This is a genomic window from Paenibacillus sp. WLX2291 (assembly GCF_046603665.1).
Classification (GTDB): domain Bacteria; phylum Bacillota; class Bacilli; order Paenibacillales; family Paenibacillaceae; genus Saccharibacillus.
In genome coordinates, this window is record NZ_CP176755.1 from 5,286,542 (window position 1) to 5,401,884 (window position 115,343).

Below are 115,343 nucleotides of genomic sequence, written 5' to 3' on the forward strand. Positions count from 1 at the left end.
CCGCCATCTTTTGGATGATCTCATCCGGTGCCAGCACATAGCCTACGCGTAGCCCAGCGGACAGCACTTTAGAAAAGGAACCAACATAAATGACCAGTTGCTCAGTATCGATTGCTTTTAGCGTTGGTACATCGTCGCCATGAAAACGCAATTCGCCATATGGATTATCTTCCAGAATGACGACATTATATTGTTTTGCCAGCGCATAGATTGCCTTGCGCTTCTCGGCGGATGTAGTGATGCCGGTCGGATTTTGGAAGCTTGGGATCAGGTAGATCAGCTTCACGTTGTGCTCGGTTTGCAGTGCGTGCTCCAGTTGCTCCAGATGAATGCCATCCTGCTCCATCGGTACGCCTGCGAGACGTACACCAGCAGTGCGGAATGTATTGAGCGAGCCGATAAAGCTTGGGCTTTCGCAGATGATCGTATCGCCTTCATTACAAAAGACTTTACATGCTAGCTCGATCCCCTGCTGTGCCCCGGATACGACCATCAGGCTGTTGCCCGTCGTATCAATACCGAAGCGCTGCTGCAAATGCTCCAGCAAATGCTCGCGCAGTGGGTCATAACCCTCGGTGACACCATATTGCAGAGCAGCGACCGGATGGTCTGCGAGAATCTGTGTCGTAAATGTACGAATCGCTTCCAGCGGGAACGTCTCGGACGCGGGATTGCCCGCGGCAAACGGAATCACCGACTGCCCCGAACTGGATTTTAAAATTTCGCGAATAATAGACGGCTTCATCGCCGTCATCCGTTCAGCAAATGAATAGTTCATACTTGGCTTCTCTCCTTGGCAAATAAAATCAAGATGGAGCCAGTGCACCCTGCACAATAAATTGCATACTGGAATGCTGGCTCATAGTTTGTTCTAGCTTATCGTATATTAGGCAAATGAGGAAATACCCTGATACATATTTGTGTATAAAAATAACCCTCCGCATCGATTTTGGTAGCATCGGCGGAGAGTTTGGCGTAATTTGGCATAATTTACATTTTATCATACGGTGTATGTTATCGCAGATTAGTTTGACGATACTTCTATTTGTTCATGGTTGTAGACAGCAACCTGATTTTTCCCGGCACGCTTGGCATTGTACAGCGCATGGTCGCTCAGCTCGTACAATGTATTCAGCTGCATATTGCGCTGCGCCGATACACTGACCACACCAAGGCTGATCGTATACGGTACAGGCAGCACATCTGAGTTGCCTTCGGCTACCGCGATACGCAATTGCTCGGCAATACTGCCTGCTTGCTGCTCATTCGTATCCGGCAGTAAAATCGCAAATTCATCGCCGCCATATCGCCCAAAAATATAACGTTCCCCGGTCAATTCCAGCAGTCGTTCGTTCAACCGATCCGCCATGTCCCGTAACACCCGGTCACCGGTAAAATGACCGTATGTATCGTTGATAATTTTGTACGAATCAATATCGAATAAGACGAACGATACCTGCCCCTGACGTGCCGCTACTCGGTGAATGAGATTACGACTCTCCACCATAAATGTACGTCGATTGAATACTCCGGTCATTTCGTCATAGCTGGCGATACGCAGCAGCTCTGCATCCGCCTGTTCCTTGGACAATAACACATAGCCTGTATTCCCAAGAATCATGATGAGATACAAGGCGATAAAGGAAAAGCTTTGATACATGCCTGCCGTAAACAGACCGACCTGACTGCCCAGCTCCAGCGCCGAAGCCGCGCGAAACAGTAAACTGAGCGATACGATGCCATACAGGATACCCATCAACCGTCGTAGCGTGGATGCTGTGCGATCGGTCGTCATATGGTAGACAGGATAGACGAGGAACAACGCGGTAGCAATCGACGCGTATACAATCCGCATGCCTTCGGTTACGTCAAAAGTGTAAATCGTGACAAATCCAGCAATACAGAGCAGCGTACCGATCATGTACAGCCTTTTGATCCGATGGGAAAATACCTTTTGCAGAATTAGCAGTGCACTCGTTTCCAGACCTGCCCCGATAAACAATAGCGTATTCGCCAGTACAATCGAGAATACCTCCGGGATCAAACCGCGAAAAACGAGCATAGCCCAAGCAAGTGCCTGAATCAGCTTTGCCATAAAAAATGCGTTAGCTGACCGATCCGGAGCGTTCTGCCTACGATACGCGCTTATCAAAATGACTGTGAAAATATGACCAAACACCAGCGATATGAAGATCGTCTTCATGTCCAGGTTAAAACTCATGCATTCTCTCCCAACCGCGTATCTCGCGCGGCAATCCGTACTTGTCAGCCTTAGTGGATGACTGTGGACTCAGTATATCACCTTTGGCAGTGGGAAAGCGTATCATTTATGTCAATCAACCACAAAAATTGTAGCGATTAGATTCGTGCATATTCACGGCTCTGGAATTGGGCAAGAGCGCTATATTGCTGCTCCAGACTGCGGAAGATGGATACATAGATCGGTAGCAATTGATGGTACACATGCGTATGCTCCGGCTTCGGTGCATGCGCGTGAGTGGAACCGATCATCTCATTAACGATATCCAGTGATGGAATGCGTCCCGTACCGTACAATCCCAGCACAACTGCTCCGAGACAGGAGCTTTCAATACTTTCTGGTACGACCACATCCTGATCGAAAATATCCGCCATCATCTGCCGCCAGAGCGGAGAGCGAGCGAACCCGCCAGTCGCATGAATCTTCGCCGGGTGACCGATCTGCTCCTTCATCGCCAGCATGACTGTATACAGGTTAAAAATAACGCCTTCCAGCACTGAACGGATCATATGCTCCTTACGATGCTTCATCGTTAGCCCAATAAACGAACCTCGTGCATCTGGATTCCATAACGGGGCACGCTCACCAGTCAGATACGGGTGAAATAACAGCCCTTCACTGCCTGCTGGCACCTGCTCGGCAATCCGGGTTAATACATCGTATGAATCGATCCCAAGCCGCTTGGCTGTCTCCACTTCGGACGCGGCAAATTCGTCGCGCACCCAGCGGAATAACATACCGCCGTTATTAACCGGACCGCCGATTACCCATTTATCCTCGGTAAGTGCGTAACAGAAGATGCGTCCTTTCTGATCGGTGAGCGGCTTATCCACTACCGTACGAATCGCGCCACTTGTACCGATCGTAACCGCGACTACGCCGGGATCGATGGCGCCTACGCCCAGATTGGACAATACTCCATCACTTGCCCCGACGATAAACGGTGTTGATACTGACAGATTCATCGCTGATGCAGCTTCGGCATGTAATCCCTCTACGCTGTGGGTCGTCGGAACGAGCGTCGATAGTCGTTCTGGCGTCACACCTGCCAACTCCAACGCTTCACGATCCCAATCCAGCTGCTGCAAATGAAGCAGCCCGGTACACGAAGCGATCGAATGGTCGATCACATAGGTACCAAACAGACGGAAAAATACATATTCTTTGATCGAAATAAATTTATGCGCTGCATTGAAAATATCCTGCTGTTCTTCGCGCATCCACATCAACTTGGACAGCGGCGACATCGGGTGAATAGGCGTGCCCGTGCGTAAGTAGATCTCATGTCCGTTATGCTCTTCTTTTAATCGACGTGCGTAATCAGCGCTGCGGTTATCCGCCCAAGTGATACAGTTCGTCAGGGGCGTGCCTTGCTCATCTACTGCAATCAGACTGTGCATCGCTGAGCTGAATGAAACGAACAGAATCTGCTCCGCCGAGGTACCGCTCTGTGTCATCACGCTCGCAATCGTATCCATCACCGCACGCAATATCTGATCTGGGTCCTGCTCTGCTGTCGATGGAGTTGGCGTATGCAGCGGATAGCCAATATTCGCCGATGTGATCACTGTTCCATTTTCCTCAAACAATACTGACTTCGTACTCGTTGTACCGATATCAACACCAATCATGCGCATACCGGACGGTTGTTGAGTTGTTTTATAGTTCTCTATTGTTTGCATGATGATCAGTCTCCTTCTCTCTACTCCTGAATATCTGTCTCTATATTGGATGATTAGCTTCACAGACATATATCTTGGTGCTTACACTCGTCTGTGTCTGTGTCTGTGTCTGTGTCTGTGTCTGTGTCTGTGTCTGTGTCTGTGTCTGTGTCTGTGTCTGTGTCTGTGTCTGTGTCTGTGTCTGTGTCTGTGTCTGTGTCTGTGTCTGTGTCTGTGTCTGTGTCTGTGTCTGTGTCTGTGTCTGTGTCTGTGTCTGTGTCTGTGTCTAAGCCGACTGTATACTATCGCAACCCTTATACCACATAAAATAAAACAGAACGGGGTGATGTATCCCCCGCCCTGCTATACTCATCTACGTCAGCCGATTCCTATTGGATATTACAGCGACGCCCATCCAGCTACATGTCGACTTCTTTTATGATTACTGTGTTTAATATGCATTCGTGTTATACAAATACACTCAAAACCATAATAAACGCCAGTCCGACTACCGATAGGATCGTCTCCATCACCGTCCACGACTTCAGCGTCTGTCCAACGGTCATGCCGAAGAACTCCTTGATCATCCAGAAGCCTGCATCGTTAACGTGCGACAGAATCAGCGAGCCTGCACCGGTTGCCAGTACGACCAGCTCTACATTGACCCCGGTGCTAACCGCCAGAACAGGTGCGACAATACCAGCCGCCGTAGTCATCGCTACCGTTGCCGAACCGGTTGCTACGCGGATGAGCGCTGCTACGAGCCAGGCGAACAGAATCACGTTGATGTTGCTATGACTGGCAATGTCAGCAATCGCTTTGCCTACACCGCTATCAATCAATACTTGCTTGAATGCACCGCCACCACCGATGATCAGAATGATACCGGCAGTAGGCGCCAGACACTCGCTGGTAAATTTGGAGATGTCGTCTTTGCTAAATCCACGGGCAAAGCCGAGTGAGAAGAAGGCGAATACCGCCGAGATGAGCAGTGCAATAATCTCATGACCGACAAATTCGGCAAAATGCGTAAATCCGTTCACACCTTCTGGATCGACAATGCTGGCGATGGAACCCATCAGCATCAGAATAACGGGCAGCAAAATCGTAAACAGTGTGATACCGAATCCCGGCAGCTTGCGATCACCTTTGGATGCAAATTGCTCTGCCAAATCCTTCGGTGGCTGAACTTCAATGCGACTACCGATAAATTTACCGAAAATGGGACCCGCAATGATCGCTGTCGGCAAACCGACGATCAAGGAGTACAGAATGGTGCGTCCCAGATCAGCATTGTACGCGCCAATGGCGATCATCGGTGCCGGATGTGGCGGTACCAAACCGTGTACGGTCGACAGACCTGCCAGAATCGGAATCCCGATTTTCAGCAAAGATAGCCCTGTTTTACGTGCGACCAAGAACACAATCGGAATCAACAGAATCAAACCGACTTCAAAAAAGACCGGAATCCCGACGATAAAGCCAACCAGCATCATCGCCCAGTGGACGCGCTTCTCGCCAAAGCGGTCAATCAGCGTAGTGGCGATGCGTTCGGCACCACCGGATTCTGCCATCATTTTACCGAGCATCGTACCAAGACCGATAACGATCGCAATCGTGCCGAGCGTTCCGCCCAGACCGCCGGTGACAGATTTGATCAGATCCTGCGGGTCCATGCCTGCCAGCAGACCGAGCATTAATGCGGCGATCATCAGAGTGACAAACGGATTCCATTTGAATTTGGCAATCAAGACGATCAGGAAGACGATCGCAATCAATGTCCATACGAGCAATGTTGCATTGTGACTGAGTCCGAATAATTGATCCAAGGGAATAGCCTCCTTATGAAAAATCAAAATGAAAATTTTCAAAGTCTGTTTTTGAAAAATTGAAATATTTTCCGCAAATAAATAGAGCGCTTACAATATATACTGTGATCAACATCCTACCGCATATGATTGCGCGGACGAAGATGTATACTTGTCGACAACTAACAACAAACCGCATCCTACTCCGTATCTACAACCGGCGAACCGCTTCAGAAATGTCGTTCTGTCGGTACCGCCGGCTGTGATCTCTGCGCCGTTACGATTTGCACTCGTCCGGCACAATCCCAACATCTACAGATGGCTGTTTTCATTGGTAAACGGACAGAGCTGCTACGGCAAGGTGCGGGTCAGGGTACGCGCCGAATCGGCAAAATAGTCGTTAACCGCACGCCGGATCACTTCAGGATCGCGTGAACGCAGTCCACCCAGAATTTTGTAATGCTTGTCGGCGACCCAGTTCATCCGCTCTTCGCCAGTCTGAAAGCCCTTCTCGGTCGTGATCAGAATGACGGTCATCACAATCTGGCGAATACTGTTCCAGAGATGAATCATGCGTTTGTGCTGAGCGTGCATCACGATCGCTTCGTGAAACATAAAGTCCTGATATGCAAAATCGACATAATCACCATGCTTGACCGCCAGCTTCATCTTGTCGATGGTGCGATCCAGCTGGGTGATCAAGACATCGTGATCGCCTTCCGCCAGCCGCTGCTGGGCAAAGCTCTCGATCAGATACCGTACATCGTACAGCTCTTTGACATCCTCCAGATTGAGTCCGAGTACGACCGCACCCATACGTTCCAATCGGATTAAGCCTTCGTTGGACAGTGCTTTGAGCGCATCGCGTACCGGGGAACGGCTGCTGCCAAAATCAGCGGCAATCCTATTCTCCGAAATGATCTCTCCCGGTTGGATCTGTTCATTTATAATTTGCAGCCGAAGCTCACAGGCAATCACTTCCCCGCGGGAAGCCCCCTGTAACCAGGCAGTTGGATATTGCATCGTCAACGTCCCTTCCTTGTGCATCATCGTCGGTGAACAGGCATAAGCGTAACAAACAAGCAGCATCTGGCTATGACTAGCTGATCCTTATTGTTTGTCTACTACTTGCGGCTATGAGCCGCAACCCGTCATGTATTACGATTTTAGCACAAACCGGCGAACCGGATATAACGTTTTCGACGATCGACATCACTGGATACTATGTATCGCCCTCCTTACGAAGCGGACTGTAAAAGATATGTGCGTGATTCATCTCAACCTGTACACAGGCAATATAATAACGAATGAAATATGATGTTATTGTGTACTTGTATACAACTTCAAAACTTTGGTTTTTATCTTACTACTCTGATTCGCTGATGTAAAGTTTTTATTGTAAGCGTTTTATAAAATGATGCAAAATACCCTGTTCCGCGTACAGATTCCAATGCAGAATTTATACTGAGCAGAACAGGGTCTTGTTGATCACTAATCTTCGTTATTCATACAATCAGTACTATGCTTACTCCGATTCACCATTCAGATAGTGAAAGAATGGTTGATCCACCCAGAAATCATAACCGGAGATGTCCGCGTCTGGTGCCAACTTGCGGAAGCCATCACGGATATTAGATGCCTGATCTTTGAGCGAGAACGATTGAGCGTAATAATGACCGAGTGTAATTTTCGTATTGGAGATGACCGGATAACCAGACAGCTCCGTTGGCGAATAATACAGCGGTTGCCACCAAGAGCTGTAGATCAGCGGTGTCGTTGTATTGCTATTTTTCTTCGCATAGGTGGAAATAATGGTGTTAAAACGCTCTTTGTCTGCGGTAGTATTAAATTCAAACTGGATATCGTATTCTTTGGCATAAGCGATATAATTGCCATTGTCGATCTGGGTTACTTTGTAATCTGGCGTTTCTTTGGGAGTTCCCCATTCCTTGAGATAAATGAACGCCGATGTCTTCGGCTGGAACTGCACATCCGCATCGATATGCTCACTGCGCAGCAATCCGATCAGCTGTACCGCATGCTTGATATCGTCATGCCCATACGTGAGTGTCAGATTATCGATAAAGTTGGAATCAAACCGGCTATCCTTCAGGTTGTACCCTGTCACCAGATTGTTGCGCAGCGCCTGATCAACGATACTTCTCAGCTCTGGCGCCTCAATCAGGTCAGCGGTACGATAAGCGGAATACAGCTTCTCATAAATATCACTGTCACTGGAACGACCAATTTCGTTTTTGTATTTGCCGAGGCTGGTCAGCGTCTTGCCAAGCAGGATGTTCGCAGTATCGCGGTCAATGGTTCCGCCTTTGCGCAGAGCAGGATAGAGACTTTCTGACACGAGTCCGGTGTCAATTGCCGCTGCTAATTCCTGCGCCGCCTGTCCTTGTAAAGTGCTATCCGTGATACCAGCTTTGGTCAAGGCGGCTTTGATTTTGGTTTGTGGATATGTATACGCTAGTTCCTTGAAGCCCGCAGCTTTGACGGCGATGAATACAGCTGCATACGTGCTCAGCGCCTGATTGGCATGCACCTCGGTGCTCGACAGAATGCCATCATTGTACAGACTGACTGCGGCGGCATACGCGTCGTCACCCGGCTTCAGATCGGTGAACGATGGTGTATCGGCATATGTGGATGAGGTAACAGTCGATGGGACGATTTGCGAGATCGCTTGCAGGAAGTCGCCTCGTTTCACTTGTTGCGGAAGCTGGACATTATATTTTGCCTGTAAAAATTGAGCATACTCTGCTGCCGTCTCAGTATAGACCGAAGTTGAGGTAGAGATTGCGGGTGCAGCTGGTGTCTGAACAGCAGCAGGATGGGCTACTGGTACAGTCGGTGTCTTGACCGCTGCGGGTGCTTTGACAGCTGTTGGTGTCGCGGCAGGAGCAGCATATGCCGGCAGTCCGACTGCTCCCAGTGCAGTAGGTGCAGCAAGCAGAGCTGCGAGTGTGAAACGGGTCATCTTTTTCAAATGAATGCCTCCTTGAAATATGGAAATCATAAACAAAAAAACAGATTCTCCCAATTCATACCATTCCGATGTGAATTAAATGATTGGAATGAATTTAGCACGGATAAACGATACCTGTCAACGAAAAAATAAGCCAGCCGAATCATCGGCTGACTTAGAAAAGGCAGTACTTCCCACTACCGCTCATCTTATACACCTGCCATAGTCAATCTCATACTTATCGTTGCGATAGAAGATGCAAAATGGTGCTGTTCCACCTCACCTCGCAGCATCCATCATCGCTGTTATTACACTACATAACTACGATGCCCGGCACGGTAAATATAAATACGTGTACGATGAATATCCCGGCACGTAATCATATGCTCTGGCTCCCAGCCCGGTAAGGCAAAATAGACGCTGATCACATACGTATCCTGTCGGCACTGCTCTCGCCACAGAGTACTCAGCCGCTTCATCGCACCCGGAAACAGATAACAGACGATCAGATCGGTATCGCGATAATCATACTGATACAGATCGCCACGAATAAGCGCAATCCGACTGCGCCGCAGCCACGCCAGCCCCCGAGATACCAGATATGGCACTGGCGAATTCTCAATCCCGATCACATGTAGTGCTGGAACATGGCGTTTCAAATGGATTGCCAGCGTTCCCCAGCCTGAACCGGCTTCCACTAGCTTGAGCGGATGGGACGATGCCAAATTGGCTTCGGTATCGACAGTAGAGGCTATGGTTGCTTCATGTCCAGTTGAGCAGTAAGCAGGTTCTGTTTTTCCATTTTGATTTGAATTTTGATTTGAGTTTGTATGTGAATATCGATTTGCATTTCCATTAGCAATCACAGATCTACCGTTCACAATCTCTACTGCATTTTTCTTAAACTGTCGTTCTCGCTGAACGATGTCAATACGCTGAATCGCTTCTCGTACCTCGCGCTCCACTTCGCTAAGTAACAGCGGCGATGCTGGTAATGGTGAAATGCCGTTGCGCCAGCTAACATACACAATTGAGCCAACTGACAGCAGTGCGAGAATCAATCCAATAACCGATAGTAGCGTACTCCACCATTCCATACATAATCCTCCCGGCAGCGATGAATAGTGCTCTTATTGTTTGATGTGTAGATGTACAGATCCGTTCTTGTTCAGCAGGAAAATTATAACATATATTTCCATACATATTCATCCACCCATATCAAAAAGCCCGCTTCCCATAATCGGAAAGCGGACGTTTGTAACAAGTAGTAGATGGAGAATGCTAAACGATATCCTATACTGAAGCAACCAGTCCGTGATACCGTGCCAGAGCGATCAGCCTTTGACCGATCCGCCCAGCAAACCGCGTACAAAGTACTTTTGCAGAGCGAAGAATACAGCCAGTGGTGTCAGCATAGATACGAATGCCGCCGCCGTAAGCAGCTGCCAGTCGTTACCGCGCGAGCCTACCAGATTGGCAATACTCATCGACAATACCTGTACTTCCGGCTGAGAGCCGAGGAAAATGAGTGAAACGAGATAATCGTTCCATACCCACAAGAATTGGAAGATTGAGATCGACGCCAGTGCGGGTACAGACAATGGCAAAATGAGCTTGGAGAAAATCGTAAAGTTGGTCGCCCCGTCCATAAACGCGGATTCAAACAAATCCTTCGGCAATTGGCTGATCGAATTGTACATAAAGTACGTGATCAGCGGCAGTCCAAATGCCGTATGCGCCATCCATATCCCAAAGTACGTTCCGTTCAAACCAAGTGTCGTATAATCGCGCAAAATCGGAATGAGCGCCACCTGTAAAGGTACAACCAGCAACGCGATAATGACTACGAAGAAAATTTTGCGTCCTCGGAATTTCAGCCAAGCGAATGCATAGGCGGCAAATGATGCAATGAAGATCGGAATGACCGTGGACGGAATAACGACGGCAATCGTGTTCCAGAAGGAACGTCCCATACCGCTTCCTTGCTCCGTTTTGATCGTTCCGTCTGGCTGAGTGATTTTGTACTGTTTACCGCCCAGCACGGTTTCATAGTTTTGCAGGGTAAAGTTGGTCGAAGCGCCCCATTTCTTTTCCTGCACGTCGAGTGTACGAGCGCGGCGATTTTCCCAGATTAGACGCTGGTCGCCCACTTCTACACCAGCTTTGAGTTGATCGTCGCTAAACGTCTGACCGTTCACTGTAATCGGCTTGCGCAGATCGGTATCGCGGTCAAGCTTGAGCTGACTGACTGTATCCCATTGACGATGTGGGAATACAGTCCACCAACCCGTTTGCAAAATATCAGCAGCCGGACGAACGGAGGAAATGAGCAGACCGAGTGTCGGGATAAACCAGACGATACAGATAATGCCCAGCACCAGATTGACAACCCAGTTTCCTTTGCGTTTGGGAGCTTTGACAGATTTACGCATTACAGGGTTCCTCCCTTCTGGAGCTGACGCACATTCAGAATAATGACCGGAATAACCGCGATCAACAGCACGATGGCAAGTGTCGAGCCATAACCTGCATTTTGATACATAAATAGCTGACGATAGAACTCGGTCGCTACGACCTCAGTTCCGTACTGTCCACCAGTCATAATCATAACGACATCGAAGATTTTCAGCGTGAACACGATAATCGTTGTCGTTACGGCAAGTACAGTGCCAGAGATAACGGGCAGCATGATTTTGAAGAAAATACGTACTTCGCCTGCGCCGTCCATCCGCGCCGCTTCTAGCATATCCTCTGGAATCCCTTTGATCGATGCTGAGAAAATAACCATCGCAAACCCGGTCTGCATCCAGACGAGAATGACGATGAGGAACAAGTTATTCCACGGCTGCACCATACTGAGCCAGCCCTGCGGCTGAAAGCCCATATTGACGATGATCGCATTCAGCAAACCGATCTGGTCGGCACCCGGTTGGTAGTAATAGATGAATTTCCAGATAACCCCAGCAGCGACAAAGGAGATCGCCATCGGCATAAATACAATCGCTTTTGCCAGACGCTCAAAGCTGCTGCGATCCGCCAGAACGGCGATCAACAATCCGAGAATGACGCAAGCAAGTGTACCGAATGCTACCCACATCAAGTTGTTACGTAATGCCGTGAGCAATAATCGGTCGGTAAATACAGCAACAAAGTTGGCAAACCCGACAAACTGCGTCGAATCGGCATTGAAAAAGCTCAGATACAGCGTGCGCAGCGTCGGCAGGAATAGTAGCCAACCTAGCAACAGCACGGCTGGTCCGACAAATACGTACGGAATGATACGGTCTTTCCATTTATCTGGATATTGCTCCACTACCCAGTTCAGGGAGTAGTAAATGGAATAGATCCCGAATACGCCCCACAATACAGCAAGAAACGCATTCACGATCGGCGGCAAATCCGAGCTGCGGAAAAACAGGAAGATCAACGTATGCAGCCCCAGATTCAGTAACGGAACAAGGATGGATAGCAGAATCAGCTTCGGTGTAAACCGTTGATTGCTACGCACATCCATTTGTTTGCCTACGTCCATTGGCTTTCCCCCTTCAACATTGTGCAAACCGATACAGCTTCTGTTCTCCAATGAAAGCCAAACGGACCGCAATCAGGCCCGGTCCGTTTTGGCGGTTGGTCTCAGTTGGTTGTGTAACTCAGTACACGAAACGACTTACTTTTTCCAGCCAGCTTGGATCTCTTGCATTGCTTGATCCAGATCGGCGGTACCGCTCACGTAGTCGGTCATTCCTTTCCAGAATGTACCTGCACCAACGGCGCTAGGCATCAGGTCGGAACCGTCAAAGCGGATTGTTTTGGCATTCTGTACAAACTCGGACATACGACGTTCTTGGTCATTCGCAAACCAATCATCCGGTGTACCGTTCATCGGAGGTGTGACGCCGCCGGATTTGGTCCAGCTTTGCAGAGATTCAGCTGTTGTGAAGAATTCCATAACAGCACGCACTTCCGGACGATCATTGAACATCGCGTAGATATCGCCAGAGATCATAGCAGGTGTACCGTATTGCTCATCAATGGATGGGAACGGGAACCAGTCGTAATCTTCCGGTTTTACGCCTTCAGGAATAAAGGAAGTGATAAAACCAGCTTGACGATGCAGCCATGCTTTCGGTGGATCTGTGAACAGTGGAGCAATCGCGTCACCGAAGTTGGTAGTGGCGATGGAGCTGCGACCACCGTATACATAGTCTTTGTTAAACCAGATTTGGGACATTTTTTCGACTGCATTTTTTACGATTGGATCCGTGAATGGCAGTTCGCCTTTGACCCATTTATCATAGTTTTCCGGTGTAGTAGTACGCAGCATAATGTCCTCTACCCAGTCAGTAGCAGGCCAGCCGGTTGCCGCGCCGCTCTCGATACCGATACTCCAAGCAGGATCGCCGTCAGCAGCGATTTGCTCGGTCAGCTTCATCATTTCGTCCCATGTTTTTGGAACGGTGTAGCCAGCATCTTCAAATGCTTTTTTGTTGTACCAAACCAAGCTTTTCACGCTGCTGCGTGCCCAGACGCCAGCAGTGATATCTTTGCTGTCCGGCCCTGGCATTTGTCCCATATCCAGCCAGCTTTGTTGGTATTGTTTTTTCATGTAGTCTGCATCGATAAAGGAAGATACGTCAACCACTTTGCCTGCTTTCGCAAAGTTTTCCAGCAGACCCGGTTGCGGGAAGTCCGCGATATCCGGTGCGTTGCCTCCGTTTACACGTACATTGATCGTTGCTTCAAATTCTTTGGAGCCTTCGTATGCGATATCGATGCCGGTTGCATCTTCAAATGCCTTGATGCTGGCATTGAACTTCTGCTCATCCGCATCGACGAATGGACCGTACATCGTTACTTTTTTACCTTTGTATTCTCCGTTAAGCGCTTTCTCCAGATCGGAGCCAGCAGGTACTTGCGCCGTTGTGATCAATTTGCTTCCGTCGGTTGTGGTGGCGGTCTCAGCTGTCCCCCCGCTGCCAGTCTGCGAACTGCCAGTTGTACTTGTGCTGCTTCCTCCGGAACAGGCACTCAAAACGACGGAGAACATCAACACCAGCATTAAACCTAAAGAACCATTTCTTTTCAGTTTGCCCTGTTTCATGGACTCAACCCTCTCTTTTGATATACAAACCCTCTTTTTCATGTCACTACCGTTGAAGCTGCTTCACGCTTTAAATAGATAAATTTTACTTTTAATCCATTTTCTAATAATCATCAGCAAAAGTAAATAAGAATTTGATAACGCTTGCAAACTTTTATCAAATTCTTGCGGTATTGCGGATTTACTGAAGTTACCCCTTGAATTAGAAATTTAATTATCTATTTGTAAGCGGTTACAGTTGTGTGCAAGAACATTCTATGATATTGCCAGACGATAAGCAATCCCTTTTTCATAAAAGAAAAAAATATTTTTTGTCCTTATCTTTCATTCATATTTTTGTTTATTATAAATACATTTCGCGATGTTATCAGAAGCTCTATACAAGCATGATAGATGTGGATCAATAAGGGTAAAAAAGCCTTGTAAAAGTGCCTTGTTGCAGGGATGTATAACGTTTGTAAAATGCGTGGTCTTTTGTGCTCTATAGCGTATTTTTAGAGGAAATGCTACCCCTCAAAAGCAGAGTGGAACTGGTTCCATTCGGAATGCCAATGATTGTGCAATCGTGCGCACAGATTCGGTAACTGGACTCTACTTTGCCATATTGATTTGATTAGCATTCAAGTAGATATACGCAATTACGCTTTTTGAAATCTGTTGATTTTTGTCTTTGATTAGATGGATAGAATGATAGGTTTTGTAAAAATGATGACATATGCATATTATATACTTACCTTATTTTCCATATTAAGGAGTCAAAATCAAATCTTCTTGCATAGTAAATTATTGCTAAGTACCTATATCTTCTATAACTATAGGATTGCTATATTAGGATGTGAAGTACATAATTGCCAATTAAAAGGAGGAACATGATGAAAAAGTTTATTTCGGCAGGTATGGCAACGGTGCTGTTGCTGCCACTGACTACCACGACTGTAAAGGCACAAAACACCGTTATAGCAGATCTATCCCCACCTACAACGTTTACTGTGAAACCATCTGTCCAAAGTGATGTATATGCAACTTCAGCAATTCAACAAGATACGGTGTATACTTCTGTTTATCAAGCAGTATATTCTCCTGATCAGTTAAACATTACTACACCTTATGGAATTGCCTATCATAATAAAGAGCTTTATATTGCAAAAAGTAGAGAGGGACTTGCTAAAGCTTCACTAGTTACAGGAAAAGTCATTACTATTTTTAATGATAGTCGAATCGATTTTCAGACTGTTGCTATCGATTCACAGGGGAATCTCTACTATACCGTTAGACGCGATGGTCAAGATTTAGATATTTACATAAAAAAAATCAGTTATAAAGCATTGCAAAACTTACCCCTCACCTCTGAACAGTTAGCAGCCGAAAGTACAGTCTATGCTCGTTATACTGCCTCCACTACATCAGAGCAACCTCAAATTACAAGTATGGTATTTGACTCTCGGAATCGATTGTATATTTCATTAAACAGTTCAAGTCTTATAGATGGAACCGGAGTAATGAGATGGGATAATGAAACTCGTACGTTCAACTCTGTTATTACCAATCAATCTTCGGGTATTTCAGGCATTGGCATAGATGCTAGTGACAATCTCTATTTTAAACCTGTCCCTTTCCATAATGATAAACGATTCCCATCTAATGGTATTAATCGGATTCCTGCTAGCGCACTACAAACGATTCCCGTATCCAACAATATGATTGAATCCTATCATTATGAAACTTCACTCGCTCCAGCGCAGTCATTGCCTGGCATCATATTTTTACCAGATGGAACCTCATATGCATCGGATCGCTATCAAATAAAACGAATCTTCCCAAATGGACTTCCTATCATTACATTAAATGGTGAAGCAAATGTTACGGTACGTTACGGTGAAACCTATGAAGATGCAGGCGCATTTGTAGAAGACGAAAAATATACTGGATTAAATATAAGTACTACTTATACGTTAAACGGAACAACTGTGGATCATATCGATTTAAAAAAGGCAGGTACTTATACTGTTCATTATAATGCAGTTAACCCTGACAAACTCGCTGCAAAAGAAGTAATCCGCACCGTAATAATTAAAGCTCGTCCTGCTAGCTTGAACGAACTCGAGTTCAGTAACCCGGTTAGCATGGATTATGCGAATGGAACTGTATACGTCGCGAATCCAGCAACATCTACTAGCACAGAAGGTGGTATATATAAAGTATCCATTGCAGACTATAAGCCAGTCCTTGTAGCTACCTTACCTAAGGTTCAAGCTGTAGCTATGAATCAAACAGGGGATTTGTATTTTTCTCTTACTGATCAGCCTAATAGCTTTTACAAATTGGAAGCTACTTATTTGCAAACTGATACACCGCTCACACAAGCCGAAGTTATGACAACGGCAAAACAGATTACTCCATTTTCTTCAGAGCAGCTATCAGGAGGCACATTGTCAGTAAAAGGTCTGGACTTTGATGCTGCTGGGAGATTATATATTGCCACCGGTCAAGGCAATATATCCTTTTGGCCACATGCTGTGATTTTCCGTTCAACGGATAACAGCTTGCAGAATTTCCTACCTTTCTTGGAAGGTGATTCTCAGCTTAAGCATGAGATGGTTGGCATTCAGGATATCGAAATTAGTCCTGGTGGTAATCTGTATGCTCAATTTCAGGGGAGTGGATTTGGTGGTACCTTTAAGCTACCAAGTACTGTACTCGTAGAAGTTCAGCCCACAATCACTGAACAACAATTTCAATATGTAGAGTCCCGTTCTTCTAACAACACAGGCATTGTTTTCCTTGCTGATGGTCAAGGCTTTGTCAGTAATCTGGATTATCCGCAGGCAGTAATAGGCAAAATGTTTGTTAGCGACCCTGCCCCTGCTGCTCCACCAGTAGTAGATGCTTATCGCTTGGAAAACTTGAATATTCCAACTCCGAATGGAATGGCCTATTTCAAAGAGTCCGCATATATTGCACAACAGAACAATGGCATATCCAAAGTTGATCTGAATACCCGTACGGTAACACAGCTTGTTTATGGCTCGACTAAATTCCCTATACGTGCAATAGCTATCGATTCCAAAGGTGCTTTGTATTATCCAGTTATTAACGCTAAAAATCCGGAATATACGTATATCAAAAAAGTAGATGCCACCGTTCTCAAACAGTCTATAACTGCTGAACAGCTAGTTGCCAAAAGCATCAATTATGCTTACTTGCCCGTTAAGGGAATCAGTGGTCTTGCGATGGACGCCAGCAATCGTTTGTACGTCTCCATTGATAACCAGAAACTGGACGGCTATGGACTAATGAGATGGAATACAACATCCAAACTATTGGAACCGGTTATTGAAGAAACGGAAGGCATCAATGGTATCGGTTTTGATACATCAGGTAATCTATATTTCAAAGCAAATCTCTGGAGTGAATATTATGATTTTGCTATAGGTACAAACAAAATTCCAGCAGCAGCTTTAAAAGGGAAGTTTCCAATTTCTAGTGATAAGATACAACCATACAAAAGTGATCAACTGTTGCAAAAAGACACGCTGGGCTTGTTATTTTTGCCAGACGGTAAATCATATCACAGCAATGGCAGCAGTCTAAAACGTATTTTCCCGGATTCAAGACCTATCATTAAATTGAATGGACATACACAGGTTACTACTTATGTTGGCGATACTTATCCAGATCCAGGTGTATTTATCGAAGATGAGAAAGATATCGATCTTCATGCTACAGTTACTTATTCGTTTGAAGGAAAAAGTGTATCGCAATTGGATACAAATAAAACGGGCATATATACTATCCATTACAATGTAGTCAATGCCGCCGGCATTCCCGCTATTGAGAAAACGCGCCAACTAACGATACAATTGGCTCCCCCTCAACTTACGGATTGGTATATGATTGGGATTCAGGCTATGGATGCAAATAAAGAAAATCTATATATAACCAGTACACCGCTAACTAATGATCCCAATTATGGATTGTATCAAATCTCACTGAAAGATAACCAAAAAACCAAACTTGCAGCTACCAATGATGTAACTGCGCTTGCTGTACAAGCAAATGGCGATTTATTCTTTACGCGCTCAGGCATGAGCAATATGATTTTCAAAGTCGATGCCAAATATCTTCAATCTGGAAAAACACTGACAGCGAGTGAACTCATGCAAAGCAGCAGGACGTATATGCCGTTTGTTTCGCAATCCTCTGATCTAGCTTCCGGTTCTATAACTGGTATGGCCTTTGATCCACAGGGAAGATTATATGTTTCGCATCGCTCCAAAAATAATGATCAGTCTATTTATAAAGTATTTCGTCTGAGTGGAGTCAATCTCGACAAATTAACACTGATTACAGCAACGACAAAAGAATCGATTTATGATCTTGCTTTTAACCCAGCAGGTGATCTGTATATGAATACGATCTCTACTAAACCGATTACTTACAAAATCAATGCTCAACAATTGAAATCATTACCTGTGCAAACACCATCATTCTCTACTTTGCCAAATCATGCTGGAGATTTTGGGATTGTCATTTTATCAGATGGTCAAGGTTATGTGAGTGATCTTATCGATTTTTATATGAATAAGCAGACCATTTGGAAACTAAAAGAAAATTGATATTAGGTTTGCATTAAAAAATATCCTGCATATTAAATTACGGTACAGATACGATTTTTAATATTATATTATTTTATAAAACCTGATTAGTCCTCGATAGCGTATATCAAAGGCTGATCAGGTTTTTTCTATGTAACATCACTTGTATATGATGTTTAACTCTCTTATGTCCCACACAAACGTTTCAACCCACATCCACATTGGCTAATATGTAACTGTTGCCTTATCAACAACAATCAAGGCATATATATCATCCTATACACATAGCAATCAACATTTCGCATGTATACCATTGATCATATTATCCCGACCTTTTCACTTGGTAAATAATTCTGCTACAATGGGAAGCACACTACGTACAAGGAGATGAATGAATATGTCGAACAAAACACGTCTAGGTAAAAGCGATCTGTGGGTGAATCCAATCGGGCTGGGAGCCAATGCAGTTGGCGGGCATAACCTGTATCCGAATCTGGATGAGGAAGCTGGTAAGGAAGTGGTACGCACGGCGGTTGCCAACGGGCTGAACTTTATCGATACTGCATTCATCTATGGCCCGAAACGTTCCGAGGAGCTAATCGGCGAAGTACTCAAAGAAATCGGCAAGCGCGATGAACTGGTCATCGCTACCAAAGGTGCACACAAATTCAATGAACAAGGCGATGTGAGCATCGACAATTCGCCAGCCTTTCTGCGTGACAGCGTGGAGAGCAGCCTGAAGCGTCTGCAAACTGACTATATCGATCTGTTCTACATCCACTTCCCGGATGAGTCCACACCGAAGGATGAAGCCGTAGGCGAGCTGAAAAAGCTCAAAGACGAAGGCAAAATCCGTGCCATCGGCGTATCCAACTTTTCGATCGATCAGTTGAAGGAAGCGAACAAAGACGGTCATGTCGATGTGCTGCAATCCCATTACAATCTGTTCAAACGCGATGCCGAGCAGGATCTACTGCCATATACCGCAGAGCAGAATATCAGCTTTATCCCATACTTCCCACTAGCATCTGGTCTGCTGGCTGGTAAATATAATAGCGAGACGCGCTTCAACGATCTGCGTGCACAAGACCCATTGTTCGCAGGCGAAGCGTTCCAGCACAATCTGGAAAAAGTCGAGAAACTGCGTCCAATCGCCCGTGCCAAAGGCGTAGAGATCGCGCATATCGTGCTCGCATGGTATCTGACTCGCGACTCCATCGACGCGATCATCCCGGGTGCTAAACGCTCCGATCAGGTGCTGGATAATCTGAAAACACTGGATGTGCAGCTAACTCCACAAGAGATTGAACAGATCAACCATATTTTCGTCTAATGTAATTACCCCTCAGTAGAATATACAAGACCACAGCTCTCCTTTACCGGAATACGCTGTGGTCTTTGTTTGCTATATTCACTTCATCGTATACATCATACATCCGCTACATTCTGTTGTAACAGCATTCGTTGCTTCAATCGTTCAAGACTTGCAAGCAGCACAATCCTTTTACGCTGGATAGCCTCCGCCCGGTGGCGGCCATGCTCCCAGCAATCTGCGGATGATCACAATCTCGCCAAGGTGATACGTATTGTGGGATGCGATATTGCGCAGGAATCCGGCAACCGTCTCTGTTGGGATATGAGTGAGCGGTGTCGCCAGCTCCAACGTCTGCGCCAACTCACAGGCACTATCGATGCCCTGCAAGAAATCGTCCAACACTTGCTGCCACGATGTCTCATCGGCGGCACGACTTTCCTGTGGCCAGCTCTCCGCTGGAATCGGCGGACGCTGCGGCTGTTCACCACGGACATGAGCGAGCATGAAATCCTGCCAGTACGTCATATGGCTGATCAGCTGATGGATCGTGTACGGCAAGCCGTCTACACGCTGCCCGGACAGCTCCAGATCAATATCGGATAATGCTTTGGCAATCGGCAAATGCCCTCTTTCCCCGATCAGAGATTGAACCAATGCTCTGGCAAAAGCTTGTTCTGCGGTTTGACTCATCTTCGTTCCCCCTCCGTTTCTAGCTAAATGTATATCATTCGGCAGCAAATTTCAACGCGAGCGGATGGAAGCACAAGTGAACAACACACTTTAATGAATACGCATGCTCTCATTCGTCGCTTCCAACCTCATTTGCACCATTCATGAATAGATACACATAACAAAAAGCCCCTCTGGTTTCCAGTGTTGATCTCATTGTGCCATGAGGTCTTTGTTCACTGTCTACCTTGAGGGGATGATACCAGGTGCTGCCTACTTCATCTGCATCACCAGTGATGCTCTATTACGCACATTTTGTTGCCGCCAGTAAGATCGCCAATCATTCAGACGATCAGGCATTGTTAAAGCGATATGCCAGCAATTGATCCTGCTCTGGGGTTTCCAGCGGTTCCTCGTCATATTTATAATTTGTATAATCAGCCAGCAAATGACGCCAGAAACGACGGGTGTGCATATTGCGCCCGGTCGCATTCGTATGCAGCGCCCAGCTACCTTTGAATTGTTCAAATATATGCGTTGCTGCCTGCTGTGCCAGCCCTTTACCACGGAACGAACGCATTAGGAAAAACTCATGCAGAAAATACTGCGCCTGCTCCCCATGCGGAATGTACGGTGGTGTAGAGACGAGCGCAAAGCCTGCCGGAATACCATCCACGCGCAACAGAAACGGGAACAAAATACCGGGATGTTGCCACCAGATTTTGAACACATCACTTTGCTGTGCCAGCGTTGCGCAGCGATCATCTTCCTCAAATACACCGTACCGGTTCGGTGTACGATCCCAGATTTCCGACATGTCATACAGGTAAAAGGGATACATATTGCAAATAATATGCTTGTCCGCCGCAGGGCAAAGCTCGATCTCCAGCTTATGTTCCGCGACCGGTTTAAGTTCCGGATTACTATTCATACCAACCTCCTGCTGTTCGGGCATTGCCGCCGCTCGGCGACGTTGCCCTTCATTTTACAGCTCATTCCTACTTCTTCAGTACACCGGCTGCATGACGCAGCGCTGCCATTGCCTGTTTGACAAAGGCGCGATTTTCCGGTTCCCATTCATTCGGATCGTCCATAAACGAATCCTCGATAAAATCCTCCAGCCCGCTGGCGATCTTCTTGCGTTCTGCCGGGCTAACATTTCCTTTGCCGCGCAATGTTTGCACCGCTGTGCGCATGTGACGGCACGATTGCTGCACAAAAGCATAATCGTCTTTGTCCCATGCTTTCGGGTTATCCATATCGTAAAAGGCAATCCATTTCTCAATCTGGGTTGCCGCCTGTTTGTCGTCCAATTGAGGCATGATCCATTCTCCATTTCGCGGCAGCATCCTGCTGCCCATCATCTTAATCTGGCGCAATCATCATTTCGTATTCTTGTGCACCGCGCAAGCATGCTTATATTATTGCCTACCCAACACAGCAAACTACCGAAATATGCACATTCGCCAACCTTTATTGTATCCTCTTTGCCCGATGACGTATAGTATGCGCGAATATCGGATTCAGGAAGTAACCCGCTGCGTTGCGGAATCCGGCACATCTCCCAGCTCATGCAGACGATCGGAGTTGTACACATGTACACCCCGCTGCTCCATGCACGCCATCCGGTATAGCGCTCTCGCTACCTTTTCGGCAGGAATTGCTTTGTACTTGGCTAACGCCCCGCCCATAAGCGGCGATAGCACTTTGGCGAGAACGGCACCGATGCGCTCGCCAGTGCGTAATTCTTGTCGTTCCCCGAGCAATAGTGAGGGACGCGCTGCGGAGAAGGACGGATAATCCAGCCCAACCAGCTTGTGCTCCAACTCGCCTTTGATACGGTTATAAAATATCTTGGATGTGCGATCTGCTCCCATCGCGCTCACTAGCAACAGCTGGGTTGCGCCTTGCCGCTTCGCCAGTTCTGCTACGCGCAGCGGATACGTCACATCGATCCGGTACATATTGTCCTGTGTACCGGCTTGTTTGATCGTAGTACCTAGACAACAGTACACATCATCGGCAACAAGGTCGTCCAGATGGTCTTCTAGCCGCTCGTAATCTACGAGGATCTGGGTAATGCGGGGCGTGTTGTCCCATTCCGGCACACGTTTGCGCACCAGAACGACGATTTGCCGATATTCCGGCGCGTCCAGCAGTATAGAAGTTAGCGCGCTGCCTACCAATCCGGTTGCTCCGGCAATGAGTGCTACTTTGTCCGTCATACGATCATCTCCAAACTTCATAAGTGTAAGTATGTACCGTCTGCTACCGATAAGAACGGCATGCAGCGGCATGATGGTGGATTCTTTATCATTATACCCGCTTCTAGTGGAGATGAGCCTGTGCGCCCTGTCACAACAAAAAGGCGACACTGCCGCCATTCGTATGGACAATATGATCCGCGCCCAGACCTTTGTAAATCATGCGTGAATTGCTGCTTTCAGTAATGACATAGATCGGATCGCTCGTCCATGAACGGCACATCTGGATATAACGGCAGCACAGGGGCAAGCTCCGTTCAAACAGATATACTTTACCGACCGTCATCTGCGGTAGACACCACTCATCCTGACGCTGAGTATCCAGCAGCAGCACATGATGGATGCCCATCCGTTCCATTTTGACTTTCTCACTATAGCTGTTCACGATCGCGGCAAAATCAATACCTTTTACTTTGAGCAGCTGCATAAACTGCTCTCCTGCCCGCGTCGCCGGAGATACCAGCACGTAGGGCCTTGGTAACTCCGATTCCTGCTCCAACTCCATCTCTTTTCTCCTCCAATGTGTGAAGGCAAACAAAAAAGAAGCGCACAAGAGGTACCCTCGCCGCTTCTCAAGCATTCCGAACAGCACACACCTGTGTCCTACCGGATGTCATGATCATTGTCGCCTCTCTTAATTCAGCTTACGAGGTTAGCTGACGGATTCGGGAGTAAGAGTCTCCCTACGGATTCGATGCTGTTGTACATAACAGGCATCTTTGTTCCGATTCACCCCTGAAAAGCACCTATGGCACTTTTCGCTGGTTCCCCCGCTCTCCGCACGAATCTACCCAGATGGCAGTACAACGTACAGACATTCAGCTGGTAACAGCATACGAATATCATCGTATGCCGAAATTTATGAACTTGAGACGAATCATACTCCCGTCCACGTTCAAAGTAAAGGCAGACGGAATGCGGTTTTGTGCCAATTTGATGGTTCAGGCAAATGATGCAATGACTTTTCTCTCGTATTCGCCTGCTTACGCCATATTATTTCATTTTCCTGCAATTTTGTGAAAAGAACAGAAAAACGGAGCATTATGATGATGTGGCTATGAATCGCTAAGATGAATCCGATTACATGAGCATCTTCCATCCCAAATCGGCAAGGATCACAGTTGGATTTCATTTACGCTATCACGGAAATGCCCTATGATGGCTCACAACGAAACCTTACATTACAAGGAGTGTATGTAAAAATGATCATGACTGCTGTTCCGCTAGTTGAAGATCTCGTCCGTTCCCATTGTTCTGTTGTTGATACTGCGCGTATTCGGCATATGGAGCTGTTTGTGTATGACCATCAACGGCTAGCATTGCCGGATCATTGCGAATTTCTACATTGCGGATTGCTGCGTGTCTGCGGAAATGGTGTAGCAGGCTGGGCGGAATTTGAATTTTCCGACGGTACGACCCATCTTGATCTGGTGAAATGGGCATCTGTCTTCACACGCTTAAAAGGACAGACGAGCTTGCAGGCGATACAGTATATTCAGCAGCATGAGTCGCAATGGGGCTTCACCCGTACGCATCTGGCAGGCGAAGCGCTGGTGGACTGGCATAAAAGTCTGCTTGGTGCTGCAAATGCTGAAAAGAGTAGCTTGGATGCGGGTAGCGTAACGTCTTCTTTACCAGTGGAACGAAATTTTTTGAATCATTATTGCAGCGCATATTATTCTTTTTAGTCTGTGGTGGTTAAGTGTCTGTATAGGCGTGAACAAACGGCTTGTTAGCCGCTTTGGGTCACAGTGGTTCGATATATGACAATTGATACTTATATAAAGGGGCGTTACAGGTCATGCACGAAGAAAAGATCATGGTCGGTGTACATTACAATCTGAATGGTGAACGGCTGATCCGGCGCGGTATCCGGCTTGCCCAGCTGCTTCAGGCACCACTGATCGTACTGAGTATACTGGATGAACCCGTGAGCGAATTGGATATGGACGACCAGAATTATTACAACAGCTGGAAAAAGTTGACCGAAGAAGCCGGGGGCAACTTTATGGTCGTTCAGCGCGAAGGACGCGATCTCTCAGAAGCGATTGCGACGGCAGCACACCGCAGTCAGGTCACCCAGCTCATTATCGGGCAATCGGTTCGTTCCTTCTGGGAAGAAATGACCGGGAGTTCGCTAATTAACGATCTGCTGGAGCAGCTGGGGGCAATCGATCTACATATCGTTGCGGTACAGCGAATGAAAGCCAATCTGGAAGAGACACACGAGGATGGAGTCGAGGTGGACGTGATTCATACGCCGAAAGGCTACCAGATTCGCTACGAAACCGATAAGCCGATTGTGGCGGAAGGTGTCTTTTTCAAAAAGATGCATACGGATTTTGAAAATGGATTATTAAAGCTGCATATTGATGGGGAGTATCAGTATTTGAAGGTATCGAAAGGGACGCTAGTGGATGCCGAACCACTAGAGCGAATGTTGGATATGCAGGATTAAGATGTCTTCTTCTGAGTACTTGAGTATGGATATTGAATATCAAATGATTCCAAGAAACAGCCGGGTGAGATTCGCATCTGTATCTCCGGCTGTTTCTTGGATTGCCCTTTCCATGCAAAAAGCGTATGATGTAACGTGCTGACTGACATCATATGGTAGCTTTTACGCGTTTGCGGATGGAAAGGAAGGGAAGCACGTTGAACACATTAACACCAATGAAACGGGTGGCGCTGATTGCGTCGCTAGTCTTTTTATGGGGGATTTCTTGGTCGATTTATAAAGTAGCGCTTGCTTATACACCGCCGGTGCTGTTTGCCGGGCTTCGTACGCTGATCGGCGGATTGCTGCTGATCATCATTATGTTGCCACGCAGACGGCTGATCCGCTGGAAGCAAAACTGGCGTGCTTATGCCATTTCGGGCTTGTTAAATGTGGCGTTATTTTATGGATTACAAACGGTGGGACTGATGTATCTGCCATCCGGGTTGTTCTCGGTGCTTGTCTATTTACAGCCCGTACTCGTCGGATTATTTGCTTGGATGTGGCTCGGTGAATCCATGTCATGGCGCAAAGTCATTGGCTTGCTGCTAGGTTTCGCCGGGGTGATCTCGGTGAGTGCAGGCGGATTCTCGGGTCATGTCGCTGTCGTTGGCGTTGTGCTAGCTCTTGTCACAGCATTAAGCTGGGCGCTAGGTACTGTATTTATCAAAAAAGCCAATCAGACAACCGATGCACTTTGGATGGTCGCCTTCCAATGTACATTAGGTGGTGCGCTACTAACTGCTGCTGGTTCTGTTACAGAAAACTGGTCGGATATTACGTGGAATACACCGTATTGGTTCGGGCTGATCTTTGGTATTATTTTCGGGATTGCGCTGTCGTGGATGATCTACTTCACACTGGTTGGTGCAGGCGATGCGAGCAAAGTTGCTTCGTACACCTTCCTTGTGCCGCTGTTGTCGGTATTCATTGGTACACTGTTATTGCACGAGCCATTCACTTGGTTCCTGCTGCTCGGTCTGGTGCTGATCGGGGTGAGCATTTATCTGGTTAACCGCAAGCCGCGTCGTACATCCGTGCTGGCAGGCGTTGATAGGTAAGGATCGGGATGGATGTTCATACAATGATGGTTAGCGCTGCAAGGTATGGTGAATACGATGTACTCAATACGATGTACTCAATACAATGTGCCAAATACGATAGGCGCTACACGGTTGCACACAAACAGCTTATTCGTCTAATGATGAATAAGCTGTTTTTTGTATTTTCAGTTGAGTATGTCAAATGCGTGATCCTTTGTATTGTCTTCCGCGTACGATGTTGTTTTCTGTTTTCTTGTATTACTGCTGCTTTTGATCGTTTTTTCTCTTTCTTCTATATAAAAGAATTTACCAAACACGTCACATATCATGCGTCGATTCTATAGATATTATCCTATGAAAAACTTCCAATTCCAAAATGATGACCTTACTATCGAATCTCAAATCACTTCGTACCGATCCGGCTGTGAAGCGCCGCTAGTTAATCCCGGTACATAGCCTTCCTCCAGCACCGTAATGACTGCAAGTTCACATCCATGCCAGAGTAGAAAACTAGCACCCGGTTCTAGCAAGGCAAATGCAGCCTGTTGCAGCAAGCGCATCTCTCCATACGTATTCCACGACTGCTCCACTATTCCGGTTATACGCAGCTGAATATCCCACGCATGCAGCTGCTCGTCCTCGTCCCTACGCTCTATCGATTCGGCTGCAATCTGAACGCGGTCGGTCACCATCTCGCCTTCTACTGCATAAAACCATTGCCTGTGCGGCAATTGCGCAGGGTCAATATTCCATTCGATCCATACTGGAATAGGGTTCATTGTAATCTCCTCCTTGATCTAGTAAGACTTTGTACAGATTGGTGTAGATTCGTATAGTTGGATATAGATAAGACGATATGGCGATCCATTTATAACGGACGATCCAAACGTAGCTGTTGAATCGCACGATGCGTTTCCCAATTGTATTCCTGCCAACTGGCATGACGAGTTACTACATATTCGTTATCCGTATGCAGTCTCTTCCGCAGCTCCGGCAATTGATGTTCATAGCTAAAGCGCAACAGCATCGGAATTGCCCCCGGTGATAGTGTCAGCAGATAGTCCTGATCCAGCTCCCCTGTCTGCTCATACCGCTGTATATTACGTTCAGCAATGATGCGATCCATGCCGATGTAATTGACCAGCACATAGGAGATCAGACCGAATACGATGTAGCAGTGAATAAGCGGCAAGCGCGACATATAGATACGCAGCCCTGCCAATACGAGCAATACACCTAGAAACAGCATGAACGCATGTACCAGAAAACGAATAACCGTATATCCATATGCCTGCTCATACATCAGCAATCGCATAAACGCTGAACACAACATGACTGCCGAGCAAACAACCAGAATGAGCAGCAGAAATTGATTCAGCCTGTGTAAGCCCACTCCTGCTTTGACGCTGCCATATAATGCCGACAATAAAATCACAAAGTTCAATCCCGTCACCAGCACCAGCTCGCCAAAGCCACTACGTGCATATTCCGCATACGTACTTCCATCTGGCAAATACCCCTGTCCAGCACCAAACAGATAGGAAAACTGCAAACTCACGAATAGCAGATACACCAGATTGATCACCACAAGCACTGTTGCCAGCATAATCGGATCCAGTCGCGGCATAACCAAAGGCGGATAGGCAGCATTCGGCTGGTCTATGTGCCAGTCATGAGCTGGTGACGCAGACGGAATTGTAGCGCCTGCTGCTGAATCGGAAGCTGGCTGATCTGCAACTAGCGAGCTGCTCAGCGATTGACGACGATACGGCTGAATAAATCCCCATACGTAAGCGAACAGGATAAAGCCCATCATCACGATCCATACCAAACGCAAAGTTCCTTCGGTAAACGAAAGACGTGGCAACCAATCCGGCACATGAATCAGCATCTGTTGAAACATACCATCCGCTGAAGACAGCAGCCCGATAATAATAATTAACAGCGGCAGGGCACACAGCAATCCAAGCAGAATTTTACCTGCTATCCGCTTATGCTGTTGCTGCATCCGCCCTGCCGCTTTCCGGTATAACATACGTAGCGGTGTCGGCAAATGAGCTGGCAATTGCAGCAGCACATGCTCCAGTGCCGCATAGACAATGTACATCCGCGCCCAATTGGGACGACGGTAACTGAGCATATACGCCATATGCAGGCTAATCAGCCCCGGTACAACTAGCATATTCAGCACATAAAAAAATCCATTGGCAAACCATCCATACGTTAACGACAGCAGGATAATCACCGTAGTGAACAACCGGCTAAACCACGAACCTCGCCGCAAGCAATCGCCAGCATAGATGTACATATACAAGTAAAATAAAATCACAAACATCGGGTACGATATGCCATACGTATGATCGTAAAACAAATACTGATGAATCGCCGCCAGCGCAAACGCCGTACCTAGTACAATGCCCGCCCGCTGTGGCGTCACGATCAGCTTTTCATACATCGGTAGGACCCCCCTCTGAAGAACGCATTCAGTCGTTCTGGAATCCGGCAATATCATAGATGGCTGCATGACAGACGTGCAAGTGACCATCGTGCCGGTACAAGTTACATTGTAGATGTTAAAATAAGAAAATAAATAGAAGAAACCCAATCGTAAATTTCGTATTTTATATCATATTGCGGCTCGTAGACTTTGTATAAGTAGTTATGTGGGAATATAGTAGTTGCCTCGGAAAGGAGTGATACAGATGAAGCTGCATCGGCAGTTTTTGCTGCTGCATTCGCGGTATGGAGAGCAGCAGATCAATCAGGTGACGCTGGATGAAGTGGCGGATGTGCTAGATTGTACGCATCGCAATGCGCTGAATATTATCGGGCGGATGCGGCAGCAAGGATGGATAGACTGGCAATCGCAACGTGGACGCGGAAAGCGTTCGCTACTGACATTTGCCGTACCACCAGAACAGATTGCATTGGAGTCGATGATGCACACGATCCGGCGCGGCGATATTCGTACGAGTATTGAGCAGATTCGCCAGCAAGCGCGGTCGCCAGAGCTGGATGGGCAATTGCAGGAATGGCTACTATCGTACTTCGGTGCGCATTCGGAGATGCAGCAGGATCGACAGATTGACCGACTGCGTCTGCCGATTCGTCAGCAGATTCATACGGTCGATCCACTGTATATGAATTTGCTAGCAGAATCATTTGTATGCAGTCATATTTTTGATGGATTGGTGCGTAAGGACAGTAGCACTGGCGTTATCGTGCCGCATCTGGCTCATGCGTGGGAAGTGGATGAATTGCGGACAGGTTGGACGTTTTATCTGCGTAAGGATGTGCTGTTTCATCATGGGCAGACGCTGACGGCGGATGACGTAGTGTATACATTTCAGCGGCTGATGAACAGCGCGCAGCCTTCGCTGTATCGGTTTATTTTCCGGCAATTGGAACGTGTGCAGGCGCTGCATGATGCTGCTGTACATATTCAGCTGCGCCAGCCGAATGAGTTATTTTTACCGTTTCTGTGTACTAGTCGGGCAGGGATCGTACCGCAAGGATTGAATCGGCGACCGGAAATGGAGTTCGGGCTGCGTCCGAGTGGAACGGGACCTTTTCGGCTGGTGGAGCGTGAGGATAATGTGGTGATGCTGGAAGCGTTCAAGCCTTATTTTCAAGGTAGACCGCATCTGGATCGGGTAGAGATTGTCCATATTCCGTGGCGGACGCGGCGATTGGAGGACGATGCTGATGGAGTGGGTGATCCTGTATCGCCATTTCAGGTGATTCCGAATCCGGCTGCTGCCTCTCATCCTGATACATGGAGCCAGCTCCCTTCGCCGGTATCTGTACGCAAGTTCGTGACATTCAATACGGAAAAGGATGGGCCGCTGCAACAGCCGGATGTACGACGGCATATTTGTGAGTGCTTGCAGTCTTTTGCGGAGGACGATGTGGCAGACTATCATATAGTTACAGTGGATAGTAGGACAGTACCAGCACATGCTGAAGCTGCTTCCTGCTTACGCATCCTGACGATTCCGCAGTATCGGCGTGATGCGAATCGCATTGCCGATCGACTTCGCCTCGCGGGATATGATTGCGATGTACGCTCGGTGCCAGTGGAACATTTCAAAGGGGATGTGCGGCTGGAATCCGATCTGATTCTGTTCTCGCTCATTCGCGATCAGGATGAGCAGCTGCGATTGTACGATCTGTACCAGACGTTGTCTGGTCATGTGGAGCGCCATACACAGATCGATATTGAGCATCGCTTGCAGGATATCCAGCGGCAACCCGATCCGCAGCGACGAACAGAGCTGTTTGCACATATTCAGCAGCGCTTGGTTAGCGGGTATCAGCTGCATGTATTGTACGAAAAGCCAGTGCAAACCGCTTATCTACCTACGGTGCGCGGCATTACATTTAACAGTCAGGGCTGGGTTGATTTGCGCCATATCTGGTTTCCACCGCAGCTATAGCCTGCACATGATTATTAGCTCCTATGAGATACATGTATGCATATGGATACAATGCGATGCAAAAAGGAGAACTCCCTATTGCGGAGTTCTCCTTTTGATGTGGATGATATTAGCTACTATGAATGTCAGCTATCGCGTTACTTGCGTTCTGGCAATGTAATTTCGTCTACATAATTGGTTGCCATCATACGTGCTACCTGTTCCGGATCATCGGACTGACCGAGTACCCACATCATCTTGGTGGTGAGCGCTTCGGTTGTCATATCGTAGCAAGGAATGACGCCTTTTTCCAATGCGCGCTGACCGACTTCATAGATAGTCAGATCGCCGCCTTCGTACAAACACTGTGTGGTGACGACGATGCTAACCCCTTTTTGTACCAATTCTTCAATCTTGTCGATCAGATTGATCTCTTTGAAAGGCACACCGCCCATACCGAAGCCTTCGACGATCATACCGCGATATCCCAGCTGATGCACCGCATCAAAAATATCAGGGCGCATCCCCGGAATCAGCTTGATCAGAAATACATCTGGTGAATAATGATCATTGTACTCATGTACCGGCGCATGAGACGCCTCAGGAATGTCATTGTATTGGATATGATCATCTTCCAAGTATCCAATATACGGGTGGTTGATGCTCTCGAACGCATCATAGCTTTTCGTTTTGACTTTGGAAGCACGGGCGCCGTTAATAATTTTGCCATTAAACACGACGAATACGCCAGTCAATTCGCTGGATGCTGTACGGAACGCATCCTTAATATTTTTACGGGAATCGCTGTATTCTGCTAATACCGACACCTGCGAACCGGTAATTACGACCGGCTTGTCCAGCTTGCCCAGCATAAAGCTCAGTGCGGATGCCGTATACGCCATCGTATCGGTTCCGTGCGCAATCACAATGCCGTCATACGCTGGTAGCTGCTCATGCACGGTGCGGGCAATGGTGACCCACTCTTCCGGCTGAATATTGGTGCTATCGACACTCATCAGATTCATCGCTGCAATATGACAGATATCCTTCAATTCCGGTACAGCCGCCACTACATTTTCCGCGGATTGGGTTGGCGTCAAACCATGACCTTCCGCCGATGAAGAAATCGTACCGCCTGTATTGATAAACAAAATATTTTTCATTGCCCGCTTCCCTCCGTATCGTATACCTGACAAGAACTAAATTTAACACTTTTACGTGGTGGTGTAAATTGATATATGTCAATTGATATACGAAAACTTCGGTAGAAGATGGGAACTATCTTTTCTACATAATATCCGAATGCTGCAACTGCAAATATTCATCCAAACGGCGCTTCTGGTGCAGGTGGTGACGGTAATGCATCTCCGCCAGCATAAACCATTCCGCAGCCGTAAGATCGCCAAGCCGCGGATGTTTTGCCGTGTAATGCGAAGGGATATGCTCCACCTGCGCCGCCAACGATTGTACCTGACTGCGTACCTGCTACGCTACAAACTGGTGTACAATAGTTAAGCCCCTGTACGATATACAGGGGCTTTTCACTATAATGATACACGGCGCGACAATCATGCCTCAGAGCAGAAGCAGAATTACCGCGTACCTGTAGAAGTCTCTACTCCAGAACCAGCATTTACACCCAAACCGACTACTGGCTTCTCTTCCGGTTGTTCTTCTTCCACCGTCCGTTGATCCGACAACAGCAGATTCAATACTACCGCTGCAATCGAGCCAGTGACGATCCCATTTTGCAGCAATGGTTGCAGGAAGCTTGGCATTTGACCGAAAATAGCTGGCAATACTGCCGAACCAACACCGATCGCAAGGCTGCACGCTACGATCATCAGATTGCGATCATTGCGCAGATTCACTTCTGCCAGAATCGACATCCCGGATGCTGCGACCGAACCGAACATCACGACCATTGCTCCGCCCAGTACCGCGCTTGGAATGACTGTGGTCAGCGCCGCCAGCTTCGGCAGCAGTCCGAGGACGACCATAATACCTCCCGCTGCGAAGATCACGTTACGCGTTTTGACTTTGGTTAATGAGATCAGACCGACATTTTGCGAGAATGCTGTATAAGGAAACGCATTGAAAATACCACCCAGCATAATCGCCAGACCTTCCGAGCGCAGACCGTTCACGATACGGCGCTGCTCTACCTTTTGCTCGGTTGCTTTGCCGACAGCGATATACACGCCTGTCGATTCCACCATGCTCACGATGTTGACGATGATCATCGTCGCAATCGCTATCCAGCTAAACTGCGGGGTGCCAAAATAAAACGGCTGTGCTACACGCAACCACGATGCTTCACCTACAGAAGCAAAGCTGACCATACCCATCGCAGAAGCCAACAACGTACCCGCTACCAGACCAACCAGTACCGAGATTGAACGTAGAAATCCAGTAGCAAACCGGTTGACCAGCAAAATCACGACCAATGTTACGAGCGCCAGCAGCAGATTGTGCAATGCGCCAAAGTCAGCGCTGCCCTGTCCACCAGCTACATTGTTCATCGCTACCGGAATCAATGACAGACCGATGATCGTTACGACGGAGCCTGTTACGATTTTTGGGAAAAAGCGCAGCAGCTTACCATACAATGGCGCAGCGAGCACGACGAATATCCCGGAAATAATAATCGCTCCATAGGCGGTCGGCAGATTACTCGTCGACGCAATCGCAATGATCGGACCGACCGCTGTAAAGGTACAACCGAGTACAACCGGCAAGCCGCTACCAAAATAACGAGTGCTGAGTACCTGCAACAATGTTGCCAGACCGCATGTGAACATGTCTGCCGCGATCAGATACGCCAGCTGCTCCGGCGTCAGATGTAGCGCATTCCCGATAATTAGCGGCACGGCAATCGCTCCGGCATACATCGCCATCACATGCTGCAATCCTAGCGACAAAACTTTACCCCTATTCATTCTGTTTTCCATAGAACTGGACCCCTTTTTCGTAAACTTAAAATATGGTACTTCGGTTGTTTCGTTCGGCTACGCTGTGTAAGTATGACTATCGTAGCTTCAAAATTACATGATGTAATTCATTTTGCGATCAATTTCATATGAAGCATGATTTTTATGTCTATTTTTGTGCATTGAAATATTATTGTGTTAATAAATATGACATATATAGAACGAAATATTCTCTTTTTCATATTGGTAAACGAATAATTACATCGCCGATCCATATTCGTAACGTGAGAATCGATATTTATAATTCCCGCACAAACGAAACGATCCAGCACGAATCCTTCTTAGCAGTAGCGAGATTCGTTGCTATGCCTTCAACGTTGCCGGAAGAAGCGGCTGTTCCTCGATAAACTCCACATGTCCCGGTGACATTGCCGAGATGCGTGCCAGCGATTGTACCGGAATTTGCCGCTCTTCCAGCAATCCGCGCCCTTCCTGAAACGTCTTCTCGATCACACAGCCTACACCGACCAGATGCGCACCCGCCTGCTGGACAATATCTGCTAATCCAACCAGCGCTGCACCGGTTGCTAGAAAATCATCTACGATCAACACTCGCTCGCCGGGCTGCAAGTAATCCTGCACAATGCTCACCTGATACGTCTCACCACGCGTAAACGAATGAACAGATGCCGCATAGACACGGTCGCCTTGAGTAATTGCCTTTTTCTTCTTGGCATAAACGAATGGCACCTTCAGCGCAATGCCCGTTGCCATCGCGAACTGAATACCGCTCGCTTCGATTGTTAGCACTTTGGTAATCTGCTCGTGTGCGAACAATCTGGCAAACTCCTGCCCGATGTCCAGCGCCAGCTGCGTGTCCACCTGATGATTCAAAAACGAGTCTACTTTGAGCACACGGTCGGACAGGATATTGCCCTCTGCCTGTATGCGCTGTTCTAATACTTTCATATTCTATCTCTCCTCCGATTGGTATACGGGGAAGACCTGTCGTTTCCAAGTGAAAAATGCCGTAAAAAACAAAAAAGACAGGTCACCTGAGTGTACTCAAGTGAAGCCTGTCTGTAGGATTGTTCCAATACAGAATGCCACCGATGGCATTCCCAACTGCTGCCGTACGCAAATACAACGGCAGCAGTTAGCACGTTCTTCACTCATAGTCGGACAATTGCAGTGGTCGTCCGGTAGAAACTCCTGGGCCTTATTCCCAATATTATATGAGTGTCACGACAGCATAATGCCGGATAGATTGTCCGGTAGCAGCATATCGCTTTTATGAAATTATATATGTATACTACACGCATTCATGTTAGCTTTCAAGGATAATTTTCATATTTTCATGGATGGGAATGAATGGTTTGTGATTGGCATTGTACATACGCAATTAAGATATTTTTTTGAGTTTTAGCGTTTCACTTTGGATGGAAGTTGTGTATACTACATATATAAAGAAAGCCTGTAGTGCGTCAACACTACAGGCTGGATCATAAGATCGGCGGAATGACGCAGCGATCGCTAAGAAAGATTAATTCCCTTGGACCGCCGGAGGTCTCCTAACCTTCATCCCGGCGGTCTTTGTCGTCTGTTGTTCGTTTCCAGATCTCATACAGCTTGTTAGCTCCTACGATCAAGCCAACCAATTTAGCCAGAGTATCCAGAATCTTTAACAACAGCTCCATCAATGACATGGCGTCACCCCCTTTCGGGTTGCGATGCCATGTTCATTCCGCCGGTTCTTATTTCTCCGTGGTTGATTATATCACAAAATTACGTTTATACGTTATATCATATTTATGATTTTACGATATTGAGTAATTCTTCGTACGTGTGTACCACTTCATATTTCAATTTTTCTGTACTAATCTTCTCGAAATGCTTACGAGCGCAAGCGATTTTAGCATTTTCCACACCGCGTAATTCCATCGAGTTCATCGTTCCCTTGGTTTCAGCGATAAAATAAATATGCTTTACGGTGCCTTCCTTAAATACAATCGCCCAGTCTGGGTTATACTGCCCTAACGGTGTAGGAATGTAGAACCCTTTAGGTAATTTAGCAAAAACCTGAACTTCATGACTAACATCCAGCTCTTTTGCAAATCTTCGTTCAACTATTGAATCTGTAATGACATAATCGTAAATATGCTTATTGGCTGGTATCGCATTCTCGCCCAGTTGTCCATTCAACGTATTCATCGTAAAGATTTCGGACTCAAATCGCTCATTTAGTACATCGTAAGTCACAGATTCTATAATACGAGCTGCTTTTTTATCATTGATCAAACGAGCTACTCGAATGATAAACTCTTCTGGATTCTTATCAAACAGCTCGAATTGATCGAGTCTAATTCGAGTGAGAATAGAGACAATCGTTTTGCGCGTTAAATGAGTTTGATCCATCAACTTACCGATGAGATCGTATTTTACGCGATGTTCGACCTTACTTTGTACCTGTTCAGATGTTCTTTCTTGAATAGTAAAAGCTGCATTCATCTGTAATTGTTGTGTAGATTCTATTCGATTCATAACTGCTTTTGTCGTACTATAACGCAATTCTGGTACGTACAATTCCTGATCAATGGCATGAATACACTGACGTATTAATTCGTCTGAATCAAACCGCACAGTATATATCGTTTTACGATTGATACGATTCCAAAATTCTCTAAATTCTTTTCGATTAAAATTATCATTTACATGCACATGAGGAATGTTTACGTTCCGTCCATTTGACGCCATGTTTTCCTGCCCCACTGTGTAGATCATTTGTAAGAGATCTTGCATTTCAGAGACATGATTTTGCAGTTCATCCGGTAATACTAGCTGTTGTTGTTCAGCAGCCAATTGGTATCGCTCAGTCAGCCGATACTCACGATCAATATATTGATTATTGATCAAGCTATAAATTAGCGCACTTACAATCACTTCATCCAGCACCAACGATGTACCCTCAGAGTTTTTCAATATTTTATTCAGGAAAAATTCTCGATCTGCTTTTTGCGGACGATGAATCAGTTCGTCTGCAATTTCCCGTTGCAGCTGCTGGGCAAATTGCTCATATGATTCACTGGCAATGACAGTCAACATATTGATTCGATGCACATCGATATTCGGTATACCGGAATCCATACGTTCTCCGTTTTGATTGACACAGAGTCGCAATCCCCGACCTACTTCTTGCCTTTTTTTAATCGTGGAGTCACTATGTTTAAGTGTACAGATTTGAAATACGTTTGGATTGTCCCAGCCTTCTTTCAATGCAGAATGCGAGAAAATAAATCGTGTTTTCTCAGAGAAACTGAGTAGCTTCTCTTTCTCTTTCATAATTAAGTCGTAAGCTTCCAAATCATCCGAATCCGCGCTTTTATTCGACGATTTTGAATCAATGAGACGTTTGCTTTTTCGATCAATCGAAAAGTATCCAGTATGAGTTTGTGATGCAGAAATCCCACTCAGGTAACGAAGATACTCTTCATCGCCAACCAAAGTAGTCTGCTCATGAAGTAACTGCATATATTCTTCTTCAAATATTTGAGCATAGATTCCATTTTGCTCATGATTATGTTGATCATACTGACGATAACGCGCAACTTCATCAATGAAGAATAAAGACAGGACTTTAATCCCCATATAATAAAGCAATCGCTCTTTTTCAAAATGAGATCGGATCGTTTCGCGAATTTGAATCCGGCGAAACTGTAGCTCGTTTATATCGCCACGAACTTCTCCCGCTTGTAGACTTTTGCCATTGATAAAATGGATCGTATTGTGCTGACCATTAATATCCGATACAACATATCCCTTATACTGCTCCAGCTCTCCAGAGAGGTGGTACAGATTATCATTTGTATGAATATTTCTTGTTTTACGTACGATTCCAGATTTAGTTAATACCTCATACTCCAATCGAGCAATGGGAGACTTGTCTGTACTAACGTCTATGCCTTCCAAATAAACATAACTATCCATCCCGCCAGTGTTATGTACCGAAATGCCTTTAACTTGTATTTTTTTGACAAGCTTCATGTTGTACGCGTCCAATGCATCTAGGCGGTATACTTTGTTGTAATCTTCGAGATGTGTCGCAGAATAGCGGAGAGTAAATAATGCATTGAATTGCTGAATCCCCTCGCGAGTCGCTTTTCCCGTTTTGCCTTCCACACTTTGAGGTTCATCAATGATTAGAATAGGATTGGTTTCGGCAATAATATCGATTGGTCTGCGTGTATGGAAATCATCCAACTCCATATAGATTCGGCGCGCATCCTTACCTCTGGCTGCAAAAGCCTGAGAGTTAATAATCATAATATTTAATCCAGCATCACTGGCAAACTGATCGATATGATGAAGTTGCTTGGAATTATAAACGAAATATCTCGCTTTCATCCCATATTCGGACATAAAATGTTGTTCAGTGATTTGCAACGTTTTTAATACACCTTCACGGATTGCAATGGAAGGAACTACTACAATAAACTTACTCCATCCATATGTGCGGTACAATTCGAACATTGTACGAATATACGTATAGGTTTTGCCTGTGCCTGTTTCCATTTCGACTGTCAAATTGTAGTTGCCTGCCAGTTGATTAGACAACTGTAACTTATTATTACGCTGAACATCTTGAATATTGTCCAACACTTCCATTTCCGGTAAAAGAATCGGACTATTCTGAAATCCTTTCGACATTTCCATCAATGCAATCGATGAATTTGCTGCTGCATACTCTAACTGTCGCTTCCCTTGATTCATACGAAACCAAGATGAATGATTGGGCTGTCCTTTAAAACAATCAACTACTGATTGTACCGCCTTCCATTGAAAAGACTGGTGTTTGAATTGAATATTCATTCGATCATCCTCCTAAAGTACCCTTACATCCGTATTCGGAGAAAGCAACTTGAAGAGTTCGTGCACATTGATTCGTGCCGAATCATCTTGAAAACTATGATCACGAAAAACGGCATATTCCGGTTTCATCGCTGCCATTTGTTTCATAATGGACTCGGAAATATTCTCTTCAAAACAAGCAGTTAGTTTATGATTGTCGACGTCATAAATGATGCATTCATCGATATGTTTGCTGCTCATAGGCAGAGATAATTCCAGCCCTAATTCCAGCATCACTTGAATGAGCAAATCCTCTGCACTACGGTCTTCTTTGATATTGGATTGAAGATCTAACAGATCCAGTTGACCAAGTTTGTCTGGAGTATAATAGATATCTTTCATATTGGAAGAAGCTACTTTATACACACGGAAACCGTAGTCGATATCGGCATTTGTGTCTTGTTTGATTTTGTTGGCTGCTCGACGGATACGTTCTTTTCCTATTTCCGTCAAACAATGTTTCTTATCAATTCCATTTAAAAACTCAATTGCATTGCTTATAGTTTCTTTATTCTTTGAGTCTGATAAAGCATAACTTTTATCTAAGTCTTCCTGTAACTGAACCATGATGTATTTTCTATTTATGTTATCCTCAGAATTTAATTTTAGTACTGCATGAGCAGTTGTAGCAGTCCCAGAGAAAAAATCCAAGACTATATCTTGATTCTCCACATTGGCTATCTGAAGCAAGCCTCTTATTAATTCAATCGGTTTAGGGTTACTAAAAATATTTTTCGAACCCATCAGCCTATATAATTCTTCATTTGCTCCTTGATTATGTCCAAACTCTTCATGCGACCACCAATTTGTTGCACATTGCCCTTCTTCTTCTCTTTCAAACAGAAAATATTTCTTACGCGGTTTACCTTCTCCATTTTTCGGAAAATATATTCTATTATCTTCTAATAATTTTTTGAAGTTATTTTCATCTCCCATCCATTCACCGTAAATTTTTTTTCCGATGGGCGAAGTTATACTGTATTTACTACCATTTTGCCCAGAAGCTACTGCCCAAGGTTTTGAAGCCCATTCTCCTCTAGAATCATTGTCAGGATTAGAAAATTCTCCTGTAAGATCCACTTTTCCTACACCGCTTCTTTTTAGAGCCTCTCGATCCTTAGAATATACGATTAAGTGTTCAGCAACTAACCCAATCATTTTATTACGATCATTGGGCTGATTGTGTCTACGTCTCCAGTGAATATGGCCTTCAAAATTTTGCTCGTTAAATATCTCATCACATATTTTTTTTATGTTATGAATTTCATTATCGTCAACACTTATTCCAATAACACCATCATCTCTCATTAAATTTTTAGCCACTTTAACTCTTGAATACATCATAGATAACCAATCGCTATGAAATCTGCCATTCTTTTCTGTATTTTTAAAAAGAAATTCCCCTTGTTCATTTACCTGACCAGAATTACTTAAATAATCATGAAGAGGTTCTTTATAATCATCTTTATAAATAAAGTTTTGTCCCGTATTATAAGGCGGATCAATATAAATACATTTCACCTTATTAAGATAAGATTCCTGAAGTAACTTCATTACATCTAAATTGTCGCCCTCAATATATAAATTCTGTGTATTTTCCCAATCTACACTATCTTCCTTTACCGGACGAAGTGTTTTATCAATTGGCGAGTTGGCATTTAAAATCGCTTCTTTCTTGCCGGGCCATGTTAGTTGATAACGTTCTTTATCGCCTTCCACTATAACTTCAGACAATTCCTGTTTTAACAATTCAAAATCAATTGCCTGCTTCAATTCTCCTTGTTCATCATGAGTTTCTGTCAAAACATTCGGAAACAACTCTCCGATTTTGGCAATATTTTGATCTGTTATGTATGGAGAACTCATTCGCATCTTTTTCATGTTTATCCCTCTTATTAGTGTACTTTCCTTAATTTTCACTATTAAGGCAGAACCATGAAATCGTACTGCTTGTAAACTTATTCCAAAAAATCCTTATTTGTGAGTATGTATATTTATTAACTATTTGTATAACCTCAAATTGAGGTGAAATTATGTCTGATTTACAAAGATTAATTGGAGAACAATTGAAATTAATTCGTAAGATGAAAAGTCTGACTCAAGAACAAGTTGCTGAAAAAACAGGTAAGGAAGGAATGAATAAGTCTAGAATCTCCGATATCGAGCGTGGTCGCATTAATATTTCTATGCGTACACTGGAAATGTTGATGAATGCACTGGATATTGCTCCAACGGAACTGTTTGATTTAAAACATTTAAGCAGAGCAGACGATATTCAGGAAAAGCACATGATTATCGATATTCATCGTTATGCTTTAATGGATCGGGAACTGGATGAAGTGAAACATGTTGTGGATTCTACAAAGAATCTGTTCAACATTATTGATTCACGTTCTGCCAAAAAATAATAACCCTATAGATTGTAATGATTCATTCAAGCATTTTGCACATTACATAGATGAAGCTCAACTTGATGATATCGGGAATATATTGGTTTTATTTTAAAAGAGATATATTCATGCTCTATCAAAACTTATATGTATCAATACAAAACGCCCGTCTGCATTTTTTTGCAGATGGGCGTTTTGATTTATTCATATCATGTTGTTGATCTACAATTCCTGATATAAGTGCGAAGTATCATTCCACAGCATGCCGTGAACGCAGCTTGATGCCAGTCACCAACCCAACCCCGAGCAGGATGATGAACAAACCGAGCAGCATGCCTAGCGACAACGGCTCGTCCAGAAACATCCAGCCCCAGACGATGCCGAATACGGGCACCAGAAAGGTCACGCTGACTGTTTTGACCGCGCCTACATTGATGATCAGGCGGAAGTAGAGCAGATAGCCAAGCGAGGTGGATAACAGTGCCAACGCCAGCACCGACCAGATTACCGATACCGATGGCAATTGGGAAGGCAGGAAAAACAATGCTACTGGCAACAGTAACAAGCCCGCCGCCAACTGTTGTCCAATTGCCAGATTGAGCGGCTGTTCTCCTTGAAAAGCGCGTGCCGAATATATGCCGCCAATTCCGTAAAAGACCGCCGCTCCCAGCGACATCACTACCGCCCAAATCGTACCTGTGCTGCCAGCATGTGCATTCCAGCTAACCAGTACAATTACGCCTGTCACACCGAGCAGCAATCCAGTGATTTTCCTTCCAGTCAGCGGTTCCTTGATCCATACATATGCGATGATCGCAGTGAATAGGGGTGTCATCGAATTCAAAATCGCTGCCAGCGATGCATTCATACTCAATTCTGCACCAGCAATCAGGCAAAAGGGAATCGCGGCATTGCAGACGCCGAGGATGAGATACTGCTTCCATTTATGTAACAATTGCGGTCGTTTACGTAACAACAGCGAGTACAGCAGCAATGCTAGTCCAGCGATCAACACACGCAGGTCGATGAGTACGAGGGGACCGAGCACGGGCACGGCAACGCGCATGAACAAGAACGATGCGCCCCACAGCGCGGCTAATAGTACGAGCATCAGGGTATCTTTTGCTTTCATAGTTGTCGCTCCTTATCCATAAATGCTAATATGTATCGTCTTGTTCCATTATATCGTGTGTACCAAAGGAGTGTCGCCGAAAATCAGGCACTGCATAACAAGCAGGCACTATATACACTAAATGAGATCAATACAAAGACAGCGAAGCGCACGGCTCCAAGCCGCATCCACTTCACTGTCAGGATGTAGAAATTATTCATCTGTTCTGTGTTTTGATCATTTTTGCAGTTAAAAACGTTCATTTCAAGCTATGTTGCCACACAATCTGCACGTATTGTGCTCATCTGTTCTGTGTAAGCGTATGATATGCAGGTGAGTATTTCGTTTAACGATCTAATCTGGCGAATCCTCACTGCCATCTATTTTATCCTACTTCTATTACACATGATTTTTAATAATAAGCATATTGATCTCTATATCACTACACACAGGATACAATTCCCCGAATCTCCTCCAACGAATCTATTCCTTGTTTCTGTAGCCATTGTTCTAGCCCTTGTACCAATACTTCACCCGCCCGCAAATGCGTAAAGTTATGTGTGCCAATCTGCACCGCCTGTGCACCTGCCATAATAAATTCAATGATATCCTCTACCGATGTAATCCCGCCCATGCCGATCACTGGAATATGTACTGCCTGTGCCACCTGATGCACCATACGCAGCGCAATCGGCTTAATAGCTGGACCGGATAGCCCTGCATACAGATTGTCAAAGGCACTGCGGCGGCGATGAATATCGATCTTCATCGCGGAAATGGTATTGATCAGCGATACAGCATCCGCACCCTCCTGCTCACACATCTGCGCCATACGCACGATATCCTGTGCATTCGGAGACAGCTTGACCATGAGCGGCAAATGGGTAACGTCCCGCACTGCACGCACAATGGGACGTGCCATCTCCGTATCGACGCCGAACTGCATACCGCCCTCTTTGACATTGGGACAGGAAATATTCAGCTCGATCATCTCTACGCTACGTTTGCCTGTCAGGGTACGCCCCTTGCTATCTTCGCTAATTAGTCTTGCGCCCTCCACATATTCTTCGCAGTTTGCGCCGCCCAGATTGGCGATCACGCAAGGTCCGAGCGCTGCCATCTGTTCCAATTCATGATGCAAAAAATGGGATATGCCCGGATTTTCCAAGCCTACACTGTTCAGCATACCAGCAGCGGTCTCCTGCAATCGACAACCGCTGTTGCCTGATCGCGGATGCAGCGTCAACCCTTTCCCGGCAATGCCGCCAAGCACACTGACATCGTACAGCCGCGCATATTCTTGACCAAAGCCAAATGTACCGGATGCCATGATGACCGGATTGTTGAGCAATACCGATCCTATTTTACAATGAAGCAAGCTCATGCCATAGCACCTCCTCTACCGGGAAAACTGGTCCTTCCTGGCAAGCACGACGATTGCCAGCCATAGTACGAACCGTGCAGCCGAGACAGGCGCCGATGCCACAAGCCATCCGCTTTTCGATAGAGATATACAATTGCTGGTCGGTACACATATCTGCCAGTGCCTTCAGCATGCCGACCGGTCCGCATGCCATGATGGTATCGTAGCGATCCGGCTGAATCTGCTCCAATATGCTGCGCGCCGTATAACTCAGCACCTGTACTTGCTGCGCAGTTGCCGCCGCTTGACAATAATAGTCCACGGCAAAGGGCTCGCCAGTATACCCAAGAAACACATCTGCATCTCGATAGTTCCGTAATACCGGCAGCAATGGTGCGACGCCCATGCCGCCTCCAACAAGTGCGATCCGTCCGGGCTGTTCCAATGATGGAAATCCATTACCAAACGGACCTTCTAATAATACTCGCTGTCCTGCATCCAGCTCCGCCAATAACGCTGTCCCTCGTCCATGCACCCGATACAAAAAAATAATCTCCCGTTCATTCCGATCATGAATGCTAATCGGTCGCGACAATAACGGATAACGATCTCCCCGGTAGCCGTCGTCACAACGCAGCATGTAGAATTGCCCCATCTGTCCGGCATACGTTCCAGCAACAGTCATACGATATATGTCATGACTTAGTCGTTCATTGCTCACAATTTGTCCCATATTCATCCGCCCCCTTTGACCGCCATCTATCATAACAGCCAAGGTGCATCGAGGTTGTAATTCTTCTCACAACAGAAGCGGAAAATGCAATAAGATTCACTATTTTTCTAACAAGTATGCCGTTGTCTAGCTTCACTTGCTTGTTATATGTGTACCGAATTACCGAACCAACCAATGTACAAAGGCGGGCATAACGACATACATACCCAGTACTCCAAGTGCGATCAGCAGCATGATCGTCAAATGAATCCGGCGATGCATAACGAGCACAGCGATATATTCGCGAATAAACGCACCCGGCAAATAATACGGAGCCGTATGCGTACCAATTCCATCGCCATTGATTCCTGCTACACGCGCATAGATACCGGCACGGAATACGTGAAAATTATTAGTCACAAACACGCAGCTATACGAGCGACCTTGCATGATTTCTTCGATCAGCATGCGCGAATAGCGCATATTTTGCAACGTATTCGTGGAGCGATCTTCGACAATAATATGGTTGTCAGGAATGTCGTATTCTAGCAAATACAGCCGCATCGCTGCCGCTTCAGATATCAGTTCGTCCGCTCCCTGTCCGCCAGATACGACAATCATCGGTGCTTTGCCCAATTGTTGCTGCTGACGATACAGCTCAATACCGCCATCGAGTCGGCTGGCAAGCAAAGGCGGCACTCGATCTTTGATCAGCCCGCTACCAAGCACGATCACATAATCGGTCAGATAGCCCGGACGGTGAATATTGTACAGCAGCGATGATACGAGATAGCAGATAACTAGAAAGCCAAAATAAATCATATACAGCTCCAACATCACGACCGGCAATTGCAACCAGCGTACTGGCGGTACGATCAATGTGAGAACTGGCACGACAATAATCCCGATTCCAACTACCGCTGGCAGCAGATTACGCAGCTTCCAGCCTTCTTTGCCCAGCAAAATCCGCCCGTTGTATACTAGTCCGACAGCAACGCCAAGGAGCAGCAATGGTGACATGAGCAGCACGATCAGCAATAGAAAGATACTGGCATATTGCCAGAATCCTTGCAGATTGCTGACGAGGTATAATGCTATACCAAACAGCAATGCTAGCAGCCCGCTCGTCAGATACACCCCATTTTGCAGGCGTCTGCGGTCTACTGCATAGCTGATGCCGAATAGCACCAACAGGATGACAGCCAATCCCAGTATATACATTTCCGTTTCTCCCCTATCCCGTATAATCCACCATGATCTCTGTATTGTATCTATGCGGCATCATTGCCGGTGCCGGTTGTTACGTGTCTCTCTTATTAAAATGTTCTGCTTTTATACTACCACGTCTATCGCACATATAACCTTACAACAATGTAAGCCACACGTAAGCCAAATCGATCCCGTCTAATCTGCGTTCACGATATGATGAACTCATCTCAAAAACGCGAAAGGATGTGGATGAAATTGAAAAAATGGATCCTTGCATTATCGTTAGTTGCTGTAGCAGGTGTCGCTGCTTTGAGCGTTGGAATGTATCACCTGTTGTCGGATCAAGATCGTGCCAAATTGAACCCGTTTGTAAAGGAACAATATTCGTATGTGAAGATAGATAATTCCGCCGTACCCGCCAATACCAAGGACGACGATATGGTCGAATACACATTACCCGCATGGAGCGAAAACGGAACCGTACAGAACACCACATTTAACGGAATGAAGAAATTGCGTGAAGGCGCCTATATCCAGCTGATAGCCAAAGGCGGCTACATTAACTCCTACAAGGAAGTCACCGCTGACCAGCTACCTGAAACGATACGCTCCCATTTCACCGAAGATTCTGGCAAAGGTACAGCTACAAGTACGAGCAATGATACCAACGCTGCTACTCAACAATAGAATGTCAGGTTACACTTGTGTGGCTTATTCATTGCATGTTATCCCATCTGGAGCTGACTCCGGGTGGGTTTTCTGTGTAATAATAACTGGGATGGTACTAGAAGTATACTGGTACGTGATTGCGTTTCGCTTGCCAATGGAGTAGACCTTTATTTCTAATGAGTTACCCTTTATTTCTAAATCGATACTATCCAACAGGAGACGAGAACTATGCAGAAAATCATGATCGTAGAGGATGACCGCAAAATCGCTGGTCTGCTGCAAACTCATATAGAACGTTATGGCTTCGAGGTGATTGTGACGGAGCAGTTTGACCGTGTACTGGAGCAATTTCAACAGATCAAGCCGGATCTGGTTCTGCTGGATGTGAATCTGCCGAGCTATGACGGGTATTACTGGTGCCGTCAGATTCGCAGCCACTCCATCTGCCCGGTGCTGTTCATCTCGGCACGCGCCGGGGAAATGGATCAGATTATGGCACTGGAAAATGGTGCGGACGACTATATTACCAAGCCGTTCGATTACGGCATTGTGATGGCGAAGATTCGTAGTCAGCTACGCCGCGCCTATGGTGAGTACGCTACCCGTCAAGAAGAACGACTTGTACAAAAGCTCGGCTTGACGCTGTATCCCGAACGACTGGAATTAATATATGCTGACCACACTGTTCCGCTGACCAAAAAAGAAGCAGATATTATCGAGAGTCTACTAGAGCGTTATCCACGTGTTGCCAGTCGGGAGGCACTACTGGAAAAGCTATGGGATGACCAGAACTTTGTCGACGAGAATACGCTCAACGTCAACATCACTCGGGTACGCAAAAAATTGCAGGAGCTGGGGCTAGAGCAAGCGGTGGAAACGGTACGCGGAATCGGCTACCGATTGCAGATGGATCATAAACGTGAAACGGGGCGTGACCCGGTATGAGGCTATTTTTCCGCGAACATCGGTTACTGCTGCTCATGCAGGGTGTGGTGCTGTTTGGCGCGTTAGGCATTTACTGGCTGGATGGGTATCACCATGTACTGCCAGCGCTATATTCAGTCTTTCTCGGGCTGTTTCTGACGGCATTGTATTTGGCATACCAGTATGTCAGTCGGCGGCAATATTATCGTGTACTCAGTCAGCCGTTATCTTCACCAGAGGATATATTGCAGCGTACCGACCAGACTCCGATTGGCGAAGCACTGCAAACGCTGCTGCGGCATCAGTATCGATATTATCATGAGCAGCTAGACAGCAATCGGCGTGAGCAGCAGGAGCATCTGACTTTTATGGATCAGTGGGTACATCAGATGAAGACACCGCTGGCAGTAATTGAATTAACGGTACAGCAGGTGGACGAACCGGAGTTTGCCAGCATTCGCGAGGAATTGGAGCAGATGCGTGCCAACCTGAATATGGTGCTGTATATGGCGCGGCTGCGTAATTTTCAGCAGGATTTTCATATCAAAACGCTATCGCTATCCCGCCTTATTAGCGAAGTGGTACATGATCACAAGCGCTCCTTTATCCGTAACGGGGTATATCCAGAGGTGAAGGAACCAGACGGCGAGCTGGTTGTGGAATCGGATGAGAAATGGCTCTTTTTCATGCTATCGCAGATTGTGCTGAATGCGGTCAAATATTCATCCGGTAGCGGGCAAAAGGTACATATCACTTCCTTCGTCCGTGCCGGGCATGCCGTCGTACAGATTCGCGATCATGGCGTCGGCATTCCGTTGGCAGATCGAACGCGGGTATTTGATGCTTTTTTCACCGGAGAAAATGGACGGCATTTCCGTGAATCGACCGGAATGGGGCTGTATTTGACACAGGAAGCAGCGAAGCGGCTAGATCATCAGCTAGAGCTGGAATCGACACCGGGGGAAGGCACTACGTTGCGTATCGTCTTCCCTTCGTATCAACGGCGTGCAGCTACGAATCTGCAAGAGCCAGACAACCTTACAACAGTGTAAGGTACATGAAAGGCAATTCGATAGTTGTCTGGCTCCCCTCTCTCCTATACTGAGATTATAACGTTCCACGCATTCGGAACACGTACATTAAGGGAGGATTCACTTATGCTGCAAGTAAACCGGGTCAGTAAAGTATATGAAGGCAAAGTGTCATACAAAGCACTCACCGATATTCAATTTACGATTCAAGATGGTGAGTTCGTCGGGATTATGGGACCATCCGGCAGTGGCAAAACGACACTGCTCAATATGATCGCTACGATTGATCAGCCGACAACTGGCGATATTCTAATCGGCGGACGCAATATTAATAACATGCGCAAAAATGAACTGGCGCAATTTCGCCGCCGTGAGCTAGGATTCGTCTTTCAGGACTTTAACCTACTGCACACGTTGACCGTGGAGGAGAATATCGTGCTACCACTCACATTGGACGGACGTCCAGTGCGCGAAATGAAGGAAAAAGCAGCTGTGATTGCCGAGCGACTGGGCATCAGCGGCATCATGAACAAACGTACCTTCGAAATCTCTGGCGGTCAGGCGCAGCGGACAGCGATTGCTCGCTCTATGATTCATGCACCGCAATTACTGCTGGCAGATGAGCCGACTGGTAATCTCGACTCCAAAGCGGCGCGTGATGTGATGGAGATGCTAGAGCAGATCAACCGCGAAGAGCAGAAAACGATGATGCTGGTTACGCATGACGCGGTAGCTGCCAGTTATTGCAGTCGGGTGATCTTCATCCGTGACGGTCATCTGTACAGCGAGATTCATCGCGGCGACAATCGGCAGGCATTTTTCCAGAAAATCATTGATACACTGTCGTTGTTAGGGGGGCATTCCAGTGACATTTCGTCAATTCGCGTGTAATAACGTCCTTCGTAACAAACGTCTGTATGCTGCCTATTTTCTGAGCAGCATGTTCACGGTGATGATCTTCTTCACATTTGCCATTTTCGCCTACCATCCGGCGATGAGCGGCAGCGATGTGAATCAAAATGCACAAGCGGCATTATCGACGTCCAAATGGCTAATCTACGCCTTCTCGTTCTTTTTCGTACTGTATTCGATGGGCTCCTTCCTGAAGACACGCAAGCGAGAATTCGGTCTGCTCATGTTGCAGGGCATGTCGCCCGGTCAACTGCGCCGCATGGTGTTCATGGAAAATATGCTGATCGGCTTCGGCGCTACGATTGGCGGAATTGCACTTGGTCTTATATTTGCCAAAGCGATTCTGCTAATCGGGGAAAATGTGTTAGTACTGAGCCAAAAGCTTAGCTTCTACGTGCCGATGCAAGCGATTGGACTGACAGTGTTGTCCTTCATGCTACTATTCATGCTCATCTCGCTATTTATCTCGACGGTGCTGCGTAGCGGTACGCTCATCCAGCTCATTCGTAGCAATCATGCAGGCAAAAGCGAACCACGCGCATCGATGGTGCTGTCGCTGCTGGTCATTATTTTGCTCGCCATCGGCTACGGTCTGGCGCTCGTCATTAAGGATACGATGGTCATCCAACTGTTACTGCCCATCATCGTCATGGTCAGCATCGCTACGTATCTGCTATTTACACAGCTCAGCGTCTATATCATTCGCGCAATGAAGCAGCGGAAACATCTATTCTGGCGCAAAACGAATATGCTGCTGTTCTCCGATCTGTCGTATCGAATGAAGGACAATGCACGTACGTTCTTCCTTGTCGCTATGGTATCGACCGTGGCGTTCTGTGCCATTGGCACGTTGTATGGACTACAATCCGTATTTGATAAAAGAATTATGTACACGAATGACTACGATATTACGTATTACGCCCCCACAGAAGATCAACAAAGCACTAGCCGTGCGCAAATGATCTCACAGCAATTACAAGCGAACGGTATTACTGCTAAAGCATTAGACGCTACGCTGAACCGATACGCATTCACAGACGGACACGGCAATGTGACCGTACTGGGCGTCAATGAATTCAACCGCTTGTTGCAAACGCTTGGACAGGAACCGATTCAAGTCACTGGCAATGACGCCGCCCTGATCACTTCAGACGCTGAAAATGCAAAGACTATCGAACTGAGCAACCGCGTATTGGAAACGAATAGCGGCATCGCTGTCCAGAGTACACGCCCCATCGTCTCGCAAGTTGTACCCGGAACGACTGTAGCACTGGTCATTCCAGACAAGCTGTATGCGCAGATAGGCAAGCCGCAATCTAGTGAACATGTATATGTATGGCAAACGGATGCCAGTAAAGATCAGCTGCTACAAGCAGCCAAATCGATCATGACCCTGATCCCGCAATCAGATGCGGATACTTACGTAAATATCCCTACCGTTACGCTGTATCAACTGCAAAGCCTGTACGGTATCGCGCTGTTTATCGGTTTATTTATCGGGATTGTGTTCTTCGTATCGGCGGGCAGCTTTCTGTATTTCCGGTTGTACAGCGATCTGGATGAAGACAAAGAGAAATTCCGCGCCATCGCCAAGCTTGGTCTGACCGACCGCGAGTTGAATAGGGTGTTAACGCGTCAGATTGTACTGTTGTTCTTCGCTCCCATCGTCGTTGCCATTGTTCATGGTGCGGTGGCGCTGACTACATTGTCGCATATTTTACAACGATCACTTGTACAGGAATCAGCGATGGTACTCGGTATATTTTTCCTGATTCAGCTGATGTACTTCTTCATCGTACGCTTCTTCTATATTAAGCAGATACGTTCGGCACTGCGTTAAATTACTGTATGTTCCAGAATATACGGCTTGTACCAATAAGCTGAAATTATAACGGTTGTCGCCGATCGCTATGTCATGATTACGATGAATGGAACTGTATATGCAAAGCAAAAAGCCTTCTCCTGTCATGTAGCGGAGAAGGCTTTTTGCAATGAATACAATGCACTACTACATTACGTAGCAATGACGTTATGATGTGGACGCAGCAGCATCTGCTTCATTATCAGTATTGCCTGCTGCTCCGCTATCTCGGAATTTCACATGAATCTGTACAATTTCCGAGCGAGTTCCGGTACGGATCGGTGTGCCCCAGAAGCCGAAGCCGGATGATACGATGGAGTGCAACTGTCCCTTTTGCAGATGACCCCAATCATTCTCAAAAATACGATTTGTGATCAATGAGAACGGCGCCATCTGTCCACGATGTGTGTGCCCGGATACAACCAGATCGGTGCCCAGCTTCTGCTCGGCATCCAGCTCATACGGCTGGTGATCCAGCTCATACGGCTGGTGATCCAGCACGATCACCGGATGTGTATGATCGACTTCATCCAGTAGCTTGCCGAGTTCTGTACGCGGACGGTCGCTATAATCGCGGCGACCAACGAGAGTGATTCCATTGTCCAGCACGACCGATTCGTCGTACAGCACATGCAGATTACTTTTGTTCAATACATCGACCAGATCCACGCCTTGTTCAAAACGGTCATGATTGCCAAGCGAAGAATATACGGGTGCTTGGAAGCCTTTTAAAATCTCTGGAATATCCGTCTTACTGTAATACAGCAAATTGTCGTCGATAATGTCACCGGGCAGCAAAATGAGATCGGGATTCAGCGCATTCACCCGTTCCACCAGTCTCCTCGCGTGACTTTCATTGGACAATGCCCCAAAGTGCATATCGGATGCCATCACAATATTCATCTCGGACGGACCGTTTACAGGCTTATCAATCGTGATGGAATAATTCCGTACAACTGGACTATACGCATTGTACATGCCGATGCTGAGTGTGATCACGAAGCCTGCCAGCGATACCCAGCCCGCCCATACGACCATTGTCGACATCGACCATGGGGTCAATCGCAGCACCAACAGGATCAGATTCAGAATCGGCAACCATAAGATGGAGAAATACAATATCGCGATCCAAACTGCACCAATCCATTTAAATGCAACGATCTCCCGTTGCCAGAAGCCGAGAAACATCGAATACGCCAAAATAACGAGTACAATGACCCAGATATAACGCGGCAGCATATGCTGTGGAAATAGCGTCGCCAACCATACCCAGCCATTCCACCCGATGTATAGCAAAATCAGATGATATACAACAAGAATAACAATTCCCATCCACAAAATCGGTATCCCCTATCCGAGCGTTTCATTGAATGCTATCGTATCAAGAGTCTTTTTAGATTTGGAAGCATTGACGGCTCATACAGATAGTATATAACGTTGGCAGGCAATGTACAAAACGTAACGGGGATCAAGAAAGTAAGCGGGTAACGGCTGAATAGGCGGATGATGGTTGTAGGTGGTGTCAGTGGATCGGATAAACGTCTCTCTAATAACACTTTTATAAGTTATATTTGTATATATAAGTGTACAGATGTGCAGTTATATGTACTTATGTAGTGAAAATATATTCTTAAAAACGTGTTTTATCTCTTTTATTATCGACTTATATACGATAAAATACACGTAAATACATATCAATCATCTCACTAGACATCTACTCATTTGATCCCAACCGGAGGCGTACTTATGAACGAACTACTTGATCCTAAAAACGATTTTCTTTTCAAACGTATCTTTGGCAGTGAAGAAAATAAAGATGTGCTACTGGCATTTTTGAACCGCACCTTTGATCATGCTGGAAAACCGCCACTACGAGAAATTATTTTGCTCAACTCGTATACGGACAAAGATTCGCCGCTCGACAAGCAGTCTATTTTTGATATTCATGCTCGTACGGATGATGGGCAGTTAATCAACATCGAGATGCAGCTATTTAACAACTACGATATGGAGAAGCGCACGCTTTATTATTGGAGCAAGCTATATTCCAGTCAGCTGTTTGAAGGTAATGCGTACAAACAATTACGCAAATGTGTTACCATCAATGTACTAGACTATGCATTTTTGCCAAGTGAGCAATATCATAATGTGTTTCGATTGAGTGAGGATACAAGCGGGATCCATTTGACCGACGATATGGAGCTTCATTTTCTGGAGTTACCTAAGCTAGACAGCAGTACCTTGTCTGCGCAAGATGGCGGATTGATCAACTGGTTGCTTTTTCTGAAATATACGGATTCCGTAAACTGGGAGGAATTAGCGATGAATGAGCCACAATTGAAAAAAGCGATGAATACGTTAGAATTTCTAAGTCAGGATGAACAGGCACGCATGGAATATGAATCCCGTCAAAAAGCATTGCGAGACGAGATTTCTCGGCAGGAATATGCACGGGATCGTGGACTGGAAGAGGGACGTCAGGAAGGAATTCGACAGGGAATCGAACAAGCAAAGCTAGAATCGGCTCACAAAATGCTGAAAATGGGGCTGGAAATCGCGATGATTGCTGAAGCCACTGGATTGTCTCAGCAGCAGATTGAAGCTTTGCGTGCTGTAGAGGAATAATTGGCTTTCAACTGCCCGTCTGTTATCTCTCCAGCGTATCCTAAATAATAAAGGACGACTCTATCATTAGAGTCGTCCTTTTGCTTGTGCAAAGTATCTGGTCTGTTAGATAGCGAGTCTTCATTCTGAGTCATTCCCCAAAACGCTAAACCGATATCGTATAACAGCAAGTAGCATTAACCGCCGACTTTGATCTCCAGCAGCTCGTAATGGAATGTACCCATCGGCGCTTCAAATGTAATCTTGTCGCCTGCCTGATGTCCCATCAGTGCTTTACCGAGTGGACTTTCGTAGGACAATTTGTTGTTGGACAGATCGGCTTCCGCCGGACCTACCAGCTGGTATTCCAATACTTCATCAAATTCAATATCTTTTAATACGGCAACCGAGCCGAGCACGACACGGGAAGTATCGATATTGGTCGCACTAATCACACGCGAGTTGCGCAACATGCGCTCCAGTGTCAAAATGCGAGTTTCCATAAACGCCTGATCTTCCTTGGCGGAATGATATTCGCTATTTTCCTTCAGATCACCATAACTGATTGCAGTTTTCAGGCGGGCAGCCAATTCCTGACGGCGTGGGCCTTTCAACTCTTTTAATTCATCTTCCAGTTTGGCGAGACCTTCGGGGGTCAAAATTACTTCTTCATTTTCGTTTGCCATCTACTCTCAACTCCTTATGCTCCATTATACCTTAACCTAGCCTCTTTTCTCCTCTTTCCGTCAAAATTAAATATGGGAGCGCCTTCTTTTCCGGCGCTAAGGGCATATCTCGCCCGTTGAATACCGATCTAGCGCCAAAAAACAGCGGAAAACAGACGATTTTGCGCATGTACACAGGATTTTCACCGGATATGGCGCAAATGCCACTTTTTGCCCTTGCCCATATGGCATTTATATTATATTCTTTTGGTTCGTCCGTTTGCAGGAGGTGTAAGTACATTCAAAACGTAACATAGTCATCCTCTGGAAGCAGATAGCTCAGACGTTTGTCATTTGCAAACGCAAGGTGCGATGAAATGGAATTTTGCGCAAGCAAATCATTTTACCGCTCCGATCTAAAGCTATCGTGCGGCCTTTTGCTGTCTCTTCCAGAACAACTCCAGCTACAACGATATCAAGGAGGTTTAACGTGTCCAATATAACCAAGCAAGAAATTGTGGACAGCGTCCCGCAGCGCGGCTTTTTCGGTCACCCACGCGGACTGTTCACCCTGTTTTTCACAGAATTTTGGGAGCGCTTTTCTTATTACGGAATGAGAGCGATCCTGCTTTATTACATGTATTATTCGATCAGCCAAGGCGGTCTTGGCATTGATGAGACGACCGCTACGGCGATTATGTCCATTTACGGATCACTGGTGTATATGTCCGGTATTATTGGTGGCTGGTTAGCCGACCGTGTATTCGGTACATCCAGAGCGGTCTTTTTCGGTGGTGTGCTAATCATGCTCGGGCATATCGTGCTTGCCATACCAGGCGGTGCGAGTCTGCTATTCACATCCATGGCGCTGATCGTACTCGGAACCGGCTTGCTGAAGCCGAACGTCTCCACGATTGTAGGCGAAATGTACAGCGAACAGGATAATCGCCGGGATGCTGGATTCAGCATCTTCTATATGGGGATCAACCTGGGCGGCTTCCTCGCTCCGCTAATTGTCGGTACCATCGGGATGAACATCAATTTCCACTTCGGCTTCGGTCTGGCGGCAATCGGGATGTTTATCGGTCTGCTCGTCTTTATTTTCACCCGGAAAGGCAGTCTTGGTCTTGCTGGTACAGTGGTTCCGAATCCGATGAATCCGCAGGAACGGAAAAAGGTGGTCACTACTCTCGTCATCGGTGCAATCGTCATTGCAATCATTGCGGCGCTGGCGATCTCGATGGGCTGGCTGACGCTGGAATCGTTCGTGCTCGTCGTTGCCGTGCTCGGGGTATTGATTCCGATTTGCTATTTTGTCGTGATGTATCGCAGTCCGAAAACGACGGATGTGGAGCGTTCGCGTCTGACTGCATATATCCCGCTGTTTATCGCTTCGGTAATGTTCTGGTCGATTCAGGAGCAAGGATCGACGATTCTGGCTCGTTTTGCCGATAAGCGTACCCAGCTTGATTTTATGGGTATTCATATTTCGCCAGCGTGGTTCCAATCGCTGAATCCACTGTTTATTATCGTGCTGGCTCCGGTATTCGCTTGGCTCTGGCTGAAGCTGGGAGATCGTCAGCCATCAATTCCGCGTAAATTCGCGTTTGGTATTTTGTTCGCGGGTCTGTCGTTCCTTGTGATTCTGCTTCCCGCTTACTTTGGCGGTGAGAATTCACTCGTTAGCCCGATCTGGCTCGTACTGAGTTACTTTATCGTTGTGCTTGGTGAGCTGTGCTTGTCACCAGTTGGTCTGTCCGCGACGACCAAGCTGGCTCCGGCAGCATTCTCTGCTCAGACGATGAGCCTCTGGTTCCTGTCCAATGCGGCAGCGCAAGCGGTCAACGCTGTACTCGCCAATTTCTATCATGAAGAGACCGAGATGATCTACTTTGGCGTCATCGGCGGTCTGGCAATTCTGCTTGGTATCGTACTGTTCGCCCTTTCACCGAAGATTCAAGGGTATATGAAAGGCGTGAAATAACACGTTGATCGATCATTAACAGATATTTAGATGTCTGCACTCTGAACTCAACACTCAACACTCAACAAATGTACAACAAAAAGGATGGATCAGCGCATCATAATGCGCCTGATCCATCCTTTTTTATTATCATTTTGCAAAATACATCACAGTTTGTTCCATGGAACATTCGCCCATAATAAGCTTATTTCCATTTATTCCTCTTGAAATTATCCAGCCAGCTTCTCATTTCAATCCTTCAACATTTCAACAACTTAGCCGAAGCGCTTCGTTTTATACCAGCTTGTTTTGCGACCAGTGAAAATATCCACTAGCAATGAGTAGAACGCTTTGATCGAGATAATCAGGAACAGCTGCGCATACGTAAAGTACGAAATGCATGACAGCACGAAGTTCTGCGTATTGCTCTGCCCGATATCCGATGCCAGTGCCAGATTGATCTGCAATACATAAATGTAATACATCAGCGCCCACGAAATGACGAGATAAATATACACATCCCCGACAAACTGGAACGGTGATACAACACCCGGATGGAACAGCGCAATCACCTGATACACAATGTTCGCAATAAAGATAATGTCCGATACGATAATGGCGATCATAAACCAGAAATAACTTGCCGCATAATACAGCACTTGAATTTTGATCCGCCAGCTAGAGCCGTTGAACAGATGGTGAATATTGTCCAGAATGACGCGGTAATTGCCCTTCGACCAGCGCTGCCGCTGACTCATATACACACTGAGCTGCTCCGGCTCCTGCTGGTACGCTTCCGCCTGCGGTGCCAGCGCAATCAACTTGCCACGGGTCAAAATATCAAACGTAATCGCTGTATCCTCGGTAATCGCATCCGGGTCCCAGCCGCCGATATCCTGAATCAATGCTGTTTTGACAATAAAATTCGTACCGGGAATCGTACCCACCTTGAACAGCTCCCACAGCCCAGTGTGATGCACACGCTGAATCGTCACCAGCTCCAGATTGATACAACGCGACAGAAAGTTTTGCCCACGGTTGCGCGCTTTGTTGCGTCCGAATACCGCGCCGTACCGTCTTGGCTTTTCCAATGCTTTTTGCATCAGGAACATGAGCGCATTTTGCTCCGGAGCGGCGTCAGCGTCATATACACAGATCCAATCGCCCTTGGTATGCTTGAGCGCTTCGTTCAAGGCACCGGATTTGCCGCCTGTACCTTTACGGTCGATGATCATAAAATCACGATGGGCATATTCCGGGCGTTCTTTAAGTCGAGTGAGCGATTCCACCGTGCCGTCAGAGCAATTGTCGGCGATGACGATGACCTGCACTTTGTAATGAGGATAATTCATATTGAGAATATGCTCAGTCGTAATGCCGACTACGATCTCCTCATTGTGTGCTGGCACCATCACGGTGACGGTCGGATAGTGCTCCATCGTTTCTGGGATCACGATGCCCATTTTATTTTGCCGATTCATAAAACGGATTGCGCCTGCCATGATGACGATCGCTTCCAGCACTGCAATCCAGATGCTGATGATCGAGAATATCAGTATGCCATCTGCCATTGGCTCATCCCCGCCCCCGTTTATATTTGCGATTCACATGGCTGCGAAACCGCAGCGTCGCTATCGTCAATATCAAGATCGCTACACCGAACATCGAACTTACCACAATACATAAAGGTATAAACCAGCTGGTATACGCCATATTGCATCTTCTCCCAATCTTCATTTTGAACCGGATCAGATGTATTCACCAATCAGGTCCGTTTCCGTATTGCGTTCCAGTGCGGCGATCACACCGTCCAGACTTTCATATTTCTCAAATTGTTCCGCGTGAAACACCAGCGCACCCGAGCGAACGACAAGCTGTAATTCCTGTGCTGACAAATCTGGAAAATAGACATCCATCATCGCATCGCGAATCCGGCGCGTCAGCGGTTGCAAGTAATCCTTATTCGTCATCGGGCAAATGATAATAAACCTTCCGTTATCGATAGCGAACTTGTAATCCTCAAACCGGATCTGCTTCTGAATCGTGTCCGACAGCAGCAATAACAGTCGCGCATACCCCGCCGAACCGACCGATTCGCGTACCAACGGCAGAAATTCAATCTTGAACATAGCGATGCAGAAGTTATACCGATCCGCATACCGCCGTGCCAGATTGGAATGCTTGATCAACGCTTCATTCAGTGCCGTCTTGTTACCAAGCGTTGTATCAATATCCAGCTGCGGCGTTACATCCTGCAATTGTTCCAAGCGTTCCGCCAGCCGTCGGTCACCAATCAGACTAAGCTTAATGAGCGAGCCGACCAGCACATTCGCCGGAATGAGAAATAAATGAAAAAAGACGATCGGATTCAGCGGCGCATACGTCACCATCCATACAAAATAACTGACCATAAAGATAAAAATAAATACGACGGAAATACCTCTTGGCAACCATAAGCCTGCTGCCAAGCCAACCAGCGAGCCGATAGCGATACTTAACTCAAGCACGCCAAATTGCTGGTTCAAATACACATTCCACAAAACAACCAGCTGCTGGATCACCGCAATGGCAATCAACAGCGAATAGCCAATCATCGTGCGGCGTAACGGGATACGATTCTTCATCCGTTCTCTTCCTTTTCTCCATGTTTTAACATCAATGCTGCAATGACGTTTCAGCTAGCAATGCTTGCAGATCGTCAAACGCATGCGTATTGCCATCCGATACATACCCGCCTGCATACGGACCGTCTGCTGTACGGAAAGCCGTCATACGTGTATACAGCTGATCCGCCCACTCCCGGTCATTCATTTGTAGTGCCAGCAAGATCGCAAGCCCATACACCGCAGGCGATTCATAATCTACCGCCCGCGTATGGTCAGCCGCATGATAACGCCCGTACAGCTTGCCGTCCTGCTGAAACTGCTGCTTCATAAAGTCCACCAGCTTCTGTGGTGGCTGCTTCAGCTCTGTCAGATGTAGCCCAATGATCAGCTGGTCGATCAAATTGACTTCTTTGTCATACATATATGTGCCGTCGCTCACCTGATACAACCGCGGATAAAATAATCCATCATTCGGAATCTGGCGCAGCAATTGAAGATGCTTATCCACCTGCGCCGCGTCAGCCAGCCCCACCTTCTGCATCTGCTCCAAGACAGCCGTATCGATATACGTCAAACTTAACTGATCCGCAGAGGTACGATGTTGAAAATCATAATAGTCTACCAGATATCCGTTATTCAGCCCGTGCTGCCAGAGCGTATCGGTAATCTGTTTGGCGGTATTCAGGTATTCTGGCTGCTGCCAGCGATCATACGCATCCAGCAGGGCACCGACAATCCGCAGATCGTCGCCCAATGCGTATGTACTCACCCGCGATGTACCATCTTCCTCAAGCTTCCAACGAATATAGTGCTGCGGCGAAAGGAAATACGTCGTCAGCAGCTCATATGTCTCGTGAAAAGAAGTCGAGTCGTCCTGCAACAAATTGTACTGCATCCATATTCCGACGGACTCGGACAGTGCCTCCCGCCCGGCAACGATATTCGGATCAGTAGACGGTTCTGCTTGTAAATACGATGCGATTGTGCCGTTGGCATTGCGCATGTAGTTGTCCATGAATTGTGCAGTGGAAGGGATCGCTGGTCTCATCATATAACGCGCGGTAAAGAATATCGCAACTCCCAGCACCGCAATGATCAATATACTTATCATCACCCGTGCGCGACGGGACGATAAAGTGCGCATAAGCGCCTCCTTTGCTTGTATTTGTTCCAACATTTACATGTTCCATCCGAACTTGTCTTTTCTATATATTCGATTTATTTTGACATATTCCAGACGGTACGCCTAGTAGGATTACAGTTTTGTCACTAACTGAATAGCTGTATGACAGCTTAGCTTATTGCTCAGCATTGACGCGGGTTTGACCAACATACATACGTACAAATAACTCTATGAAATCCGAAAAAGACACCCTTTTTATTGCAAAAGGGTGCCGATCTCTGTTTGTTCATTTTTATACGCGGCTGTTATACCTGCGACTTCGCATCATATACGCTCACCGATTGCAGTGTCGGACACCAGCGCGAACCCGTAATCGTGATACGCAATCGGCGACAATGTTGCGGAGAAAAGCGGCAAATACATTTGTAGCCTACCACCGTACCGGTATGAATCTGCTGCCAGCCGTCTTCTTCCGAGAACACGTCCACTGTAAACTGCTCAATCCGTTGCCCGGATACGATATGCTCCATCAATACGATCCGGTCAAATGTAAATGCATCTCCCAGATCCAGCTCAATCGTTGCCTGCTCGGTTCCCTCTGCTGCTTGCCACCACGTATCGCCCCGCCCATCGGTTATGCAGCTACCTTCATGCTGGGAGTCGTCAAAGGTGGATGCCTGTACATGCGCATGAAGCGCCAGATCGTGCTCATAATAACGCGAGATGCGCTCTCCCAATCCCCGCAGCGCCTGCACATCATGTTCATGAATCAGACCACGACGATCCGGCGGCAAATTAAGCAGGAAACAGGAATTACCGCCCACGGTGCGCTCGTACAGTTCCATCAGCGTATCCGCATCCTTGACCTGTCCATCCTCTGTTGCATGGTAAAACCAGCCTGGACGAATCGATGTATTCACCTCTGCTGGATACCAGATCAGCTCCTCTGCTTCGGCAATGACCTGCCGACTGCCGAGATCGTCCTCATCCGAATTGATACGACTGGCAAAAGCGGCATCGTCTTCTGTTTGCGACTTCTCCTGAATCTTCTCATTGTCCCGCATCGAAGCAGGCACAACGCTCCATTCAGATGTGCGCGTATGCCCAGCTTCATTGCCACACCAGCGCACATCCGGTCCGCACACCGAGATCACTGCCTGTGGCTGGTGGCGGCGGATGACATCGTAATATCGATCCCAGTCATATACCTGCCGTTTCCCATTGAGCCCTTCCCCACATGCACCGTCAAACCAGACGCTAAAAATATCCCCATACCCAGTCAACAATTCTTCCAGCTGATGTACAAAATAGTCATTATACGCTTCGGAGTCGCCGTAGCTGCGTTCATGTCGATCCCATGGTGATAGGTATACGCCAAATTGTAAGCCATATTCACGGCACGCTTCTGATACCTCACGCACTAGATCACCCTGTCCTTGTTGCCACGGACTCTTGCGAACCGAATGATCCGTATACTGACTTGGCCACAGGCAAAAGCCGTCATGATGCTTGCACGTCAGAATCAGCCCTTTCATTCCAGCAGCATGACACGCTTGCACCCACTGGGACGCATCCAGCTGAGTCGGATGGAAGATCTCCGGCAATTCCGTACCGTCTCCCCATTCCCGATCTGTAAACGTATTGACTGTAAAATGAATAAATCCGTAAAACTCCAGCTGCTGCCATGCCAATTGCCTTGCCGAAGGAGCAACAACAGCCGCTTCCTTGATGGATATGCTCATTTTATCCTTCCTTTCGTGACTACAATTCGCTGCTATTTACCGAAGTAAGCACCGGGAGCATCATTACCGTTTTTCCGTCCTGCATAGTGTTGCTCCTATTTAACCTAAATCCGGTGTATCCGTCAACGTTACAATCGGCTGCTCACAACCGTGCAGCTCGAACAGAATCAATTCATTATCACCGATTCGTAGCAATGGCGCCGGAATGTACAACGTACGCTGCGGACCCGCCTGCCAGTATCGTCCCAGATGGAAGCCATTAATGTAGGCAATCCCTTTGCCCCAACCATCTGTCCGCAAGAACGTATCCTGCGGTTGCTCCACATGCAACACCCCACGGTAAAAGACGGGAGCATGAGCAGCCTGAAGTGCGTACTCGCGATGGTAGAGTTCGCTATTCGTCGGCGCTTGTGAATCTGTGGCAAAGGAAGGGGCTGCATAGGGTTCTGTCCAAGTGGAATCTGTTCCCTTTGTCGGCTCGGCAATAAATGACCATGGAGACGCTGCCGCCATGCGTAAGTTGCTCCATTGCAGATGGTCCAGCTGATCCAGTGGCAGCGGACGAATGATCCAGTTATGTACATACTGATTGCCATGCCGGACGCCGCCGACTAGCCCCTTGGGATCGTGCAGCAGTGGGCCGTAATTGATGCGTCCCATATTTTCCACCAAAATATCCAATTGCACACTTGCCTTTGGAATTGCCAGCACCAGTGGTTTCGGATTCCAGCGTTCTACCGTACCGAGATATTGTCCGTCGATCCATACCTGCGCCCGATCTGCCAGCTGCGGCAGATGCAGCTCCATCTCTTCGCGCGGGCCGGGAATATTCGCTGTGTACAAAATATATCCATACGCTTGACCTAGCTTTTCCATCGGTTCCGGCCATGACGAGTATACTGGCGTCGATAGCACATCCAACTGCTGATCCAGTAACGCGTATTGTGTCAATTGCACTTCGCCATAACGATGCGACGGAATATGCTCCGGCAACTCCAGCGGCGGCAAGTCCACATACGCTTCCAGCACCTCCCGTACCGCATAAAACTTAGCAGTTGGACGACCACTCTCGTCCAGCAAGGCGTCGTAATCGTAACTACCTACCGTCGGCTCATATTGCTGAATATGATTCGCCCCATTGTAAAAGCCGAAGTTGGTTCCCCCATGAAACATATACAGATTCAGCGATGCCCCGCAATCCATAATCTCCCGCACAGCTTGCGCCGTATCTTCCGCCGAACGTGTCTGATGCGGCTCCATCCAGTGGTCAAACCAGCCATCCCAGAACTCCATTACCATTAGCGGCGCATGTGGCTGGTACTGTTGTAGCAGCTCAAACCCTTCGCGCGCACCAGAGCCAAAATTGACCGTTGCCAATACACCCGGAATCATACCGCCTTGCAGCATAAAATGCTCCGGTCCGTCGGACGTAAACAGCAGCACATCCATGCCGCGCTGGATCATGGCATTACGAATATATTCCAGATAGACGGTATCACTGCCATAGCTACCGTATTCGTTTTCGATTTGCAGTGCGATGATCGGTCCACCGTTTGTGCATAACAGCGGACGCAGCATTGGTAGCAACACATCATAGTAAGCATCTACTTTGGATAGATATGCCGGATCAGCCGTACGCAGACGCAAATGATGATCGTGTAACAGCCATGCGGGCAGTCCACCAAATTCCCATTCTGCGCAAATGTACGGACTGGGACGCACGATCACATGCAGCCCAAGCCGTCCCGCCAGTGTGACGAAGCCTTCCAGATCTGCTAATCCGGTAAAAACAAAATTCCCTTCTACCGGTTCATGCAGATTCCATGGTACATACGTCTCCACCGTATTCAGCCCACATGCTTTTAATTTTAGCAATCGATCTTCCCAGTATTCCGGCACAATACGGAAATAGTGCAGTGCGCCGGACAGAATACGTATCGGCTGTTCATCATATACGAAGTCATTGCCTTTGATCTCAAATTGACCCAAACCGCAGTCCTCCTAACACCTGTGATTACAACAATAGTATGAAACGAGTATGTTGCCGCGGATTACCCTTTGACGCCGCCCATCATCATGCCTTCGGTCAGACGCTTTTGTAGCAGCATGTATACGATCACCGTCGGCACCAGCACGATCACCAGCCCGGCAAACAAGGAACCCCAGTCAGTCGCATACTGCTGAATTTGCATCAGATTAGCAAGACCGATCGGGATCGTCTTTTTCTCATCGCTGGTCACTAACGTAAGTGCCAGCACGTATTCGTTCCAGAAATCGAAAAATCCGAATACGATCAATGTCACAATCGCCGGGCGTGTGATTGGCAAGATGATACGAAACAGAATGCCCATATAGCCCGCCCCGTCGATCAGCGCCGCTTCTTCAAAATCACGCGGAATCGACTTCATAAACCCGATCATCAGATACACGGAAAAGGACAAGCTGCCTGTCGCATACACCGCACTCAGCCAGAAGCGATTGTCCAGAATATTCAGATTGTTCATCATCATAAATAGCGGCACGATAATATAAGCACCACCGATAAACAACCCCGCCATATACAGATTGATGATCAGATTGCGTCCGCGAAAATGCATGCGTCCAAGTGCATACGCCGTCGGCAGCGCCGCTACTAGCAAAATGACCATCGACATGATGACCACCAATACCGAATTGAGCATATAATCCCCGATACGCGCTGTCGTAAAAGCATTCACATAATTTTTCCAGTTCAGGCTGGATGGCAGACTCCACGGACTTTCCATCACTTCCTGATTGGTTTTAAATGAAGCCAGTACATTCCACAGCAACGGATACAACACTACCGCCGATTGAATAAGCAGGAAGATACGCAATATCAGCTTGCCGATCGTTTGAAGGAACGGTTTGCCGGCAGAAGCCTCGCTGCGGATCTTTTCATTTTTGTGTTCTGCGGTCATATTCATCTCAGGAAGCCTCCCTCTGGGTTAATCGGTTGCTCAGTAGCGCCAGCGCAAAGGACACGATAAAAATAAATACGCCAATCGCCATCGCATACCCAAAGTTGGAATTGACGAATGCTTGCCCGTACATGTACGTCATCGCCACTTCCGAGCCGCGGTTCGGTCCGCCCGCCGTCATAATCGACACGATAATAAAGCTGATCGTCAGCACACCATTGATGCTGAATACGATCGTAATCCGAATAATCTCCCACAACATCGGCACCGTAATATGGATAAATTGCTGCACTGCTGTCGCGCCATCGATATTGGCAGCTTCATACAGATCAGGCGAGATACTGTCGATCCCCGCCATATACATAACCATATAATATCCAGCTGCTTGCCAGATCATCGTTACCGCCAGCGCCCACAATACGGTACGCTCATCACCAAGCCACGGCAACGCCCATTCACCCAGACCGATTACTTGCAGTCCAGAATTGAGAAACCCAATCGTCGGATGATAAATAAACGACCATAGAATCGCAATCACGACAAACGACAAAATACTCGGAAAGAAAAACAGCGTCCGATACACATTGCGCTCACGCAGCTTGGAACGCGTCAAGATCGAAGCGTTGATCAATGCCAGCGTCAGTGTGATCACAGGCACTACCAGCATCAGAAAGCCCGTATTGCGTAGCGATTTTAAAAATACAGCATCGTGAAACAAATCCGTAAAGTTCTTCAAGCCGATCCATTGCGGCGTATCCCCAATTCCCGTCCACAAATAAAACGACTTCTGAAATACCTCCACCGTCGGATACAGCTTGAACAATACTAACAGCGTCAACCCCGGCAGCAAACAAAACAGCAAAAACCACTGTCGCCTCGCTTTCATGCTCATCCCTTTTGACTCCTTTCCTACAAAAAGGGCAGTCTAGCTGCCCTTTACACGTCTCATCTTCAACAGCCAACGCTCTGCATGGCTTGTACGACTGCATGATTGCGCCATATACCAACTAGCCTAACTAGTGTATCTGTGCAAACACTATGCACTTGCGACACGGTTGCTTACGGACTCGTCGTTTGCAGCTCCTTGCCCAGTTCGGTGTACAGACTCGTCATCTGCTGTGCATACTGATCCAGCGTCAATTGTTTGTTCATGATCGAGGAGATCGGTACGTACACTTCCTCGCTCGGATTGTATTTGCTGCCTTTGGCGACTGATTTGAATGTGCCATTGACTGCGACGATGCCATCATCAACCGTTTTGTAGACGTTGTAGGTCGTCTCGGAAATATAAGGCTTGGCGAGATCCGGCGCTCCTTTGACTGCCAGTACAGCTTTGGAATGCTCTGCATTCAGCTTGATGCTGTCGTCGGTGTACAGGTATTTCAGAAATGCCTTCGCCAGCTCTGGATTTTTGGCTTTTGCCGGAATGACGATCTGTTCCACACTCGTCATTGCAGTTGTCGGTTTGCCGTCGCTGAATGCTGGTACGCCAAGGAAGCCAAACTGGAAGCCATCTTCACGTGGTGCATCCTTCATCTCATCTTCAAACCATGTACCGTTTGGAATGAACATCGCTTTGCCTTGCAGGAACGCCGTTTGTGCCTGCGTATGATTCAGTGCTACTGTACCTGACATGAGCGCATTGTCTTCTTTGGCAATCTTGTCCAGCAATCCCCATGTTTGCTTGAACGTATCGCTGCTCCAAAATGTTGGATCATAATCAAAATACTGATCCAGCGCCTTTTGCCCACCTAGACTGTAAATGGATGGAACGAGCATTTCCTCCAGATAGCCCGGATACAGCCCCTGATACGTAAACAGCGCCCGGTTGTTCTGCTTGGCAGTTGCGTTGAGCGCGAACAGCTCATCCCATGTCTTCGGTGGGGTGATGCCCTTCTGCTCAAACAGATTTTTGTTGTACCACAATCCCATCACGCCAAAGTTGAACGGTGCCAGATACACTTTGCCATCGCCATATGGCGACATAGAGCGCGATTGCAGCACGCCCGGCAAGATTTTGTCAGCTAGCTTTTCCTTGCCGCCCTCTGCCTGTCCTTCGAATACGTCAGTCAGGTCAGTCAGCGCGTTATCCTTGATCAGACCGTCAAGGATCGGCGTATTGTCACTACCGGAAATGTACATCAGATCAGGTGGATTGCCCGCTACAATCTTTGGTCGTACCAGCTCCGCAATCTTCGGGCTGGCGGTAATGTTAATCGTCGTGCCCGGATGATCTGCCATAAATGCCTCGGCTATTTTATCCCAGTATTCCCGTCCATATCCGCCCTGAAATACCGCGATATTCAATTCCGGGTCAGCAAATTCGCTACTTCCCGACTGCTTGCCTGCCGACGATTGCCCGCTGTTGCTTCCACAGCCTGCCAATAGCGAAACCGACAATACTAGCGCTGCGCCCGCCTTCCAACCTGTCCATACTCCCATGTGTTCACCCCATCATATGATATATAGACATCCGCTCTGCTATTCCGACAGAAGCGAATGCTGTGATGTGTTTTATTATAGTTGGGTAACGATGATATAAAAATGAACAAAACCTGTGAATGAACTGCACGTTTTTATTAAATATAATGCGTATAATGATAAAAACTGGACGATTTTTAGTTGAAGCGAAAAATCGTCCAGTTTGCGAATTTGTAAGTATTTTGTTGTATCCCTTTACATCTGACATTGTGTGTTGTGTTTAGGTGAGAGGTGGCAAAGTTATGCCTGTTTTGACTTTTTTCGGTGAGATGCCGTAACGCTTTTTGAATAGCCGATTAAAATAAAACGGATCATGGATGCCGACTTCAGCAGCGGCTTCTTTGACCAGCATATTGCCGGAAGATAACAGCTCACAGGCGCGATCCATGCGAATATCGTTGAGACAGGTGAGGATGCTTTTACCTGTTTCGGCTTTGAAGATAGAGCATAGATACGCTTCGGACAAATGAACACGGGCGGCAATTTCCGGAAGATGGATGCGCTCGGCGTAGTGCTGCTGTAGATAGCTCACCACCTGCCGAACCTCCGCACGCCATTGGGTAGCAGGTAGATGGTTAGGTATCGATGACGTGTGAGCATCCATCTGCGTATCCGCCGATTCGTCTTCAACATCAACAGATGGATCATTGGATACGTTACCAGATAGATGATTGGATAGATGGCTAGGTTGGTCGTTGGTATTGCTCGATGTACTGTAGTGGCTCCACCCCACCGTTGGATCAGAGGCAAGCGTATGTGATGCTTGCGGCTGCACTTTTGATGCTTCCAGCACGGCATCACCTGATAAACTCCCGTGTTCTGTAGCCTCCTGTGAGTGTAAACATCGCTGGAATTGCCCTACCACGCTCTCAACTTCCACTGTGCCAGTTGCATAGAGGACATGCAGCCGCACATTGTAATACATACCAACCATACTGACAAAGCGCTCCAACAACTGTTGCAACATACCATCTAACTCACTACCGGCAGTGATCATCGCCACCAGCGACGTGTCCATTATATTCGCCAACAGCACCTGTTCTCCAGCAAACAATTCCTGCAACAAACGTGTGAATGGCTGCACCAATCCAACTTCGGCGCTGGGCTCATGCGGCGCTTCCGGCAGAGAGATGAACAATGTTACTAGACGAGAAGCTGAATAACCATTCCACAATTGCTCACAGTCGTGTTCCATTTGTTCTGTTTGAGCAGCTGTATAGCGTTCGCCAGATGGTACGTTCACCAATTCATTCAGCAGTCTGGCAAATATGTGCTGCTTTTGCTCTGCCGAATGCTCCTCAGCTATAGACAGACGATCTATGCGCTGGGGTCGCTGGTCAAGCTTGGTGACCATTTCGCGCAGTACATCCATAAAGTTGTCCGCGTTCATCGTCAGTTTCAGCACATAATCATGCGCACCCTGTTTGAGCGCCTCACGTACCAGTTCAAAATCGTTGTAATTGCTCAACACTAGAATCTCGCCTTCGTATCCGCTGGTACGCAGCTGTTTGATCAATTGGATGCCGTCCAGCTCAGGCATCTTGATATCTGTAATGACAATATCGACATCGGTGGATGACAGCATCTCCAGCGCAGAGCGTCCGTTGGCGCAAGAACCGGCATACTGCAAGCGGCTATCTTCCCAGCGGATTAGCGTTTGTACCGCATGACGTACGATCAGTTCATCATCAACAATCAGCACATTATACATACTGGGTTTCCTCCTTACTCTGTATGGGCAGCCGAATGACGGTGCGAGTTCCCTGATTCAGCTTGCTGTCGGTGCGCAGCCCGTATGCTTCGCCATAATGCAGCACGATGCGTTCATGCACATTGCCAATGCCGATACCAGATAATCGCTCATCTGCTTCCTGTGCCGCCGCTACGCTTACCGGATCGAAGCCGCGCCCATCGTCCGCAATCACAATCACCAGTTCATCATGTTCCATCGACGCATTCACCGTAATATGCAGTCGCCCATTGCCATCGCCGCCGTGCAGAATGGAATTTTCCACAATCGGCTGCAAAATAAACTTGGGTACAAGACACTGCTGCGTGCCCGGCTGCAAATGAATATGCAGCTCAAACGAATCGCCATACCGAATGCGCTGGATATTACCATAATGCTGCACATTGTCTGCTTCCCGAGATAGCGGTATGTATTCTTCACGCATCAGAATCGTATTGCGCAGCAGCTCGGACAACGAACCAATCCCTTCGGTGAGCGATGAATTGCCGCTTAACATTGCACTCCATTTGAGCGAATTGAGCGTATTGAACAGAAAATGCGGATTGATCTGTGCTTGCAGCATCTTCAGCTCCATTTCGCGCTTGGCATGCTGCTCAGTCTGCACTTGCCGAATCAACGTCTGTAACCGCCCGACCATGCTGTAAATGGTCAAAGTCAGCCGCTGCATCTCATCGGGATGCGCATAATGGACAATCGGCGTATCTAGCCGTCCGCGATCTACTCGTTTGGCAAAAATCAACAGCGACCGCATCGGCGAGCTGATACTCACATAAATCCACATCGCTACCAATCCCGCCGCGAGCAGCGTCAGCAGGCAAAACCAGATCACATTCAATCGCAGCCCATACAATTCGGATACGATAAACGAGCGTGGAATCAAGCCGACCAGATACCAGTCTGCCGACTGAATATACGAACTCGTCACGAGCGCCTGCTGCCCGTCCAGCTTAGCTTCAAACGGCGTTGCATTGTGCTGACGACGGTCGGTCACAACCTGCTGTGCAATCTCGGGATGAAATGTATCCCCCGGCGCGATATTGTCCATGGACGAGGACACAACCTGCCCTGCACTGTTGGTCATATACAGACTGCTGCCTTCGCCAAGGCTGACCGATTGGTACATATTGCGGGCGAATACCTTTTCGTCAAAGCTGATTACGAGGTAACCCAGCTGCACATTCAAATTGTCTTCGGAATAAATTTTACGGGTAAGTGCCAGCACCGGTGTGCCGCGGTTGGAGCGGAGATACGACCAGTAGGCGTTATAGGGGGAGCCGGTCGTGCGTGACATTGCCGTCGCCAGCTGATCGCCCGGATACCACTGGTAGCCGAGATCAAAAAACGAGGAGCCGCCATTGGTCAGAATCACGACGCTGGACAGATTGCTCAGACTGAAAATCTGTTGACCAAGCTGATTGCGGATACGGGTTTGTAGTTGATTTTTGTCATAATCGGTGAGGCGGTCATAGCGGGATAGCCCGTCTTGAATCGTGCTATTAATAATAATATTCTCGCTGAGCGTCTCGTACTGCTCCAGCTCACGCGAAATGTTGCGGGATAGCTGATCCAGCGTCTGGGTAGACGTGGCGCTGATCTTGGCAGTTGTGGATGCTTCATAAATCTGATTGGAATACAAGGCGACAATCCCCACTGGCAGAATCGAAGTAATGAGAAAAGCCGCCAGCAGGCGGTGCTTGATCGATAACCGTCGTAATATCAGAGAAGACTGGCGCAGCCAGGCAAAACCGGAATCCGCAGACAAGACCTCACATCCTTTGATGTCGCTTTTTGTACTATCTTAGCAGAATTTTACGTTTGCGCAGCAGACAAGTTTGTAACTAATCACGCAAAAAAGCCACCAGCGATGTCGCGCGGTGGCTTAGGGCTATACGCAGTAAGGGGATAGACGATGTGGATTATTGTGCATCTACAGTTCTCTGTCTACCAAATTACTTTTGATCATTTATCCTATCAAGCTACTATGTACTTACTTTACAGTTAGTTCTTCAAACAAATATAAACATCTATTCCAAAGCTTGCAACCGTTGATCCAACCGCCTTAGTTTCTGACGCTGCCGATTCGGTTCATCTGTCTGAATACTACATTTGAAAAACTTTCGAACGTTACTACGTTCTGCCACTTGATGACGCACTACATAGTAGCAAAAGTCCTCCAGTGTATCATGCAGCAGCAACTCCGGCTCTCCTTCTCCACCAGTAAATATGGTCAACTGCCGATCCGCAATCACCTCACCAATATCATAATCATTGCTACAAATAATCCGAGCACAGAGTAATAATGCCACTGCTATTGAATCTTTTTCGCCTAGATCGGCAGTGCTTTTTACCATTCTACCTTGCGCTTGTTTCTTGATATTTAATTGGCGAAAAGCTGCGTCCATCTCGTGTACATACTGCTCATATAGCATATACCCTTCATCAGATACATGCTGCGGATTATCTGGATCAAATAGTTGCCAGTATCCCTGCCTGATCATTTGTAGCGCTGCTGAACGTGCAGGGTCGATCAACAATTCACTCAACACGGTAGCATGGATATAAATGTGATCATACAGTGTGTTGATCCAGCCAATCACATCATATGTATGAAAACTAGCTGCCAGCATAATGATATTACTATCCAAAAAGACTTTGCCTTCACGCTTCATCGTCATTCTCCACATCCTGTTGAAATTGCTGAAGCTGCTCAGATGCGAGCTTCTGGTATTGTGCCGCTTGATCTGGCGATGTATGTGCCAATTTGGACGCAGCGGTCAAATAATCAGCGGTATGTTCACGAATACGCTGCTCCATCACCTGCTCATATGCGTGAAAGCGACTCAGATGCTGCGCAACATCTAGCGGACTTCGTGGATAATTCAGATGCTGACGCAACTGTATCCACTGTGCTTCCTTCCAATCGATCCACTCATGATTGCGTATCAATTTGAGTTCTAGTAGTCGTTTAGCAACAGCTTGATAGGGCATACATGATAGATCAGCGATAAGCAGGATCTGCTTTTGGATATCTGTATCCTTTTGTAGACGTCCCCAGAGCATTCGCATCAGCGGCTCAGGCAGCATCAATGCAGCGGCAAAACGATCTGCTACCTGCTCCTGATCTACATGCTCGTCCAGCACATTGCCCAGATCCAATACATGCCACAGTTCATGCGCAGCCGTAAAATACCGTAACCGCAGTGAATCATTTGTATTCAAGGCTACAAAGGTCTGCCCAGATGGATAAACGATAGTCGCCCCGTGATAATCTGCATCATCTACATCCTGATACACGACAGAAGCCAACTCACTCAGCTTCAACTCAATACCCGATCCGATAAAAATATCAGCGCCAAAATAATCATATAATACCTGTCCGGCAAAAGCTTCACCAATACGTTCCACTGACAAAGAGGATCTATTCATACATAGCCACACAATCTTCCACCGCTAGTAACAGCTGGCGCAGATGGCGCTTGGCAATACGAGAATCAGCTTTGCCGCGCAGATTTAATGTGTATTGTCCATGATGTTGCTCTAATGGCACTGCTGTTTCCAATTGCTGACGTGGCATTTCCATAGCAATAGCAAGCCGATCGAACACATCATCCTGAAGCTTACGTTGTCCGGTTAAAATATGTCCCAGCAGCGATTTGCTAATACTAGCTTTCGTCGCCAGTGTTTGAATAGACATATGATTATCTTTCATCCAATTACGAATATTGTGTACAACGACTGCCGATTTGTTTGTCGTCATAATTGATCCACCTCACTTCGATTACTAACACAGAAATACTACAACATAGAACCATGTATTACGCTTCGTTTCTACGCTCCAATTATATAACAAACGCAAATATTTTTGTAGACGTCTACAAAAAATGAAATAAAAAAGCACTCTCATTCAGATTGTACTGAACAGAGTGCTTCTTCAAAAACTCGCAAAAACGATATATTCTACATTCTATCTATTGACTGACATCATCAAGACAATGCTTCAATCGATCACTTGTTGAACTCTTTGCTTATCCACTAACTAGCGTGGTCGAACCATTGTCTCGACTGCGCTCGGCTTTTTTCATCTGCTTGCTGCGCAGTTGACCACAGGCGGCGTCGATGTCGGTGCCGTGTTCCATGCGGATCGTGCAGTTGATGCCGTTCTTTTTCAATACATCGTAAAAAGCGAGAATGTCTTCCTGCTTGCTACGCTGGTACTGGCTGTGCTCATCGACTGGGTTGTACGGGATCAGGTTGACGCTGGTCATTTGCTTTTTGTCCGCCAGCAGAGCTGCCAGTTCGTGCGCCTGCTCCATCTGATCGTTCACGCCTTGCAGCAGGATGTACTCCATCATGATGCGGCGGTTGGTCTTTTGCAAATAATAGTTTACCGCGTCCATCAACTGTTCCAATGGGAAGGCGCGGTTGATCTTCATAATGCGCGTGCGCAGCTCATTGTTCGGCGCATGCAGCGACAGCGCCAGATTCACGAGCAGATCGCTATCGGCGAATTCGCGGATTTTGTCCGGCAGACCGCTAGTAGAAACGGTAATGCGCTTCGGTGCGATAACGAGACCTTTTTGGTCTTTGACGATATTGATAAAGTTGACCATATTCTCAAAGTTATCAAACGGCTCACCAATGCCCATCACGACGATGTGCGTCACAAGTTTGCCTTCGCCCTGCGCATCCAGATGCTGCTGCACCTTCATGATCTGCTCCACGATCTCACCCGCATTCAGATCACGGCTCTTCTTAATCAGACCACTAGCGCAAAAACTGCATCCGATATTACAGCCAACCTGTGTCGTCACGCAAACAGATTGTCCGTATTTCTGGCGCATCAGCACCGTTTCGATCAGATTGCCGTCCTGCAAGCGCAGCAAGAATTTGACCGTACCGTCAGCCGATTCCTGCTTCACATGCTCTTGCATCGTACGCATGCTGAAATGCTCAGCTAGCAGCTCGCGAATTTCTGCACGTACGTCCATGTCTTCAAATTGGTCTACCCGCTTCTTGTACAGGCTATCCCACACCTGCACCGAACGCGAGCGTTTATGTCCATGCTGCTCCAGCCAATCTGCCAGCTGAACCATCGTTAATCCGTATATGGATGGTTTATTCATTGTCATGTCCTCTTTTCCGTTACCCGCGGTGTCGCCTGTGTACAGCTTGACCGTCCGGGTACATATGTCCTTCCACTGCTCATGTATATGCAAAATTCACCCGATTGTCACAATAAAACGCAGTACAGGTCCAGCCCTTATTGCAGCCAGACCCATACCGCTCATGCCCTCTATTGTCCCAAAATTCGTACATGAAAACAATAGAAAACGTACAATTCATGTCTCAAATTTTAGAAAGTTCACGGATTTTCACAAAAAACGCTCTTTCGCTTTACCAGAGAAAAGTGTATAGTAGAAAACTGTCATATGTTTTACAAAGCTGCTATGGATGTCACAGATCATGTGAACATACAGCAGAATGCTCCCATTTACAGGATGATAGCAAAAATATACACGCTTGCATAAAGTGGAAGGAGTTTGAATAGATGAGTAACAATCGAGTAGGATTCTGGATTCTGACCGCGCTGGTCGTCGGCAATATGGTCGGCTCCGGGATCTTTATGCTGCCGCGTTCGCTGGCGGCGGTATCCAATCCGGCAGGTACGGTGCTGGCATGGAGCATTACCGGATTCGGCGTGCTGATGCTGGCGCTCGTATTCGGCAATCTGGCACTGCGCAAACCAGAATTGAGCGGCGGACCGCAAATTTATGCCAAAGAGCTGTTTCCAAACAGCCCTGTATTGTCATTGCTATCCGGCTTTATGTCCTCTTGGGGATATTGGGTCGGTAATGTGGCGGGCTTTGTGGCGGTTATCACGACCTTTTCCAGTTATCTGTCTACCTTTATCCCGGCGATGAAAAGTAGTGCCGTCTGGTTCAGCATCGGGTCGCTGGATATTAAAACTGGCAATGCGCTGAACTTTATCGTCTGCTCGCTGTTGCTGTGGGCAACGCATGCGTTAGCATTACGCGGGATCGAAGGTGCGGGTAAAATGAATCTCCTCGCTACCGCGACCAAGGTTATCGGATTCGCGCTGTTTATCGTGATCGCCTTGTTTGCTTTTCAGGAAGCGAATATCGGTCCATTCAATGCGCCACATCTGGATGATGACGGGCAAACGGTTGGGCTGCTATCGCAGGTAAATGGTGCGGCAGTTGTAACGTTATGGGCGTTCATCGGGGTAGAATCGGCGATGGTATTCGCTGCCCGTGCTAAACGCAAGCAGGATGTCGCACGTGCCACTATCGTCGGTCTGATCATTGCGCTGGCGCTGTATGTAGGAATCAGCATCTTGACGATGGGATTGCTGCCGGGCGATCAATTGCAGCAATCGCAAAATCCGCTTGTCGATGCAATGGCAGCAGTGATGGGACCGACTGGCGGTTATTTGCTAGCGGGACTGGGACTGATTAGTCTGATCGGCTCCACCATCGGCTGGGTGCTGCTCAGTGCGGAAGTGCCGTATGAAGCGGCGCGTCAGGGTGTATTCCTGCGTCCGTTCCGCGATGTGAATGGTAAAGGTATGCCGCGATTGTCACTGTGGATCTCCAATATCCTCGGTCAGCTGCTGATCTTCTCCACCATCTCCGGCTCGATCTCGCAAGCATTTGATTTTATTATCGCGATTGCAACGCTGGCGTATCTGGTGCCGTATCTGATCTCCGCGCTGTATCAGCTGCGTCTGGTCATTACGGGCGAGAGCTACGGTGCGCAGGAAAGTCGTGTACGTGATGGGATCATCGCGGGGCTGGCGACGATCTACTCGGTATGGGTGATCTACGCTGGAACGGCAGATTGGAAAACGTTCTGGTTCGGCGTGCTGCTGATTGTGAGCGGGATTGTGTTTTATCCGCTGTTGCTTAAGCAGTTGCGAACGAGTAATGCGTAATACATGTATACACGCAGTTCTTCTGACAAGCATACAATCATCATGTTTGTCATGTAATTCATTCTATTGTATTGCAAAACCCGCCAGATTAAGGGGATTCACCCTGATCTGGCGGGTTTTTTGGGATGTGTTCGGAGAATGACAATATCCAGATAGACAACCAATAGTCTACCATTCGCTGCCTACCATTCTGTATGCTTACCAAGGATATATCAATCTTCCAACAACGCCACCGGCCTTGCCCAGCCTGCTGACGCTTTATGTATTTTCACCGGAAACGACATCACTTGAAATCCGTTCGGTGGTAGCTGATCCAGATTCGCCAGTTTCTCGATCTGACAATATGGAATCGTACTACCAGCATAATGCCCTTCCCAGATGATGGACGGGTCTTGTTCCTCCGCATAACGACGGGCGGTATGACTGAACGGCGCATCCCAGCTCCACGCGTCCGTGCCAACCAATCGTACCCCACGCTCTGTCAAATACAGTGTCGCTTCGCGCCCGATGCCGCAACCACGAAGCATAAAATCATCCTCACCATATCGCTCACCCGCAGACGTATTCACCAGCACCACATCGCCCGGTTGTAGCTCATGACCGATGCGCGCCAGCTCTTGCTCCACATCCTGTGCATGGACCACATATCCATCCGGGAAATGGCGAAAATCCAGCTTCACACCCGGTCCGTAAAACCAGTCCAGCGGAATTTCGTCAATTGTCATCATCGGCTGCCCATCGTTAGTCACCGAGCGATAATGGTACGGTGCATCTACATGCGTGCCCACATGAGTCGTTACACGTAGCTGCTCAATTGCCCAGCCTTCCTGTCCCGGTAAGTCCTGCACGTCCAAGCCTGGAAAACCAGCTGCCAGCTGCTGTGCACCTTGTTTATGGTTGATGTAATCGATCTCCGGCAATCCGTTGGGCGGGTCAGAAGCGATGCCCGTTTGTAGCGTGACTGACAGGTCGATCAGACGTTTCTTGTTCATACATAATCCCTCCAGTTGATCATTGCATTGGGCTTCGATGGCACGGCTGTGTCTGTTGTATCTATGATGTATTCGTCTATATCCTGATTGTAGACATCGAGTCACTGACAAGCAAGTTGGCTTCTTTTAAAGTTCAGTAAAGCGTGATAGCCAAGCATGCAGGAATAATTATAGTGGTTGGTGGTTGGTGGTTGGTGGTTGGTGGTTGGTGGTTGGTGGTTGGTGGTTGGTGGTTGGTGGTTGGTGGTTGGTGGTTGGTGGTTGGTGGTTGCCAAATGGTATCTGAGAATGAAAATATGTAAATACCCCGATTGATCCTACATTCTCCGCCCATGGCGCAGTTGAAGGATAGATCGGGGTATACTGGCTACTTATGATTCCAAGCAAACATACCTCATCAATGCGTGACTGTTACGGTCAGTGGCTCGCTGGATGTCGCACCGGCGGCGTTTACCAGCTCTGCCGTGTATACATAGTCACCCGGCGCTTTGCCAGATATGCCGGAGATGGCGCTTTGCGCCTGTGGTGTGGCTGCTTTTAGCTCTTGTTTGTCCACGAGTTTGCCGTTTTCGTATAGTCGGTATTCGGTCGCATTCGTTTCCCACCACAGATTCGTGTTCAGCTGGTAATTACCGTCACCGTCCCAATTGTCGCTGGACAGTACTGGCTTACCGGGTGCTGCATCGGTCACATTGACTGTCAGCGGCTGGCTTTTGGTCGTGCCATAGCTATTAGTCAGCTCCAGCGCATACGTATACGAGCCATTGGCTTTACCGGAAAAGGATTGGCTGAACTGCTGAGCAGAGGGCGAATGATCGCTCAGTTTGCCAGTGGATATACGTTTGTCATTTTCGTACAACGTATAAGTGGAGCCATTATTGCCCCACCACATATTCATTTGTACTTGATAATCGCCGCCGTGTAGTCCATTGTCATTGCCGCTATTGCTGGACAGGACGGGCGTTCCCGGAACCCCGGAAGCCAGCGGGGTTTCCGCTGGCGGTTGGGTTGGCTGGGATTCGACGACCTGATGCAGTTGGCTGGTTGCTGTATCCAGATCGCTTTGCTGGATCGAGTCATTTCCAGAGCCAGGCACGGTACGATTGGCTTTATCCAGTACGGCTTGTGCATCGGCGATTGCCTGTTCTAATGTGCTAGTTTGCTCCAGCTTGCGAGCGGAAGCAATTTCATGTTCCAATTCGGTCGAGTCGATGATCGTTAGAGCGATTTTGATCGTGGCACCGGACGCAAATTCTAGCTGCAATCCAGATTTGCCAATAGCACGGCTGTTCAGGAAGCTGTTCGTTACGGTGTACGCATTGCCGGAAACGGTGTAATCCGTGTCCTTGTCCAGACTGCCCAGCACATTGCCTTCGGTGCCGATATAACGAATGCCAGTCAGGGTATCACCGTCGTCGTTGAGTGTCCAACTGACGACATTATTGGTGCTGCCCGCCAGTGAAGCATTTTTATCATACGTGGCGGCAGTAACCGATGTAGTCGGCTGCTTAACCGGACCACCGGTGCTGTTGTTGTACACCTGAATCTCGGTCATCGTCGGTGTCCATTGCTCGGTCGCCTTTTGCTTCGTAATATGCAGACGCAGCTTGCTACTAGTAATAGAACCGAAGTCCTTCAGGCTCACATCATGCCCCATACCGTTGCTTTGTGTCACAAATGTTGTCCAGCTATCCGACGTAGCGTCATACTGTTGTAGCTCATATTCTGCAATACGTGCATTGGTGCCACTATCGGTAAATTCGTCCAAATATACCTCGTCAAAGGTCGTCGGTTGTCCAAAGTCGATCGTAATATCGATCGGATAGCTCATCTGATCCGGGTCGGCACTTGCCCAGCGGGTCGATTTTTTGCCATCGACTAGATTGTCTGCGCCCAATCCCGGTGCCGGGTGGGTCGTGCTGGCAGTGATCGACTTGCCAAGTGCTAGATTGGTGCGCCCTTCCGAGCCTTCATTTTCAATCGGATTGGTATCGACTGGAGATTGTACTTTGTTACCAATCGGTGCTTCGTAGATACCGATGTCCATGTTGTCGCCATAATACAGATGGTTATTGAAGAAATCGGCAGTACCCACATGGACGTTATATCGTCCAGCATCGATCAACGGCGATGTGTCTTTCAGTTTAAAATTAGCTGCCGAATCTACGATATTCAATACGCCATTGCCACGTTTGTAATCAAGCGGGTTCGCGACAAATTGCGGATCGGCTTGCACTGCGTGCTTATCCTGCGGCTGTTGCGCGGAATGCACGCCGCCTGCTTCATAGTACGCATTGTTGGAGAAAACGGCATTGTTGAGCGCACCGTCCTTGCGATACCATTTGGTCGGCTCGGATGTGGACGTGTTATAGAAGACGTTGTTCAGGAAATAGACGGTATCCTTGAACACTTCGTCATGGAACCAGTCCATTTTGGACGCATCGTATACGAATACATTGTTCAGGAAATAGGTCGGTGAATAGTTGGTGGATAGCATGTTTTTCACAATGACGCCGTTGTCGTTCACGCTCAGATTGTAGCGTGCAACCGAATTGGAGCTATTGCCCATATACGCCATCCAACCAGCGGCATTATCGTGAGAATAGTTATACTGATACGTTACGTTGAAGTTGGTATATTCCAAATCCCACGGGGTGCCGTCATATTCGCCGTATGGCCCACCGTATACTTCGTTGTACTGCATAACTGAATCAGCACCTGCCCATAGATACAATCCGCAGGACACCGCGTTGTAGCGCTGCAAATATCCGTTGATCTCGTTATATTCGACCGTCATATTTTTGGCGTTAGCGAGCTGGATCGCCCCTTGCCCGATATTCTCGGCATAGTTGTGCCCGATGTACACATCGCGGCTGTACAGATCGCGATTGCGTACCCATAGCTGCTCCCAGCCTTCGTGGTATTTGCCAGTTTCGTCATATTCGCCAGCGCTGCTGTCACGGTCGTAAAACCAGTTAAAGGCAAATTCAATCGCATGCAGCTCCGTTTTGGCGAAACGGTTATTTTCAATGCGCACATCTTTGAAATAGTAGGCGCTTTTGTCGTAATCTTTGTAGCTCTTCTCGCCGAATACTTGGAAGACGATGCCGCCGTAATGGATATTTTGCCAATCGGTTGGGCCGTCGATGTCATGGATATAGTTGTCGCTAATGCGGAAATAGTCCATGATTTTGTCGGTGCCTTGCAGCAGATCTGCATTGATGGAAATGGAGATGCCGTCGCGAACGACCGATTTCGTTTTGGCGGAGACGTTGATGTCGGTATTGAAATCATCGTCGTTGGACAGCTCCAGATTGTGGATTGCCCAGTACTGCTGATTACGCAGCACGACCGCGCCGGTCAGACCGACCTTGTTCTTATCTTTGACAAAGGTGCCGCCGGTATACGTGACTGGATTGTTCACCTTGCCATTGGTGGCGATATACGGCTTGCCAAGCGTAGCATCGCCGTAACGGTCGATGGTGATCGGTTTGCCGTCACTACCGGAGCCTTTGGGCCAGAGCTGCTGATCCTGCCACACTTCGCCGGATTTTAGCAAAATGCGGTCGCCCGGCTGAAAGGTTGTGGCGCTTGCTTTGCTCAGCGTCTGCCATGCCGTATCTGGGGATGTACCGTTGTTGGTATCTTTACCACCAGTTGCATCCAGATAGTAGTCAGTGCCGCCATACGGATTGGGCAGATTGCCTGCTAGCTCGGTGGATGACGATGCTGCCGGAACGGTCTGGGCAGCGGATGTATGTACCGGAAACCAAGGTAACAACAATAACACAAGCAACAGGTGAATATACGATTTATACGCTGTAAGCATAATCAACCTCCAGTATTCAACTTGTATTTCAGGGCATTGCGTACAGGTAGATGCTGTATTTCTCGAAGGAAGCATCATGAGATCCACAGTACGGAATGAACAAGGGCAATGGGAATGAATGACGCAACAGATAACTCAGCTAAACGAAGCCAGTACCATATGCAGCTGATCCGGGTACAGCGTTACTGCCAGCTGTTGCTGCTGATGCTGGATATACGCATCCAGTCGCTGCTCCTGCAACGTTGCGGCAATTTGTACTTTGTACGTTTGCAGCGCCGCCTGCTTGTCGACTGCGGTATGATCCAGACGGTACACTTCGAACCCTTTGGACGTCTCGATCAGAATCGGCGCCTTTGTATCGGTAGCTGTTTGTAATTGATTAATCAGTTCATTGTTATACGATGCCTGTGAAATACTGCCCTCTGGCGAAAGGGTCACTTTTTCCGAATCATGCACGCCATATTTCTGTTGCAGCTGCACAAAGCTTAATCGCTGCATATCAGCGTACAGGTGCGGTTGCAGATTCGTCTTGTGCTGCTGATCGGCAGGCACGGTCAATCGGGTCAGCTCATACTTGGATACCCCAGCTGTCCAATCTTCTGGATGCTGGTCAAAATACTGCTGCACCTCGTCATCGCTCACATACAGCGGATCACCGTCTTGCTGACCGAGCCGCTTCTTCAGTTCGGTTCGCAATGCGGTAAGTAGATGGGAATAATACGATTCCGGGGTAAAAGAGGACAGTCCGTACACGATGTTACCGCTGGCAATATCCTGAGCGCGGCGCTGATTCTCCTGCTCCATATCGGCGGTGATGTCGGCGTAGCTGATGCCGCCGATCAGACCTTGCTTTTGCGCGGTGAGCAGCAGTGCCTTGTCTCGCTTGATCTCATCTAGCGCCCGCTGTTGCAGCAGTTGCAGTGGGCTTTGCCCATTTTGCTGAATAGTCCAGTCCTGTGCTGTTACGATCTGTCCGTGACGCTGTTGCCATTCATTTTGCACCTGAGAACGCAATTGCCGCATATAAAAGGACAATTCCTGATCGGTCACCTCGGAGCCGTTGATGACTGCCACCTTGCTGCTGGCATTATCCAGCGCGCGTACCGTCAACACAACCGTCAATAGCAGTACGGCGCTCAGAATGGTGGCGACGATGATTCCTGAGCGACCTTTTTTGCGTGGTGCAGTCAATCTGGTCTGCTTACCCGTAGTAGTTGGCGCGGTTGCCCGCTTCGGTCGGGTGCGAACCGACTTGTTCCCCATGTTCATCCCTCCGTTGTGAATTGTCGTGATGATGGTAACGACATTGCCATATCATACGTGAGCCGTTCCCGTTGCCGCAGGTTGATTGACATGCAACGAGCGGATACCTTCATTATACGAACTCGGCGTTGTTGAAAATTTCAATTTATTGCTCTGAATTTTAGGTTTATTGCTTTAAAAAGTGCTTCATCTGCAATAAAATGTGAACCAACAGGTCGCTACATGTCAGCATACAAGTCGTGGAATGAAGGATCAGGGGAGTGTGGGCACATCATGGAGAGATTGAAGCAGGCTACCGCGATGGATATGGATTCGTTTCGCAATGCCGAGCTGATTTATGTCAATCGGTCAGATGCGGACAAAGACAACTGGATGGCGCTCAAGCATTGTCATCATTTTCTGGAATTTTTCTATGTAACGAGTGGAGCTGGGCAATTTCTAGTCGAGGAACAGCAATTTCCGATTCGCAAAAACGATATTGTACTGGTCAATCCGAATGTGGAGCATACGGAGCTATCTGATCCCCAGCAACCGCTGGAATATGTAGTGATCGGCATCAGCGGATTGCTGTTGGTGGAGCGGGAGCAGCCTTTTGCCTACGTGACGATGCACGATTCAGGGCAGCAGATTTTGTCCTATGTGCATAATGTGTTCGAGGAGTATACGGGGCGACAGCAAGCGTATTACGATATTTGCAAAAATCTAGTGCATATTTTGCTGCAACTGGTGCTGCGGCAGGTGGTGGCAGGACTTCATGTCGTGCCTGCACGCAAGGTCCAGCGCGAATTAGCACAGGCACGCAACTATATTGATCTACATTTCAAAAGCGAGATCACGCTGGATCTGCTCGCCGGGGAAGTGCATATGAACAAATACTATCTTGCCCATGCGTTCAAAAAAACGTATGGTGTCTCCCCGGTCAAATATTTGAATATGGTACGCATCAATACTGCCAAGTTCCTGCTGGAATCGACCAGCTCCTCCATCGCTGATATTGCCGAGATGGTCGGCTGCAACTCGCAATCGTACTTCTCGCAAATTTTCAAAAAAGAAACGGGCATCTCGCCGCTCGACTATCGGAAGCTATACACGGGATAATATGTGCGCAAGGCGGTCTGTATTGGCAATCTCGTAAATGGTAGAAATGACTTGCTGCTCTACCGCTGCTACATGATCGGTCGCAAGCGCCAGCAATCCAGCATGATCGCCTACGCAGACGGAATACGCCGCATGGCGGAACATCGGAATATCGTTGGCATCATTGCCAAATGCGATAAACATTCCACTCTGCACGCCTAATTGCTGCAACGCTGTCCATTTATCGATACCTTGCGGGCTAATGTCGATGATCTCCTCGCTGCCATGCTTGTATATCACAATCGGCAATTGCTCTAGCGCCGCCTGCACCTTCGTAGTATCCGTGCTGTTGAGGATGACCATCTTCACAATATTCCCGAGCTGCTCCAATGGGATATTGTTCGCCAGTTTATGCGGGTCAATATTTTGCACAATCGGATGGAGCGGATCGCCGGAATAGCTGTAATGCCAGTCGCTGTCGATCAGATAGTCCGCTTCATATTGCTGCATTGTCTTCAGTATGGATGTCGTGATCGCCGGATCAAGATAGGTCACCGACAGCGATATCTCTTCCCGATGCACGAATCCGCCATTGCCGCCCACCAGCCCGTAGCCGTGCATACACTTCGGCAACATCGGTAGCAGATCCCGAATCGGACGCGCCGAAGCGAAGATCACTTCATGCCCAGCCGCACGCAGCGATTCCAGACAAGCAATCATCGGTGGTGTTAGCGGCTGCCCTCGGTAACAAATCGTTCCATCCAGATCAAATACAAATTTCATTTTCTAATCCTCCCTGTTTCTCTCTATGTGCTGCTCTCTTTTTTATGATATAGCAGATTCCGATATAATAAGAGGACCGATGTCCACAAAGGAGAATGCCGATGAGAATCTATACCGATGCACCGCGAATGGAGCATTTTATTTATACGTACAAGCTGGATGCGGTGTTTACAGATCATACATCGCTGAACATGCAGCTGCGTGAATACGACAAAGGCGAGATCATTCTGGATGAAGGCGATGCACTGGATGGCATCTATCTGCTCGTCGAAGGTCAGGCGCGCGTATCATCCAGCGTGGAGACAGGTAAGTCGCTCGTGCTGCGCTTTTGCCATCCGTTGTCACTGTTCGGCGATCTGGAATTGATCCAGCATCTGGATGTGCAGTCGCTCGTACAGGCAACCGAGACGTGTACCCTGCTGTTTATCGATCGCAAGACAGTAGATACGAAGCTGATGCAGGATCATCGGTTTCTCAATGAAATGCTACGTCAGCTCGCCTACAAACTGCACACCTGCACGATTGCGTCGCGCGTCAATCTGCTCACTTCAGTGGAAGAACGATTGGCAACGTACCTGATCTCCACTCGCTCGCCCGGCGAATTTGGCAAAGAATTGTACACTCGCAACACCTCTGAGATTGCTGCCATCATCGGTACGACGCAGCGCCATCTCAATCGTCTCATTCAGAGATTCGAAGAAGATGGCATCCTGTTCAAGCAAAAGGAAAATCTGCATGTGCTGAATTGGGAACGCTTGGACGAGATTTCCCAAGGTGTGCGCTATGACTGGCAATAACGTCATCTACACAACCAAACAGGCAAACCGAAGCGGGAAGTACATCACCGTTTCGTGTTTGCCTGTTTGTGTTTGCGTGTATATATTTCATTTGGTGCGTACATTCACTGTCGGATGTACCGCTATAGCGCTACAATCAGCACCATGATAAGTGTGAGTAGGATGAGCGCGTACGCATAGTCCCTTTTTGCCAGTATTGGTTGTACATAATACGTGCGCTCCCGCGTACCAGTGAATCCACGCGCTTCCATTGCAATCGCGATTCGTTCCGATTTGCGTACCCCTTGCGTGAATAAGGGCAGTGCATAGCGCATAAAGGCTTTGCCACTGTTGCGCTGACGATACCCACGAATCCGGTGCGCCGCCTTCATCTGTTTTAATTCACTCTGAAACAGCGGGATAAAGCGAAATCCTGCCAGCATCCCATACGCCCATTTGGGCGACAGTCTGCATTGATGAACAAGACTCATCATCAGTCGATTGAGATCCGTAGTAGAAGTGAACAGTAATCCATAGGTGACAAAGCCCAGCATCCGTAGCCCGATCAGCAGACCGTTGCGCAGACTCTCCTCACTCACCCGAAACCACGCCCACTGCCACAACACCTGCTCCCCTTTACCAAACGCCGCCAGCATCCAGAACACCAGCATGAAGAACAGCAAATACGGCACCAGTCGGCGCAGCAGATACGACGGTGTCCAGCCGCCCAGCGTCACACCGGTCACTACCGCCAACAGCCATAACACTAGCGTCAACACCGGGTCCTTGATGCCCATCAGCGCGAACATGACTAGCAGATGCACGATCAGCTTGCACGACGGATTAAGCGTGGACAGCCATGAACCGTTACTTTTCATATGACATGCCGCTCCTTCCGCTCCGCATGCAGCTGATAACACAGCGGCGGGATGATGCTGCTATCGCGCAGCAACTGCTCATTCAGAAATAGTCCAGCTGGCGCTCCATCATAGGCGATCTTGCCAGCAGAGAACAGCAACACCCGGTCAGCATAATCATCAACCAGCTCCATATCATGGGTAACCATTACAATCGTCGTGCCCTGCCGCTGTCGTTCTTGCAGACGGTAGATCAGTTCTGCCGCTGTACGTGCATCCTGACCGAATGTCGGTTCATCCAGCAGCAACAGCTTCTGGTCAAACAGCAGCATGGTCGCCACGCTCAACCGCCGCTTTTGCCCCAGACTGAGTGTAAAGGGATGCTCATCCGCATACGCTTCCAGTCCAAACTCACGCAGCAGCTCTATCGTCTTCTGCTCCACTTGTACCTCATCCCAGCCGCGCTGTCTGCCGCCAAAGGCGATCTCGTCATACACCGTATCGGTCACGAATTGCAGCTCAGGATTTTGAAAAACAAAGCCCGCTTCATCGTATAAGTCGCGATCATGCCATTTGCGTAGCTCTTTGCCTTGAAATAAAATCTTGCCGGATAATGCTGGCTCCAGTCGCAGCAGACTTTTGAGAAAGGTGCTTTTGCCGCTACCATTGGCACCGACGATCGCGATCCACTCCCCTTGCTGACAGCTCACATTCAGCTCTTTCATGACCGTACGGCGACTGTAGCCGATGTTCAGTCTATCAGTTTGCACAATCGTTGCTGTCACGTCGGTTTGCGGTAGCTTTAAGAGTGGAACATCGCTGGATCGCTTCGTTGGGTGCGAATCAAGGCTGCTTATTCTGGATTCCAGCTGCTTCGTCAGTTCTAGCGCCAGCGGATGGGCGGGATTGGAGCAAACGTCTTCCCAGCGGTATGGAAACAGACGCGGTAGCCAGATCCCCGCTGCTTCCATCTGTGTCCGATACTTCGTAATCATCTGCGCAGGTGCGCCATCGGCGATCAGTTGACCGTGTGCATCCAGTAAGATCACCCGATCCATCCATTCCACACAACCATCCAGCACATGCTCCACCACGATCATCGTATGCCGCTTCTCCCGCCCTAACCGTTCCAGTAGAGCGAAGATATCGCGCCGACTGGCAGGATCAAGCTGGGCGGTCGGCTCGTCGAAGAATAGCACCTCCGGTTCCAGCGCCAACAAACAGGCAAGTGCCAGCCGCTGCTTCATGCCACCGGACAGCGTCTCGATGTGTGTCTGGCGATCCACATGCAGACCGACACGCTGCATCACCTCGTCGATGATGTGATCCATCTCGGTACGCGGCACGGAACGATTTTCCAAACTAAACGCAATCTCCTCATCTACCCGCAGCATGCAAAATTGCGAATCCGGGTCCTGAAACATTACGCCACAGGCTGGCTGGCGAAATACGTCGCCGGATAGCTCTGCTTCCTGATGCTCCGGAATAATACCTGCCAGCACAGATAACAGTGTGGATTTGCCACCACCGCTCGGTCCGAGAATAAGCACCTTTTCCCCCTGCTGAATCTCTACATTCAGCTTATGCAGCACCGGCTGCTCCCGATTGTAAAAGCGTACCGACATGTCCCGGCAACCAACATACGACGCTTGATCATCAGGATGCGATGCCATGAGCATTTCCTTTTCTGCGGCGCGATTTCATCATCTCGTACGAGTCCAGCACGCCAGTACGACCGAGTGCCTCAACGACCCCTTTGGCAAGTAAACCGCCAAGCACGATACCACTGACCACCTGAATGCCTAGCGTCAGCAGGAACATCGTCGTTGTGTAATAGCCGAACCCATTGGCGATTACGCTATATACCATACTGCCGACCGCTGCCAGTGCGCCGGACAGCATCATCGTCCACACATTGAATGTGCGATAACCAAAGATGGCAAAGGCGATCTCCGCCCCCAGCCCTTGGAATACGCCGATCAACAACGCTGACAATCCAAAATGACTGCCTGTCAACATCTCCACTGCCGCTGCTGCTACCTCAGCGATCAGCGCTGCGCCTGGTTTGCGAATAATATACGCAACAATCGGGCTAGCGATTACCCAGATGCCGAACATAAAGCCTGCTCCGACCGGACCGACAATCGCTGAGATCGGAATCCACAGCGTTGACCAGCCAAGATAGATCACTCCACAGGCAACGGATAAAATAACGGTGAGCACAACCTCTTTCATTTTCCAATTCCAGCTCATACGTGTGCCACCTCCAGCGATACGGGCCAATCCTGAAGCGTATACGCCATATCCCAGAACATATACTCAAACTGACAGCTCAGAATAAAATGTTGCTTCATCCGCTCACGATGAGCTGGTGTGCTCTGCTCTGCCAGCTCATCCAGCCGCTCACAGAAGCGCGCAGTAATGCTATCCGTCCGATTGCCATAGAAGTCAATCCATTCGTAAAACGGATGATTCTCATCCGGCTTCACTTCCTCCCATAGTCGTGCACCAATCTCCCAATACGTCCACGGACAAGGCAGTAGCACCGCCAAAATATCACCCAGATCGCCCTCCTGCGCAGCCGTCAGCATATGGCGAATATAATGATGCGCCGCTGGAGCGAGCGGATATCCTTGCAAATCCTCATACTTCACACCCGCTACCTTGCAAAAATTGTTATGCGGATGAATCTCGCTATGTAGCACAAACGAGATCTGCTCGTTAAATACCGCCATATCCTCGCGCCGCTCACACTTGGCAATCGCCGTTCCGTAAATGCGCATAAACGCATTTAAATATTCAAAATCCTGCTTCACATAATGCGCTAACTGCTCCGGCTGCAATGTCCCGTTCGCAATCCCGCGCACAAATGTATGATCAAAAATCGCCTCAAAAATCGGATTCGCCGCCTGACGAAGCTCCTGTGAAAAACTCATCATTCATCTCTCCCCTGTCTGAAATGTGTGAAAGCACCTTCTGACCGGAAAATGGATTGTCGCAGACCTGTATATGCATATACGCAAAAAAGCCGCCCCCTATGGAGCGGCAGTATAAACGGCATCATCAAATTGATCCCTGCACGGTCTCCACTTTCCTACGCTAGTACGAACTAGATCAGGTTCCAAGGGTCCGGGACAATCCCGTCTCAGCCAGTATATGGCTCCCCTAGTGGTCTTTCGATTATGAAACTGCGTGTCATAGCCGTGTCGGTGATCACAGGCACAGCAGAAGACAACGCAGTCTGTTTGACTGCCTCCTACTCTACACACCATCCTTCCGACTGTCAAGAACATCCAACCCCTATAGCAGTCGGCGAATGGGTACTGATGATAACATAGCCTGTGCCATTTGAACGAGAACGCATCTGCTTCTTGCGTTGTGTTTTTACAAATATTTCAATCATGGCATTGGGAATGGTTTATAAATAAGTAAGATGGCTGTTATGTTACTGTCCAATCGGTTTATCGTGTGCATCCTATGCTATTGGGTATTTCATCCTTTGCCGAGTTCCATTATTGAGTTCCCTATAGACGACAAGTGTACGCTTTGCGATCAGATTTCACCAATCCTTAGGAAATGAGCTGGTACCATGAGCAACAAAGTCGTGCTTGCTGGCGGCACAGGATTTATCGGTCAGTATTTTGAAAAGCGCTTTCTTGATATGGGTTACGAAGTAATTATCATCTCGCGTCGTCCGGGTCATGTGTCGTGGCACGATCAGCCAGGCATCGTCCGTGCGCTGGACGGGGCGCAGATGGTAATCAATCTGGCAGGCAAATCGGTCAATTGTCGATACAATGAGAAGAACAAACGCGAGATTATGAATTCCCGCTTAGAAACGACGCGTGCGCTTGGTCATGCGATGCAGAGCTGTTACTCCCCACCACCGCTCTGGTTCAACTCCAGCACGGCAACCATTTACCGCCATGCCGAAGATCGTCCGATGACCGAGACGGCAGGCGAGATCGGCACTGGCTTCTCCGTTGAGGTAGCGAAGGCGTGGGAACAGGCATTTTTCGAATTCAAATTGCCGCATACTCGCCAGATTGCGCTACGTATCGCCATCGTACTAGGACCGGGCGGCGGAGTCATGACGCCGTATCGCAATCTCGTACGCTTCGGACTTGGTGGCAAGCAAGGTTCAGGCAAACAGCGCTTCAGCTGGATTCATGTTGAGGATCTGCTGGGAATCATCCTTTTCCTACGGGATCGCAAGCAGCTGGACGGCATCTTCAACTGCTCCGCACCGAACCCAGTTACTAACGGCGAACTGATGGCATTGTTACGCCAGAATATGCACAAATTCATCGGCATGCCTGCTCCGCGCTGGATGTTAGAAATGGGCGCAGCCATGATTCGCACTGAAACCGAACTCATCTTGAAAAGCCGCTGGGTCGTGCCCAATCGGCTAGTCAAAGAAGGCTTTATGTTCCGATTCGGCAGACTGGAGCGCACGCTGGAAGATATTTTGAAATAGCTGGAAATTCCTTTACAATACATGTATACGCCTGATCAGGATCACATCATTCCACACGATGATCAGATCATCCGGCATGATGTCCTCATCCATAGCAAGCCCTTGTTTCGTGTAATAACGTATAACCCAAGTGTGCACTCTCATTCGCCAACGATTCTACATTAGGAGACATTGCCCATGAACTCTTCCTATCTCAACGCACAAAATCGCAACAAAACGACTCGTTTTCTAAACGGACTGGCTGATCCGGTACGTCTGCACATCCTGTCGCTGCTCGGACGCAAAGGCAGAATGAATGTAGGCGAGATTGCCTCTAACTTTCACGTTAGCCGTCCCGCCATCTCGCATCATCTACGCATTCTAAAAGATGCGGATATTGTCAGCTATGAGAAGATTGGACAGGAAGTATATTATTGGATGGATCAGGAATACGTCGTGTCTCATCTGCACAATCTCGCCAATGAGATGGATTCCATGTAAAGTACCCTACGCTACTACATAGCCTTGCTTTGCACAAGATTTATTTGGTCGTGAAATGAACGGGCTGTGGGATCTTCCATGTATCGTGGTTGCGGAATACCGGCAACCAGTCGCCATGTGCTTCGATCAGATCATCGCACAGCGATACGATATCGTCGATCGACAATTCCGCTGCGGTATGCGGATCAAGTAGCGCCGCATGGTATACATGCTCTCGTTTGCCTGTTAGTGCTGCTTCAATCGTCAACTGCTGGGTGTTAATATTGGTGCGGTTCAATGCTGCCAGCTGCGGCGGCAACGCACCGATATGCACTGGCTGAATGCCGGAAGCGTCCACCAGACACGGTACTTCCACACATGCATCCTGCGGCAGATTGGTAATCAGACCGTTATTCATCACATTGCCACCGATTTTGAATGGAATATTCGTCTCCATCGCTTCCAGAATGTACGAAGCATATTCCAGACTGCGCGTATGCTCCAATGCCTCGCTCTGCATCAGACCATCCCGCACCTCGCCCCATTCTCTGATCTGATTCACGCAGCGACGCGGATATTCATCCAGCGGAATATTGAAGCGTTCGATCAGCTCCGGGTAACGCTGCTTGATAAAATACGGATGGTATTCCGCATTATGCTCCGACGACTCGGTCACATAATAACCAAATCGGTGCATTAATTCAAAACGCACCATATCCTCATGCTTCTCCTGCTGCTTCACTGCCGCACGGCGCTTAATCTCAGGATACAAATCTTCGCCATCGCGCGTCACTTCTAGCAACCACGCCATATGATTGATCCCGGCAATCTTCGCCTGCACACCGGTATCATCCATCTCCAGCGACCGGAACAGCCCCGGTACACACTGCTGTACACTATGACACAAGCCCACCGTCTTGATGCCGCCTGCTGTATTCATCACCTGCGTCAGCACCGCCATCGGATTGGTATAATTGAGGAACCACGCATCCGGGCATACGTCCCGCATATCCGCCGCAATGTCCAGCATAACCGGAATCGTGCGCAGATTACGGAAAATACCGCCAATGCCGAGCGTATCTGCGATCGTTTGGCGCAACCCGTACTTTTTTGGAATTTCAAAATCGGTAATCGTACATGGATCGTATCCGCCAACCTGAATTGCATTGATGACGTATTTGGCACCAGATAATGCTTGACGACGGTCAGTATACGAGCGAATGACACAAGTGCTCCCTGCTGTTGTTTGCATGGCATGAAGCAGGGTCTCCGATTCTTGCAGCCGCTGATGATCGATATCGTATAGTGCCAATTCAAAACCCTGCAATGCCGGAGTTAGCATAATATCACCCAGCACATTACGTACAAATACCGTACTTCCCGCTCCAATAAACGTAATCTTGTTCACGATGGATCGCCTCCTTGAAATGTGGAATGTACCTTCACTATACGGGAGGCGCTTACATACCGACATGGAGCAATGCCAGCACTATTTGTCATAATGCGTGATTTCGTTATTTTTATGTTTTATGAAATATTGTATTTTCTGATTAAGCGAATATAACTTTTTTACGTGCTATTTTTCCGTTTTCTGTTGAATCTCATTCTTTTCGGGTATATACTGTTACCATACAATATCGATTAGACGGCGTTCTTGTCGATCCATCGATAACGAAATAACCCCGCCGCGTCAACGGCAGGGTTATAGGACAGAAAGCCGGGGAAACCACGGCGCGCAACACACTTGAATAATCTTCTCATGTGCAGAACCCACCGAAGGCTGTCAACCTTTATTCGGTGGGTTCTTTTTTGTCTTTGAATTTACGACGAATGATTCTACAGAGCTTACGTCCACTAAGCAAAATACTTAGAGAAGCAGCAACTCCCTTCAATACATCCACAAATTCAATTAGAACAAGTGCGATCATGGCATCACCTCCTCGTCGAAGGCTGCACCGCGATCGCTCCACCGAATGCTCTCTATCTCGTTAATATAATATCATATAAACGTAGTTATAACACGTAATAAAGTTTTATTTATACCTACTTCTCATTTTGTACAATCATTTACACTTCCAAACTGTCAAAATAACGCGCACTTTCCACCATCGGCGTACAATCAATATGTCCGCCCTCCAAGTTAATTTCAAAAATGTACGCTTTCCCCTGCACCAGTCGCTTCACCATCTGCCAGTCGATCAATCCTTGCCCAAGCGGCAGCGAATCGTGAAACTGCCCCATGCTGTCTACAAGGTGATAATACACTGCATATGGCGCTGTACGCTCCAGCACTTCCTGCAATTGTGCATTATCGCCGCGGAAGCTAATAAACGTATGACTTACGTCCACATTGACTGGCAGATTGAGCGGAATAATGACCTCGTCGATCAGATATGGATTGGCGTAACAGAACAATCCCTCTGTGGAATCCTCCCACAACAGCACCTCGCGCCCGCCATTGTCTAGCAGCTTGGCGATTTCTTCGCGCAGAGCAATGCTGCGCTCACGCGAAATTTCATTATTCTCACTGTGCAAATAGTTGGCGTGAATGACGCATTTGCTACCTTCCTCCACGCAAATGTTCACCAACTGACGCGTCGATTCCCGGTAGTAGCGGTACATCTCTTCGTCGGTGCTCATAATATCGAGAAATCGTCTATTGTAACGGCTCGGATGATGCAAATACACATCCATGCCCAGCCCTTTCAGTTCGCGAATGCGTTCGCGGATCAATTGCTCCTGCTGCAAATCATCCGGGCGCAAATATAACTCCATAATTTCCGGTTCGTATTGCAGGCGGTCATCCAGACTTTCCCGATCCAAACTGCTTTTGAGACGTATGTTGTTCATGACTCCACTCCTCGGTTGATCATTTTGCCGAATATGCCCTTTTCTGTGTAGGGATGCGGGCTTTCTCTTTATCATATACCAGATGCACCGCCGCACCCAAGTTCAGCGTAGCAGAACTGTGTAAACAGCAGATGAATCGGAACCGCCAAGTTCATGAAGTTAGCTGCGACTGGATGAACAACGCGCCGGAGCAGTCGTTGCTCGTTGCTCGTTGCTCGTTGCTCGTTGCTCGTTGCTCGTTGCTCGTTGCTCGTTGCTCGTTGCTCGTTGCTCGTTGCTCGTTGCTCGTTGCTCGTTGCTCGTTGCTGACCAAGTATACCGACTTCGCTTACAGATTACTATCACTCACACCGAACGTATCGCCACCTGCAATCGTACCGGATTCAAAGCCTTTGTTAAACCAGCGCTTGCGCTGCTCGGACGTACCGTGCGTAAAGCTGTCTGGCACTACATAGCCCTGCGCTTTTTGCTGGATCGTATCATCGCCAACTGCACTCGCAGCCGTCAATGCTTCATCCAGATCGCCCTGCTCCAGCAGGTTTTTGCCCTGTTCGTAGTGCGCCCAGACCCCAGCGTAATAATCCGCCTGTAACTCAAGCCGCACTTGGTAATGCGTGTTAAATTCTTTTTCACTCAGCTTCTGACGATATGGCTCGATCTTCTCCATCGTCCCTAGCAAGTTCTGCACATGGTGACCAACTTCATGCGCAACGACATATGCCATCGCAAAATCGCCCGGTGCTTGGAATTGCTGCTTCAATTCATCGTAAAAGCTCAGATCGATATACAGCTTCTGATCACCCGGACAATAAAAAGGACCTACTGCCGAACTCGCCGTACCACATGCAGATTGCACGCTGCCACTATAAATCACTAACGTTGGATCGGTATACGTTAGTCCCTGCTGCTTAAACACATCGCCCCATACATCCTCGGTATCCGCCAGTACCACCGATACAAAGTCCGCCAGCTGCTCCTCTTGCTCTGTGCCTTGATAATTGCCCGCCGTCTGCGTCGCTGTGCCTGAATCCATCCCGCCTAGCAAGCTCGCCGGATTCCCACCAAGCAGCAGAACGATGACGATGACAATCACTCCGCCAATTCCGCCGCCGACCAGCGTTTTACCACCCATTCCGCGCCGATCCTCTACATTCCCACTTTCCCGTCTACCCTGCCATTTCATTTGCCTAACCCCCTATGAACTTGTTTGTGTATGTTACCTATGCGATGAATGATGATTGTCTTTCTGAATACGATCATTCGGATTCGCTTCACTGGATGTACGCTTCCAATGAATTTGCTAATAATGTTGTACCTAGATTAGATGCTATATGACTAGAATGGAACATAATCCGTTTGGAAGAAAACGAATGTATGCAGCGGTTCCCATAGGATGAAGGGACAGACTCTGGTAAAACTAGACGGAGCCAAGGAACCGGAGACACTTGTAGACGAGTATTGCGTCATCGAATCATGTCACAACAATTTAATAGAGTTAGCTAGGTTTGCTTAGAAACTGAAGTGTTTAATGTATTACCAGCGTGATAAAGCAGTACCATTTATAACTGCGGATTATCCGACCTTACAGTCGTTCTATTGAATACATCACGAATAACCAAATGACAAATGGAGGCGATTCACATGGGTAAGTACGTTCAAGTAGAAGACGGCGTGAAGATTTTTGTACAAGATATTGGCGAAGGGATTCCGGTTATTTTCCTGCATGGCTGGCCAGCGAATCATCTGATGTTTGAGTATCAATTTTCCAGACTACCGCTTGATGGCTATCGATGTATTGGGATCGATTTCCGCGGTTTTGGTAAATCGGATGCGCCGTGGGAAGGCTACACCTACGACCGGATGGCAGACGATCTGCGCGCGGTGATCGATGATCTAGGTATCGAAAATGCGGTATTGGCAGGCTTCTCCATGGGCGGCGCGGTTGCGATTCGTTATATGGCGCGTCACCAAGGACACGGTATTGCACAGCTCGCTCTGATGGGTGCAGCAGCTCCGGTATTCGTCAAACGTCCAGACTTTGACTATGGTCTGATGGACGCGGATGATCTGACTGCCGACCTGATCGAAGCTACCTATGAGGATCGTCCAAAAATGCTCGGTCAATTCGGTCTGAAATTTACGAAAAGTAAAACGAAAGCCGGTATGATGGTATGGCTCGAAACGTTATGCTACCAAGCGTCCCACCACGGTACGATCAAAGCGGCAATGGCACTGCGTGATGAAGATCTGCGCGGCGACCTGTCTGCCATAAATGTTCCGACCGTTATTTTCCAAGGTATGAAGGATAAAATTTGTGATCCACAGTTCGCCCAACTGTTGAGCGAAAGCATCACCGATGCGCGCGTCGTACCGTTTGAAAGCAGTGGTCACGCGATGATGTTCGATGAAATGGAAAAATTCAATGAAGAGCTGCTGCTGTTCCTGAATCAAATGGCAACCACCAACCAGATTCCGCGTCCAGCCAGCCGTAATATGTAATCACATAGTATTTAGAGCTATCCAGCTACCAGAATAAAACTAAGCCGATAAGATACTCCTGAGCAGGAGAGATCTTATCGGCTTTTCGTTCTATTTTCCTGCCTATATGGTCTCCTAGTAAAACTCACAAAGTATCATATTGGCACGATTTTGATTCTTTGTATTCAGGACTTACTTCTCGAATTTTAGAAAAGAGAAATCTAAGGTTAAATTTTCCATATGTATGTGGTACGGTAGAAATCGTATTTTGAAAACCAGCATATAATACATTGGGGAGGCGATTTTATTCAAAAAGCTAACATCCAGATGAGGAACGTAGACATTTAACCGAAAGAAGTGAAATTGATGAAAAAAATTTTAGCTGTCTCATTTCTATTGTATTCTGCAATCGAAATTGTTCTATTTATTTCAAAAGGAAGTCTATTTGTTGAGCGTAATGTAAGTCGTTCTGTGTTTACATCCATCATTTCTTTAAATATTGGAGCCATTTTTCTATCCATTTGGATGCTAGTTTCTCATCAAAAAGTCAACGAATCTATCGTAATATGGCAAATTGTTCTTGCAACAGCTTTACTTGTGTTGGCTCCGATTATAGCTCTTATTAGCATTTTATAGTTTAGCAAGGAGGTCTATCTATGAGAACGTCGTTTACAAGATTTATGTGCTGCTTACTGTCTGCTATTGTATTATTTACTCTAGCTGTACCGCATTCCAAAGCAGCAAGCAATGCTACAACTTTGGATGCTCAACATTTTAAGCTACTCCATACGTATACTGCTGGTGGAAAAGAGACCACCCAGTATGAATTGAATCAATCCGATCAGAATACCGTCTATACTGTTACTGAAGATAGTTATAATATCGTTGTGCAGACCACTCGAAACAATGAAGAAATTGATAAGACTGTCATTGATAAAAATAGTAAAAAGATCGACTATATGCAAAACAATCAGACGATCCAACAATACGATCTGGATGATCATGTAAAAGTTCTACCAACTGATACATCACAGCTGGATGAAGATACTTCTGCGCCTACCATTTCATCCGAAAACCAAGCATTGAGCGCATCCTCTATGCCGTTGCTCAAAAGTGCATACAATTCAGGTGTTGGGCAATATGGATATTTGTACGGTACCTTTAATACGACTTATGGCGATACATATCAAGTTAAATTTAGCGTAGGTACGGCTGTTTCTGTGATCGTTGGCGCACTGGTCGGAGTCGCTACTGGAACAGGTCTTGTATTATCCATTATTTCAGCTTTGGGATCAACTGTTATTGCAGATGCTATTGTGAACACCATTTATGGAACTGTATTTGCACAATCCAAGCATTATGATCTGGAAGTCCGCTCACAAGGTGAAGTGGGTCTCGTTTCCAAGCAGACTATTGTTAATGCAAAGGTGAATAATTACCAAACTGGCAAGTCCTCATGGGTCTATTTGCGAACAGAAGGTGATGGACGCAACTGGGAAGATATGTGTACCATTGGCGCCTATAATGTATATATATCGAAGCTTTAAAAGTAAAAAGACAGCCCTCTCGAATGAATGTAGGGGGCTGTCTTTTTTTATCCACTTTTATATTAACCTAGTGTTCAGTTTGTACAATTTGCAAGAATAGAATCACCTAAGACGATCTATTACCCACACGCTTTCAGCTGCTCACTGGTTTATTTAAAAATATTATAAAACCTCGAACCATCCGCAAACGTCACCACAAAACTCACGACCGTAATGACCACGATCAACCCCAGCGCGACATAATCCCCCTTGCGGAACGGACGTGCCTTGTACCACGAGCGTTTCTTCTTCCGACCAAAGCCTCTTAGCTCCATCGCAGTGCTGATCTTCTCAATCCGCTCCACACTAGTCAGAATGAGTGGCAGCAGGATAGAAACGATATTTTTCAATCGTTTCCCCAGCTTCTCCTTGCGTGAGATGTCGATGCCGCGTGCTTGGGCGGAGAAGGAGATATTTTGAAAATCCTGCTGGATATCGGGAATGTAACGCAGTGCGATCGCAACGGCATATGATACTTTGTAGCTGATACCAATCTTATTCAGCGACGAAGCAAATTCGCTCGGATCGGTCACGAGTAGGAACAGCAGTCCAATCGGCACAACGACGGCATACTTCAGCGCCACATTGAACTGGTAAAATAACTGCTCCCACGTCAGTGTATACCGCCAGAACAGATGCACAATATCGTGCCTTGTTCCATACAATTCTACCCCATACAGCGGCGAGAATAGGAAGATCGCAATCTGATTAAACACGAAAAAGATCAGGATCAGATACAGCACAAACGAATACGTAGCAAATGGCACCTTGGACATCGCAAAGATGATAATCGCGATCACGAACATCGCCAGCAGACAGCGAGTATCATAAATAATCATCGCCGTCAGCGCCCATAAGACGAAGAAGATCAGCTTACTTACCCCGGTTAGTCGATGAATCGGCGTATTCTGATTCGTATACGTTAACATTTTGGCACTCATGACGGACGTAGCCCCCTGTCATAAGCGATAAAGCGACCGACAAATTCAGCCGGGTTGCCGATGCCAGCGCGAACGGATAACCGGTGCAGCGATGTTTCCATCAGATGCGCCGCTGCCACAATCTCAGGCTGGGTCAAAATACGTGCTGGTGTATCGTCAGCAATCTTTTTGCCGTCTGCCATAATGATTGCGCGTTGTCCATACTCCATCATCAGGTGCATATCGTGCGTAATCATAATGATCGTCATGCCCTGTGCATTCAATTGCTGGAGAAATTGCATCATTTCGTTGTAATGGCGGAAATCCTGTCCGGCAGTTGGCTCATCCAGAATGAGAATCTCTGGCTGTAACACGAGAATGGACGCGATGGTTACGCGTTTCTTTTGCCCATAACTGAGTGCAGAGACAGGCCAGCTGCGAAACGGGTACAATCCGCACACTTTGAGTACATCGTGCACACGCTTGGTGATCTCCTCTTCGCTCACGCCGCGTGTGCGTAGACCAAGCGCTACCTCGTCGTACAACAGCGGCTTGGACAGCATATGGTTCGGATTTTGCATCACAAAGCCGATTACATCGGCGCGTTCCTTGATCGTATCGCCTCGTAGATCGCGTCCGTTCAACAGAATCTGTCCGGCATTCGGTTTGTAAAAGCCACAGATCAGCCGTGAAATGGTCGACTTGCCTGCTCCATTGCGTCCAGCGATGCAGACGATCTCGCCTTTGCCGATGCGGAATGAGACATCGTGCAAGATGGGATTACTAACGTCATAACCAAAAGAAACCTGCTTCACTTCGAGCGCTGCCGTCTCTAACAGCGGGGACGGTTCAGCGATAATGCTGTCATACCAGCGGCGCAGTGGTTCAATATATGTGTCGAGCACCAGCTCGTCAATATGCTGCGGCTGCACATTCGGTTCAATCTGACCGCCTGCATAACGCAGTGCGTTCAGGTACAGTGGCTCACGGATGCCCGTTTCACGTAATAAGTTACTACTGAGCAGCTCTGCCGGATGCAGATCGGCGGCGATTCGTCCTTCGTTGACGACAATGATGCGATCAACGGGACGATGCAGCACTTCCTCCAATCGATGCTCAATGATGATGATCGTTTTGCCAGTATCTTGATGGATGCGGTCAATCAGCTCTACCGTCAATTGACCGGTATGCGGATCAAGGCTCGCAAGCGGCTCGTCGAACAGCAAAATATCCGCGTCGCTAACCATGACGCCAGCAAGCGTTGTTTTCTGCTTTTGCCCACCGGATAGCGAATGCGGGGAATAGTCTAGAAACTCGGCAAACTCTACCGTTTCCGCTGCGTCGTAGACACGACGAATCATCTCAATCTGCGGCACATCGTCATTTTCCAGCTTGAAGGCAATATCTTCGGCAACGGTTAGCCCGACAAACTGCCCATCCGGGTCTTGCAATACGGTGCCTACACGGTCAGATAGCTCAGCAATGCCTAGCTCGGATGATAGCTGTCCGTTCACCTTGAGCGTGCCGCTAATCTCACCTTCATATAGAAAAGGGATCAGCCCGTTTATACAGTGGGACAGGGTACTTTTGCCAGAACCCGAAGGACCAACAATCAGCACCTTTTCTCCTTCATAAATCGTCAAATTGATCTCATGCAGCGTCGGTTCGGACTGGGCACGATATTGAAAGCTAAACTGGTCGAACTCAATAACAGGGTTTCTCATGCCTTTCCTTCCTCCCGGCTTGCGATAACCGGTGATGTGGTTTCATACCGGGAATAACGCTATATCTGTTACAGCTCATATCACCAACATCGTCAGATGAGCTTATATTATGAAGTCGTCATCGTGATCATTATGATGAAAGATTGAAATAAAAAAGACCGGTGGCTCCCACCGGTCCTGAACTTACTGTAACACCCGCACAGCGCCGGATTCAACCCTGAATCGACGATCTGTGCAAGCATTCTCTTATGATTCGCGTGTCAGACTGCCACGTTTTGTTCTTGTTTTGGCATAAGCAAGCGCCAGCAGTGTGCCGATAATGGCAACAGACACCGTATTGGAGACCATCGCGCCTACACCTTGCACGAATACTTTGTTAGCTGGCTCGGAGTAGATCAGAATATCCAGCACCGGTGCTACGATCAGCCATGAGACGATATTGGCGATCAACTGCGACACGTTAAACGTAATAATCTCGCGCGTTCCGAATTCGCCATCCGCAATGCCGATGCGGCGTGTCAGCAACCCGACGATCAGACCGAATACTGCCGAAGCAATAACCCAGCTAAACCACGGCGAGCCGTAAAAGATCGCATCCTTGAGCGTATGCCCGATCAGACCGATCAGCAGCCCCGCCCACGGTCCGTACAATAGAGCGAACAGCGCCAGCAGCGCATACGTCGTCTCGATATTGGTATCCGGGATAAAGCTTGGAATCGAAGCAAAGCGTCCCAGAATGACAAACAATGCCGAACCAATCCCGATCGCTACAATTGTTTTAACGGATAGCCCGTTTTTTCCTGCCATCCCCAGCCCCTCTTTCATCTGTAAAATAATCCGCTTCATGCCCCGGAAGCACCAGTTCATGCGGTATGTTCTGTTCGATTATACAATCCCATATCGTGAAATACCACAGTTTTGTAAGCGGAAATCAGGGTTTTCATCGCATATTCGCTTATTTTCAGGATGGCATTTAGATTGCATGCTCAGGAAGGGGATTCAGATAGTCCATCTGCCATCGCGTGCAGCAACCGCTGGGTTTGATCGCAGCCGTATTCCCAGAACATCATACCTGCCAAGCCATGATCTACAATATACTGGCATTTTGCTGTAATCGACTGTTCATCATCGTACGTAATGAACGTCGAACCATTGTACAAATACGGTGCCTGCGCCTGTTCATCCCAGTAGCGCACATATCCATTGACGTTGATATATTCCGCCACCAATTCCGTATATTCCGGTCCATATCCGCCTGATCCCGCCGCCATCTGATGCAGACCATGGTTGATGTCCGGCACATGCTCCCATTGACGCGAGTAAAAGGCAGCTCCGATGACAATTTTGTGGGCTGGGACACCGGCTCGCTGAAATAGCTGTACTGACGCATCCACACTGATGCGGAATAGATCGCCATCTGGCGTATACAGATTCGTATGATGCCCGGTCAATATTTGAAAGCCGCCTCTCATGTCATACGTCATCAGCTGTACAAAATCGACGTATTGCTGTACCTGCTCCATCTCCGTGCCGTCGATATAATACTGATCCGCGCCCGCCGCAATCGTCAGCAAATAATGACGTCCATCCTCTGCGCCCTGCTGATCCAGCGCTACCCGTATACCTGATAACAGCAGCGTAAAGTTATGGCGGTCTTCCTGACTGTAGGCGATCCCCGCTACGCCATAGCTCGGATATTCCCAATCCAGATCAATACCGTCCAGACTATGAGTGACTACAGCTTCTACCGCTGACGTTGCCATCCGCTGTCTCCCCTCCGCCGTCGCTGCCGCCTCGGAAAACCCTCCAGCACTCCATCCTCCCACCGACAGCAGTATCGACAACGATGGATGCACAGCGCGAATACGTTCCAGTTCATTCAGATGCTGCAAATGCTGGGTAACAATCTGCGCTTCGTTTACATGACCAAATGCAATATTCATATGAGTTAGCCGCTGCAATTCCTTTTCCGCAATGACCGGCAGATGCCGATCACTAACATAACCTGCCGCAATAAACGATGAATTCATATCGTATGCCTCCTTGAATGATAATGACAGCATGTAATTTCGGGTAGTCAACATTGTGCCTTTTTATCGTTATGTAATGCCTGTTCACGTTCTTCGTTTCTCTCTCTGCAAATCCTGTCAAAACCCTAAAATAAAATTTTTTGAAAATAAAAGTTGGATTTGCATGATTATGTATTTCAATTCTATTCAAAATGGCGTATTATTAACTGCCTAAGCTATTGAATCTTTAGACCTATAAAATTTATGTCGAAACATAGGTATATGATGCTATTTTTTGGGTAATATTAACTAAAATAATTTAAACTTGAGGGATTACACATGCCTAGACAGGCTCACAATTGGAAACCGTTACTGCTGTCCTTTATCGTCCTGTTTACTATATTCTATTATGTTTGGATCAACGTATGGAGCGATAACGACCTGCTCCGCACGCTTGGCGGCAATATGCTGTCCGTCAGCGGATCGTTCATCGCAACTTGCTGGTTATTCAACACCTGGAAGCACAGCCGCGATCGACATCGTATCTTCTGGTTGCTCATCTCGCTGGGCAGCTTATGTTATCTGATCGCCGAAGTGATCTGGATGTATTATGAGAACATCCAACATGTCGCCGTCCCCTTTCCCGGTTACTCCGATTTATTCTACATGTTGCAAGTGTTCTTCTATATGGCGGCTTTTTTTTATAAGCTGAACCATGACAAAAAGGGCTTCCCCATGATTCGGCTAGTACTGGATATTCTGATCATCATGACTGTGCTGTGCACATTTAGCTGGCACTTTCTGCTGCGTTCTATGTTTGGCGCGGAAGGACCGGGCGAGCTGTCGGCAACGACACTGCTATCTGTTGCGTATGCCGTTACCGATCTAGGACTGGTTGCCGGAGCCGCCAGTCTGTATTTCAGCATTCAGCGCACACTATCCAATCGCGTGATTATTATGATCACACTCGGTCTGCTGGTGCAGGTATTCGGCGATACACTGTTTCTGTATCTGATCTCTATGGATGAGTATTATTCTGGCAGTCGCTCTGATCCGCTGTTTATCGCTGGTCTTCTGCTCGTAGGCTTTGCAGGTATTTTGCACAAAACAGAGAACGGCGATCCCGCGCTTGTGAGTGAAGCCAATGTACCACGAATTGACTTTGCCCGCTTGCTGTTGCCGTATGTCGGTATCGTAGCGTTATTCTTGTTCATGACAACGCGCCCAGATCGTATGTATGTACTGGCGATTGGAACAGGTATCGCTATTCTGCTCGTGCTGGCACGTCAGCTTATTATTTTACTGGAAAATCATCGGCTCGTTCGTAGCTTGTATGATAAGACGCAGGAACTGGCAACAAGTGAAAATCGCTACAAGTCTATTGTCGAATATCACCCAGACGCCATCGTCTCGCTCAGTCTGGACGGTCGAATCGAGAGTGCTAATCCAGAAGCGGTACGTCTGTACGGATTAAGCGAGCAGGAATTGATTGGTTATCGTGCATGTTCGTTTATTACCGATGATCAAGTGCCTATCGCGTATGATTATATCGAGAAGGTGAAGCAGGGCGAGCCGCAAATCTACGAAACGACCATTTGCAGCCATATGGGTGAATTCTTCCATGTCCGTATGACCTATATTCCGATTCTGGTGAACGACAAGATTGTCGGCATCTACAGCATTGCCAAGGACATTACCGAGAACCGCTTGAATGAAGAAAAGATCAAATTCCTCGCCTACCATGATCCGTTAACTGGGCTGATGAACCGTGCCGCCTTTGAAGACTGGCTGAGCGATACCGTGAACAGTGCACGCTCGCAGCATGAGATTTTCTCCATCCTGTTTATCGATCTGGATCGGTTCAAAAATATTAACGATACGCTCGGTCACGACGTCGGTGATCATCTGCTCCGCTCAGTAGCGCAGCGTTTGCAGCGTTGTGTGCGCGAGAACGATATTATCGCTCGTCTCGGTGGCGACGAATTCACCTTGATTCTGCGGCATATGCGTGAGGAGAATGAAGCGGCAACGGTAGCGCAGCGCATTCTGGACAGTATGAGTGAACCGCATTATATTAACGGATTTGAGATTATGGCGACGCCAAGTATCGGGATTGCTGTATATCCAGGCGACGACGATTCTGCCGTAACGCTGATGAAAAAAGCAGATATCGCTATGTATCAAGTAAAACAGAACGGCAAAGGTCATTATCGTTTCTACAACGAAAACGATCAGCTCTACTCCAAAAAGCTAATGCTCGAAAAAGAACTCGGTCAAGCACTGTACCGCAATGAACTCGTGCTGCACTATCAACCGCAGATCGATGCGGCGCAGGGCAAAGTGATCGGTGTAGAAGCATTGATTCGTTGGAAACATGCGGAGATGGGTATGATCATGCCGGGCGACTTTATCCCGGTCGCGGAAGAGACAGGCTTGATTATTCCGATTGGCGAGTGGGTGCTGCGCGAAGCATGTATGCAAGCTAAACGCTGGCAAGACGAAGGCTATCTGATCAAAATCGGTGTCAATCTGTCCGCCCAGCAGTTTGAGCAAGAACACTTTATCGCCACTGTCGCTCGCATTTTGCAGCAAACTGGCGTTGATCCTGCCTATATCGATCTGGAAATTACCGAGTCGATGGCAATGAGCAACATTAACAATGTGATCATCAAGCTAAAAGCACTCAAGCAGCTCGGTGTGTCCATCTCGATTGACGATTTTGGGACTGGTTATTCCTCACTCGCCTATCTGGAAAATTTCCCGGTCGATAAGTTGAAAATCGCCCGCGAATTCACCAGCCGTCTGGGCAGCAGTCAGGCGAATCATCTCATCATCAGCTCGATTGTGAATCTGGCGCGCAATCTGAATATGAATGTCATTGCCGAAGGCGTAGAGAGTAATGAGCAGGCAACGATGTTACAACAAATTCACTGTCACGAAATGCAGGGCTATCTGTTTAGCAAGCCTGTCTCTGCTGTCGATATGGAGAAAATGCTACGACTATCCGCGTTTGTGACGAATTTCACCGGAGAGCATCCGGGCTGAGTACTGCATATTACACGTTACACGGTAGAGCATATTACGGATTGCATTACAGGTTGTCTTACCGATTGCATTACCGAGTGTATGGCAGGATAAAATGGATCGGTTTGAGAAAACCCAGTGGCTTGAAGGATATCCCGTTCGGGTAATGGGTGTACAATACACCCTTTATACGAGCGAGGTGTTCTATCATGAAGCTTCCTTTATCCAAACACACTACAACTTCCACTACCGATCAGTCTGTAGATCCGTCACAATCGCGCTTTGCTGATGCGCATCATACCGGACACGGAGATCAGCTAAGCGTGCGTGCCGTCGATGAGCTGGAGCAATTGAGCGGCATTCATCCGGGCTATCGCCGCGCGCATGCAAGTGGGCAATGCTATCGTGCCGTGTTCGCTGCAAACGGCGAAGCTGCTGCATGGACAGACGCACTGCATTTGCAGCAGATGGAGACAGAAGCCATCGTGCGCTTCTCTGGCAGCTCGACGAATCCGGTATTTGCCGATTTGCAATCACCTGCCAAAGGTATGGCTGTCCGTTTCGCGCTGCCAGATGGGCAATATAGCTGTCTGGTAGGTGTGACGGTTCCGGTATTTTTTGCCCGTACGCCAGCTTCGTTTATGGATATGATCACGTTTGCCCGCAAAGTTCGTGCAGGGCAAGCGAGCTGGACAGAGGTACTGGCAGAGATGGCGCAGCATTTTGGCGAAGCAAAGGACAGTCTGCGCTATCTGGAAAAGCTACGCCCACCGCGCAGTTATGCCACCGTGCCGTATTATTGCATTCATGCCTATCTGCTGACGCGTGCGGAGCAGACTGCACAACCAGTACGGTTTGAATGGGAGCCGCAAGCAGGAGCAGAACATCTATCTGTAAATGAAGCGCGTCAGCAAGACGACGACTATCTGGAACAGGAAATGGAGCAACGGCTGCACCAACACCCGGCAGTGTTCACACTGTACATCGTACTGGGAGCGCCAGATGATCCGACCGACGATCCAACCGTAGTGTGGCCCAAGCAGCGACAACGGATAGCCATCGGTCAACTGACCATCACCGGACAGACAGAGGAACCGGATAATCTCGTAATGGACCCGACGATGATTGCGCAAGGGATAGAGCTGTCGGATGATCCTATCCTGCAATTCCGCCGCAGCGTGTACCAAGAATCATGGGAGCGCCGTAATCGAGAACGCGACGAAGCACGAGACAGCTAATACGGGCGATCAACATAACCCGGACGGATGATCGTGCGGGTTATGTTGTCGATCCACTCTACATTTTCCACGTTGCTCTGCTGTGTTCTACGTGCTCTATGTTTCTCTACATTTCATATGTTTGTCTATGGTTTGTATATTTCTGTATGTGTTTCTAAGTCCACCTTATTCAACCCAAGCCTTGCTGCAAAAGGCTTGGGTTATTTATTTTGCACCCATTCCTGTTTTTGCACTCCTTCCTGCGAATCTACCGATATGCAGTATTCATGACGTGTAATGCTGTTCAGTAGAAGACGATGTATCGAATACGACGATATTGTTGAACAAGACGATATTGCTGAACCCAACAGAGAACAAATTGAGAATGCATAACAGGCACGAAGTAACTCTGCTGCACCTTCATCCTGCTATCGTACATGTATGACATTTCATGCTAAATAGCGGATATTTTAGCAAAGAAGACGTATAATAAAAAAGGCACAGCCAAACTCGCATTCAAAACGCGCGATTGCAACAAAGCATATTCAATGCTATACATCCAACTTGCGCTTGCCAGCTTATCGAACAAGCCACTATTGCACAACACACTATCCTACACAAACGAAAAGAATCATCTTTGCTACACTATGACTGTTCCAGATCGGTATAGTCCGTTCCCATCTTCATTTATGATAGCGGATTCATAAAGCACAATACACTACATCGACGCCAGAGGAGGATTTTATATGAGTTATCAAAACTGGGCAGGCAACTACACCTACGGTGCAACGGAACTTGTGTATCCTGAGAATATTGAGCATCTACAACAACTGGTCAAAGAACATTCACGCATCAAGATTCCCGGCAGCGGTCATACGTTCAACTCCATTACTGACACCGACGGCATCTTCATCTCGCTGCGCAAATGGAATCGACTGCTAGAAGTGAACGAGCAGCAACACACGGTGACCGTCGAAGGCGGCATTACATACGGCGAGCTGTGCGCGGCGCTCAGTCAAACAGATTACGCCCTGCACAATCTGGCATCCCTGCCGCATATTACGATTGCAGGAGCTATCGCCACCTCCACTCACGGCTCCGGTAGTGAAAATGGCAGTCTGGCTGCCGCAGTCGAAGGCTTGGAGCTGCTTGACGCCAGCGGCGAATTGCACAGCTTCCAGCGCGGCGACGCACAATTCACCGGTGTGGTTGTCAATGTCGGCGCGCTCGGTATCGTGACCAAACTGACGTTGAAGGTTGTACCGACGTATACAGTCAAGCAATTCGTGTATGAGAATCTGCCGCTTAACCAACTGGAACAGCACGCTGACGATATCTTCGCCAGCGCCTACAGCGTCAGTTTCTTTACCGATTGGCAACAGCCTTCGTTTCATCAAGTGTGGACCAAATGCCGGGAAGAAGACGGCGCAAGCTATGATGGGCTGACCGACTTGTACGGAGCGACCCCAGCAACAACTGCACTGCACCCACTGCAAAATATGCAAGACCAGACGCAAAATTGCACCCAGCAGCTCGGAGAACCGGGCATGTGGTATGAGCGACTGGCACATTTCCGGTTGGAGTTTACACCGAGCGCGGGCAAAGAGCTGCAAAGCGAATATGTATTGCCACGAGAGCATATCTACGAAGCGGCACTGGCGATTCATGAACTACGTGAGCATCTGAAGCCAATTCTGTTCGTCGGTGAATTGCGCACCATCGCCGCGGATGATCTATGGCTGAGTCTTTTTTACAATCAGCCGTCCGTCGCTTTTCACTTTACATGGCACGACGATTGGACAGCCGTGGAACGCGTACTACCGCTGATCGAGCAGGCACTCGCACCATTCAATGCCCGTCCACACTGGGGCAAGCTGCACACCGTGCCAGCCGAGACATTGAAGCAGCAATTCGACAACCTGCCACAGTTTCAGCAGCTAGTAGAGAAGTACGATCCGCAGGGGAAATTTAGCAATGATTATTTGGAGACATATATTCGGGCGAACTAGAGAGGAACCTTGCAATGAAATCATCAGCAAAAGTTGCTTTAGCTACAACCATGCTAACTTTGGTATGCGGTACGGTAGTGTATGCTGCAACAACGGCTCCGCAGATTTTTGTTAACAGTAATGCTGTACAGACAAATAAACCACTGCAAATCATTGACGGCTCGGTCTATGTTCCGCTACGTACGATTTCGGACAGTCTTGGCGTTGCTGTACAGTGGGACAACGCTAGTAAACGTGTGTATGTAAACTCTGATCCGAATTTCCAATCCGAAGCAAGCGCTGTGGAATATGTGTCTGAACAGAATTTGGCTTTGAAATGGATCATGGCGTACGATGAACGACGGCAACAAGATATGCTTCCTCTGATTTCTTCAAATTTTAAAACGGATATCTATAAGGAGAGTTTTCCCGCAGGCAGCTATAATGCCAATAGTATTGTAGATATGCGAGTGGTTGCGCGCACCACTGATACGCTAACAATGCGAATCGTGCAGCGAGTAACCGCAGAAGATGACTATAGCGTCAAGGTAGAGAAATGGAATTTCACTTTTGAGAACGGTAAAATCAAATTCGTTAACATTGTTCCTAAATCTACACAGGCATTGGATCGATATACCGTCGTGCCCGGAGCTACGTTTGGCAAATGAGAAAGAAAGCTCATCTATTCCTGAATCACAGGATGATGAGCTTTCTTTCTCTATTCACTTCTCCGCTACAATCGTAAACGTCTTCGGAATGCCTTTATCGAACACATCGGATGACTGGTTTGGCAATTCTTCCAGTACTTTGATGATCAGCCCCGTCGAAGCAACCGCGGTAACGATCTCGCCAAGTGTCCAGTTGCGCAAGTACACCTTTTCCCGTTCTGGCTCAGCAGTGCCGGATTCGGCGTATTTGGAATAGGATACTTCCTTTTCCACTAGCGACTGATCAAAATAATCGCCGTCGACTTTGTGCTTGCGGATCTTGGCGGTGGTGCCGCGCGATGAGATTAGCTTAGTCGATATCGGGTGAAAATCCTGCAATACTAGTCGTCCGCCCTGATGTAGCACACGCGCCACTATGTCAAACAGCGGACGCAAATCGGTAAAATAATGCAGGATGCCAAACTCCATAAATACGACATCGTACCCACCATTCAGCTCCTGCGGCAATTCCAGCACGTCAGACACGATATAGCGCAGTGGCACACCAGCAGCAGCTGCTAGCTCCAGCGCATATTGCTCATTTTCCGGGGAAAAGTCTGCTACTGTCAGCTCCGCACCGAGTAGTGCCAGCGCTACTGCCTTGTTGCCGTTCGAGCCCATCAGGTTGATGATGCGTTTCCCCTGCACATCGCCCATATGAGTGAGCGCGCCGCTAATACGCTTGCGCGGATCGCTTTGGATTTTGCTTGCGGCTTCGGCTGGTGTACCAAACCGATTCAACCACGATTGATATGTGCTTCCGCTCCATGCGGATTTATTTTGCTCCGATGATTCCATTGTCGTGCCTCCATTGATGTCATCCTGTATTGGCATATTGTATCATAATCCTGCCGTTCTTCTAGTCACAACATGCGGTATAATGAAAAGAATACCTTTTGTCGTCTGTCATATTATGCAGTCATTTTATATAGCAAGCCGCAGATTTCCTTGTGTTCCTCGGTGAACACAACGCAGAAAGGACGAAATGCCATGCCGCAACATCATGAACCATCGGAAGCGTTGGAAGCCTCATCCGCTTCCGCTCTGTCGCGCAACAGCTTATGCTTCTGCGGCAGTGGAAAAGAACTCCGACACTGTCACCCCCGTTCAGCACCTGACAGCCGGGCTATGCATATGACCGATCTGTATCGTCAGGTGGATCATGTGATCGACGATTATCATGAGCATAGTACCAAGCATCCACCATGTGCAGCAGGTTGCAGTAGCTGCTGTTCGGATTATTTTCCGGTATCGCAGGTCGAATTTGAATTGCTGCTCAGTTATATGGAGCATAGCTGGAGCAAGCATGATATCCGCGAAGCGTTTGAACAGGCGGAGCGCAATCTGGAGATATTTCAACAGGACAATCCACCGATGTACGATGCGCTGGTGAACCGTACCAATCGCAAGCAGGAGCTGGATTCTATTCGCCATCATGCGGGGCGGAATAGCTTTGCCTGTCCGTTACTCGATCGGGAAAAAGGCATCTGTCGTGTATATCCGGTACGACCGTTTATTTGCCGTACCCATGGCAGCTCGCATACCTTTTATGGCACATTCAAAGAAAGATTGATGTCGGAGCGTGTCTGTCAGCATATTCCGAGTAGCCGGGCGCATCGCCGGGTTACACCGAACATCGTGGATTACTGGCAACCGTATGAGCAGCTTGCCGATGTGTATGTCGGCGCGCAACGCCAGCCGCTGCGACAGTATCCGATCTTTTACTGGTTAGTACTGTACAATCGTCACGGCGCAGGACCGACGGCGCAAATTGGTAACCGCGATAACTTTGACCTATCGTTGGAGCAGCATAACGATAATATGGCGGCTCACGGCAAATAGTGCGTCATGGTATTAGTGTAGCCATCCTTGTCTGTATACCAATCTTATGAAAGTAGATACAGATCGTGCTGATAGAAATGGTAATGATGCAGACGAGATCGTGAACCACTGTATGACTCAATGTGTATGTTGCCTGAATCATGAACCGTCGGATGCAGCTTGCATATGGAACGTAGAAAAGAAAACCAACCGCTTCGACATTGCTGGAGCGGTTGGTTTTTTGGCATTTGCTTGTTTCGAAAATCAATCTATTAGCTGTAATGCTTGATCAAAATGTTATTATCTCCGATAGTAAGTCATTATTCTTAATAATAAGTCATCATTTCTAACACAAAAAGATGTATTTTCTCACCTTCAAAAAGCGTATATTTCATTTTGCAGGTAAACGCTCCTTTTTTTGTACAACATGCTTATTTTTATGCAAAGAAATGATGAAATGTTTTATGTATCGTTTAACGTAAAAGCGTTATGATGTTACCTAATTTACTCTTTCACTGCCGCGTTGCAGTGAAATGGCATAAGGAGGAGCCTCTATGACGCTATTGCAACAACCTGTTATCGCTGCCGTTATCATTCTCGCCATCATTGCTGCTGGGGAAGTAATCTCTGTGCTGACTCGTGCCAAAGTGCCGATGCTGCTCATTGCGATCCTGATCTATATGGGACTGCTGTGGACGGGTATTTTACCCAAAGATATTATCAAGAATTCCACCTTTACCTCAATCGGCATGGTGATGATCGCTCCACTTATCGTACATATGGGTACATTGATTCCGTTCAAAGTGATGAAGCAGCAGTACAAATCCGTATTAATCTCCCTGATCTCCGTCCTTATCGGCGGCGGTCTGGTGCTGTTGATTATCCCGCCAATTCTCGGCTACACAACTGCGGTCATCGGCATCGGTCCTATGATCGGGGGCAATATCGCTACGATCATCACCACGACGGAATTGGAGCGACTTGGACTCAATGCGCTCGTCACTATTCCCGTGCTGATGCTGGCGATTCATAAGCTGTTCGGTATGCCGTTGACCAGTTATTTTTTACAGCGATATGCTATTCATTTTCGGGATCATCTGCAACAGCAGGATACGGCGAATGATTCGGATCTTTCTGCTATTAAAGGTAGTGATGCATCTGCGCCTAGCGGCAGATTCAATAGCCCCTACATTATGGTGTTCAAGCTGTTTCTAGGTGGTGCGCTTGCGACGATACTGGATGAATGGACAGGCATCAACTACACGCTGTTCTGCCTGATCTTCGGCATTGTAGGTGCGCAAGTCGGCTTTTATCAGCAAAATATGATGGATCATGCCAAAGCGACTGGTATTGCGATGATCGGTACGGTATTCATCGTAATCAGTTCCATGACAGACGTGACTTTTGGTATGTTCATCAGCTATATTCCAAAAGTATTGCTCATTCTGCTGTTCGGTCTGGTCGGTGTGTTGGTCGGCGGCTATTTCAGTTCCAAGCTGTTAAAATGGGACCCGCGCAAAGGCATGTCTGTGGCGCTCACTTCGATGTACGGCTTTCCAGCAGATTATATTCTGTGTCAGGAAGTGAGCCGCAGCGTCGGTCGTACACCAGAGGAACAAAAGCGCATCCTTGACGATCTCGCACCGCCGATGCTCATTGGCGGCTTCACGACCGTCACCGTCGCTTCAGTCGTCATCGCCAGTTTGTTAATCAAGACGTTATAACTGCTGTCATGCATCATAATTGCTGTCATATCAATGTATCGCTCTGATTGTTGCGACGGGATGGAATGGGACGGGATGGCTAGATACAGTCCGATTACGCGTACAATCCGGTGTGCGATCTGACAATTCGCATGTTACATCTTCATATTTGACTTTTCCGACTATATTAGTCAGAATTTTATTCAATGTATATCTATCGTTCTGCTCATTCTATGTACCATCATTGCACTCGTTACGATACTATCATCCGCTACGTGAAAGGAGTATCTACTCATATGTCTCAATCTCAAGACGATGTACCGGATTTTCAAGCGTTTGACCAGCTGTCTGCCGAGCGACGAGAGCAGTGGTTGGAGCAGCTGTTCACCCTGCTGCGTCAGGAAAGTATTAGCCACGACGGTACTGGTATGGATACTTGCGCCGTCATGGTACAACAGCTGTTGGAACAGGCAGGGCTGCAAACGAGAATATTCGACGAAGGACAGTATCCTATCGTGTACGGCGAGTTGATTCGCGATCAGCAGCTGCCGACGGTGTTATTTTACGGACATTACGATGTGATGCCGCCTGATCCGCTGGAAGAATGGCACTCCGATCCATTTGCACCGGAGATTCGCAATGGCAAAATCTATGCGCGTGGCGCGGGCGATAACAAAGGTCAATTTCTAGCGCACATTATAGCGATTCAATCGTGTCTGGAGCTACATGGTCAACTACCGATCAATGTGAAAATACTAATCGAAGGCGAAGAAGAAACTGGCAGCCGCAGTCTGCCGATCTTCGTAGAGCAGCACCGCGATCTGCTGCAAGCCGATCTCGTCTACACGTCTGACGGTCCACAGCATGTGAGTGGCGCGCCAGTCGTACTGCTTGGCGTACGTGGTGCGCTCGCGATCAAGCTAACGTCCCATGGCGCGCAGTGGGACAACCATTCCGGCAACAAAGGTAATATCGTTCCCAATCCCATTTGGTCACTTGTCCATTTGCTGGATTCCATGCGCTCACGAGATGGGAAGATTCTGGTGGACGGATTTTTCGACGATGTGCGTGCAGTGAGCGATGCGGAAGCAGAGGCGCTGCGCCAGCTGCCGTTTGAGCTGGATGATCTGGCACGGCAGGTCGGTTATGCAGCGCTGGATATGGATGGGGAGAGCTATTATCGTCGCCTGACGATGGAGCCAACATTGAATATTCATGGCATTCATAGCGGCAGTACAGGCAAGGGCATTATCCCAGCCAAAGCAGAAGCGTATATCGACGTGCGGCTCGTGCCAGATCAGCATCCACAGCAGGTGTACGACAAGCTGGCACGTCATGTGCAGCAGCACGCACCGGACATTATTATTGAGCAGGTGATGAGTGTGCCGCCATCTCGCACACCGGTTGATCTCGATATCATCCAGACCGTCATCCAAACTGTCACCGAAGCGTATCCGCTGGCTCCGGTTATTCAGCCCGGCATGGGCGGCACGCTGCCGAATTATGTATGGACGGATATTTTAAAAGCACCATCCGTCATTGTACCGTATGCGCCGTATGATGAAGCGAATCATTCGCCTAATGAGAATACAGGTGTGGATGATTTCTTGTATGGGATTCGCTGTACGTATCATTTGCTACATCGGTTGGCGGCGGATACAGCTCGTACTGCGGTCTGAAGGCAAGAGCTACAATTCCCTAGCACTAAAAACGCCTATATATTTTATATAGCACTCATACGTTCTATACAGCACTCATGTGTTCTATACAGCACTCATGTGTTCTATACAGCACTCATAATACGTTCTATACAGCACTCATATGTTCTATAACGCACTCATACGTTCTATACGCCATTCATATGCTTTATACATTATGTATATGGTCTTATGGCTATACGCAATAACGATGATGTTTACTAAACAAATCAACGAATAAGCAGCAACTACGGTGAAAAGCCGTCGTTGCTGCTTATTTGTTTGTATTTCTGTATATACGTTACTCCTCCACATTCACCGGCAGCACATGCCGCCGCTCGACTGGTGAAGTCAGCACGACCGACGTATTCACATAGCTGTATACCATCAGCCGATCAACAAGCTGGCGTAGCCCTTCCATGCCATCGACCGCTGCTTTGATTATGTACCCGATCTCCCCTGTCACGCGGTGACATTCGATCACATCTTCCTCCTGCACGATCATCTTCTCCCATTCGCTAGCGGACACCTTCAGATCGCTGATCTGGATCATTAGCAGAATACTGCGCCCAATCGCTGCCGGTGAGACGATGGCGGTAAAGCCTTGAATAACTCCTCTTTCCTGTAAACGATGCAGTCGTTCCGTTACGCTCGGACGGCTGAGCGACAACTGCTTGGACAGGTCGCTAATCGTCATGCGTGCATCCTCCTGCAATAATGTCAGCAAACGTGCGTCAATATGATCCATGTAAGCTTTCCTCCCTGTATGTATATTCCATTTTGCCTCGTCATGCCAATATGTAGCCTTAACGATCCATTATTATTCATTTTGACAAGGATAACTGGTAATTCTATCTTTTTTTATATGTGTTTTGCTTGTTTGGTATTATATCATGTACATATTGCAAAATGAATAATTATTCAACGTGATCGAAAGGATGATTTCATGTCTTCATCTACATCTGTGAATGCTTCGCAGCATGCTCTGCGTCTGTTAAAAGTAGTACTCGGCTGTATGCTTGTCAGCGCCGGGCTGCTGTTGCTGCGACACGCTCAGGTCGTAACCGGCGGTACAGCAGGATTGTCGCTCAGTCTCAGCTATTTGCTGCATATGCCGTTTGCTTTATTGTTTTTTGTTATTAATATTCCATTTTATGTATTCTCGCTCTTTCGGATGGGATGGAGCTTCACACTCTCGACCGTCTTATCCGTCTGCCTCGTATCGCTGATGACATCAGTGGATCGCTGGCTGCCTACGTTTGCTCTGCCGCAACTGGCAGGTACGGTTATCGGTAGCATTCTATGCGGACTGGGATTGTCCTTGCTGTTTATGAATCGCGCTTCGCTAGGTGGCGTAAACATCGTAGCAATCTTCATGCAGCAGCGGTTCGGCTGGAATCCGGGGTTGGTGAACTTTGTGTTCGATTCCATCGTCGTGTGCATCGGGCTGTACTCGGTCGGATTGTATGAAGCGGTATTGTCAGCGATGTCGGTAGTGATCGTATCCACGATTATCGGATATTTTAAAAATCGGATTGCTCGTGGGAACAGTCGCCCAGTTGTCGCAACAGCTCCCGTGGCGGCGCAAGGCACGAGTGCGGAAGCTTCGTAATTCTTCGTAATTCAGAGTATAAAATATAGCTTACAGTATAGTAGATACTT

General features: G+C 47.7%; 93 protein-coding genes and 3 riboswitches (1 of these 96 cut by a window edge). Of the genes, 30 read left to right on the forward strand and 63 right to left on the reverse strand.

Translation table 11 applies throughout. From position 1 onward, the window contains the following. The 10 genes from ACDE64_RS22615 to ACDE64_RS22660 all read right to left on the reverse strand — a co-directional run. Positions 1-778, reverse strand: the 5' portion of a protein-coding gene (locus tag ACDE64_RS22615) for a PLP-dependent aminotransferase family protein (protein WP_411348391.1). The gene continues 440 nt to the left of window position 1, outside the view; 778 of the gene's 1,218 nt are visible here — the first part of the coding sequence; its start codon is at positions 776-778; its stop codon lies off the left edge, out of view. A 246-nt stretch (positions 779-1,024) separates the two neighbouring features. After that, a complete protein-coding gene (locus tag ACDE64_RS22620; RefSeq protein ID WP_411348392.1) occupies positions 1,025-2,221 on the reverse strand; it encodes a diguanylate cyclase in 1,197 nt (398 codons plus the stop codon). 137 nt (positions 2,222-2,358) lie between these two features. Beyond that, positions 2,359-3,942, reverse strand: coding sequence for a gluconokinase (gene gntK / locus ACDE64_RS22625; RefSeq protein WP_411348393.1), 1,584 nt, complete (start codon positions 3,940-3,942; stop codon positions 2,359-2,361). A 446-nt stretch (positions 3,943-4,388) separates the two neighbouring features. Beyond that, a complete protein-coding gene (locus tag ACDE64_RS22630; RefSeq protein WP_411344305.1) occupies positions 4,389-5,750 on the reverse strand; it encodes a GntP family permease in 1,362 nt (453 codons plus the stop codon). Between the two features lie 330 nt (positions 5,751-6,080). Then, positions 6,081-6,752, reverse strand: a complete 672-nt coding sequence (locus ACDE64_RS22635) for a GntR family transcriptional regulator (RefSeq protein ID WP_411350377.1) — start codon at positions 6,750-6,752, stop codon at positions 6,081-6,083. 502 nt (positions 6,753-7,254) lie between these two features. After that, positions 7,255-8,715 carry a hypothetical protein gene (locus tag ACDE64_RS22640; protein WP_411350378.1) on the reverse strand — a complete coding sequence of 487 codons (1,461 nt, stop codon included), beginning with the start codon at positions 8,713-8,715 and terminating at the stop codon, positions 7,255-7,257. A gap of 296 nt (positions 8,716-9,011) precedes the next feature. Continuing rightward, a complete protein-coding gene (locus tag ACDE64_RS22645; RefSeq protein WP_411348394.1) occupies positions 9,012-9,800 on the reverse strand; it encodes a class I SAM-dependent methyltransferase in 789 nt (262 codons plus the stop codon). A gap of 237 nt (positions 9,801-10,037) precedes the next feature. Next, positions 10,038-11,135, reverse strand: coding sequence for a carbohydrate ABC transporter permease (locus ACDE64_RS22650; RefSeq protein WP_411348395.1), 1,098 nt, complete (start codon positions 11,133-11,135; stop codon positions 10,038-10,040). Further along, positions 11,135-12,235, reverse strand: a complete 1,101-nt coding sequence (locus tag ACDE64_RS22655) for a carbohydrate ABC transporter permease (protein ID WP_411344308.1) — start codon at positions 12,233-12,235, stop codon at positions 11,135-11,137. Before ACDE64_RS22655 ends, ACDE64_RS22650 begins: the two co-directional genes overlap by 1 nt. A gap of 135 nt (positions 12,236-12,370) precedes the next feature. Continuing rightward, positions 12,371-13,804, reverse strand: a complete 1,434-nt coding sequence (locus ACDE64_RS22660; RefSeq protein WP_411344309.1) for an ABC transporter substrate-binding protein — start codon at positions 13,802-13,804, stop codon at positions 12,371-12,373. A gap of 869 nt (positions 13,805-14,673) precedes the next feature. On the opposite strand from ACDE64_RS22660, the gene ACDE64_RS22665 reads away from it, so the two are divergent. Then, entirely contained in the window at positions 14,674-18,420 is a 3,747-nt protein-coding gene (locus ACDE64_RS22665) for an immunoglobulin-like domain-containing protein (protein WP_411348396.1), read from the forward strand. Between the two features lie 376 nt (positions 18,421-18,796). Further along, positions 18,797-19,732 carry an aldo/keto reductase gene (locus ACDE64_RS22670; protein ID WP_411348397.1) on the forward strand — a complete coding sequence of 312 codons (936 nt, stop codon included), beginning with the start codon at positions 18,797-18,799 and terminating at the stop codon, positions 19,730-19,732. A 171-nt stretch (positions 19,733-19,903) separates the two neighbouring features. Here ACDE64_RS22670 and ACDE64_RS22675 read toward each other — a convergent pair whose 3' ends face one another. From ACDE64_RS22675 to ACDE64_RS22695, 5 genes are all read right to left on the reverse strand, one after another. Next, complete coding sequence (locus ACDE64_RS22675; RefSeq protein WP_411344312.1) at positions 19,904-20,404, reverse strand: DinB family protein; 501 nt, start codon at positions 20,402-20,404, stop codon at positions 19,904-19,906. A 331-nt stretch (positions 20,405-20,735) separates the two neighbouring features. Next, complete coding sequence (locus ACDE64_RS22680) at positions 20,736-21,314, reverse strand: GNAT family N-acetyltransferase (protein ID WP_411344313.1); 579 nt, start codon at positions 21,312-21,314, stop codon at positions 20,736-20,738. A gap of 67 nt (positions 21,315-21,381) precedes the next feature. Continuing rightward, complete coding sequence (locus tag ACDE64_RS22685) at positions 21,382-21,705, reverse strand: hypothetical protein (protein ID WP_411344314.1); 324 nt, start codon at positions 21,703-21,705, stop codon at positions 21,382-21,384. Between the two features lie 201 nt (positions 21,706-21,906). Continuing rightward, positions 21,907-22,608, reverse strand: coding sequence for an oxidoreductase (locus tag ACDE64_RS22690; protein WP_411348398.1), 702 nt, complete (start codon positions 22,606-22,608; stop codon positions 21,907-21,909). Between the two features lie 130 nt (positions 22,609-22,738). Next, positions 22,739-23,152: a hypothetical protein gene (locus tag ACDE64_RS22695; protein ID WP_411344316.1), complete on the reverse strand. Its 414-nt coding sequence runs from the start codon at positions 23,150-23,152 to the stop codon at positions 22,739-22,741. Between the two features lie 121 nt (positions 23,153-23,273). Continuing rightward, positions 23,274-23,481, reverse strand: a riboswitch (cyclic di-AMP (ydaO/yuaA leader). 368 nt (positions 23,482-23,849) lie between these two features. On the opposite strand from ACDE64_RS22695, the gene ACDE64_RS22700 reads away from it, so the two are divergent. The 3 genes from ACDE64_RS22700 (at position 23,850) to ACDE64_RS22710 (ending at position 26,205) form a co-directional block, all read left to right on the forward strand. After that, positions 23,850-24,335: a hypothetical protein gene (locus ACDE64_RS22700; RefSeq protein ID WP_411348399.1), complete on the forward strand. Its 486-nt coding sequence runs from the start codon at positions 23,850-23,852 to the stop codon at positions 24,333-24,335. Positions 24,336-24,448: 113 nt separating this feature from the next. Continuing rightward, positions 24,449-25,105: a universal stress protein gene (locus ACDE64_RS22705; RefSeq protein ID WP_411344318.1), complete on the forward strand. Its 657-nt coding sequence runs from the start codon at positions 24,449-24,451 to the stop codon at positions 25,103-25,105. 197 nt (positions 25,106-25,302) lie between these two features. Beyond that, the gene (locus ACDE64_RS22710) at positions 25,303-26,205 is read left to right on the forward strand and encodes a DMT family transporter (protein ID WP_411348400.1); all 903 of its coding nucleotides are present in this window, start codon (positions 25,303-25,305) and stop codon (positions 26,203-26,205) included. Between the two features lie 380 nt (positions 26,206-26,585). On the opposite strand, the gene ACDE64_RS22715 is transcribed toward ACDE64_RS22710, so the two are convergent. Continuing rightward, entirely contained in the window at positions 26,586-26,966 is a 381-nt protein-coding gene (locus ACDE64_RS22715; protein WP_411348401.1) for a hypothetical protein, read from the reverse strand. Between the two features lie 89 nt (positions 26,967-27,055). After that, complete coding sequence (locus tag ACDE64_RS22720; protein ID WP_411348402.1) at positions 27,056-28,642, reverse strand: DUF4153 domain-containing protein; 1,587 nt, start codon at positions 28,640-28,642, stop codon at positions 27,056-27,058. A 247-nt stretch (positions 28,643-28,889) separates the two neighbouring features. Here ACDE64_RS22720 and ACDE64_RS22725 point away from each other — a divergent pair, with 247 nt between their 5' ends. Then, positions 28,890-30,623, forward strand: coding sequence for an ABC transporter substrate-binding protein (locus ACDE64_RS22725; RefSeq protein WP_411348403.1), 1,734 nt, complete (start codon positions 28,890-28,892; stop codon positions 30,621-30,623). 137 nt (positions 30,624-30,760) lie between these two features. Here ACDE64_RS22725 and ACDE64_RS22730 read toward each other — a convergent pair whose 3' ends face one another. The 7 genes from ACDE64_RS22730 to ACDE64_RS22760 form a co-directional block, all read right to left on the reverse strand. After that, positions 30,761-31,765, reverse strand: coding sequence for an asparaginase (locus tag ACDE64_RS22730; protein WP_411348404.1), 1,005 nt, complete (start codon positions 31,763-31,765; stop codon positions 30,761-30,763). A gap of 124 nt (positions 31,766-31,889) precedes the next feature. After that, positions 31,890-32,051, reverse strand: coding sequence for a hypothetical protein (locus ACDE64_RS22735; protein ID WP_411348405.1), 162 nt, complete (start codon positions 32,049-32,051; stop codon positions 31,890-31,892). Positions 32,052-32,194: 143 nt separating this feature from the next. Beyond that, the gene (locus ACDE64_RS22740) at positions 32,195-33,553 is read right to left on the reverse strand and encodes a nucleobase:cation symporter-2 family protein (protein ID WP_411348406.1); all 1,359 of its coding nucleotides are present in this window, start codon (positions 33,551-33,553) and stop codon (positions 32,195-32,197) included. A gap of 342 nt (positions 33,554-33,895) precedes the next feature. Further along, a complete protein-coding gene (locus tag ACDE64_RS22745; RefSeq protein WP_411348407.1) occupies positions 33,896-34,501 on the reverse strand; it encodes a xanthine phosphoribosyltransferase in 606 nt (201 codons plus the stop codon). A 186-nt stretch (positions 34,502-34,687) separates the two neighbouring features. Beyond that, positions 34,688-34,791: riboswitch (purine riboswitch) on the reverse strand. 312 nt (positions 34,792-35,103) lie between these two features. Continuing rightward, entirely contained in the window at positions 35,104-35,238 is a 135-nt protein-coding gene (locus ACDE64_RS22750) for a hypothetical protein (RefSeq protein ID WP_411348408.1), read from the reverse strand. Between the two features lie 103 nt (positions 35,239-35,341). Then, positions 35,342-38,398 (reverse strand): type III restriction-modification system endonuclease, encoded by a 3,057-nt coding sequence (locus ACDE64_RS22755; RefSeq protein ID WP_411348409.1) that lies wholly within the window; start codon positions 38,396-38,398, stop codon positions 35,342-35,344. Between the two features lie 12 nt (positions 38,399-38,410). After that, entirely contained in the window at positions 38,411-40,318 is a 1,908-nt protein-coding gene (locus ACDE64_RS22760; RefSeq protein ID WP_411348410.1) for a site-specific DNA-methyltransferase, read from the reverse strand. 152 nt (positions 40,319-40,470) lie between these two features. On the opposite strand from ACDE64_RS22760, the gene ACDE64_RS22765 reads away from it, so the two are divergent. Continuing rightward, entirely contained in the window at positions 40,471-40,845 is a 375-nt protein-coding gene (locus tag ACDE64_RS22765; protein ID WP_411348411.1) for a helix-turn-helix domain-containing protein, read from the forward strand. A 232-nt stretch (positions 40,846-41,077) separates the two neighbouring features. Here the strand turns inward: ACDE64_RS22765 and ACDE64_RS22770 are convergent, their stop codons facing one another. The 4 genes from ACDE64_RS22770 to ACDE64_RS22785 form a co-directional block, all read right to left on the reverse strand. Continuing rightward, on the reverse strand, positions 41,078-41,959 hold the full coding sequence (locus ACDE64_RS22770; protein WP_411348412.1) for a DMT family transporter: 882 nt from the start codon (positions 41,957-41,959) through the stop codon (positions 41,078-41,080). A 421-nt stretch (positions 41,960-42,380) separates the two neighbouring features. Beyond that, on the reverse strand, positions 42,381-43,322 hold the full coding sequence (locus tag ACDE64_RS22775; protein ID WP_411348413.1) for a dihydroorotate dehydrogenase: 942 nt from the start codon (positions 43,320-43,322) through the stop codon (positions 42,381-42,383). Then, positions 43,303-44,034: a dihydroorotate dehydrogenase electron transfer subunit gene (locus ACDE64_RS22780; protein ID WP_411348414.1), complete on the reverse strand. Its 732-nt coding sequence runs from the start codon at positions 44,032-44,034 to the stop codon at positions 43,303-43,305. Before ACDE64_RS22780 ends, ACDE64_RS22775 begins: the two co-directional genes overlap by 20 nt. Positions 44,035-44,193: 159 nt before the next feature. After that, a complete protein-coding gene (locus ACDE64_RS22785; RefSeq protein WP_411348415.1) occupies positions 44,194-45,234 on the reverse strand; it encodes a YdcF family protein in 1,041 nt (346 codons plus the stop codon). Positions 45,235-45,477: 243 nt separating this feature from the next. Between ACDE64_RS22785 and ACDE64_RS22790 the strand changes: the two genes are divergently transcribed. The 5 genes from ACDE64_RS22790 (at position 45,478) to ACDE64_RS22810 (ending at position 50,598) form a co-directional block, all read left to right on the forward strand. After that, positions 45,478-45,909, forward strand: a complete 432-nt coding sequence (locus tag ACDE64_RS22790) for a YxeA family protein (protein ID WP_411348416.1) — start codon at positions 45,478-45,480, stop codon at positions 45,907-45,909. A gap of 210 nt (positions 45,910-46,119) precedes the next feature. Beyond that, the gene (locus tag ACDE64_RS22795; protein ID WP_411348417.1) at positions 46,120-46,836 is read left to right on the forward strand and encodes a response regulator transcription factor; all 717 of its coding nucleotides are present in this window, start codon (positions 46,120-46,122) and stop codon (positions 46,834-46,836) included. Beyond that, the gene (locus tag ACDE64_RS22800; protein WP_411348418.1) at positions 46,833-47,867 is read left to right on the forward strand and encodes a sensor histidine kinase; all 1,035 of its coding nucleotides are present in this window, start codon (positions 46,833-46,835) and stop codon (positions 47,865-47,867) included. Before ACDE64_RS22795 ends, ACDE64_RS22800 begins: the two co-directional genes overlap by 4 nt. Before the next feature lie 105 nt (positions 47,868-47,972). Continuing rightward, positions 47,973-48,737, forward strand: coding sequence for an ABC transporter ATP-binding protein (locus ACDE64_RS22805; protein WP_411348419.1), 765 nt, complete (start codon positions 47,973-47,975; stop codon positions 48,735-48,737). Beyond that, on the forward strand, positions 48,712-50,598 hold the full coding sequence (locus ACDE64_RS22810) for an ABC transporter permease (protein ID WP_411348420.1): 1,887 nt from the start codon (positions 48,712-48,714) through the stop codon (positions 50,596-50,598). The genes ACDE64_RS22805 and ACDE64_RS22810 overlap by 26 nt, the downstream gene beginning before the upstream one ends. 189 nt (positions 50,599-50,787) lie before the next feature. Here ACDE64_RS22810 and ACDE64_RS22815 read toward each other — a convergent pair whose 3' ends face one another. Further along, positions 50,788-51,951 (reverse strand): metallophosphoesterase, encoded by a 1,164-nt coding sequence (locus ACDE64_RS22815; RefSeq protein ID WP_411350379.1) that lies wholly within the window; start codon positions 51,949-51,951, stop codon positions 50,788-50,790. A gap of 414 nt (positions 51,952-52,365) precedes the next feature. Here ACDE64_RS22815 and ACDE64_RS22820 point away from each other — a divergent pair, with 414 nt between their 5' ends. After that, positions 52,366-53,244 (forward strand): Rpn family recombination-promoting nuclease/putative transposase, encoded by an 879-nt coding sequence (locus ACDE64_RS22820; protein ID WP_411348421.1) that lies wholly within the window; start codon positions 52,366-52,368, stop codon positions 53,242-53,244. Positions 53,245-53,420: 176 nt separating this feature from the next. Here ACDE64_RS22820 and greA read toward each other — a convergent pair whose 3' ends face one another. After that, positions 53,421-53,909 (reverse strand): transcription elongation factor GreA, encoded by a 489-nt coding sequence (gene greA / locus ACDE64_RS22825; protein WP_411344338.1) that lies wholly within the window; start codon positions 53,907-53,909, stop codon positions 53,421-53,423. Between the two features lie 469 nt (positions 53,910-54,378). Between greA and ACDE64_RS22830 the strand changes: the two genes are divergently transcribed. Continuing rightward, positions 54,379-55,872, forward strand: a complete 1,494-nt coding sequence (locus ACDE64_RS22830; protein ID WP_411348422.1) for a peptide MFS transporter — start codon at positions 54,379-54,381, stop codon at positions 55,870-55,872. 254 nt (positions 55,873-56,126) lie between these two features. Here ACDE64_RS22830 and ACDE64_RS22835 read toward each other — a convergent pair whose 3' ends face one another. The 14 genes from ACDE64_RS22835 to rlmN all read right to left on the reverse strand — a co-directional run bounded on the left by ACDE64_RS22835 (position 56,127) and on the right by rlmN (position 73,615). Next, positions 56,127-57,422, reverse strand: a complete 1,296-nt coding sequence (locus ACDE64_RS22835) for a glycosyltransferase family 2 protein (protein ID WP_411348423.1) — start codon at positions 57,420-57,422, stop codon at positions 56,127-56,129. A 177-nt stretch (positions 57,423-57,599) separates the two neighbouring features. Next, positions 57,600-58,475, reverse strand: coding sequence for a diguanylate cyclase domain-containing protein (locus ACDE64_RS22840; RefSeq protein ID WP_411348424.1), 876 nt, complete (start codon positions 58,473-58,475; stop codon positions 57,600-57,602). Positions 58,476-58,506: 31 nt separating this feature from the next. Then, on the reverse strand, positions 58,507-59,601 hold the full coding sequence (locus tag ACDE64_RS22845) for a glycosyl hydrolase (protein WP_411348425.1): 1,095 nt from the start codon (positions 59,599-59,601) through the stop codon (positions 58,507-58,509). A gap of 284 nt (positions 59,602-59,885) precedes the next feature. Then, positions 59,886-61,322, reverse strand: coding sequence for an alpha-L-fucosidase (locus ACDE64_RS22850; RefSeq protein ID WP_411348426.1), 1,437 nt, complete (start codon positions 61,320-61,322; stop codon positions 59,886-59,888). A 99-nt stretch (positions 61,323-61,421) separates the two neighbouring features. Continuing rightward, positions 61,422-63,311: a glycoside hydrolase family 35 protein gene (locus ACDE64_RS22855; protein ID WP_411348427.1), complete on the reverse strand. Its 1,890-nt coding sequence runs from the start codon at positions 63,309-63,311 to the stop codon at positions 61,422-61,424. Between the two features lie 62 nt (positions 63,312-63,373). Further along, complete coding sequence (locus ACDE64_RS22860; RefSeq protein ID WP_411348428.1) at positions 63,374-64,267, reverse strand: carbohydrate ABC transporter permease; 894 nt, start codon at positions 64,265-64,267, stop codon at positions 63,374-63,376. 1 nt (position 64,268) lies between these two features. Then, complete coding sequence (locus tag ACDE64_RS22865) at positions 64,269-65,153, reverse strand: carbohydrate ABC transporter permease (protein ID WP_411348429.1); 885 nt, start codon at positions 65,151-65,153, stop codon at positions 64,269-64,271. Positions 65,154-65,320: 167 nt separating this feature from the next. Beyond that, positions 65,321-66,703: a carbohydrate ABC transporter substrate-binding protein gene (locus ACDE64_RS22870; protein WP_411348430.1), complete on the reverse strand. Its 1,383-nt coding sequence runs from the start codon at positions 66,701-66,703 to the stop codon at positions 65,321-65,323. Positions 66,704-66,962: 259 nt separating this feature from the next. Beyond that, the gene (locus ACDE64_RS22875; protein WP_411348431.1) at positions 66,963-68,453 is read right to left on the reverse strand and encodes a response regulator; all 1,491 of its coding nucleotides are present in this window, start codon (positions 68,451-68,453) and stop codon (positions 66,963-66,965) included. Beyond that, positions 68,446-70,254: a sensor histidine kinase gene (locus ACDE64_RS22880; protein ID WP_411348432.1), complete on the reverse strand. Its 1,809-nt coding sequence runs from the start codon at positions 70,252-70,254 to the stop codon at positions 68,446-68,448. Before ACDE64_RS22880 ends, ACDE64_RS22875 begins: the two co-directional genes overlap by 8 nt. Positions 70,255-70,516: 262 nt before the next feature. Then, the gene (locus tag ACDE64_RS22885) at positions 70,517-71,167 is read right to left on the reverse strand and encodes a hypothetical protein (protein WP_411348433.1); all 651 of its coding nucleotides are present in this window, start codon (positions 71,165-71,167) and stop codon (positions 70,517-70,519) included. Continuing rightward, positions 71,151-71,918, reverse strand: a complete 768-nt coding sequence (locus tag ACDE64_RS22890; RefSeq protein ID WP_411348434.1) for an ImmA/IrrE family metallo-endopeptidase — start codon at positions 71,916-71,918, stop codon at positions 71,151-71,153. The genes ACDE64_RS22885 and ACDE64_RS22890 overlap by 17 nt, the downstream gene beginning before the upstream one ends. After that, positions 71,911-72,249 (reverse strand): helix-turn-helix domain-containing protein, encoded by a 339-nt coding sequence (locus ACDE64_RS22895; protein WP_411348435.1) that lies wholly within the window; start codon positions 72,247-72,249, stop codon positions 71,911-71,913. Before ACDE64_RS22895 ends, ACDE64_RS22890 begins: the two co-directional genes overlap by 8 nt. A 268-nt stretch (positions 72,250-72,517) precedes the next feature. Further along, on the reverse strand, positions 72,518-73,615 hold the full coding sequence (rlmN, locus tag ACDE64_RS22900) for a 23S rRNA (adenine(2503)-C(2))-methyltransferase RlmN (protein WP_411348436.1): 1,098 nt from the start codon (positions 73,613-73,615) through the stop codon (positions 72,518-72,520). Between the two features lie 425 nt (positions 73,616-74,040). Between rlmN and ACDE64_RS22905 the strand changes: the two genes are divergently transcribed. Continuing rightward, positions 74,041-75,444, forward strand: coding sequence for an amino acid permease (locus tag ACDE64_RS22905; protein ID WP_411348437.1), 1,404 nt, complete (start codon positions 74,041-74,043; stop codon positions 75,442-75,444). Positions 75,445-75,656: 212 nt separating this feature from the next. Here ACDE64_RS22905 and ACDE64_RS22910 read toward each other — a convergent pair whose 3' ends face one another. From ACDE64_RS22910 to ACDE64_RS22920, 3 genes are all read right to left on the reverse strand, one after another. Further along, positions 75,657-76,436 (reverse strand): cyclase family protein, encoded by a 780-nt coding sequence (locus tag ACDE64_RS22910; RefSeq protein WP_411348438.1) that lies wholly within the window; start codon positions 76,434-76,436, stop codon positions 75,657-75,659. A 397-nt stretch (positions 76,437-76,833) separates the two neighbouring features. Then, on the reverse strand, positions 76,834-80,265 hold the full coding sequence (locus tag ACDE64_RS22915; protein WP_411348439.1) for a discoidin domain-containing protein: 3,432 nt from the start codon (positions 80,263-80,265) through the stop codon (positions 76,834-76,836). A gap of 135 nt (positions 80,266-80,400) precedes the next feature. Then, positions 80,401-81,528 (reverse strand): hypothetical protein, encoded by a 1,128-nt coding sequence (locus ACDE64_RS22920; protein ID WP_411348440.1) that lies wholly within the window; start codon positions 81,526-81,528, stop codon positions 80,401-80,403. A 273-nt stretch (positions 81,529-81,801) separates the two neighbouring features. On the opposite strand from ACDE64_RS22920, the gene ACDE64_RS22925 reads away from it, so the two are divergent. After that, positions 81,802-82,626, forward strand: a complete 825-nt coding sequence (locus ACDE64_RS22925) for an AraC family transcriptional regulator (RefSeq protein WP_411348441.1) — start codon at positions 81,802-81,804, stop codon at positions 82,624-82,626. Here the strand turns inward: ACDE64_RS22925 and ACDE64_RS22930 are convergent. Continuing rightward, positions 82,612-83,388: an HAD-IIB family hydrolase gene (locus ACDE64_RS22930; protein ID WP_411348442.1), complete on the reverse strand. Its 777-nt coding sequence runs from the start codon at positions 83,386-83,388 to the stop codon at positions 82,612-82,614. The genes ACDE64_RS22925 and ACDE64_RS22930 overlap by 15 nt on opposite strands. Before the next feature lie 101 nt (positions 83,389-83,489). Between ACDE64_RS22930 and ACDE64_RS22935 the strand changes: the two genes are divergently transcribed. Beyond that, entirely contained in the window at positions 83,490-84,185 is a 696-nt protein-coding gene (locus ACDE64_RS22935) for a Crp/Fnr family transcriptional regulator (RefSeq protein WP_411348443.1), read from the forward strand. Between the two features lie 122 nt (positions 84,186-84,307). Here the strand turns inward: ACDE64_RS22935 and ACDE64_RS22940 are convergent, their stop codons facing one another. Genes ACDE64_RS22940 through tenA form a run of 4 tightly spaced genes read right to left on the reverse strand, consistent with a single transcriptional unit; the run spans position 84,308 to position 87,957 of the window. Further along, a complete protein-coding gene (locus ACDE64_RS22940; protein ID WP_411348444.1) occupies positions 84,308-85,042 on the reverse strand; it encodes an energy-coupling factor transporter transmembrane component T family protein in 735 nt (244 codons plus the stop codon). Continuing rightward, the gene (locus ACDE64_RS22945; RefSeq protein WP_411348445.1) at positions 85,039-86,694 is read right to left on the reverse strand and encodes an ABC transporter ATP-binding protein; all 1,656 of its coding nucleotides are present in this window, start codon (positions 86,692-86,694) and stop codon (positions 85,039-85,041) included. Before ACDE64_RS22945 ends, ACDE64_RS22940 begins: the two co-directional genes overlap by 4 nt. Beyond that, on the reverse strand, positions 86,678-87,274 hold the full coding sequence (locus ACDE64_RS22950) for an ECF transporter S component (protein WP_411344363.1): 597 nt from the start codon (positions 87,272-87,274) through the stop codon (positions 86,678-86,680). The genes ACDE64_RS22945 and ACDE64_RS22950 overlap by 17 nt, the downstream gene beginning before the upstream one ends. Then, positions 87,271-87,957, reverse strand: coding sequence for a thiaminase II (gene tenA, locus ACDE64_RS22955; protein WP_411350380.1), 687 nt, complete (start codon positions 87,955-87,957; stop codon positions 87,271-87,273). Before tenA ends, ACDE64_RS22950 begins: the two co-directional genes overlap by 4 nt. A 138-nt stretch (positions 87,958-88,095) precedes the next feature. Continuing rightward, positions 88,096-88,198: riboswitch (TPP riboswitch) on the reverse strand. Between the two features lie 412 nt (positions 88,199-88,610). Between tenA and ACDE64_RS22960 the strand changes: the two genes are divergently transcribed. Together ACDE64_RS22960 and ACDE64_RS22965 are read left to right on the forward strand one after the other, a co-directional pair. Further along, a complete protein-coding gene (locus ACDE64_RS22960) occupies positions 88,611-89,498 on the forward strand; it encodes a TIGR01777 family oxidoreductase (protein ID WP_411344364.1) in 888 nt (295 codons plus the stop codon). A 177-nt stretch (positions 89,499-89,675) separates the two neighbouring features. Then, a complete protein-coding gene (locus ACDE64_RS22965) occupies positions 89,676-89,978 on the forward strand; it encodes a metalloregulator ArsR/SmtB family transcription factor (protein WP_411344365.1) in 303 nt (100 codons plus the stop codon). Between the two features lie 40 nt (positions 89,979-90,018). Here the strand turns inward: ACDE64_RS22965 and ACDE64_RS22970 are convergent, their stop codons facing one another. From ACDE64_RS22970 to ACDE64_RS22990, 5 genes are all read right to left on the reverse strand, one after another. Then, complete coding sequence (locus tag ACDE64_RS22970) at positions 90,019-91,365, reverse strand: alpha-glucosidase/alpha-galactosidase (RefSeq protein ID WP_411348446.1); 1,347 nt, start codon at positions 91,363-91,365, stop codon at positions 90,019-90,021. A 382-nt stretch (positions 91,366-91,747) separates the two neighbouring features. Then, positions 91,748-91,885 carry a hypothetical protein gene (locus tag ACDE64_RS22975; protein WP_411348447.1) on the reverse strand — a complete coding sequence of 46 codons (138 nt, stop codon included), beginning with the start codon at positions 91,883-91,885 and terminating at the stop codon, positions 91,748-91,750. A 139-nt stretch (positions 91,886-92,024) separates the two neighbouring features. Further along, the gene (locus ACDE64_RS22980; RefSeq protein WP_411344368.1) at positions 92,025-92,807 is read right to left on the reverse strand and encodes a TIM barrel protein; all 783 of its coding nucleotides are present in this window, start codon (positions 92,805-92,807) and stop codon (positions 92,025-92,027) included. A gap of 151 nt (positions 92,808-92,958) precedes the next feature. Continuing rightward, the gene (locus tag ACDE64_RS22985; RefSeq protein WP_411348448.1) at positions 92,959-93,120 is read right to left on the reverse strand and encodes a hypothetical protein; all 162 of its coding nucleotides are present in this window, start codon (positions 93,118-93,120) and stop codon (positions 92,959-92,961) included. Between the two features lie 15 nt (positions 93,121-93,135). Beyond that, positions 93,136-93,990, reverse strand: a complete 855-nt coding sequence (locus ACDE64_RS22990; protein WP_411348449.1) for a neutral zinc metallopeptidase — start codon at positions 93,988-93,990, stop codon at positions 93,136-93,138. Between the two features lie 458 nt (positions 93,991-94,448). On the opposite strand from ACDE64_RS22990, the gene ACDE64_RS22995 reads away from it, so the two are divergent. The 3 genes from ACDE64_RS22995 (at position 94,449) to ACDE64_RS23005 (ending at position 96,832) form a co-directional block, all read left to right on the forward strand. Continuing rightward, positions 94,449-95,306, forward strand: a complete 858-nt coding sequence (locus tag ACDE64_RS22995) for an alpha/beta fold hydrolase (RefSeq protein ID WP_411344370.1) — start codon at positions 94,449-94,451, stop codon at positions 95,304-95,306. A gap of 345 nt (positions 95,307-95,651) precedes the next feature. After that, entirely contained in the window at positions 95,652-95,921 is a 270-nt protein-coding gene (locus ACDE64_RS23000; protein ID WP_411348450.1) for a hypothetical protein, read from the forward strand. Positions 95,922-95,941: 20 nt separating this feature from the next. Beyond that, a complete protein-coding gene (locus ACDE64_RS23005) occupies positions 95,942-96,832 on the forward strand; it encodes a hypothetical protein (RefSeq protein ID WP_411348451.1) in 891 nt (296 codons plus the stop codon). A 149-nt stretch (positions 96,833-96,981) separates the two neighbouring features. Here the strand turns inward: ACDE64_RS23005 and ACDE64_RS23010 are convergent, their stop codons facing one another. From ACDE64_RS23010 to ACDE64_RS23025, 4 genes are all read right to left on the reverse strand, one after another. After that, a complete protein-coding gene (locus tag ACDE64_RS23010; protein WP_411348452.1) occupies positions 96,982-97,812 on the reverse strand; it encodes an energy-coupling factor transporter transmembrane component T family protein in 831 nt (276 codons plus the stop codon). Continuing rightward, on the reverse strand, positions 97,809-99,515 hold the full coding sequence (locus ACDE64_RS23015; RefSeq protein ID WP_411348453.1) for an ABC transporter ATP-binding protein: 1,707 nt from the start codon (positions 99,513-99,515) through the stop codon (positions 97,809-97,811). Before ACDE64_RS23015 ends, ACDE64_RS23010 begins: the two co-directional genes overlap by 4 nt. A gap of 246 nt (positions 99,516-99,761) precedes the next feature. Further along, a complete protein-coding gene (locus ACDE64_RS23020; protein ID WP_411344373.1) occupies positions 99,762-100,322 on the reverse strand; it encodes an ECF-type riboflavin transporter substrate-binding protein in 561 nt (186 codons plus the stop codon). Positions 100,323-100,501: 179 nt separating this feature from the next. Further along, positions 100,502-101,545 carry a glycoside hydrolase family 18 protein gene (locus ACDE64_RS23025; protein ID WP_411344374.1) on the reverse strand — a complete coding sequence of 348 codons (1,044 nt, stop codon included), beginning with the start codon at positions 101,543-101,545 and terminating at the stop codon, positions 100,502-100,504. A gap of 318 nt (positions 101,546-101,863) precedes the next feature. Here ACDE64_RS23025 and ACDE64_RS23030 point away from each other — a divergent pair, with 318 nt between their 5' ends. The 4 genes from ACDE64_RS23030 to ACDE64_RS23045 all read left to right on the forward strand — a co-directional run bounded on the left by ACDE64_RS23030 (position 101,864) and on the right by ACDE64_RS23045 (position 108,421). Continuing rightward, entirely contained in the window at positions 101,864-104,569 is a 2,706-nt protein-coding gene (locus tag ACDE64_RS23030) for a DUF4084 domain-containing protein (RefSeq protein ID WP_411348454.1), read from the forward strand. A gap of 188 nt (positions 104,570-104,757) precedes the next feature. Continuing rightward, complete coding sequence (locus ACDE64_RS23035; protein ID WP_411348455.1) at positions 104,758-105,786, forward strand: catalase family peroxidase; 1,029 nt, start codon at positions 104,758-104,760, stop codon at positions 105,784-105,786. A 725-nt stretch (positions 105,787-106,511) separates the two neighbouring features. Then, positions 106,512-107,774, forward strand: a complete 1,263-nt coding sequence (locus tag ACDE64_RS23040; protein WP_411348456.1) for an FAD-binding protein — start codon at positions 106,512-106,514, stop codon at positions 107,772-107,774. Positions 107,775-107,788: 14 nt separating this feature from the next. Then, on the forward strand, positions 107,789-108,421 hold the full coding sequence (locus ACDE64_RS23045) for a stalk domain-containing protein (RefSeq protein WP_411348457.1): 633 nt from the start codon (positions 107,789-107,791) through the stop codon (positions 108,419-108,421). A 54-nt stretch (positions 108,422-108,475) separates the two neighbouring features. On the opposite strand, the gene ACDE64_RS23050 is transcribed toward ACDE64_RS23045, so the two are convergent. Continuing rightward, positions 108,476-109,258: a class I SAM-dependent methyltransferase gene (locus tag ACDE64_RS23050; RefSeq protein ID WP_411348458.1), complete on the reverse strand. Its 783-nt coding sequence runs from the start codon at positions 109,256-109,258 to the stop codon at positions 108,476-108,478. A gap of 192 nt (positions 109,259-109,450) precedes the next feature. Here ACDE64_RS23050 and ACDE64_RS23055 point away from each other — a divergent pair, with 192 nt between their 5' ends. From ACDE64_RS23055 to ACDE64_RS23065, 3 genes are all read left to right on the forward strand, one after another. Further along, on the forward strand, positions 109,451-110,302 hold the full coding sequence (locus tag ACDE64_RS23055; RefSeq protein WP_411348459.1) for a YkgJ family cysteine cluster protein: 852 nt from the start codon (positions 109,451-109,453) through the stop codon (positions 110,300-110,302). Positions 110,303-110,835: 533 nt separating this feature from the next. Next, a complete protein-coding gene (locus ACDE64_RS23060) occupies positions 110,836-112,005 on the forward strand; it encodes a hypothetical protein (RefSeq protein WP_411348460.1) in 1,170 nt (389 codons plus the stop codon). A 275-nt stretch (positions 112,006-112,280) separates the two neighbouring features. Beyond that, entirely contained in the window at positions 112,281-113,663 is a 1,383-nt protein-coding gene (locus tag ACDE64_RS23065; protein ID WP_411348461.1) for a M20/M25/M40 family metallo-hydrolase, read from the forward strand. A 319-nt stretch (positions 113,664-113,982) separates the two neighbouring features. Here ACDE64_RS23065 and ACDE64_RS23070 read toward each other — a convergent pair whose 3' ends face one another. After that, positions 113,983-114,429 (reverse strand): Lrp/AsnC family transcriptional regulator, encoded by a 447-nt coding sequence (locus ACDE64_RS23070; RefSeq protein ID WP_411344383.1) that lies wholly within the window; start codon positions 114,427-114,429, stop codon positions 113,983-113,985. 198 nt (positions 114,430-114,627) lie between these two features. Here ACDE64_RS23070 and ACDE64_RS23075 point away from each other — a divergent pair, with 198 nt between their 5' ends. Further along, the gene (locus ACDE64_RS23075; protein WP_411348462.1) at positions 114,628-115,293 is read left to right on the forward strand and encodes a YitT family protein; all 666 of its coding nucleotides are present in this window, start codon (positions 114,628-114,630) and stop codon (positions 115,291-115,293) included. Positions 115,294-115,343: the final 50 nt, after the last annotated feature.

Bases quoted from the DNA above. Each gene is read 5' to 3' on its own strand.
- ACDE64_RS22960 (WP_411344364.1), top strand. From the start codon at position 88,611: ATGAGCAACAAAGTCGTGCTTGCTGGCGGCACAGGATTTATCGGTCAG.
- ACDE64_RS22850 (WP_411348426.1), bottom strand. From the start codon at position 61,322: ATGAGCATATCCATCAAGGAAGCGGCTGTTGTTGCTCCTTCGGCAAGG.
- ACDE64_RS22650 (WP_411348395.1), bottom strand. From the start codon at position 11,135: ATGCGTAAATCTGTCAAAGCTCCCAAACGCAAAGGAAACTGGGTTGTC.
- greA (WP_411344338.1), bottom strand. From the start codon at position 53,909: ATGGCAAACGAAAATGAAGAAGTAATTTTGACCCCCGAAGGTCTCGCC.
- ACDE64_RS23025 (WP_411344374.1), bottom strand. From the start codon at position 101,545: ATGAATTCATCGTTTATTGCGGCAGGTTATGTTAGTGATCGGCATCTG.
- ACDE64_RS22995 (WP_411344370.1), top strand. From the start codon at position 94,449: ATGGGTAAGTACGTTCAAGTAGAAGACGGCGTGAAGATTTTTGTACAA.
- ACDE64_RS22730 (WP_411348404.1), bottom strand. From the start codon at position 31,765: ATGAAAAATATTTTGTTTATCAATACAGGCGGTACGATTTCTTCATCG.
- ACDE64_RS22860 (WP_411348428.1), bottom strand. From the start codon at position 64,267: ATGAATATGACCGCAGAACACAAAAATGAAAAGATCCGCAGCGAGGCT.
- ACDE64_RS22950 (WP_411344363.1), bottom strand. From the start codon at position 87,274: ATGAGCTGGAATTGGAAAATGAAAGAGGTTGTGCTCACCGTTATTTTA.
- ACDE64_RS22725 (WP_411348403.1), top strand. From the start codon at position 28,890: ATGAAGCTGCATCGGCAGTTTTTGCTGCTGCATTCGCGGTATGGAGAG.
- ACDE64_RS22875 (WP_411348431.1), bottom strand. From the start codon at position 68,453: ATGTATAATGTGCTGATTGTTGATGATGAACTGATCGTACGTCATGCG.
- ACDE64_RS22890 (WP_411348434.1), bottom strand. From the start codon at position 71,918: ATGAATAGATCCTCTTTGTCAGTGGAACGTATTGGTGAAGCTTTTGCC.
- ACDE64_RS22865 (WP_411348429.1), bottom strand. From the start codon at position 65,153: ATGAGCATGAAAGCGAGGCGACAGTGGTTTTTGCTGTTTTGTTTGCTG.
- ACDE64_RS22930 (WP_411348442.1), bottom strand. From the start codon at position 83,388: ATGAAATTTGTATTTGATCTGGATGGAACGATTTGTTACCGAGGGCAG.
- ACDE64_RS23000 (WP_411348450.1), top strand. From the start codon at position 95,652: ATGAAAAAAATTTTAGCTGTCTCATTTCTATTGTATTCTGCAATCGAA.
- ACDE64_RS23005 (WP_411348451.1), top strand. From the start codon at position 95,942: ATGAGAACGTCGTTTACAAGATTTATGTGCTGCTTACTGTCTGCTATT.
- ACDE64_RS22895 (WP_411348435.1), bottom strand. From the start codon at position 72,249: ATGACGACAAACAAATCGGCAGTCGTTGTACACAATATTCGTAATTGG.
- ACDE64_RS23045 (WP_411348457.1), top strand. From the start codon at position 107,789: ATGAAATCATCAGCAAAAGTTGCTTTAGCTACAACCATGCTAACTTTG.
- ACDE64_RS22695 (WP_411344316.1), bottom strand. From the start codon at position 23,152: ATGGAGTTGGAGCAGGAATCGGAGTTACCAAGGCCCTACGTGCTGGTA.
- ACDE64_RS23065 (WP_411348461.1), top strand. From the start codon at position 112,281: ATGTCTCAATCTCAAGACGATGTACCGGATTTTCAAGCGTTTGACCAG.
- ACDE64_RS22775 (WP_411348413.1), bottom strand. From the start codon at position 43,322: ATGAGCTTGCTTCATTGTAAAATAGGATCGGTATTGCTCAACAATCCG.
- ACDE64_RS22760 (WP_411348410.1), bottom strand. From the start codon at position 40,318: ATGAAAAAGATGCGAATGAGTTCTCCATACATAACAGATCAAAATATT.
- ACDE64_RS22675 (WP_411344312.1), bottom strand. From the start codon at position 20,404: ATGAGTCAAACCGCAGAACAAGCTTTTGCCAGAGCATTGGTTCAATCT.
- ACDE64_RS22795 (WP_411348417.1), top strand. From the start codon at position 46,120: ATGCAGAAAATCATGATCGTAGAGGATGACCGCAAAATCGCTGGTCTG.
- ACDE64_RS22935 (WP_411348443.1), top strand. From the start codon at position 83,490: ATGAGAATCTATACCGATGCACCGCGAATGGAGCATTTTATTTATACG.
- ACDE64_RS22840 (WP_411348424.1), bottom strand. From the start codon at position 58,475: ATGAAGAATCGTATCCCGTTACGCCGCACGATGATTGGCTATTCGCTG.
- ACDE64_RS22835 (WP_411348423.1), bottom strand. From the start codon at position 57,422: ATGGCAGATGGCATACTGATATTCTCGATCATCAGCATCTGGATTGCA.
- ACDE64_RS23010 (WP_411348452.1), bottom strand. From the start codon at position 97,812: ATGAGTGCCAAAATGTTAACGTATACGAATCAGAATACGCCGATTCAT.
- ACDE64_RS22755 (WP_411348409.1), bottom strand. From the start codon at position 38,398: ATGAATATTCAATTCAAACACCAGTCTTTTCAATGGAAGGCGGTACAA.
- ACDE64_RS22680 (WP_411344313.1), bottom strand. From the start codon at position 21,314: ATGAATAGTAATCCGGAACTTAAACCGGTCGCGGAACATAAGCTGGAG.
- ACDE64_RS22705 (WP_411344318.1), top strand. From the start codon at position 24,449: ATGCACGAAGAAAAGATCATGGTCGGTGTACATTACAATCTGAATGGT.
- ACDE64_RS23055 (WP_411348459.1), top strand. From the start codon at position 109,451: ATGCCGCAACATCATGAACCATCGGAAGCGTTGGAAGCCTCATCCGCT.
- ACDE64_RS22685 (WP_411344314.1), bottom strand. From the start codon at position 21,705: ATGCCTCAATTGGACGACAAACAGGCGGCAACCCAGATTGAGAAATGG.
- ACDE64_RS22870 (WP_411348430.1), bottom strand. From the start codon at position 66,703: ATGGGAGTATGGACAGGTTGGAAGGCGGGCGCAGCGCTAGTATTGTCG.
- ACDE64_RS22750 (WP_411348408.1), bottom strand. From the start codon at position 35,238: ATGTCATTGATGGAGCTGTTGTTAAAGATTCTGGATACTCTGGCTAAA.
- ACDE64_RS22655 (WP_411344308.1), bottom strand. From the start codon at position 12,235: ATGGACGTAGGCAAACAAATGGATGTGCGTAGCAATCAACGGTTTACA.
- ACDE64_RS22915 (WP_411348439.1), bottom strand. From the start codon at position 80,265: ATGCTTACAGCGTATAAATCGTATATTCACCTGTTGCTTGTGTTATTG.
- ACDE64_RS22980 (WP_411344368.1), bottom strand. From the start codon at position 92,807: ATGAACAACATACGTCTCAAAAGCAGTTTGGATCGGGAAAGTCTGGAT.
- gntK (WP_411348393.1), bottom strand. From the start codon at position 3,942: ATGCAAACAATAGAGAACTATAAAACAACTCAACAACCGTCCGGTATG.
- ACDE64_RS22925 (WP_411348441.1), top strand. From the start codon at position 81,802: ATGGAGAGATTGAAGCAGGCTACCGCGATGGATATGGATTCGTTTCGC.
- ACDE64_RS22945 (WP_411348445.1), bottom strand. From the start codon at position 86,694: ATGGCATCGCATCCTGATGATCAAGCGTCGTATGTTGGTTGCCGGGAC.
- ACDE64_RS22765 (WP_411348411.1), top strand. From the start codon at position 40,471: ATGTCTGATTTACAAAGATTAATTGGAGAACAATTGAAATTAATTCGT.
- ACDE64_RS22670 (WP_411348397.1), top strand. From the start codon at position 18,797: ATGTCGAACAAAACACGTCTAGGTAAAAGCGATCTGTGGGTGAATCCA.
- ACDE64_RS22815 (WP_411350379.1), bottom strand. From the start codon at position 51,951: ATGGGAATTGTTATTCTTGTTGTATATCATCTGATTTTGCTATACATC.
- rlmN (WP_411348436.1), bottom strand. From the start codon at position 73,615: ATGAATAAACCATCCATATACGGATTAACGATGGTTCAGCTGGCAGAT.
- ACDE64_RS22965 (WP_411344365.1), top strand. From the start codon at position 89,676: ATGAACTCTTCCTATCTCAACGCACAAAATCGCAACAAAACGACTCGT.
- ACDE64_RS22920 (WP_411348440.1), bottom strand. From the start codon at position 81,528: ATGGGGAACAAGTCGGTTCGCACCCGACCGAAGCGGGCAACCGCGCCA.
- ACDE64_RS22660 (WP_411344309.1), bottom strand. From the start codon at position 13,804: ATGAAACAGGGCAAACTGAAAAGAAATGGTTCTTTAGGTTTAATGCTG.
- ACDE64_RS22845 (WP_411348425.1), bottom strand. From the start codon at position 59,601: ATGCGCACTTTATCGTCCCGTCGCGCACGGGTGATGATAAGTATATTG.
- ACDE64_RS22745 (WP_411348407.1), bottom strand. From the start codon at position 34,501: ATGAAAGTATTAGAACAGCGCATACAGGCAGAGGGCAATATCCTGTCC.
- ACDE64_RS23075 (WP_411348462.1), top strand. From the start codon at position 114,628: ATGTCTTCATCTACATCTGTGAATGCTTCGCAGCATGCTCTGCGTCTG.
- ACDE64_RS22635 (WP_411350377.1), bottom strand. From the start codon at position 6,752: ATGCAATATCCAACTGCCTGGTTACAGGGGGCTTCCCGCGGGGAAGTG.
- ACDE64_RS22975 (WP_411348447.1), bottom strand. From the start codon at position 91,885: ATGATCGCACTTGTTCTAATTGAATTTGTGGATGTATTGAAGGGAGTT.
- ACDE64_RS22620 (WP_411348392.1), bottom strand. From the start codon at position 2,221: ATGAGTTTTAACCTGGACATGAAGACGATCTTCATATCGCTGGTGTTT.
- ACDE64_RS22690 (WP_411348398.1), bottom strand. From the start codon at position 22,608: ATGACGGACAAAGTAGCACTCATTGCCGGAGCAACCGGATTGGTAGGC.
- ACDE64_RS22720 (WP_411348402.1), bottom strand. From the start codon at position 28,642: ATGTATGAAAAGCTGATCGTGACGCCACAGCGGGCGGGCATTGTACTA.
- ACDE64_RS22800 (WP_411348418.1), top strand. From the start codon at position 46,833: ATGAGGCTATTTTTCCGCGAACATCGGTTACTGCTGCTCATGCAGGGT.
- ACDE64_RS23015 (WP_411348453.1), bottom strand. From the start codon at position 99,515: ATGAGAAACCCTGTTATTGAGTTCGACCAGTTTAGCTTTCAATATCGT.
- ACDE64_RS23030 (WP_411348454.1), top strand. From the start codon at position 101,864: ATGCCTAGACAGGCTCACAATTGGAAACCGTTACTGCTGTCCTTTATC.
- ACDE64_RS23040 (WP_411348456.1), top strand. From the start codon at position 106,512: ATGAGTTATCAAAACTGGGCAGGCAACTACACCTACGGTGCAACGGAA.
- ACDE64_RS22820 (WP_411348421.1), top strand. From the start codon at position 52,366: ATGAACGAACTACTTGATCCTAAAAACGATTTTCTTTTCAAACGTATC.
- ACDE64_RS22740 (WP_411348406.1), bottom strand. From the start codon at position 33,553: ATGGAAAACAGAATGAATAGGGGTAAAGTTTTGTCGCTAGGATTGCAG.
- ACDE64_RS23020 (WP_411344373.1), bottom strand. From the start codon at position 100,322: ATGGCAGGAAAAAACGGGCTATCCGTTAAAACAATTGTAGCGATCGGG.
- ACDE64_RS22885 (WP_411348433.1), bottom strand. From the start codon at position 71,167: ATGACGATGAAGCGTGAAGGCAAAGTCTTTTTGGATAGTAATATCATT.
- ACDE64_RS22990 (WP_411348449.1), bottom strand. From the start codon at position 93,990: ATGAAATGGCAGGGTAGACGGGAAAGTGGGAATGTAGAGGATCGGCGC.
- ACDE64_RS22640 (WP_411350378.1), bottom strand. From the start codon at position 8,715: ATGACCCGTTTCACACTCGCAGCTCTGCTTGCTGCACCTACTGCACTG.
- ACDE64_RS22645 (WP_411348394.1), bottom strand. From the start codon at position 9,800: ATGGAATGGTGGAGTACGCTACTATCGGTTATTGGATTGATTCTCGCA.
- ACDE64_RS23060 (WP_411348460.1), top strand. From the start codon at position 110,836: ATGACGCTATTGCAACAACCTGTTATCGCTGCCGTTATCATTCTCGCC.
- ACDE64_RS23070 (WP_411344383.1), bottom strand. From the start codon at position 114,429: ATGGATCATATTGACGCACGTTTGCTGACATTATTGCAGGAGGATGCA.
- ACDE64_RS22905 (WP_411348437.1), top strand. From the start codon at position 74,041: ATGAGTAACAATCGAGTAGGATTCTGGATTCTGACCGCGCTGGTCGTC.
- ACDE64_RS22780 (WP_411348414.1), bottom strand. From the start codon at position 44,034: ATGGGACAAATTGTGAGCAATGAACGACTAAGTCATGACATATATCGT.
- ACDE64_RS22785 (WP_411348415.1), bottom strand. From the start codon at position 45,234: ATGTATATACTGGGATTGGCTGTCATCCTGTTGGTGCTATTCGGCATC.
- ACDE64_RS22940 (WP_411348444.1), bottom strand. From the start codon at position 85,042: ATGAAAAGTAACGGTTCATGGCTGTCCACGCTTAATCCGTCGTGCAAG.
- ACDE64_RS22910 (WP_411348438.1), bottom strand. From the start codon at position 76,436: ATGAACAAGAAACGTCTGATCGACCTGTCAGTCACGCTACAAACGGGC.
- ACDE64_RS23050 (WP_411348458.1), bottom strand. From the start codon at position 109,258: ATGGAATCATCGGAGCAAAATAAATCCGCATGGAGCGGAAGCACATAT.
- ACDE64_RS22770 (WP_411348412.1), bottom strand. From the start codon at position 41,959: ATGAAAGCAAAAGATACCCTGATGCTCGTACTATTAGCCGCGCTGTGG.
- ACDE64_RS22805 (WP_411348419.1), top strand. From the start codon at position 47,973: ATGCTGCAAGTAAACCGGGTCAGTAAAGTATATGAAGGCAAAGTGTCA.
- tenA (WP_411350380.1), bottom strand. From the start codon at position 87,957: ATGAGTTTTTCACAGGAGCTTCGTCAGGCGGCGAATCCGATTTTTGAG.
- ACDE64_RS22665 (WP_411348396.1), top strand. From the start codon at position 14,674: ATGATGAAAAAGTTTATTTCGGCAGGTATGGCAACGGTGCTGTTGCTG.
- ACDE64_RS22700 (WP_411348399.1), top strand. From the start codon at position 23,850: ATGATCATGACTGCTGTTCCGCTAGTTGAAGATCTCGTCCGTTCCCAT.
- ACDE64_RS23035 (WP_411348455.1), top strand. From the start codon at position 104,758: ATGAAGCTTCCTTTATCCAAACACACTACAACTTCCACTACCGATCAG.
- ACDE64_RS22715 (WP_411348401.1), bottom strand. From the start codon at position 26,966: ATGAACCCTATTCCAGTATGGATCGAATGGAATATTGACCCTGCGCAA.